The sequence below is a fragment of the Dorea sp. BIOML-A1 genome (genome assembly GCF_009875615.1).
GTDB classification, from domain to species: Bacteria; Bacillota; Clostridia; order Lachnospirales; family Lachnospiraceae; genus Dorea_A; species Dorea_A amylophila.
In genome coordinates this window covers 1-82,393 of the sequence record NZ_WWSA01000026.1, presented here as the reverse complement: position 1 = coordinate 82,393, position 82,393 = coordinate 1, and the positions used below count along the sequence as shown (strand labels likewise).

Genomic DNA, 82,393 nt, shown 5'->3' with positions numbered 1-82,393 from the left:
GTTTCTTATGGTATGGAACCTGAACAAGAAGCCTTATCTATTGTTTCCTTCAAGGACTGAGAGGCCGCTTCCCCGTTCATAAATTAAATCCCAATTAAATCCAATTACAATCCCCGCCGGTAATCGCCAGGCTCAGAAGCGCATCCATCTTCGCAACTTCTTCTGTGCCTTCGATCTTCTGCAGAAGTTCTGCCGTATCTAGCACATCTTCCAGCGATTCATCCGGGCCGATCTCGTAATCGATCTCCTGCTCGCAGTCCGGACACGGGATCCGTTTCATCGTCTGCAGGGACAGAAAACGATTCCCGCATTTCTTACATTCGTAATATCCGCATTCCTTTGTTCCATCCGGTACATAATACATAGCTGTCACCTCCTCTACTTCCAGCAATCCAGTTTCTCTTTCATTCCGATATCCGTACTCTTAAATACCGGATTCATACCCTTTTTCAGTTGTTTTTCATAATCACCGAGTACTTTCAGTGCCGTATTTGATAAGAGGATGATCACCGGAATATTAATGATCGCCATCACTCCCATTAACACATCTGAGATATTCCAGAGCATGGACATCTCCATTCCGGCTCCCATGAATACAACAAGCGCACATACCACACGGAATGCCATCATGAAATGCCGTCCGGGCTGACTTTTATGAATATATGTCAGCAGATTGTCGCAGTAAAAGCAATTGCCGAGCAGTGTTGTAAATGCAAATAATACCATAGACACCGTAATAAATACAGGACCAAACGTTCCGAGTGATTCCTGCAATGCAGCCTGTACCCATGGCGCTCCTTGCAATGCTTCCGACGGGGCTATCCCGGATGACATACACATCATAGCAGTTGCCGTACATAATAATAAGGTATCAATGAACACCGATAACATCTGAACCAGTCCCTGCTTGACCGGGTGCGTGACATTTGCCGATGCAGCCGCATTTGGTGCAGAACCAATCCCCGCTTCATTTGAATATAATCCCCGGCGGATTCCCTGCATCATGGCAGATCCGGCAAATGCACCAAAGATTGCCTGAAAGTCAAATGCTTCCCTGAAAATCCTTGCAAACACATCTGGAATATATCTGATATTGATCACAACCACGATCAAAGCCACCACAATATATGCCACACCCATAACCGGTACCAGCGTCGAAGTTACTTTTACAATACGTGAACCGCCGCCCAGCAGACACCATCCTGTCAGAACTGCCAGAATCCCTCCGATGATCCACGGTGTCACATCTGCATGATAAAAAGAAAATCCAGCAAATGTAGACTGCAGGTTATAAGATGCCAGCATATTAAATCCAAATGCATATGTCGCGATCATGGCAATACAGAATGCAATTGCCAGCGGTCTGCACCGAAGTGCAGCCTCTATGTAATACGCCGGTCCTCCGTAACATGTTCCATCCTCACCCTTTTTCTTATAAATCTGCGCCAATGTACTCTCCACGAACGCAGATGCGCTTCCAATAATTGCGATCACCCACATCCAGAATACGGCTCCAAATCCCCCGATACAGATTGCAGACGATACGCCTACGATATTTCCTGTTCCAACTCTCGATGCAGTGGAGACCATCAGTGCCTGAAAAGAAGAGACTGCATCTTCATCATCCGGTTTCTCCATTACCGCTTTGCAGGCGCTGCGAAACAGCCGCACCTGCGGAAATTTCGTCCGGATCGTAAAATACACACCAGTTCCGATTAACATAATGACCAGCAATTTACTGTACATGAATGAACTGATGCTGTCAATGACCATACTTAACATACTTGTATTTCTCCTTCTTGTTTTATTTTCCATATAAATATACAGTAAATCCATGCATTTGGAAAGAATAATTTATATACATTGGCACTGGCACTTGTTTCCTCTTTGTTTGATTTTATGGTACAATTACAAGGAGACAGCCTTTGCCGGCTGTTAATATCTATTTAAAGATGGAAAAAAGGAGAATCACATGCAATTATTAAAATCACTCATTATATTAATCGTCGGATTTGTCCTGTTGATCAAAGGTGCCGACTTCTTTGTAGAAGGCAGCTCTGCCGTAGCAAAGCGGCTCCGGATCCCTTCCATGATTATCGGCATGACCATCGTAGCCATGGGTACCAGCCTTCCGGAATGTGCAGTCAGTGTAACTGCTTCCCTGACCGGCAATAATTCCCTTGCCATCAGCAATGCGGTTGGCTCTAATATTTTTAATCTGCTGGTAGTATGCGGTGTCTGTACTTTATTTGTTCCGCTTGCCGTTCAGAAAAGTACTTTACAGAAAGAATTCCCATTATCTATCTTCTGTGCAGGACTTTTACTGCTGCTTGGATATCTGGGTATGACACTCGGACGAATCGATGGAATTCTCTTTCTTATAATATTTACCGGATATCTGCTCTGGATGATCCGCTCAGTCAAAAGAGCACGCCGTACAACAACACCTGATGCTATTTCTTCTATACAAGAAGAAAGGATCTCTCTTTCTGAAGAAGAGATTGAACAGGTTACCTCACATATCAATCTCCTTCCGGCATGGAAATGTCTCATTTTCATTCTTGGAGGTATGATCGCGATCAAGTACGGCGGTGATTTTGTCGTCGATGGAGCCTCTGCGATTGCAGTCCGCCTGGGACTCAGCCAGACATTGATCGGACTTACCATTATTGCCATGGGTACAAGCCTTCCGGAACTTGTCACTTCCATTGTTGCCGCCAGAAAAGATGAAGTCGATATGGCGCTCGGAAATGTCATTGGTTCCAATATCTTTAACATTCTTCTTGTACTCGGTGTTGCCGCAGCAATCAGTCCGGTGGCTTTCGCCTGGGATAACATGATCGACATTGCTGTCCTGATTGTGATCAGTGTGATAACTCTGATCTTTGCATGGACTTCAAAAGAACTCAACCGCAAGGAAGGAATCATCATGCTTATCTTATATGCTGCCTATATGGTATATATCTGTATCCGGTAAAGCAGTGATTTCATTATGAAAGGATGAACCTATTATGAAAATTGTATTTTTAGACGCAAAAACAATCGGTGATGATATTGACCTTTCCGGATTCGACGCACTTGGGGAGGTCACCAGATACGACTTTACCACACCGGAAGAAGCACCTGAACGGGTCAAGGACGCAGACGTTCTGATTATCAATAAAGTTCCTGTTAACGAACAGACAATCCATACCGCAGCGCATCTGAAGCTTGTCTGTGTTACTGCTACCGGAACCAATAATCTGGATAAAGACTATCTGGCTTCCCGCGGCATTGCCTGGCGCAATGTTGCCGGATATTCCACCGAAACAGTAACCCAGCATACATTTGCCATGCTTTTCTATCTTCTTGAAAAGCTGCGTTATTATGACGATTATGTAAAAAATGGAAATTATATCAATGACACCTGTTTTACTCATTTTTCCGAACATTTTTCAGAACTTAACGGCAAGACATGGGGCATCATCGGGCTTGGTGCTATCGGACGCCGTGTTGCCCAGATTGCAGAGGCGTTTGGCGCTCATGTAATCTATTATTCTGCTTCCGGACAACCTGCCCAGAACGGATACACTCAGGTTGATCTTGATACACTGCTTACTACTTCAGATATCATCTCTGTCCATGCTCCCCTGAATGAATATACTGAAAATCTTCTGGATAAAGATGCATTTGCAAAGATGAAAAAATCCTGCATCTTTTTGAATCTCGGACGTGGACCGATCGTTGTAGAGCAGGACTTATATGATGCTTTGATAACAGATGAGATTGCTGCCGCCGGTCTGGATGTCTTATGCCAGGAGCCGATGAGTGAACAGAATCCACTTTTTCAGATCAAAGACAGCCGCAAATTGTTAATTACACCACATATCGCATGGGCTGGCATTGAGGCGCGCATACGGCTGATGGACATTATTCTGAATCAGATCAAAGACTTTTTTGAACTGTAATCACATCGTACTTCCCGGAGGACTGACATGACAAAAGAACTATACATACAAAATACAAAAATACGATATTTATTTTATCTTCTTATGTCCGGCATACTCGTCTGGTTTCTCATCCTTCAGGCATTCGGGACCAACGAAAGAGACATAAACGAAGTGTCCGGTATGCCAGTTTACCATGGTTCGTTCACCTGGCAGAAATCCGACGGCAGTTCCGAAAAAATTACCGTTCCTGGACGATATTCCGTATCACCGGAAGATACTATGATAATCACCTCTACGTTACCGGAAGATTACGATAGTAATACCTTAGCTGTCCGTTCTTCTTTACAGAGTGTACGCTTTTATATTAATGGGAAACTTCGTTCCGAATACGACACCAAAGATACCAGACTTGCAGGCAAAAATTCTGCGAGCCGTTATGTTTTCTGTAAGACATCTGATGCAGATGCCGGTAAAGAACTGCGTATCGAATTACGCACCAATACCAAACAATACTCCGGTGTTGTCAATACGGTATATTGCGGTGATAAGATCGATATATGGGAATTCCTGTTCACACAATACGGTATGGAAACAATCACTGCATTTTTCCTGTTGTTTGCAAGTGTGATAACCATTATCTTCAGTATCATGCTCGGACTTATCTATCATACCAAATTCGACATGGAATATCTTGGATGGTGCATGCTTATGGGATCAATCTGGATGCTCGGTGAATCAAAATTTCGCCAGCTTCTGGTTCCGCACTCCTCCGCACTTGCCACTCTGTGCTTTATTATTCTCATGCTCTCCCCTCTTCCGGTACTCTTTTATGCCGATCAGGTACAGCATAGAAAATACCGCAGGCTCTATCTTCCGATAGGCTGGCTTGCAATTTTTAATTTCATCATCAGTACCATTCTGCATCTTACAGGAATTGCTGATTATATCGAGACGCTTTTTGTGTCTCATACCATCCTCCTTCTTACGGTATTTGTAGTGCTGTTCACATTTGCACTGGATATAAAGAAAGAAAAAAAGCACCGGAATCTGCTTGCATTCACCGGACTGCTTGCTGCTACTATCTCTGTCATGATCGAAGGGATCTCTACTTATTTTGTTGTATCTCTCTCCGGTATATTTGTCGGAATCGGTATGATGATTCTTTTCTCTTTAAATGTGCTTCGCACCGCAGAAAATATACATATGATGGAACTCCGGCGTCAGAAAAAAGAACTGGCCAAACGGAAACGTCAGATTGAGAAAGTATCCCTTCAGATGATCCAGACTCTTTCTACTACGATTGAAGCAAAGGATGAATATGCCCGCGGACACTCTCACCGTGTTGCTGAATATGCCGCTCTGATCGCCGGTGAACTGGGATGGAATTCCGAAGAGATCATGAATCTGAAATATGCAGCACACTTACATGACATCGGTAAAATCGGTATCCCGGATATGCTTTTGAACAAGCCTGCCCGCCTTACGCCGGAAGAATATTCCGTTATCAAAGAACACACCGTTATCGGCGCCGAAATTCTAAAGAATATTACTCTGATCCCTCATGTTGCCGAAGTTGCCCGTTCACACCATGAACATTATGATGGAACAGGTTATCCGGACGGACTTGCCGGAGAGGACATTCCGCTTTCCGCCCGCATCGTAGCTATTGCCGACAGTTACGATGCCATGAATTCCAAGAGAATCTACCGAAATGCACTTCCACCGGAAAAGATCTTTGAAGAAATTCAGAACAACAGAGGACTTCAGTTTGATCCAGATCTTGCAGATATCTTCCTGGAACTGCTTTTCGATGACAGAGTCCATATCTGTGAACACTGTGAATTCTCAGAGGATGATCCTGAACTTCCATTTATTGAAAATGAGATTGAAAATTTCGTTTCTAATGTTATGTCTACGATACAGACACAGGAAGACAGTGAAAGCTTTGACTTCCTCACCGGGCTTCCTATGCGGAGCAGAGGTGAAAAGCTTACTGCACAATTCATGCAGCAATATAGCGGATGCCTCATCTTCATAGATATGGATAATCTGAAAAAGATCAATGATATCCATGGACATAAAGCAGGTGACAGAGCACTGAAAGTTCTCGGTACGCTTCTTGCTGAATCCTCGCAGAATTCTGCCGTATGCCGTCTCGGTGGTGATGAGTTCCTGCTCTTCATTCCTGAAACAGACAAGGAACAGGTGACAGCATTCATTCAGGATCTTTTTGAAAAATTCGAACATGCCAAATCCGAAGACCCTGAGATCCAATATGCTTCTATCTCCGCAGGATTATACCTGAGTACAAAGGGCGAACCTTTTGAAGATTGCTACTCCAAAGCCGATAAAGCACTCTATCATGTAAAACAAAACGGAAAGCAGGGATTCTTCTTCTATCAGCAGATGGAACTGGATTTTTCCGAAGACGAAGTAACCGGTAAAGACCTAGGATTAATTGCCCAAGCTCTGAGCGAAAGCGGCCGTTACAATGGTGCCCTGAACCTTGATTACCGGGAATTTGCAAAAATATATGAATACATGAACCATCTCAATGAGCGCTATAAACATCACTGTTTCCTTATAATGGTCTCAATCGACACCGCACCCGGCTCTGTCACATATACGGAAAACAGAGAATATGCCCTTGCATGTATGGAACAGGCCATTCATGAAAAAATCCGTAAGGTAGACATCTGTACCCGCTACAGTTCCATGCAGTATCTGCTCATTCTGTATGAACCGGATGAAACACAGATTCCAAAAGTAATGGATCGTATCTTCCAATATTTTGATACGTTATATGATAAGAAGGATTTTATACCAAGCTACGAATATCGCCCAATCCTGCATTCAAATGATTGAATCCTTCCCCTATTCATGTTATTATATAATTTTGGGTCTGATAACAAAGAGAATGAAATTATATGAATAGACGCTCTGGTTTGCGGCGTCACTGTGGAGGAAAGAGATTTATGAGTGAAAATCAATCATCTGCTCCCATAGCAGAAAACAAGATGGGAACCATGCCCGTCGGAAAATTAGTATTTAACATGTCCCTGCCAATGATGATTTCCATGTTGGTACAGGCACTTTATAACATCGTTGACAGTATCTTCGTAGCAAAATTATCAGAAAATGCGCTGACTGCCGTTTCGTTAGCTTTTCCGCTTCAAACACTTCTGATTGCGGTAGCTACCGGTACCGGTGTCGGCATGAATGCACTCCTGTCAAAATCCCTTGGAGAGCGCAATTTTAAAAAGGCGAATAAGATTGCTGATAATGCAGCATTTATCTATGCCATCAGTTACATCGTATTTTTAATCCTTGGCTTTACGATTGTAAAACCGTTCTATGCAAGCCAGATTGGAAATGCAGATGTCGAGATCATGAATCTCGGAATTGATTACCTGAGTACAGTTATGATCTTTTCTTTTGGTTTGTTTACACAGATTTTCTTTGAACGATTACTGACTTCTACCGGAAGAACGATCTTCAGTATGACTTCTCAGTTATGCGGTGCTATCACCAATATCATCCTTGACCCGATTATGATTTTCGGACTTCTCGGATTCCCGAAGATGGGAGTAACCGGAGCTGCCGTTGCCACCGTCATCGGACAGTGCGTAGCTGGCATCGTAGCCGGAACCTGCAATCACAAATATAACCATGAAGTATCCTTAAGCTTCAAAGGATTCCATCCGGACATAAGCCTGATCGGACACATTTATGCAGTTGGTATTCCGTCTATTATTATGCAGTCTATCGGATCAATCATGACCTATTCGATGAACCGCATCCTGATCGAGTTTTCTTCTACCGCAACTGCTGTATTCGGTGTATACTTTAAGCTTCAAAGCTTCTTCTTCATGCCGGTATTCGGACTGAATAATGGTATCACACCGATCATTGCTTACAACTACGGTGCCCAGCAGAGAAAGCGTATGATCCGGACGATCAGGATCAGTCTGACAACTGCATTCTGCCTTACTTTTATCGGATTTCTCTGTTTTGAGGGTATCCCACAGGTATTGCTTGGAATGTTCAATGCATCTGCTGACATGCTGAAGATTGGTGTTCCGGCACTTCGTATCATCGGTATCCACTACCTGATCGCATGGTTCTGTATCATTGCCGGTACCGTATTCCAGGCACTCGGCAAAGCAGTATTCAGCATGATCGTATCTATCATGCGTCAGCTGGTTGTACTGATCCCTGCTGCTTATATCCTGTCTAAGATTGGCGGACTGCACGTTGTATGGTGGTCTTTCCCGATTGCGGAAGTGATATCATTTATTGCGTCTATGGCATTTTTGATCAGAATTTATAAGACGATTATCAGTAAGATTCCGGAAGGAAAATTGTAAACTCTATATCGCTGACATGCAAAAGAGGCTGTAAAAATTCTTTTTAGAAAGAACTTCTCAGCCTCTTACTTTATTTACATTTCATTACTGTTTTTCAAAAAGATATTTCCCGAAATCTACTTTTTATTTTTGTAATTCACAATATAAATTCCCACACATACCAGAATCAGTGCAATCAGGCTTCTCGCATTAAATGCCTGGCTTACTTCTCCAAGAACCAGTGCCGATAACACCACACTGCAAAGTGGATTGACAAATCCAAAGATTGCTACTTTTGACACTTCATTATGTGCCAGCAGAACTGACCAGAGTGTATACGCTACAGCCGATACCATCGCCAGATACAGGATCAATACCGCTCCCGCAACAGACATATGATCCAGATGTCCACCCATGAGGATTCCTACTACAAACAACAACACTCCACCCATGAAGAATTGACAGCCGCTTAAGATAACCGGTGATACTTTTTGGGAAAAAATATTGATCAGTACGGTCGATGCTCCATAGGACAACTGTGCAATCAGCACAAAGCCTTCTCCCGTCAGTCTGAAGCCCATATCCATAGAACCGCCTGCCATGTTGATGATCACGACTCCTGCAAATCCGAGAATACAACCGGCAAGTTTTCTGCCTGTCATCTTTTCATTTCTTACTAACAGACATGCCATTAAAATTGCGATAAAATTTCCAAGACCTGTGATAATTCCGCCTTTTACACCGGAGGTATGTGCTACTCCGATGTAGAAGAAAAAGTACTGGACAAAGGTCTGTGCAAAACAGACAGGAATTGCATAGCGGAATACTTTTCCATCTGGAAGAACCATATGTTTTTCACGGATAGATGCAAATACTAATACCAGAATTCCAGCCAATGCAAACCGGATGCCTGCGAAGACGATCTGGCTTGCGGTATCTGCAGAATCTACAGATAAGATGCGATAGCCTGTCTTGATCACTGGAATTGCGCTGCCCCATAAGATGCAGCAGACACACGCCAGAACTGCAACCACCCAGGTCCTTGTTAATCTATTTTGTTTTTCTGTAATTTCCATTTTATTTTTCAATCTCTATCTTCTCTTTCAGTACGACACATCCGGCCATATCACCGATTACATTCACACAGGTTGCTCCCATGTCACATAATGTATTGATACTGATATACACACCCATGACTCCGGCCGGAAGACCTGCCATTGTTGCCAGTGCCGCAAACGATGCGATTGCTCCTCCCGGGATTCCCGGTGTTCCAACTGACAGAAGAACATTCGCCAGAAGGATGATGATCATCATCGGAATACTGACATGTACGCCACATGCATTTGCAAAAAACATGATCATAAACGACATCAGGATTGATACTGCGTCCATGTTAACAGTTGCTCCAAGCGGAATTGTGATACTGGATATCTGATTCGGTACGCCCAGCTCATCTTCCACACAACTTTTGCTGAGAGGAATCGTTGCAGAACTTGAGCATGTACCAAATGCATTCAATGCTGCCGGCATGATCGCTTTGAAGAACTTCACCGGACTTGTCTTTCCGAGAATGCTTACTGCACCGCCATATACAACAAATGCAAATCCAAAGAACGCAACATATAAGATAATCAGCTGTGTAGCCAGTGATATGATCGTCTTTGTTCCATTTGCCTCTACGACAGGAACGATCGTACAGAATACTCCGATCGGTGTGAAATACATAACCGTACTGATAATCTTCAGGCATGCTTCGTTGCAAGAATCAATTACCTTTAATAATGGCTCTCCCTTTTCTCCGATCGCGATCAGTGTAAATCCCATGATCAGTGCAAATACCAGCACCTGCAGCATATTACCCTCTGCAAATGCAGACACCGGATTGGAAGGAATCAGTCCTTTCACTGTATCTAATATACTGTCCATCTTTGTTGCCTGAATATCAGATGTAGCCATCTTAAAGCTGACACCTTTTCCAAGACGGATCAGTCTCGGAATGATCAGCCCGACAAAACTTGCCAGCGCTGTGGTGCACAGAAAGAACAGCATTGCCGCTCCTGTGATCTTACCTGTCGTTCTGGCACTTCCGATGCTTGCAATACCCATTACGATCGAACAGAATACCAGTGGGAAGATCATCATGTTCAATGCACTCATATAGATGCTTCCCAGTACACTCGTTGCAGTCAGAACCACTTTAAACCGTCCCGCCAAAAACAGTCCGGTCAGGATTCCGAGGATCAATCCGCCGAAAATCGCACCGGTGATGTGTTTTCTGTACCACTCATAAAAACTCTTCATTCGTATGTACTCTCCTTACTCTTTTAACTATAATATAACGTCTATATTTTACTATAGACATATAGATAATAGTTTATATCAAAAGGAGTGGGACGTCAATGTCCCACTTCCTTGGTTTCACCGTTTTTACAGTTTCCCCGTTGTTTGTCATATGCTAAAATAGAATTATTATCAATACAGAAACGAGGTGCTTTTATGCAGCACGAAGTATTTATCAGTTATCATCGAAACTCATCTGCTGAACTTGTGGAACATATTGTAGCGGCACTGGAAAGTCACGGAATCAAATGCTGGTATGCCCCACGGGATGTAGATTCAAGCTATGCATCAGGCGTTTCCTGCTGATTAACGAGATTGGTATCTATGTACCTGCCTATATCTGTATCGCAGAAGCCTATCTTGATTTGAATGACTGCACAAAAGCTACGAATGCGTTGGAGCAGGCTTTTACTTATGAATATGAATATTATGGTGAAGAAAATTGCCAGAAATACTGGCTTTATGATATCAAATCTAAGATTTTGGAAAAGCAGGGTAAAAACGATGAAGCTGCCGAATACCGGCGCTGGTCTGAAGAATAATATAAGAAATATATTCAGAGCCGCGAAACATAGCTTCCAGACTATTTTTTATTATTTTATCAGTCATCTAACAGTACATCATTAACCACATCGTATGCATCTTCCAATGCATCCAACGCTTCCGTCAGAGTGTCTGCTTTATCCGCTTCACCGTCTTCTTCATATTCATCCAGTATATTTACCAGAGAATCTTTTACTTGTTGGATGGATGTTATCAGGTCTTTTAACTGTTCTTCTTTTGTTGATGTGGTATTTATATTTACTATTTTGCTCACATTGTACCTCCCGTATTCTTGCCTATTTGTTCTCTTGCTGATACATTTTTTCCAGTGTTCTAATTCTGATTCTTTACACCCATCTCATGCCATTCTTCCCCGCCCCAGGTTGACTGCGCGATTCCTTTATCTTTAAATCCGAATTTCTCATACATCGCTACCTTCGATTCCAGACAGGTAAGGATAATCTCTTTTCTTCCCCTTCCCCATTCTCTTTCGAGATACCGGCGTACCAGTTCTCTTGCAAGTCCCTGACTGCGGTATTCCGGCAGTACATCCAATCCCAGAAGCATGACATTCTTGCCTTCCGGGTTATGCAGACTGGCATCTGTAAAGAACTCGTCCTTTAATATCTCATCATCCGTCGCTAGTCCATTTAAAAAACCTGCCATCTTTCCATTTTCTTTATCAATCACTACCAGAAATAAATCCGCAATTCCGGCAACACGGTCTTTCATATGCTTCTTAGAGCAGGCTTCATTCGGTGGAAAGCAGATTCTTTCAATCTCTGCCGCTTCTTCTGCTTCGTTCTGTTTTATGTTTCTAAATTCATATCTTTCTGAAATATGTTTATTTGACATTTTCTTTTCTCCAATTCTGTTACCTTATAAAGTGTGTCGAAATTCCACCGCATGCTTCCTCTTCCAAATTGGAAACAAATTCCGCTGACACACATAATTCTCCCTCTCTTTGATCGCAACCGCCTGAAAAAACGTCTTCCACATCTCTGTATATTCATCTTCATACTGTTCTGTTTTACGAAGTGACTCAAATTCGTCATCCGTCAGATAACGCAGATAGTTTGTTCCGTCTTTTGGATGTACGCATGCTGTTTTCCGGTTATCATCTATGATCATCCAATGTTCTGATGGCATCCGGTCCGCAAAATGTCTGCCAACCAGCATGATCACATCACTTTTGGGTTCCAGATGACTGACATAGACCTTTCTGTCCAGCGACTGGAATCGTGCAAATTCATTAAAATGATGGCTTTCATTACCGACTTTCCGCCGAAGTTCCAACATGCGCATCACATGAGGATTCGAATACTGTTCCAGTACCTTACTTCCCACTGCAAATCCGACACGCAGAAAATTATAGATTGCCTGTAACGCATCTTCCTCCGCAGAAAGGGTTGCATAATATACATCCAGATATGCTTCATCGGAAATATCCCTGCGAACAGAACGGATTACTTTTTCTGCTTTCACATTATCTCCGTCTACATGGACATATTCATCAAACATTGTCTGCTGTAATATCGGTTCTTTCTTTAATTTTATCTGATCATGGCCGATTCGTAAAGCTTCCGACCAGGCATCATAGATGCAGGTCATAATGTCCTCCAGACGATCCTTACAAGTATATATCTTCATAATTTCCTACCCTATTCCAAAGTCTGCCAACGACAATTGCACATAAGATTCATTGGAATGTTCTATATTCCATACATCTTTCTTATCTACACTCACCAGTTGTCTCATAATATACGATGCTTCAACCGGTGTATGATACATCTGTTTTCCCCCACAGGTAATAAAATAATGCGCCCGCTTAAGTACCACACCCATCTTCTTTAAGCTTGCAAAATCCAGTCTTCCATACCGTCTTGCATGTGTGATCCGGCTGGCGGATTTGGGACCGATTCCCGGTACCCGAAGCAGTCTTGCATAACTTGCAGTCTCTATTTCCACAGGAAATTGTTCGAGATGGCGTAATGCCCAGTCACACTTTGGATCGATCAGTTCATTGAAATCCGGCTTTTCTTCCGACAATAATTCACCTGCCTGGAATCCATAAAATCTAAGCAGCCAATCTGCCTGATAGAGGCGGTGTTCACGCAAAAGCGGTGTCGGTGTTCCAAGCCCCGGCAGTGCATCATCCTCATTCAGCGGAATATATGCTGAGTAAAACACTCGTTTCAGATCAAAGCCCTGATACAACTGCTGGGTCGTCTGCAATAATGTATAGTCACTTTCCCCCGTCGCACCGATGATCATCTGTGTACTCTGCCCAGCAGGTGCAAAACGACGCTTTAAACCAGACATATCATGGGGTGCCAACTGATATGCATTGTCCCATGTAAGGAGTCCATCCACTCTCCCCATTTCTTTTTGAGAAGGCAAAGTTCCGTCCTTTCCATCCGACAGTCTGTCTGTCTTCTTTTTTTCTTCCAGGCTTTCCCGATAATTCCTTTTGGATATTTCCGAAAAAATGCCGTTATTTAACAGTTGATTTCCCCTGCTTCTTTCCATATATGCTGTCTTTCCGATGGCCATCCGGTGTGCAGCAATTGTATTCTGAACCTTTCCCATAGGATTAAGGATTGTCTTCATTGTCTTATTCGGTGCAAGAGTCCGAAGACTCTCTTCCGTCGGAAGTTCCAGATTCACACTGATACGGTCGGCCAGATATCCCGCTGCGGCAAGAAGTTCATCCGAAGCTCCCGGAATCGTCTTCACATGGATATATCCGTTAAAATGATATTTTGTGCGAAGCAGCAGTAAAGTCTCACACATCTTTTCCATCGTGTATGTCGGATTTTTCAAAACTCCGGAGCTTAAGAAAAGACCTTCTATATAGTTACGCCTATAAAACTCAATCGTCAGTTCACAGATCTCTTCGGGTGTAAATGTTGCCCGTTTCACATCGTTACTTGCACGATTAATGCAATATTTACAATCATAGGCACAATGATTTGTCATCAGAATCTTTAATAAAGAAATACATCTTCCGTCCGCTGCAAAACTGTGACAGATGCCGCATGCCTCTGTATTGCCGAGTTCTCCTTTCTTTCCACGGCGGCTGGAACCACTTGACGTACATGCCACATCATATTTTGCCGCATCAGCGAGAATCTGTAATTTCTCCTGTGTTGTATAATTACTGTTTTTGATTTCTATATTCATAGTTTCATTATACAAACAAGCGTTCTTGTTTTCAAGTGTTTTTCGAACATTTGTTCTTTTTATCTACTATACATGCCTGCTATCTTTATTTTTTCAGGAAATGTTCCCTGTTCGGATATACCTGCCTGAAAGCCTCAAGCGCCGCCTCCTGTAACAGCGCAAACTCTTTCTCCATATGAAGCAGATGCGGTGCATGAAAAGCGATCATACTAATCTGCTGCGCAATCTTTTTTGTCACCCCTTCTTCTGACATCTGTCCCATTCCAAATACAAGTGACGTAAATGCTCTTCCTCCCCTGCTGACTTCAATGAATTTCAGAAAGACATTCTGAAGCTCCTGCAAAAGAATTTCCTTATATATTTTTTCCTGAAGCAGTGATTCTGACAGCCCCAAAGTGGCAGCTATCTTCGCTCCCTGCTTTCTCCGTTTTCCTCCCAAATCCACTGTCGTACCCTCTGCCAGATATTTCATTTCCATAAGACATCTCATAAATTCATCTTTTACGGGTGTTCGTTTTCCATATCTTGCAATCCATAACTGTTTCCGGTATTTGTCTTTCTCCGACTCTCCGTCGCCGGTATTTGCTTTTAATAACTCCAGTCTTTTTACCGGATCTGTTTCTTTGTAAAATGCAATTATCCATGCGTTATCCATTTTCTATTTCCTCATTATTGTGTTCAAAAAATGATCTACATTACTGCTATCCACACGGCAATATTCGGAGACATAATATCTGCCTTCCTTTAAATGTTTCCGATTTGTGTCTTTTCCACAGACAATCTCTACCGATAATTTCGCCAATTCCATTGCCTGATCCTCTTTATCATTATAGACGGTTCCCTTCATTTTTCCAGTCTTGATTGCCTCCAGCGCATCGTCCAGACCGTCAATTCCAAATATGACAGGCCAGTTCCGGCAGTCATATCCGGCCTTCTGCCAGGCTGCCACTGTTCCCAGTGCCATCTCATCATTATTGGAAATAACCAGTTCTATCTCATCTCCATATTGTTCAATAAGACGACTCATCCTGTTTTCAGCCTGTCCACGGTTCCAGTCTGCAAACTGATAACTCAATTTTTCAAGATCAATCCCCTGTTCAAGCAAGGTCTTAACCGAATAGTCTGTTCTGCTGATGGCATCCTGATGTCCGGCCTCTCCTTCCAGAAGTATATACTGAATCTTCCCATCCTGATTCTTATCAACCTCCGGATGATTCTTAATATAATCCGCCACAATTTCTCCCTGCATGATCCCGGACTGCTCTGCGTTACATCCTATATAATACAGCTTCTCCCATTGCATCAGATCCTCCCTGACCGGCTCCCTGTTAAAAAAGAGAACCGGGATATCTTCTTGTTTTGCCATCCTGATAATACGGGATGGTGCCGTTCTGTCAACCAGATTCACACACAATACATCACAGCCGGCGTCAATCATCTCCTCAACGATCTCATTTTGATCCTGCTGATTATCATCGCCGTTTTTTACCGTTGTGATGATTTTCATATGATCTGTTTCCATTTTTTTCAGATTCTCTTTTAACTGATCCGTCATAGCATTGATAAATGGATCATCCTGCGTATAGGTTACAACTCCTATCCGGATGATATGATCTGTCTTTACACTCTTGCCTTCACATCCGGTAATCAGAAAAGCAATCAGCAGGATAACTGCTATCATACTTCTTCTTTTTCTGTTTTTTTTACTCATAAGAATATAAGAACCTTTCCAAATTATCATTTAATGAAAATTCATCTCTGTCAAACACCTTTATCTCTGTCTTATGACCTTTTAGCCTGTAGAATCTGTGTTCCAGCCTTTGTGCCATTTCCCCGACACTTTTATATCCGATCTCATAGGCATCCGGAACCACCAGTCCCTGGATATTTCCGTTATCCAATAACACTACCGCTTTTACACTGCTCCCAATGCCATATATGTCCGCTCCCTGATATGAATCTTCATCAGACTGCTCGCCTAGTTCTTCCAATGCATGTGGATCCAAAACCACTATTGCATCTACTTTATCTTTTTTACTCACTTTTTCATAGATATTCTGATCTTTTTTCCGGTAACAATACCAGTCGATCTCACTTTTGGTATCTTTCAGCGAATCCTTTAATCCCCGGATCGCATCCTGATCTGACTTTGATTCTTTCCAGTTTGCGACAACTCCGATTTTCTGCCGCTTCTTTCCCAGCTGCTTTCCAAGTTCAGAACCTATCTTATAATAATCCGGTCCGATTACCGGATTACCGGAATTCCCGCCTTCTTTGGAATATACATCCTCCATGATCAGTGTGTATGGCGTCTTGGCACACTGTTTTTTTAACATGTCTTTCGTATCACTTCCCGGTGCCGGACATATGATAAATGCTTCTATATTGTTGTGCTTCTGCTCTTTTATAATTTCTTTTTCCATCTCTGCATTTTCAATTTCATCTGTATTACAGATAATCATATGAAGATTGTTTATTTTCGCCGACTGCTTCATCCCTTTAATCAGTGAATTCCACCGGTTATCTCCTGATTCCGGCAAGATCACCGCCACTCGTTTTTCCGGCACATCCCGGTCAAAAATCTTCCATGCAAAAAATAATGTCAGTATCAGGAAAATACACTCCAGTATCAGGAATGTAATTTTATTCTTTTTCATCTACATCCCTCCCCTGTATATATTTCTGCATCTCCAATTGTTCCGCATTCTCCTTTGTATATGGAATTGCCGGTATATGGATAACAACCCTGGTCCCCTCATCCGGTTCACTATATATCTCCAAGCCATATTGCTCACCAAACATCAGCTGAATTCTGGAATGCACATTGATCACGCCAACACCCGAACCATGTTTTGGAACTTTATTGTTATCTTTCAGGATATTTTCCAGAACTTCTTTTCGCATTCCCATTCCATTATCTTCTATAACAATGTAAATATCGTCTTCTTTCTTTTCTCCCCGGACTGTGATTTTTCCTTCATCGTCCTCATCCATATTTCCCACGCCGTAATAAATTGCATTTTCGAGAATCGGCTGAATGACTAATTTTACAATACAATAATCTTCTATCTCTTTATCAGTCTGAAATTCCATTTGAAAACGTTCTTTATAACGCACAAGCTGGATATTCATATAGCTTCTGCTGTGCTGAAGTTCATCTTTAACCGGAATGATCGTCTTTCCGCGGGACAAACTGACTCTTAAAAGCTTTGCCAGTTCGGAGATCATAATAACTGCTTCTTCATTTTTCTGTGCTTCGATCATCCAGGTAATAGATTCCAGTGTATTATACAGAAAATGTGGATTAATCTGACTTTGTAATGCATCCAGTTCACTTTTTCTCCGTTCATTCTGCTGACGGATAATTTCCTCCATAAGCGTCTCAATCCGTTCATATGATCTTTGAACAGAATAACCCAAATGTCGTATTTCTGAAGAACCTCCTATGTAAATATCCGTTTTTCCTCCTGCTTCATATGTTTTAACCGATTCATCCAGTTTCCGAATCGGTTTGGATATTTTTCTGGAAATCAGCCTGTTTCCTTCCAGAAGCATCATCATAAGAACCATGATTGTTGTAAAGATATAATATCTGAAATTGTTAATTCTTGCAGTCTGCACGCTCTCCGGTACAACTCCGATCAGTTTCCATCCTGTATAGGCAATGTTGCCAACCACTACACTTTCCTTGTGTCTATCTGTTGTGATCTCATAAGTGCCCTCCTCATACCCGGAAGCCTTCAGACTATTCTCTTCAAACAGTCCTCTGGCCATCTCTGTTTTTCTCGGATGATAGATCATCTGTCCGTCACGACTGATCATATAATAATAGATTCCTTCCGAAGAATCATTAATCTGCTTTAAGACATCTTCGATCACCGAATATTTCATATCTACAAGAAGGACTCCGCTTCCCGGAATCTCCCCATCGTTTATATCCACATAACGGCTCAGTGAAACAACCCAATGATAACGATACAGACCATCTTCATACAAATTCTGAATATGCGGAATGGAAAAATGTACATTTTCAATTGCACTCTCGGCATTCTTATACCAGTCCTGTCCTTTTACATCTATATTTTCTTTTTCAACAGCAACCGGTTCCGAAGCAATCAACCGGCCTTCATTCCCATATAATGCCAGACTCTCGATTTTATCCGAATTCACCTCATATAATAAGCTGAACTGTTCAGCAAATTTTTCGCTGGATATATCAAATTCCTGAACAATATTATAATTCGCTGCATCAAAAATCTGCCGGATATCCAACAGGTCCGAATTCACCCTGTCTACTGTGCTTTCCACCGTCGCCTCTGTATTTGATACTGCCATCTTATCAATCGCAAGCTTAAATCTTTGATACAAAAGGAATCCCATAGTTACAATCGTGACAAGTGTAATCGCCATAAGAACAGACATGATGATCGACTGTATATTAAATACAACATTTTCTTTTAAATCCGAATCTTTTTTTCTTTTTTTCACGCTTTTTCCTGTTCCCTTCATACGCATTACTGTTCTACTTTACAGATGCTCTATACTTCGAAGGAGAAACTCCGAACTTCTTTTTAAATACATAACTAAAATAATTGGCATCGAGATACCCCACTTTTTCTGCTATTGTGTAACTTTTCTCATCTGTATTTAATATCATCTCTGCCGCAATATCCATTCTGTAATCTGTTAAATAAGAGATAAACGATTTTCCCGCTTCTTTTTTAAATACAGAAGAAAAATAAGAATTCGATACACCTAGAACCGCACATACCTCGTCCAATGATATATCCGCCTCCATATACCTTTCTTGCACAATGTTCTGTGCTTCCACAATGAGCCGTCTGGCAGAACTGTTTCTTGCACATTTCAGCTTTTCACTGATCGTTTTCGACATCTGCACAATCCATGCTGTCAGTGAACTCTCATCCATCTGCGATACTTTTTCGTAAATATTCTGCATATTACCGGATATTTTATTGAAATCCAGCGAATTATCTGTACAGAACTTAAAAAATCCACTGACGATCTCCATTGTAGCAAGATTATACTGACTCATGGTTTCTGTATTTTTATGAAGCTTTTCCATCTCTCCATATGCTGCCCGCTCTATCTCTGCCGAATCTCCTATACGAATTGCACGAAACAGCGTCTGCATCCTTGACTCTTCTGACTGAACCGGTTTAATCTGTTCCTTCGGAACAATCTCTCCAATATTAATTGCCCGTTTTGTTCCGTATAAAACCCTGTAAGAAACTGCTTCTCTTGCCCGTTCATAGGAAAGACTAATCTCATACAGGCTGTCACACACGGTTCCGATTCCCGCTGTAACAACTGCACCCATGATGCGGTACGCCCACCGACAGAATCTGTCACAGGCATCTGTTATCTGGGTAATCTTATCTTCCGCATCCAGTTCCAGAATCAGCAGTGTATTTCCCATATATATAAATTCTCGACAGTTCCACTGATCCATCAGTCTCTGCTTGATCTCTCTTTCTACCGACATGGATAAAAGCAGTGGGTTCATGCCTTCTGGCACATGGTTCTCCGATGTGTGGAAGATTACACAACCAAAAAGAGGTCCTTTCATATCTACCTGATATGCCTGTAAAAACCTTTCATAATCATGTTTTTCTACTCTTCCTTCAATTAATGAAATAAAAAAATTGGACTGTAATTTCGGAAGTACTTCCTGAAAATAATCATTTAATTTTTTTACATTTAATTTTTCTTCTCTTTCCCTGTCCAGCGTATGTTTCAAATTAGTCAGACTTTCTGACAATTCTGTTGCATTGACCGGTTTGAGCATATATTCCTTGATTTCCAAATGCACTGCTTCTTTCGCATATTCAAACTCATCAAATCCCGTACAGAGCATGATATAAATATTCGGATATTCCCGATTCAGCCTTCTGGATAACTCTAACCCGTCCATATAAGGCATCTTAATATCCGTCAGCACCACATCCGGCTGGAGTTTTTCTACTAATTCCAGTGCTTTCACCCCATTTGTCGCACTTCCTGCCACCTCAAACCCCAGATCATTCCAATGAATTTTTTTCTCTATCATATCGATGACTTCGGCTTCATCATCTACGAGAATCACTTTATATCGTTCCATCTTTTTCCCCTTTTTCATGGCCGCTATACGTTTATTCCAGTATAACAAATTTACGTCTCTTATAACATATTCAAATACAAAATCTGCCTTCAAAATTTTTTTACTCACAAATTCCTTTCGAACGCATCATGTTGAAAAAACCGTCCCTTTCATCTTTCCGATGAGCAGGACGGTCTACTTCTTTTTGTATAAACCTGTATAAACAGTCTTTTATTTATTATTTCTTCTGTACATATTTCAGACAGTCAAGTGTTACTGCTGCCAGAATAATGATACCTTCAAAAATAAACTGAAGGTTTGTATCAATACCAAGAACCGTCAAAGAATAGGTCAATGATGTAAAGATCAGTACACCTGTCACAACTCCCGATATCTTACCAATACCACCGGTAAAGGAAACTCCACCAACTACGCAGGCTGCAATGGCGTCCATATCCCATCCCTGTCCGTAAGCGGCACTACCGGATCCAACCATTCGTACACACTCCAGCCATGAACCGAATCCATAAAGGATACCTGCAAGGATAAATGCTCCCATCGTTACTTTAAATACCGAGATTCCTGATACAGCTGCCGCCTCTGGATTTCCACCAACTGCATATAAATTTTTTCCAAATGTTGTCTTATTCCAGATAAACCATACAACAGCAATCGCAACTACTGCCCATAAAATAATCATCGGAAAACGTCCTGCCTGTGGAATAAAAATATTTGGGATTGTCGGATCAATCGCACCAAAAGAAACTCCTTTTGTAGCATATGTAACAAGACCAAAGATGATCAACATATTTGCCATCGTTGAAATAAATGGATGCATCTTAAATCTTGCCATGAAAAATCCGGCTGTCATTGCAAATACAGTTGTGAAAAGTATACACACACATAATGCTAATATAGCTCTTGATGCCGGTGCCATACCCGAAAAATCAAAAACATGTCCAAACACAGTACCTGTGTTAATTCCGTTATGCATGATAATGGTTGCTGTAACCATACCCATACCAACCATACGTCCTACAGAAAGGTCTGTACCTGTCAGAAGGATCAGACCGGCAACTCCAAGTGCAAGGAACATTCGCGGTGAAGCCTGCTGCAAAATGTTAAGGATGTTTGTGGTTGTAAAAAGCTGTGTATTTTTCACGAATGGTGTAATAATACACAATGCGATAAAGATCATGATAATTACAATATACAGACCGTTCTTATACAAGAACTGTGTCATATTAAATGTGTACTTGTAATTTTCAAAATTCTGTGCCTGCTTCTGTGCAAATGTATATTTTGACATTCTGAGCAGATCGATCAGGTGGAACTTATGCATGTATGCATCATGTTTTCTATCCTTGATCTCCTGGATCCTGGATTCATGTGTCATCTGCGCATCATATAATTTATTCTTATATGTGTATTTTTCAGCTTTGATCTCTTCTGCATCTTTCAGGCTGCTGACTGCCTTCTTATGTTCTTCCTGCAGATCCGCTTTTAATTTTTCAAAATTACTGTTTTCCGCTTTTTTCTCTGCTTCGCAGCTCTTTGCAACAATGTTATAATACTCACTGTTGTAATGTTTGGAAAGAAAACTTTCAGCATCTGCGATCAGTTTTGCAATCTGCTGTTTATTTGCATCTTCTGTTGCTTTTGCCTTCTCCAGATTCTTCTTACATTCCCCGATAATCTTATTCTGTTCTTCTTTTGTTAAGTTCTTATTCTCTTTTGCTATTGCAATCTGATTTTTTAAACTGTTGACTTTGTCAGATCCTTCCACACGCAGTGCATCGATCTGCTCCTGTATTTTTCCAACATATTCGTCAATCGGTTTCAAAAGTATTGCTTCTTCTTCAGCCGAAATGATAATGCTTTTTTCTGCCATCTTCCATACCCCTCTCTGTTACAGATATTTTGCACTGAGTCTCAATAATTCTTCCTGGTTCGTCTCTTTTGTATTTACGATTCCGGCCAGTCGTCCGTTTGACATAACACCGATACGGTTCGTAATACCAAGAATCTCCGGCATCTCAGAAGATACAACAATAATTGTTTTCCCCTGCTTTGCCATATTGATGATCAGTTCGTAAATCTCATATTTCGCACCAACATCAATTCCTCGTGTCGGATCATCCATCATGAATACACTCGGTGAACGCTCCAGCCATTTTCCGAAGATTACCTTCTGCTGATTTCCTCCGGAAAGACTTGTGATCATATCATCCGGGCCCATACACTTTGTATGCATGATTTTAATCTCTTCCGCAGTTGCACGTACCATTCTGTCATGTGACAGCACTGCACCATTCTTATAATGGTTCATGTTAGCGATGGTCGTATTAAATGTAATATCGCCTTTTAAGAACAGACCATTAGCTTTTCTTTCTTCTGTGATCAGGGCAAATCCATGATCCATTGCATCTCTCGGCGATGAAAAGTTCATGAGCTTTCCATCGTATATTACATTTCCTTCTGCTCTTGTGCGGATTCCGAAGATTGTTTCTAAAAGTTCCGTACGTCCGGCACCAACCAGACCGTAAAATCCAAATATTTCTCCTTTTCTGATATCAAAGGATACATTTTGAATCTTTGGTGCATATTTTGACGAAAGATTCTGTACAGAGAGAATCTTCTCTCCGGGCTCATTGTCAACAGGTGGAAATCTGTTATCCAGCGAGCGCCCAACCATTGCCGATATCAGTTCATTCATATCTGTATCTTTGCACTCTTTTGTCATAACCAGACTACCATCTCTGAGCACAGATATCTCATCACATATATTGAATATCTCATCCATCTTATGTGATATATATATCAGCGAAATTCCCTGTGCTTTCAACTGACGCATCATCTTGAAAAGTTTCTCAACTTCCGGTGCTGTCAGGGATGAGGTTGGTTCATCCAGTACAATTACTTTGGAATGATAGGAAATAGCTTTTGCAATCTCACACATCTGCCGCTGGGACACAGACATTTTTTTCATTGGCTGTGTCAGATTTGCTGTGATTCCAAGCTGTCTGAAGAGATTTGCAGTTTCCTTTTTCATTCTTCCTTCATCGACAATTCCAAAAGAATTCTTTGGATATCGTCCAAGAAACATATTATCTACAACGCTTCTTTCAAGACATTGGTTCAATTCCTGGTGTACCATCGCTACTCCGTTTTCCAGTGCATCTTTTGGTCCCGAGAAATTTACTTCTCTGCCGTCTAATATAATTGTCCCCTCATCTTTCTGATAAGTACCAAAGAGACATTTCATCATTGTCGATTTTCCGGCACCGTTTTCACCCATAAGTCCCATAATGGTCCCAGGTTTGACATTCAGGCTTATATGTTTCAGAACTTTGTTTCTACCGAATGACTTACTCATGCCATTGATCGATAAGATGTATTTATTCTTATCTACTGTCATAACTCTGCTTCCTTTTCTTGATGAAAGAAGGGTATCATCTCTGACACCCCTCTGCGTTTCATTCATTTACCATTTAACCAGTCTCTTATTTTGAGAGAAGTGATGTGTATGCTGATGCATTGTCTGTCTTAACCATGTTAATTGCAAATGCATCATATTCGTTTGGATTTCCGAGACGGTTTGTGATGTTTGACTCTGTCTGTCCATCTCCACCGATGTAATCAACCTTCAGGTTAAGGAGATCATCATAGTTCTCAAGAAGTGGCTGGTATGTTGAGCTCAGGAAGTTGTCTGATGCATTGTAAATATCAAGCCATACTTTCTTAGATGGACTCTTGCTTGAATCAAGCTGTTTTGACACTTTGTCATAAATCTTTGTTGAATCTGTAAAGTCTTTGTAATTATCAGCTGTTACTGCAACATTTAATGCGTAGTAAGATCTGTCTTCTTCGCTGTATCTGTAATCTTCACCTTCTGTCAGGCAGTTACCGGCATCATCTGCTGTACCAATACCTGTATCAACGTCTGCTCCGTCAAGTGCGTTACGGAGTACTCTTAATGTCAGATAAGCCTGAACATCTGCATGCTGAGAGATTGTTCCGCCGTATCCCTCAGCGATTGCTGCAACAGCGTCACTGTTTGCATCATATCCGAATGTAGGAACTTTGTTATCTTTTGCCCATGCATTAAACATTGACATTCCCATACCATCATTGTTAGAAACAACAATATCGATCTGATCTCCGAAAGAAGCTTCCCATGTTCCGATTGCGTTACCTGCTGTAGCCGCATCCCATGTTGCCCCTGCTGAGTTCTTCATTTCCTGAGAAGCAAGTTCACGGACTGTAAATTCTTTTCCGTCTACATCAATCTTAGCATCCTGGACAACTTTTGCTTTTCCGTCTACGTTTGTTCCTGCCGGCTTGGAAGCAACTTCGTCACCTTCTTTAACTCCTGTTCCAAGTGCCGCACGAACACCACGTGTACGTGCGATAGAATCATTATGTCCGATGTCACCGATTGCAAGTACGTATCCGATAACTCCATCACCATTTCTGTCAATCTTATCAGCATTTGCTTTGATATAATCAACAACCATCTCTCCCTGAAGTTCTGCTCCCTGATTAGCATCAAATCCTACATAATAAGTATCTTTGTTGAAATTCAACGCTTCTTTGTCCAATTCCCCTGTTGAACTATTAGAAGGTTGACGGTTAAACCAGCAAAGCGGTTTGTCCTTATTGGCTACAGAACTGCTGTCTGAAGATCCTGATGATTTTGAATCACCTGACGAAGATCCTCCGCAGCCTGCCAGTGATAATGCAAGTGTTGCTGCCATCATGAGTGCAAATACTTTTTTCTTTTTCATTTTCTTTCCTCCTGTTTTGTGCGTTTTGTTTTTAATCGCGTCTAACTCATTGACTAATCTCATTATAATTACAACACTATTTTTTTGACATAGAATATTTTTGGATTAATTATCAATATTTTTATATTGATCTATATTTTTTTATACACTTTATCCAATTGTGCAGAATCTGTCTCTACTATATATAATATAAAACAAAAAAACTGCGATAATAACCTTCACGCTATTATCACAGTTTCTCTTATATGTTCTTATTACGAATAAAATAATGATTAAGCTGTTGCTTTCTTATCATCTGTTTTTTCAAGAAGTTTCTTTACACCCTGGATTGCAACCAACACACCAAGGATCAGAAGCAATACGGCAAAAATCAGCTGTAATGTATTTCCAAGATCCAGCCCTGTTGTCAGGAATGCTTTTGTCAGTTTCACGATCGTCATACCAAGTGCTGTAAATGTAACAGCCATCATGAATACCATTGGTCCCCAGAGCATGAATCCCTTGCGCTTCGTTTTCTTAAGGAATACCGCACAAGCTACCAGTGCCAGTACAGATAACAACTGGTTGGCTGAACCGAATAAAGGCCAGATCTCTGCATAACCGACTTTTGTCAGGAAATATGCAAGTACCAGTGTAATAACCGTTGCAAAGTATTTATTCGTTACCACTTTTAAGAATGGACTCATGTTATCCTGATCTACATCATCATCGAGGAAGAATTCCTGGAATGACAGACGGCCTACTCTGGCTACAGAATCCAGAGAAGTCAGTGCAAATGCGGATACTGCCAGATTGATCAGCGTAAATACAAGAGAGTGTGGCAGTCCGATGACTGACAGGAAGTTCGCAATCGCTCCGGCGAAAATCTGAGGCTGTGTTGTCAGTCCCTGTGCTGCTGCTTCACCTTTAGCAAAAGATGCAACTGCGATCAGCGCAATAACTGCAAGCATACTTTCCATTAACATTGCTCCGAATGATACAGGAAGCATGTTCTTCTCATTCTTAATCTGTTTGGATGCTGTACCGGAAGATACCAGTGAATGGAAGCCGGAAACCGCACCACAAGCGATCGTTACAAATAAGATTGGGAACATATACTGTCCATCTACGTTAAAGCTTGTGAATGCCTGAAGGTTACAAGATGGATTTGCTACAAATACACCAACAATCGCACCAACGATCATAAAAATCAAAAGGTAACTATTCAGATAGTCACGAGGCTGAAGAAGTGCCCATACAGGAGCGACACTGGCAATCAGGATGTAAACGAAGATGATGAGATGCCATGCATCCAGTCCTACATACATTGGGAAGTGAAGTCCCAGTGCGATTGCTGCTACCAATAATACGATTGCAACTGCTGTATTAATCCACTTGTTGAATTTCGTATACTTCAAAAACATTCCAAGTCCGACTGCTTCTAAGATAAATATCATAGAAGTAGTTGCGACTGCACCGTTAGCTGCAATTTTTGTTACTTTTCCGGCTTCACTTACTGAGAATCCATTAAAGGTTCCGGCTACAACATCAGCAAAAGCTGCAACGACCAGAATACAAAACAGCCAGCAGAATAACAGGAATAATTTCTTACCTAATTTTCCGATATATTCTTCGATGATATATCCGATTGTACGTCCTTTATTCTTTACAGATGCATACATAGATGCGAAATCCTGAACGGCTCCAAAGAATACCCCTCCGATTAAGATCCACAAAAGTACCGGAAGCCATCCGAAGATTGCTGCCTGGATCGGTCCGTTGATCGGACCTGCACCTGCGATTGATGCAAACTGGTGACCGAATACGACGTTCGTATCGGCCGGTACATAGTCAACCCCGTCTTCCATCTCATATGCCGGAGTTTTGGCATTTGGGTCAATGCCCCATTTGTTCTGGAGATAACGACCATAAAGAAGATATGCTCCACCAAGCACAACAATGGCAATGATCATCATTAATATTCCACTCATAAAACAATCCCTCTTCTTTCTCTTTAAAGTAAATATATAAAAAAACGCCTTCGCTATCCTTTCGGATAACAAAGGCGGAATATTCTTCCGTGGTACCACTTCGTTTTACTGCAGTCATCACTAACCACAACCACTTGTTACTGTCAAAATATCTAACAGTTTCTTCTGTAACGTGAAGACAACGTCCCGGCTTACTCGATACCTGACTATGTTGATTCTTCCAACCTGTATATTTCAGCGGGATGCTCCTGGGTGATATCATAAAATACTTTCTGCCGTTTCACACCATCCAACAGCTCTCTGAATTCCAGTTAACTTTTATGACGTATCCCTTTCATTGCATTTCTTATTTACTTTTTTTAGCTTACTTAATGTTTTACACTTTTTTCTTGTAAAGCGCAAGAGTGGAATTAAACATAATTTACAAAAATACAGTTCTATTTTTGTGCATTTTTTCACATTATACGATTCCGGTTATCTCTTCTACAGATTTCACAAAATAATCTGCTCCATCCAGTTCTCCCTTCTCACCATAACCATACAGGCATCCGATAAACGGACTTTTACAGGATCTGGCACATTCCAAATCCTGTCTTCTGTCTCCGATCACCAGATAAGGTCCCGGATAGTCCCGGATAACTTCCTGCACGATCTCCGTCTTAGGGCAGAAACCATACGATTCACAGTCATAAAACTGTTCAAACCATCTTTCCATTCGGAATTCTTCCCAATGTGCTTTACGGTATGCCACCTTACAGTTGCTTAAGATCACAAGATGATATCCTCTGTTCTTCAAAGCTGTAAGCATCTCTTCCGCTCCCGGATACCACACTGCCCGGTGCTTCCTGATCTGCCTGACCATGGAATCTCCCACGATCGCACTCGCCTGATCTTTGTATCTCTGATCTAATTCCGGCAGAAATGTATCCCACATTTCTTTGCTGTTTAAGCCCAGCCATCCTGCGATCTGCTCCGTCTCTATCCTCTGTTCTTCTACGACATTCTGCTCCGCCAACCACTGATAAGCTTCCCTGAACGCCGGCTCATAGATTCCAAGAGTATTATGTATCGTTCCATCATAATCAAAAATGATTGTTTTCACCATCGGCTGCACCTGATTAAAGCTGCTTCATCAGATTTACCATCTCAATTGCGGACAATGCACAGTCATATCCTTTATTTCCTGCTTTACTTCCTGCACGTGCGATAGCCTGTTCGATATTCTCTGTTGTGATTACTCCGAATAATACCGGAATTCCTGTTGCAAGTTCAACCTGCGCGATTCCTTTGGCCGATTCATTACACACCAGATCATAGTGGGAAGTATCCCCGCGGATAACTGCTCCCACGCAGATGACTGCATCATACTTTCCGGACTGTGCCATCTTCTGTGCAGTCAGCGGAATCTCAAATGCTCCCGGTACCCATGCAGCCGTAATGTTCTCTTCTTCTACCCCATGTCTTACCAGCCCGTCGACGGCTCCGCCCAATAACTTATTCACAATGATCTCATTGAATCTGGCAGCCACGATTCCGACTTTCATTCCCTCAGGTGCTACTACTTTTCCTTCTACTAAATTGATCTGTCTCATGATTTCTTCCTCCTGTTATTCATTAAATCTTTTTATAATTCTATTTCTTTGAAAATGTGTCCCATCTTTTCCTGTTTTGTCTTCATATATTTCAGATCATACTTCTGGGGTGGGATCTCCAGCGGTACTCTTTCATTGATCTTCAGTCCAAACCCACCAAGTCCATAGACTTTGTCCGGATTATTGGTCAGAAGTCTCAATGATTTCACTCCGAGATCCGATAATATCTGCGCTCCGATCCAGTACTCTCTGAGATCCGGTGCAAATCCCAACTTTACATTGGCCTCTACCGTATCATATCCCTGCTCCTGCAGTGCATATGCCTTGATCTTATTGAGCAGCCCGATTCCTCTGCCTTCCTGCCTCATGTAAAGAATGATCCCTCTGCCTTCTGCTTCTACCTGACGCATCGCTGTCTGAAGCTGCAGACCACAGTCACATCTAAGCGAGCCAAATGCATCACCTGTCAGGCACTCCGAATGTACCCTGCAAAGTACATCTTCACCGTCTCCGATATCACCTTTTACCAGTGCAAGATGGTGTTCTCCTGTAATATCATTGATATATCCGTGAAGTCTGAAATCTCCATACTGCGTCGGAAGGTCTGCAACCGCCTCTTCTTTTACATGTTTTTCATGGATTCTCATGTAATCCTGAAGATCACGGATCGTAATAAATGTAAGATTATGCTCTTTTGCAAGTTCCCACAACTGTGGTGTACGCATCATTGTGCCATCTTCTTTCATAATCTCACAACACACGCCGCATTCCTTCAATCCAGCCAGTCTCACCAGATCAGTCGTTGCCTCTGTGTGTCCGTTCCGCACCAGGACTCCGCCTTTTCTGGCAATGAGTGGAAATACATGTCCCGGTCTTCTGAAATCTTCCGGCTTCGCATCTTCATCCACACATTTCATGATTGTATAGGAACGTTCTGCTGCCGAAATACCTGTCGTCGTATCAACATGGTCCACTGCAACGGTAAATGCTGTGCTGTGATTATCGGTATTCTCCGCAACCATCGGTGGAAAATTAAGCCTTGCTGCAATTTCCGCACTCATCGGGGTACAGATAAGCCCTTTCGCATAAGTCGCCATAAAATTGATATTCTCCTGTGTTGCAAACTCTGCTGCACATACCAGATCCCCTTCGTTCTCTCTGTCCGGATCATCTGTAACCAGAATAACCTTTCCTTCCCTCAGATCCCTTAGTGCCTCTTCGATTGTATTGTACTGATTGTTTTGTGACATTCTATTTATCCTCCTGTTCTAAAATCCGAATTCCTGCAAAAATTCCATCGTAATTCCGGATTCTTTTTTCTCTTCTTCACTCTTTCCAAGGCCTAACAGCCTTTCTACGTATTTTCCGATCACATCATTCTCCAGATTCACCGAATCGCCCGGCACTTTTTCCAAAAGCGTCGTTTCTTCTCCTGTATGCGGGATAACCGATACCTGAAATCCCTCTTCCTCTACTTTTGCCACCGTCAGGCTGATGCCATCTATACAGATAGAGCCTTTTTCTACGATCAGATGTAATATCTGCGGCGATGTTCCAATAGATACCCAGATGGCATTCTCCTCTCGGGTCAGAGACCGGATCACACCGGTTCCGTCAATATGACCGCTTACGATATGTCCTCCAAATCTTCCGTCTGCAGCCATTGCCCGTTCCAGATTCACCTGACTTCCGACTTTACAACTTCCCAGACTGCTTCTCCTGATGGTCTCTGCCATCACATCTGCAGTAAATCCATCCGGCTGAAGTGATGTAACTGTCAGACACACTCCATTGACTGCGATACTGTCACCGATCTTCGTTCTTTCCAATACCTTCTTCGCCTTGACTGCCAGAACTCCCGACTCTCCGGTCAGCTGCATATAGCGGACCGATCCTTTCTCTTCTACGATTCCTGTAAACATGGCCCCTCCTGTTCTTTTTCACATACCTGACAGATTATCCTGATGTCTTCACCGATCCGGCAGATATCCGTACACTTCAGTTTCAATGCTTCTGATGGAAGTCCGATGCCGATTCCTTGCACCGGTGTCTTACTGTTCTTTCCGCCAAATAATTTTGGTGCGATAAAACAGTGTACCTCTTTTACAATTCCTGCCCGCAGTGCACTGTCGTTCAGCGTGCCCCCGCCTTCCAGCAGAATGCTGTCAATGCCCTCATTTCCAAGATATGTCATCAGCTTTTTAAGGTCTATCTGACCTTTTTCATCCGGACAGCAGACAGTATCCACGCCTTTCGCATGTAACCGTTCTATTTTTTCTGTTATTTCTTCGTTCCCTTCCCGTCCTGCATAAGCCACAATTGTCCGGTACTCTTTTGCACTTCTTACGATCTGGCTGTCAAGCGGTATCCTAAGACTGCTGTCGCATACTATTCTGACCGGACTTTTCCATCCTTCTACCCGGACATTCAACATCGGATCATCCGCAAGTACAGTCCCGATACCGGCCATAATACCCATATACCGGTGCCGCATATGCTGCACTTCCTGTCGGGCCGGTTCTCCTGTGATCCACTTCGATGCACCCGTCTTTGTCGCAATTTTCCCATCCAGTGTCATAGCATATTTCATCACTACATACGGTGTCTTCGTCGTAATATAATGGAAGAACACCGGGTTCAGACGGTCACATTCTTCCCGCATAAAATCCTGAACTACTGTAATTCCCGATTCACGCAATATCTGTGCACCTTTTCCTGCCACCTTTGGATTCGGATCCCTGGAACCAATCACCACTTTTTTAATCTTCTGTTCTATGATCGCTTCCGTACACGGCGGTGTCTTGCCATAATGACAGCATGGTTCCAGCGTAACATAGATTGTCGCACCCTCTGCCGATTCTGTAAGCGATGCGATTGCATTGCGCTCTGCATGAAGTTCTCCGCATTTTTTATGATAACCTTCCCCGATGATCCGGCCGTCTTTTACGATCACCGCACCTACCATCGGATTCGGATTCGTCCATCCTTCTCCCTTTTTTGCAAGCTGAATTGCCCGGAGCATGTATTCCTGATCCGTCATTTTTCTTCCTTCTTTCTTAGTTATACAAAAACCCCTGCAGGATACCTACAGGGGAAATGATCTGTTACATGTAACTGACAAATGATCTGTTAACCAAAAAAGCTCTGAAATGGATCACCATCTCAGAGCTCAGACACTACATTCATCTATTAAAATAACTGTACCATCATCTTCTCTCATCCAGACTATACTGTCGGCTCCGGAATCACACCGGATCATGCCTCTCGGCCCGCGGGCTTTACCGCCGGTAGGGAATCACACCCTGCCCTGAAGATTTCGTTTTTTTTTATCATAATACTTTATATATCATTTGTAAAGCAAAAGTTTGGAAATAGCAAGCTCCTTTTCACATTGATTTCATCTGCCAATTTTGTTATTCTATACGTATAGATTATTGTCACCTGAGAATACGTAGAATCTAAAGGAAATCAAATTATGAAAATAGAGAAAAAAATATGGCTCTCGTTGATCGCATCTGTCTTATTTGCCGTTATCTTTTCCATCTGGATATTCAGACAGGATACTGTTCGGAACGAACTGCCTTTTGATAACACCACCTCACTGAAAACAACAAGTTTTAAAACTGACGGTGCGAAAACAGAATCTGTGATCCTGTCCGATGAATTCCACTCGCAAAAAGCGATTCTTTTTCAGACTACTCATACCAATGCAGAAGTCTGGCTTGATGGGAAACTTATTTATCAATACGGAAATGAAAAACACACACCCAAATTCATGAAATCACCCGGCTTCTGCTGGCATATTGTAGACATTCCGGCAAACAGTGACGCCAAGAAACTGACCGTCAAAATCATTCCTGTATATCAGGGTTATTACGGAACCCCGGTGCATCTTTTTCTGGGTACGAGGGGCGATTGTATTCTGAAGATTCTCAGCCAGAGTCTAGGAATACTGATCCTCAGTTGCGGTGTTTTATTTTTTGGATTTCTCTCTCTGGTATTGTATATTGCAGTGATTCGTAAGAAACAGGAGGATTTTTCCGAAGAAACATCTAAAATATTCCTGAATCTTGGAATCTTCTCCCTGTTGATTGCCTTATGGTCCCTGAATCAATGCGGTTTCCTGCAATTTTTAGTCCCGGATGGAAGAACACTGTATTTTATTGACTTCTTTACATTTTATCTCTTTCCTGTTCCGTTTAATTTCCTTTTGTATGATATTTGCAAAAGTAAATTCCAAAAAGGTGCCCTGTTCCTGTCTGTTTCTTATCTGATCAATATGGGCGCAGCCGTCCTTCTTCAGTGTATGGGAATTGTCGATATCTTCCTGATTCTTCCGATCACGCATCTGATCATGTTTGTGAATGCAGCATATACGATCGGACTGATCCATTACGAGGCAAAACAGCTTGGAAACGAACTTGCCAGAAAGTTCAGATATCCAATGTACCTCATTATGTGTTTTTCCTTATCGGAACTATTGGTTTATTATATCCGCAGATTCCAGCAGACATCTATATTCCTTCCGCTTGGGACCCTGCTGTTTATCCTTATGCTGATCTGGATTCAGGTATCGCAGTATTATGAACAGTGTATCCAGAAGCAAAAACTGATCTACTTCCAGAAACTGGCAAATATAGATATGCTCACCGAAGCCATGAACCGGAATGCCTATGAAAATATGATCCGTTATCTGGACGAGCAGGAGCTGGAATTACATACAACCGGAGTTGTCTTATTAGACCTTGATAATCTGAAGGAAATTAATGATAACTTTGGCCACGAAAAGGGAGATGAAGCCTTAAAGCTTTGCTATCAGTGTATCCGCCAGGCTTTTCCATCGGAACAAAATTGTTTCCGAATCGGTGGAGACGAATTTGCTTATATTTTCCATAAAGATGAAAAAGAGCTGATTGCCGATAAGATCCATAAACTGGAGCTGCTTCTAAATGAAAAGGATCAGGATCTTTCCTATTCTCTCAGCGTCTCCTCCGGATATGCCTATTATCAGCCTGACACCGATATGGATTTTAAAGATATCGTAAGACGCAGTGATACTATGCTTTACCGTGAAAAACGAAGAAAAAAAATATCACATTCCGCTTCTTCTCATCCGATGCTTTCTTCCGGAAAGCAATCTCGTGCACAAGGGATCACGGATGAACTGATCACGCAGGAGAAAAAATACCAGCATATTTCACCGACGGAATTATGCGGGATCATTGACTTGCTCAGTCCAAGTACCGATGACTATCTGTACTTTGTTGATTTCCGGACCGACTTTTACTATATTGCGCCACAGTCACTGGAACGTTTCTGCGTTCCTCAAAATGCTTTTTATAATGTTATGGAAACACACCGGGACTTTGTATATGCCGAGGATTATCCGCTGCTGACTGCCGAATTCCGTGATCTGCTTACTACCAACCGTTGTATCCATAATATGGAATATCGCTGGCTGGATCTGAACGGGAATCCGGTCTGGATCAACTGCCGCGGATATCTTGTACGGGATGATCATCAGAAGCCGCTCTACATGGTTGGATGTATTAATGAGATCGGCGAAAAGCAAAAAGCAGATAATATCAGTGGTCTTTTCGGCGAGAATGGTCTGATTGAATACCTGAAGACCCAAGAGACTCCTCTGGAAAATGGATTTCTGTTACGCCTTGGTATCGATAATTTCAAATCGATCAATGAAAAATTCGGATGGGATTATGGTGATTATATTCTCCGGAAAACTGCAGAGTGTATTTCGCACTGTATTTCAGAGGAACAGCAGGTATACAAATTATCCTCTGATGAATTTATCATCGTGGATATTACTTCTGACGATAAGCAGACAGCAGTACACCTTTACAATAAAATCAGGGAAAACATCAACCAGTTTATTAAAAAGAATCATTATACGGCAATCTTTACGATTTCCGGTGGGATTCTCCCATTTTATAATCTTCTGGAAAGCGAATATGATGAAATGATGAAGCGGACAGATTTTTCATTGAACACAGCGAAAAAACGGGGAAGAAACCGTTATTACATTTTCAATGAACAGGACTATCAACGGTTCTTACATCTGAAAGATATCAGCGATGTCCTTCATGCGGCAGTCATACATGACTTCCGTGGATTCTCTGTTGCCTTACAGCCATTGGTGAAAGCAGGCTGCAGACAGCCTTTTGGTGCGGAAACCTTGATGCGTTTTTCTTCCGGACAGTTCGGAACTATCTCACCGGCAGAATTTATCCCTATCCTGGAAGAAAGCGGACTCATCATTCCGGCCGGCCGCTGGATCATAAGGGAAGCTCTACAGGCATGTAAAAAGATCCGTGAAACAATTCCGGACTTCCAGGTCAGCATCAATATCTCACAGATACAGATTGAAAAGTCTGATGTGATACAGGATATCTCTGCTGAACTTGAAAATGCCAAACTTCCTCCGGAAGCATTGATCGTGGAATTAACAGAAAGTGCTTTGCTGGAAGACAATTCCAATGCACGGCATTTCCTGAAGGAATTAAGAAAAGCCGGCATACGGCTTGCACTGGATGATTTCGGAACCGGTTATTCGAACTTCCATTATCTCAATGAACTTCGTCCGGATATCATTAAAATTGACCGTTCCTTTACCGCAAAAGCTATAAAAGATGCAAGGGAATATGATCTTTTAAAACGATTCTGCACTATGATACACCGTCTGAACATAAAAATCTGCATAGAAGGTGTGGAGACTGAGGATGAATGGGAAAAGATCCGGCTGATGGATCCTGATTATAGTCAGGGATATCTGTGGGGAAAACCTTGCTCTTTCGATGAACTTCTTAAAAAAGGACTCCGGGTTTAATAAAACCGGAGTCCCGAGACTGTAATTAATTCTGTGTAAACTCTAAAAGAGCTATATATCCTCTTGGATTGATGTTAAAATAAATATCAATTCAGGAGGATTTTTTTATGGCACGAAGAAGAAAAATGGATCCAGAACGCAAAGCGTTCATCAACAGCTTGTTGGAACACTATCAACCAAAGGATGCTCAGGATATCCAGGACATGCTGAAAGACCTGTTAGGCGAAACGCTGCAAGGTATGTTAGAAGCTGAAATGGATGATCACCTTGGATATTCCAAGTATGACTACAAGAACAAAGAGACAGACGATAGCCGTAATGGTTATAGTCCTAAAACTGTCACCTCTTCAATGGGAACGATCGATCTGGATATACCACGAGATCGAAAGGGAGATTTTGAACCGCAGATTGTGAAAAAGAATCAGACAGATATCTCAAACATTGAAGATCAGGTACTTTCTATGTATGCAAAAGGAATGACGACAAGAGATATCTCCGCTCATCTCAAAGATGTTTACGGTGTGGATGCATCAGCAGAAATGATATCACATATGACAGATCGAATCCTTCCTATCGCAAAAGAATGGCAAAACCGGCCGCTGGAAAGAAAATATGCCATTGTTTTTATGGATGCGGTACATTTCCATGTTCGGGAGGACAATCGAACGGTAAAAAAGGCAGTTTACGTTGCTATAGGTGTTAAACTGAACGGAAAACGTGAGGTCCTCGGCATGTGGGTAGGAGGAAATGAAAGTGCAAAATACTGGTTGTCCGTACTCAACGAGATAAAAAACCGAGGTGTAGAGGATATCATGATCGTATCTGTGGATGGATTGACCGGATTCGGGGATGCGATTCATGCAGTATTCCCGCAGGCAGAGATCCAGAGGTGTATTGTACATCAGATTCGTTATTCAACAAAGTTTATTTCTTACAAAGATCTAAGACCATTTATGGCAGATTTAAAGCTGGTTTACAAAGCAGATACAGAGGATCTTGCACTCACAGCCCTGGATGATCTGGAAGAAAAATGGGGTAAAAAGTACCCTGCTTCCATTGGATCCTGGAGAAATAACTGGACACAATTATCCACATATTTTAAATATCCATCTGAGATACGTAAATTAATATATACTACAAATTCCATCGAAAATTTTAACCGCCAGCTACGCAAGGTTACAAAATCCAAGACTATTTTTCCGACAGATGATGCCCTTTTCAAGATGCTCTATCTGGCAATGATGGATGTCACAAAAAAATGGACCGGAAAGGCTTGGGACTGGGGTCTGACACTGGATCAGTTATGCATCTATTTTGGGGATCGGATCCAGCCGATGGATATCGACTAAGCATAGTTCCAATCACATATCAAGGGTAAATAAACACCCGATTTTATCGGGTGCCCTTGACATACAATAGAATCCATGCTACTAAATAGACAACGGGCTGAACAGCAAGAGATGCCATTCAGCCCATCACATTATATTTTAGTATTCTATAAACCTACGATTTTATCATCAATCTGAGAGGTTTACACAGAATAATTTACACTACCGAGTCCCTGAAAATCAAATTTCCCTTACGTCTTTCTTATCTACACTGATCACGACAATCGTTATCACAAATGCTATTGTACTTTTTATGCCTTTATCTCTATTTTTTTTGAATTATAATCCCTCCCGGCACCTAATACATTTTTATAATGCCTTGTCCATGAATGCAATAATACCCGCTTCGACTTCGTTCTTAATCTCAGCATAATTATGTATCTCGTGACGGTATCCCGAGTACAGCTTCGTTGTTACGTTATGTCCGGTCTGTACCAGCCAGTTACTTACCTGATATACACCGACACCATACTCACCTACCGGATCCTGATCTCCCGCAATATTATAGATTGGCAGGTCTGTCGGCACTTTTTCGGCCCACTTTGTTCCCTCGATCTGTAACATCATCTGGATGAAATCATATACCGAACGGTTGCTGGTCGGTCTGGTAAATGCATCAAACGGATCATCGGCATGATCCCGCTGTACATACGGATCGGCACAGATCCACTCATTTCCGATGCTGACCTCTCCACAGCGCTCACACATCCATCCCATCAGTTCTCCGGTATATGACGGATCGGATTCTTCTCCATGTCCTGCATCGATCGCTTCTTTTAATTTCTTTCCCGTCTCTTCTGCCCCGCGGAAGATTCCCGTTGTTCCGCAGATGGTTGCCCCGGCCAGTTCGTCCCCGTATTTTGCAATGAAATCTCTTGTGATAAAAGATCCCATGCTGTGTCCGAATAAGAAATATGGCAGATCCGGATATTTTTCACACACGATTCCTTTCAATGTATGCTCGTCTTCCATCATTGTATGCGGTCCTTTGTCTCCCCAGTCGCCCCACACATTATTGACCATTGCTGTCTTCCCATGTCCTACATGATCGTCTGCTGCCACGATATAACCCGCATCCATGAAGGCAGATATCATATGCAGATAACGTCTGGAATGTTCACCAAATCCGTGGATCACCTGGACAATTCCCTTCGGTTTGCAAGCCGGAACATAGATCCATCCCTGGACCTGGTCACGTCCGTTGTAGGACGCAAAAGATACTTCGTGTAACATAATGTATTCCTCCTTTTCTATCTTATCCGTACGATTTTAGATTCTTTTATTCTGTACGGTTATAAGCTGTTCTTCAAAAATCCTCCGGTATTCCTCTTCCACCTCACCAAATGCTCTGACCTCATACCTCAGATCAATATGCAATTTTGGCGCTTCGCTCTCCTGTTTCTCTCCCAGAAGAAACGTCAGATCATACCATAACATTGCCTTATCAATCGCATTCAACTGCATCTTCTCTTCCGGTGTCAGGTCCGAACCGAGAAATTTTTCATAAATCATAGAAAGCATACGTTCTTCGTGTTCATTATATTCCAGCAGTTCCTTCTTAAAAGGCGACGGAACATCCGACATATAACACTCACTTGCATCGTGAAGCAGGCATGCAAGCACCATCCTATCCGACAGACCTCTCGCCTTTGCCTCTTTTGCACAGCAAATGCAATGTTCCCCGACCGACCAGAACGTCTTCACATGACCATTTCCTCTGCATATCAGGGACAGCGCATGTGCAATATCTGCTATGTCAAATAACTCCGGATCTGGTTCTGTTGGTTTAAAATGTTTTCCTGTGTAGGTCGTAATGTATTCGCTCATTTTCTTTTTTGCTCTTTCACATACTCTTCCAGAATCTCTGCTGCCCTTCTGCATGCTTTCACACAAGGTCTGCTCTGATAATACGCTTCCGTTCTGACCGCAGGCTCTTCCAGATCTTCGCCCTTCTCCAGCCCAAGAAGTTCCCGGCAAATTAGACTTCCTTCCGATTCTTCAAATGCTCCACAAAGCTTCTGCACAAGTACATAAAGCTGCTTTTTCCCCGCTGCATCTTTCGGATCGTCATATCCGTACAGATCACCGATTACCATGACCATCCCCGTCACGGCACCACATACCTCACGCAGCTTGCCAAATCCCGCTCCGAACGGGCTTGCTTTTTTTGCTGCCTCTTCCACTGTTATTCCCAGTTCTTCCGCAAATGCTGCATAGACCGACTGGCTGCAGTTGTAGCCTGTGCGGAAGAGGGATTCTGCTTTGTCTGCTTTGTTCATTGATTTTCACCTCCGGTTGTAATTACCTTTTTATCATTCCATTTACATTATCATCAATGAAAGTTATATATTTTCTTTAACCGTTCCCAGATCTCATATGCTACAGGACACACCGCTATCGCATCAAGCATACCATACAAACTCCCCAAACGTCCCGGTTGATCCGTATATGGATACTTCTTACAGCCATCCGGCTTGCACTCCTCTAAAAGACATTCTCCATTCTTTTGAAGAAAATCACATGGTTTATTTTTCGTTAAATAAGTCCCTTCTGTCTCATCTTTTTCCAGATATGTCTGAACAAATTGCGGCTCTTCCATCTTAAGATACTCTGACACTTCCTTCACTTCATCTGCCGTAAGTTCCGCACAATACTCTTTACAACAGTTACGGCATCTGCCGCAATCGAAGTTTTCAAATAATTCTTTGTGCAGTTGTAAAAATTGCTGGTCCAATTCTTCTTCATCCGCATTGCATTTTAAGAAGCTTCGGAATCTTAAGTTCTCTTTTTCTTTCTTTTTTGCTTCAAAATGTATTTTTCTTGCCGGGAGCATACAATCACTCTTCCTTTATTAATATCTCTTACGTTTATTACTTTATATTTTTTATCAAATTTTCAATTTCTGTTTTCAACTGTTTTAAAGCTTCCACGTCCTGTCTGGCTCTGTTCAATTCTGTATCATTAGTATTAAGCCATCCAATCTTTTTCAACTCTTCAATTCTCTTGCGTATACTTTTTACTTCGTCTTCTAAATTGTTGATGCATATTCCTCATGTATTTTTTCTATCCGTTCTGCAACCGCTTCACCATCCATATCTAACGTTGCATCTAATAACAATTCGGATTCCTGCTGGAAAAGTAACATCTCGTTCCATCGTTTTCTCCGCGTCGCACGAATCAGTTCCTGCCGGATCTCCTCGTTCGGTACAAACGCCATCCTGGAAGCACCCGAATATCCCAAGTAACCCATATGAATCAGATACGTCAGGACATCGTCCTTATTCACAATATTCGCAATGTCATTCTGAAATGAAGCAACGTCCACTTCAACCGCTGCCCCCGACAACATTTCAATAATTGCAGTCTTTAATCCATCAAAATCCATATTAATCAATGGAACGATCGAATCATAGGAAGCCGTTCCAGACCAGTAACTATGAAAATTTCCATCGGTCATCAGATTTACGACTGCGTTTGGATTATAGACATGATATTTTCCTAATTGATAGCCATCATACCAGCGCTTCACCTCTGAAAAATCCTTTTTATATTCCTCACAAAGTTCTTTTACTTCTTCCTCTGTGAATCCAATATAAGAGGCCAGTGGTCCCGCATTCAGCATCGAATATTCACGGAAATTATTAAGTGCCGATTGTGTTCTTTCTTTTTTTATCGGTAAAATTCCTGTAAGATAGGCGAGCTGGATATATTTCGTAGGTTCCGTTCCCTTGAACATACTTCTCAGGAAACGGATATATTCATCCTGTACTTTCTTATTTGCCGACTCATCCCGGATAAGCACATCCCATTCATCAATGATAATAATAAATTTCTGTCCTGTCTTATCCTTAACCCGTGAAAGCCCATCCGGCAAAGATCTTACATCCTCAGACAAAATTTCCGGATAAATTTCCCTCAATTCATCCAATACTATCCTGGTAATATATGCTACAACATTTTCTGCTTCTTCACAATTGGTCAGAAACCATTGTACATCTATATGGATCACATCATATTTATTAAGATGCTTCTTAAAATCTTCTGTTTTTCCTATCTCAAGATCAAAAAACATCTCTTCCGAATCTGCACCTTTGCTATAGTATGCTGCAAGCATATTCGCCGCATATGATTTTCCAAACCGGCGTGGACGACTATTGCAAATATATCCGTCTGTTGAGTCCAGTACATCATTCATGCAGGCAATTAAGCCCGTTTTATCTATATAGATTTTTGAATTCAGTGCTACTTGAAATGCACTGTTATCCGGATTCACAAATCTTCCCATATATTACACCTTCTAATCTACCTCTATACTGATTATGATACCATGAAACCTTAACACCCTCAACTTATATTATAAGCCACTTTTCACTCCAAACATCCATTTCACACCCTTAGCCAGCCTTTTCCCCGTATCTGCAAAATGCCCTCCCGCATTCCACTCTAAAACCACGGATTCCACCATCGAGTCCTCCTGTAACAGCCCTTCCTGCGCCCTGATCCTGTCACCGACCGCTGCCATTACTTTGTTCTTCGTCTTCTCTTCTTTCCCGCCAAGACTCAGATACACGCTACATTTACTCTGAATCATATGATCCCTCACATAATGATCCCAGTCTGGGAACCACAACGAACCCGAACAGCATACAATTCCAGAAAACACGTCACTTTCATAAGCTGCCCATAGCGCGAATAATCCGGCAAGCGAATAGCCCATCAGCCAATGTTCCCTGTCCTTCACACCAAAAGTCCGGTCAATATGTGGCACACATTCCTCTGTCAGCCATCTCAACGTCTTCAGACCTTGTCCGGCGAAGCCTTCCTTTCCGAATACCGCCGCTGCTTCCCAAGGCGAAAAATCCCGATTCCAGTCTTCCACCTGAAATGCGACGAGCAGGAAATTTTGTTCCGGCACAAGTTCCAGTAAAGACTCCCACAGATGTTCTACTTCGTTCGGCTGATGTGAATACATGCCCCAGAAGATGACCGGGCCGCCGGTTCCGTTCTGAGCGAGATGTAGTTTGATTCCGTTTATTGTAATATCCTGAATCATCCCGGCACTCCCGCCGCTCTTTTCTTTTGTTAGCTCCGTTGTAAGCATTTGCTTTTTCTCTTTATTTTCCATCTGCAATTCTCCTAAATTACAAAGATTCATCTTTATTAATCTCTTCCATATACCCGGCTGTAACAATGCCTGCCGGCAATGCCACAATTGCAATTCCAAATACCGACGATAACATCGTAATCACCTTACCAATCGTTGAAACGGCATAGATATCTCCATATCCAACCGTAGTCAGCGAAACGGTCGCCCAGTATACCGCATCAAAAAAGCTTGGAAATGTTGCCGGTTCTACATTAAACATGATCAGTGCCGAGATCACTATGTATCCTATCGCCAATCCGCCTACTACCAGCAACGCCTCTCTCTGCTTTTTGAATACATTGATAATGATATTAATACTCTTAGAATATCTGATCACTTTAAATACTCGGAATACCCGGAAAGTTCTGAACAACCGGAAGAGCCTTAATAACTTCAGGCTGCTGTTCAAAAGCGTTACTGATGGAAGGATCGATACCAAATCGATTACCGCCATTGGTGTAAACGGATATTCGGCAAATGATTTCTTTCCTTTTTTCAATTTCAGGTCCGCCGTTAATAATCTTAGAATATAGTCTATGATAAATATAATAACCGTAACAAAATCTAACATTTGCGTAAGTTCATTTGCGTTTCTAACGGCAAGCGGAATAATACTTACTACTATGACGATCATCATCATCCAGTCATATAGCTTGCTTAGTGTATTTTGTTCATCGGCTACTTCGATTATGTCGTATAAGGATTTTCTCCATTTCATAAAATCACTTCCTGTTCATATTTTCCCGAAGGGGATATTCCATCCCGGACGATAAAGTCCCCTTTCAGGTTTTCATACTGCATACCGGACTTTTTTACAAATTCTATTGGTTGTACAGAACTTACAGGCATCGTAATACTCAATCTGCATTTCCCACACTTAAATCCTCTGATCTATCCATCTTCATCATTTGCATGCATATATACTTCTCCTTCTACTGTAACTTATCTTCTCTCCCGATACAACTTCGCCGGTCTATGCCCGGCATCCCCAGTCATCTCCCCGGTATCTTCTACCAGATCAGCCACTTTTCTTCGAAATGCCGGAACCAGAAGCTTCGTATCCAGCACCGTCTCATGAATCTGCTGCAATTCTCTCAGTGTAAACTTCTCCGGTAAAAGCCGGAACGCTATATGCGTCTCCGTAATCCACTTGCGAAGCTGTACGATTGCATCTGCAAGAATCAGCTCGTGGTCAAATGCAAGGTCATCACTTTCTATCGTCTTGAATTTCTTCTTTACATCCCACTTCGAAGTTGTCTCTTCTAATCTTGCATGAAGCTTCTCATCCCCATGTGTCAGACACAGATTCCATATACCGGCTTCTTCCTGAAATGACACATCAAACCACTTTGCATCCGAAGCATCATCTCCTGCCTGGATTATTTCGTGTCCAGCATTAACAAGCGCCATGAATCCATTGCTGATCACCCATCTTCTCGGATCACGGTTTGGATTGCTGTAGGTACCGAACTGTTCCAGGAAATTACAGTTGCAGTTTGTCTCTTCTTTTAATTCACGTTCTGCGGCTTCGCCGATGGTTTCATTCGAACCAACGAATCCACCGGGAAGGGCATAACAGCCTTCATATGGTGCCGCACCTCTCTGGATTAAAAGTACCTTTAACTCTTTCTCGGCTATTTTTCTGTAATTATCTTCTTCTTTATCAAACATTCCGAAAATGACGATATCTGCAGTCACGGATGGTTTTGGATATTTTGAATCATCGTAAGTCTTTACAAATTCTTCGTTAGCCTTTTGCATTTCTGATTTTTTCCGCATGATTACTACCTCTTTCTTTTTTCGTCCTATATTATTATCTTTATGATAGTATCACTTTGATAGTATGTCAATATATAAATTTACGCACACGAAAAATGTCATCTCATCTTCTAACGTTCTTCGTGTACGTTTATCCTCTTCAGATACTTCACTACCTTGCTTATTTGTTTTTACTGAATCTTTTCACATATACTTCTTCCGCGACAGCCATTTCTGATCAATACACTTCACTTCCCCATCAAACCGGATATGTAAATGCACCCCGCCAGATCTCTGATTAATCTTCTCCACAATTCCATGTCCGAATTTCGGATGTGTCACCGCATCGCCAAGCTTATACTGTACCACTTCATCCTTTTTCTTCTGTGCAGTCTTCAGTTGCTGATAAGTATCCCGGACCGGCACGGATTTATCATGAATTCTTTTCTTTAATACCTTATCATAATCATGATTCATAAGCGCTTCTCCCGCCTTATAATACGGCGTCGGCGCCGCTCCGATAAGAGAACAGCAGTATTTCCACGCACTTCCGTGCGTTCCCGCCTGCCATTTATACTTTTCGGGAATCTGCATATTGTACTGCATGTAATGGGCGTATTCGTGTTTGAATAAATCTATGCGATCCTCTTTGGACAGCGGATTCTTCACACCATATGCAATAAACAACAGCGAAAAATGAAAATGCTCTTTTTCATGTGCACTTCGTCTAGTGTAAGATCCCAGTGTGTCCGTATCATATCCAAATGTTATCGGTACTTTTGCCCCGTTTAAATGGAGTTTTCTGTCCATTTCTTCATATAGATTTTGTATTAATGCCCGTAAAATCGGGATTTCTTTCTGCAGGCGCTGCCGCAGGAATTGGTCTTCTCGGTTGTAATCTATCATCTTCTCACTCAGTATTCTTTCCTTAATCTCAAATTTATTTGTTATTATTTTTGAGTTCCTTTTTTACTTTCTTTATACTCTTTTATTTCCAGTTTTTCCAGATATCTGGCTGATATCCTACTGTTGCCTGTTTCCCGTTACGCACAATCGGTGTCTTGATCACCTTTTGATTTTCCAGAATCTTTTCTGCTTTATCTTCCTCTGCAAGATAAGTAATCAACGCAAGCAGATCTTTATCCTTGCACTCCTGATCGATCAGTTTTTCATATCCTCCGACAGCCTGGCATACCGAATTGAATTCACCTTTACTCAGACCTTTTTCTTTCATATCTACGAACTGGTACTTAATTCCGCGCTCTTTGAAAAATCGTTCAGCTTTTTTGCTGTCGAAGCTTTTCTTGGTTCCGAAAATTTGTATGTTCATTTTTGTTCCTCATATAATTACTCATCATAATAATTCCATTTTAGGGTGACATGCTCCCACCACTTAAATCACAGATTTTGAAGTGAGGGCTTCTTGCTCAATGGCTCTACTGAGCCAAGTATCTACAAGCTATCCTCGCGTGCCCCGCGATTCATTTTTACCCAGTTATGGGATATTTTCATTGTCTGGATACAGACACTTCCCATTTATCCTGCTAACAACATGCGGCGTGCTTCTTCACGTATATTGATTGCCGCATTCAGATCCCGGTCTATCCGATTTCCACATGTACAAAAATATACTCTGTCCGAAAGTTTCAGTTCTTTCTTTACACTACCACATTTACAGCATTTTTTACTGGAAGGGAAAAAACGGTCTACACGTACCAATTTCTTTCCTCTCCATGTCAGCTTATATTCCAGCAATTCCCGAAACTTTCCGTAACCGTTATCCATGACACTTTTCCCAAAATGCATACACTGGCTCATTGCTTTCATATCAATATCTTCTACTGCAACAACATCATATGTCTCTGCCATTTCATGACTCAGCTTATGTAAGAAATCTTTCCTCTGATTTCGGATTTTTTCATGACATAATGCAACACGTTTTTTCTGTCGGTAATAATTATTGCTTCCTTTCACGCAATGGAATAACTTTCTTTGTTCCCTTGCCAGCCGCTCCTCACTTTTTCTGAAGTATCCTTCATTTTCCTTCTGTATATCTTCAGAAAACACAGCCATTCCATGCATTGCATAATCAATTCCTAGTATCTTTGCGTCTTCATAATCTAATTCTTCTGCTTGGTTTTCACAGTCATTTTTTTCATATAATAGACTTGCATAATACTTTCCAGATGGTTCCATACTTATTGTTACAGATTTCAGGCAATATTTTTCTGGAATATCACGATGTTTTTTCATACGGATCCATTTCAACTTCGGTAGTTTTATCTGATGATCTTCTACCTGAATATTTCCATTGACCACATTTGTCGTATAGCTTTTTCGGCTCCTGTGTTTTGATTTGAATTTTGGAAAGCCAATCTTTGGATCCCTGAAAAAATTCTTATATGCCTTTTCCAGATGCATCTGCACATTTGCAAGTGCCAGGGAATCCACTTCTTTCAAAAATGGATATGCTTTTTTATACATCGCCGGTGTATTTCGCAGCATTTTTTTCGTTGCTTCATATTCCCGTATCTTATCATTCAACATCTGATTATATAAAAAACGACAGCAGCCAAATGTTTTTGCGAGCAGAACTTCCTGCTCTCTGTTTGGATATATACGAAAATGGTAAGCTATATTCATCTTTTTTTCTCTCCCTGCGTCTCGATATAATTACGGATAACATCAATCGGTGCACCACCCGCTGTCAACAGGCAGAAACTTTGACTCCAGAATGCTTCCTTCCAAAGTCTTTCCCTGATCTGTGGATATTCCTTTTTTAACAAACGACTGCTTGCACTTTTATACGCATTGATAAATTTACTGAGTTCTGATTTTGGCTGTGCTCGAAACATAACATGCACATGATCAACATCATGATTCCATTCTTCCAGTGTGATTCCATAATCAGGTGCAATACGTTCCCAGATCTCTTTTGCACGTTCCGAAATCGGATCATCTATTACTTTTCTTCGGTATTTTACAACCATGATCAGATGATAATACATCAAATATACTGAATGTGCATTTGATCCATTTTGTCCATATAGTCAGTCCTTTCTATCCTTTCGACTGATTGTAGTATACCACACTTTGCATTACAGAACAAGTGTTCTATCTTCTTTTTCTGCAATTCATCTCCCACCTATAGAGGAAGGAGAATTCTTGTTAACTTTTGTTAAATTTTTGGGGTGTTTGCTTTGCATTAGTTTTAAAAAGCTCCATTCTTTTTTAGAACGGAGCCTTGTGATATACAACTCAGGTGATTTTCTTAAAAACAAATCATTTATTTCCGAGAATAACTGCTATCTTAATTTCTTTTTCTGTATCACTAAGATCAAATTCTCCTCCATCTTCTACCATAACATGCACTTCATATAATGTATCCTCTGTAAGTTTATCCGGCAATGTTCCATCTTCTTCCTGAATATGCCATAACTCTGCAGGAACTTCTTTTAATTTATTCTCTTTATCATATGCATATAATGTAAATGTATCTGCTTTTCCTGCAATTCCTTTCATTCGTATTGCCACAGTAGTATTTGGATGTACATTTTCTACTGTAATCGTATTCAGCCAGCCTGCAACATTTCCTTTCCCGCCGGCTTCTGTAAATTCTTCTTGTGTTAGTACATTTCTCTTTGCCTTGTCTAAATCTACTTTTCGATAAGGCATCTCCGGCAGATAAACAAATCTGTCCTGCAATCTTAAGAGCTCCAGATATCCTGTCGGGCAATATAATGTATTTCCACTATTTCCTGCATACATGCCGATTGCCATATTGTTGTATCCCGGTTTATCTGAGACATCCATTGTAAATGCTGTTTCTCCTGTTTCAAAATCTAACATGATGAATTGCCACATGCCACTTTCCAGATCCTGAACATAACCATAGATATAACCTGTCGCTGTAGAAAGCTTCATCATAGATGTATCACGGATATCGTTTCTGCACCAGATACTCTTCATTTCGTATCCGTCCTTTGTCTTAATGGTATCGACACGCTCTACTCCCGGCACAACCATCTTATTTCCCTTCTTCAACCAGTTTACATCGTAAATATTTTCATAGGTCTGTATAGAAGAATCGTTGTCTGCGTCCGCAAGTTTAGCACTTCCGGCTCCAAACCAGTTACATACGATTGTGCTGACTGTACCTTCTCCGTTATCATATACCATTGCTGAATTTTCTACCGACACCTGCATATTTTCCGGAAGCTCATCGATTACCGGCATGCTTGCCACTATTTTCCCGGTCTTCATATCTAATGCCAACAGATTTACCGGATCCTGATTATCTGTAAACATAACTAATTTGCTTGTCAGAGATGGTGAACATCCACCTCCCCAGGCAAGACCTCCGCCTGTAGTTTCATCTCCCTCTTTGCTGTCTTTCGCTCCCACGCTTTCATATGGGGTACACCACTGCACCTGTACACCATCTTTTGCATTTAATAAATAACAATTTTGATTCGTTAATATAACTGCACCTTCCTTTGACGATGCAATTCCATTCTCTGCACCTTCGCCAGGCTCCAATTCATATACAAATGTAGATTCTTTCAGATCAACATGTTCTCCCTTTAAGATGGCATCAATTGCTGCCCTTGAAATGTATCCCATTGCACCTTGCTGTTTACGTTCCGGATAAATACGGAAACCGCCTGTAGCAAACCATAAATTTCCTTCATAGTCAAAAACTACAGATAATAAGTTCTGATCCAATGTTTTCCCTGTAATTTCTTCTGCCGCTGCTTTAATATCAATATCCAGCACTTTTTCAAATTCCGGAAGGACATTTCCCGCATCATCTGTTGCTTTCAACATAAGCACGTGGTTGTTGCTTGTCGGACATACCAGGCGATTGCTCTCATCTACAAATGAATATGAGCTTTGTATCACATATCCTCCGCCATCATGCTTTGCCGGTGAAAAATAACCTTCTGTCTGTGTTTCATCCGCATTAATATCACGGATAGCCAGTCCTCCTTGAAATGGAACAACAGCATGTCCATATGTATCAAAAAATACCGCCGGAGATGCATTTGGATTTACTTTTTCATAAGAAACATTAATCTCCGGATAAATATCAACCGGTAATACTTCATCTGTCGTATCTGAATTATAACAGTCCTGATGAACATTGGCATCACTCTTTGCCATATATGGATTATCATCAATTGCTTTTGCCGTAATCGGCTTAATTGGAACAACTCCATTTTCTTCTGTTGTCTTCTGCTCTGATTTTGCCTCCTCTGTCTTTGATGTACCATTTGCACATCCCGATGTGAGCGTAATTGCAGATATAATAAACGCTAATAGTATTTTTCTTCCTTTCATTTATACTTTCCTCCTTTTTCCAGCCTTTGTCATCTACTGCTTTTATTATAAAAAAACACTTCTCGTTTTCAATCGCTCTGTCACGAATAGTCAAAAAATAGCACGAATTGTAAATCCGCCCCGTAGTTTGTCTATCTGCTTTATGTTAAAATAAACGCATGAGAGAAAGCTTTTATATATTTCTTATTTGAAAGGGGGCATACATAATGAACAATATTCTTCGCCCGACACTTGAACTTACTGTAATTATCCCTGGGATGATTCAAATATCTCTGTTTTATACATTTTGCAATTTTCTCTTTGCTAATATGCTAGTACAAAGTCAGATACAAAAAACTTGCCACCTGCTACTTCTTACAAATGCATGGCAATACATAAAACTTGCCACTGACAGCATCTCTTGCATACTATGGTATAAAAAATGTGGACTGGCACCTCTTTTTTCAGGAACCTGTCCACATTTTTATTTTCTTTTCCGTATATTCACCTGTTATATCTTATGCAGTCCGGAATCTATTTTTTATATTCAACCTCGAATGATCCAAGTTCATATCCATGAACGCTTCCCTTTACCTCTCTGGATACAAGCTCTACTTTCTGTTCAAGATGTTCACTATATACTCTTGTTGTCAGAACCGTTTCCCCGTTATTAATGAATATCTCAATGGCTGATGTATCCGAAAAGATGGTAATATCCGAAAGCTCTTCCACCTTAGCAAAGCGCTGCTTTCTTCCACGTCCGCTTTCTCCCATCGATAAGGTAAAAAGCCCGTCCTTCCAGCTTATTGTAACATCTTCACGAAGCTTAAGCTCCAGATTTTTTGCTTCTTCCACGTCAAGTCTCAGTTCAAAACAGCAGTCCGCAGGCGCCCACTTTGTAAATGCTTCCAGTTCGCAGGTAAATGCATTTTTACGCAGATCTTTCATCTCCTTTAATGGATGCTGTAAGATCTTTCCATCTTTCCATTCCAGTTCTCTTGGCATGGTAAGTGCATGGATCCAGTCATATGCAACCGTTGCATCATTATCATAATCTGCATCCGGAATCCCCATCCAGCCAATCAGGATTCTTCTACCCGCTTCATCTGCAAATGTCTGTGTCGCATAGATGTCAAATCCTTTGTCAAATTCCTGAAATTTTCCAAAGCTGTATGATTTGTTCTTCAGGTCAAACTCTACCGGAAAATATCCACACTGGTACACATTCTGGTAATCATATCCCTTCTGATCTACTCCCTGTGGACAGCATGTCATAATCTGCTGGCCGTCAATCTCGAACAGATCCGGGCATTCCCACATATAACCAAATGGCTTTGCTGTCCGCACTGTATCGTACCATTTCCAGTGTTCCAGATCGTCGGAACAAAACAAAAGTGCACAGCCATAAGATTCCGCATCACGGCCTCCCTGGATCATATAATAACGGCCGTCTTTTTTATAGATTTTTGGATCTCTGACATGCTTGGACATATTCACCGGATAATCATCATTGGTCATTACAAGCTTCTTGTATGCAATATTCTTTCCATCCGGACTGAATACGTGAATCGTATTCTGTTCCCGTCCATTCATGATATAATCATAATCTTTATCCCAGAGTTTTACATTTCCTGTGTAAAAATAGTGAATTCCATCTTCACAGGTATAGGCTGATCCGCTATATACACCGTCTCTGTCCCATTCTTCGTCCGGATAAAGGAACGGCTCTTCTTCTTTATAATGAATCCAATCCTTTGTTGTGTAATGTCCCCAAAGCTTCGTTCCCCATCCGGCAAGAAATGGTGTATATTGGAAATAAATATGATTCACACCCTGAAATTCACACAGACCATTCGGATCATTCATCCAGCCTGTCGGCGGCATCATATGAAAGTGAAGTCTGTTTTTATCTTTTTTTACATTCTCCCTCATACTTTCATGCTTCGGATATTCTGTTAAATATGTCTCTTTGTTCATCTGTTCCTGTCCACCTTATCCTTACACGATTTCAGCCATCTTATCATTTTTTGCAATATGTTTTTCTTCTGTTTTGATGGTCTTTCCTTCCGGAAGCTCTGTGAAGATAACAAGAATCTCCGGAGAGTATCCATGCTTCTTCACCAGGTCGATGTCAAATCTGATAAGTGCTTCTTCTGCTGTTACTTCCTGTCCTTCTTTTACAAGTGTCTCAAATCCTTCACCGTTCATATTGACGGTATCTACCCCGCAGTGAATCAGGATCTCTGCTCCATCTGCAGTTGTAAGTCCGATTGCATGTCCGGTTGGATATACGAGTGATACGGTTGCCTTACATGGTGCCATAACGGTTCCGTCTTCCGGAAAGATAACGACACCGTCTCCAAGTACCTTGTTTGCAAATGTCGGATCTGTCGATGCTTCGATATCTTTTACTGTTCCCTCTGCTGCTGCATAGACTGCACCAGGCTCTTCTGTAATAACTGCCTTTGTTGTATCATTTTCTTTTGTATCGTTCTTTTTGTCATTTTTATTCTTATCCGGTGCTGACCACATTTTTCCAAAGATGACTGTACATACAAATCCAATCATAATCGCGATTGCATGTGCAATGATGTAGTTAATGTACCCGTGATGTGCCGGATTAGCAATTGCCATTCCAGGAAGTGCAGTTGTACCGAATCCAAGAGCAGTAAGCTTTGAATAGTATACATATGCACCTGCAACTGCACCACCGATACATCCACCGATCAGTGGAAACTTGTAACGTAAGTTTACTCCGAAGATTGCCGGTTCACTGATACCAAATAATGTCGAGCAGAAACTTGGAATACAAAGCTCTCTGGCTTTTAAGTTCTTCCAGTTCAGGGAAAGATAACCAAGTACCGCACCACTTTGTCCAAATAAAGCTACAGACATCAGTGGATTTAAAAAGTTTGTTCCTGTCGATGCAATAAGCTGTGCTTCTACCGCACCGATAATGTGATGAAGACCTGTGATAACTACGATCTGCTGAACTCCGGCAAATAACGCATACCCGAATGCTCCCAGATGTTCTGTACTCCACATCAGTCCGTCTGTGATTCCATTAGAAAGAATTCGTCCTGCCGGACCTACAAGTGTAAAAAGTAATACCGTAGAGATAAATACTGTCAGCATTGGTGCAACCAGAAGCTTGATTACATCCGGAATTACCTTATTGAAGAATTTATCCAGTTTCGCAACTACAAATCCCATCATAAGCGCGATGATGATTCCTCCCTGGAATCCTACCATCTCAATCTTCAGTCCGAACAGACGGATAACTTCTATATCAACGGTTCCCTGTGCAGCCTGGTAAGCATTGGCAAGAGAACTGTCTAACATGATTGCTCCGATTACCATACCAAGAACCGGATTCCCGCCAAATCTTTTTACGGCTGAATAGCATACTGCCATTGGAAGGATTGCAAAGATACCTGTAGACGCAAGACTTACCAGCCGGTTGATCGCATATAAGGTATCATGTGTCTTTACTACTTCAAGTCCGCCAAGGACGCTTGTAATTCCCATCAGAAGGGCTGCTGCAAGAAGTGCCGGCATGATTCCGATAAATACATCAGATAACGCTTTGATCACTGCCTGAAGTGGATTCTGCCTCTTCGCACTTTCTTCCTTCAGATCTCCCAGTGACATATTCTGTGTATTCGTATACTCGGCAAATACCTCATATACATCATTCACTGTTCCAGCTCCAAGGATCAGCTGTAACTGATTACCTGCTATGAACGCACCTTTTACTTTGTCGATATCTTCCAGTTTTTCAATATCTGCAAGATCATTATCTTTCAATACGATCCTGAGTCTGGTTGCACAGTGTGCTGTTCCCTGGATATTATCCATTCCACCAATATTGGCTACGATCTGTTTTGATATTTCCAGATACTCATTGTTCTTTCCCATTTCTCTTCTCCTTGTATTGTTTTGTTTTGGAACCGGTTCCGTTCCTATGTTTTTATTATATACATCAGCTTTTGTATGTCAACACAAAACGTCACTGCAATTTCATTTTTGGAAACGGTTCCAAAAATTGATATCTAAATTTGTCTATATTGCACAAAAGCAGATCTGTCAAATTGACAGATCCTCCTGATTCTCAGTTCTCTTTTACACTTTTTCTTTCTATAATTTCATACGGGTTGACCTGAAGCGGGCTTACCGGCTTTCCTAAAATCATCTGGATCATCGACTCAGCACTGATCTCCCCCCAGTTCTTCCAGTCAAATTTTACCGTCGTAAGTGGCGGCTGTAACAGTTCTCCTGCTTCGTAATCGCCAAATCCTACCACGGATACTTCTTCCGGTATCCGTATACCTTTCTCTGACATTACTTTGTACACGCCAAATGCGATACGGTCTGTTGCGCATACGACTGCCGCCGGTGTCTTCATATGATCTACAAATTTCTGTACATTTTCAATTGCATTTTCATAAAAGAACGTTGTCTCTATGACTTCTTTTGGCTTTTTCTCACAGGACATAAGTCCATCGATCACTCCATGGCGTCGTTCTCCTCCTACTGCCGGGTCATCTTCAGGTACCCAGAGCATATAAATCTCCTTGAACTTACGTTGTCCGATATAATTACCCAACGCATATCCTGCATTGTAATCATCATTAATGACAGAATTCTCTCCCGGGAAGCGTTGTCCAAGAAACAGGATTGGAATTTTTAACTTCTTTACTGCTTCTTCGTATTCTTTTGTGCTTCCCGTCGCAAGAACCATAATTCCATCTACATTCATATTCTTCAGCCGTTCGATACAGCGTATTTCTTCTTCGATATCATTTTCCGTATGCATGATAAGAGGTGTATAATCATTTTTCTTAAGATAGGCAACGATTACTTCTACAAGTCTCGGTGTTGTTACCGAGTTAAATCCAGGTACCGTAAGTCCTATGATCCGGCTCTCTTTTGCATTCAGCCTTGCAAACAGATTCGGCTCATAATTATTTTCTTCGATGATTTTTTTTATCTTCTGGGCCGTTGCATCTTTGACGCTTCCCCCGTTCAGATATCTTGATACAGTACTTTTTGCCACACCGGACATCTGGGCTATATCATTTATTGTCAGTTTTTTTTCCAAATTATTTTCCCCCATAGCGTCTATTTCGAACCTGCTTATAATACAGAGAACCTGCCAGTGACAGCTTCTTCCGGACACATGCCGATTCAAAATGTCTTAATATGTATTATACTCTTCTTTGAAATTTCCTGTCAAATTATCTCCTGTCCGAAATAGAGGATTCACACAAAGATTTTCAAGGGTTTGCGGAGAATTTAATAACAAAATATAACAGTTATTAAATCTCTTAAAACAGGTGAAATCTCAATCGGGATTTCTTTCTGCAGACGCTGCCGCAGGAATTGGTCTTCTCTCATTTTTCTCTTTCTCCGCTATAATATAACTGTTTTGGACTCTTTGGCTTATCTGGAATACTCAACTTAATTACGCCAGCTTCTACTAATGGATTTACATACGTCTGTATAGCATAAGTAACAGAATTTAACCCCAGATAATCACAAATTTCCTTTCTTGTACGCGGTGTTTTACAAAATACTATTAAATTATTTGTTTCTTCATCATTTGACATATCTTCATAATCATTCTTTGATTCTTTATATAGTTTTACAATAAAACTTCCTCTTTCATCCAAGAATTCTGGCTGTCTTAAGTTATATTTCTCCATTTCCATCCGGATTGTTGGAATTCCCGAATACCTGTTTTCTATTATTCCCAATGTTTCAAGTGCCGATGCAAGTACCGGATTTCTTGTATCCGGTTGAATTTTTCCTAATTGGTCAATAGTGATTCTTCCATATAATCCACCTGGATTATGTATTTCAATCCTGTCTTCAAACATTATAAGTTGAATCGGCATTCCTTCTGTATGAATACTATAATCACGATGTACTAATGCATTTATAATAGCTTCTCTAACCGCTGTTATTGGATAGTCTGTTCTGTCAGTTCTTCGTCCGGTTGTCGGACTTATAATTGTCTTTGTCCGCATATTGCGTTTCACAAATAATAATGCCTCATCCAACATTTCCGGAATTGTTCCTTCTATTCTCTGATTATCCGAGAATCTTTCCCCCATGTCGCCAAGACTTCCTATTGTTCTCCCAGGAATTACAATTGCCGTAATACACAATTGTGGAAAATATGCCTGTGGATATGGACTAAAAAGCAAAGTCGCACTAAGCGTTACTTTCTCTCCTCGCTTTATGCTCATAAGTTCATAAATACTTTCATTATCAAGTGTTGCTAATCTTTGTTTTCCTCTCTTTAACAGTTCAACATAACGATTCAGTTCTTCCTGATCCAATGACATTAATGTTACTCTCGGAACCTCACGGATATCGTCTTGATATTTTCTTCTATATGCTTCATAACTATATATTTCGTATTCTGTCATCGGTTCATCACTATCCCCAATACGGGTATAGGACCCCTTCAACCTTCCACGTCCTTGATAATAGCAAGGTCTGTCTGCCAAATCTATTCCGGGAATTTCAGCAGAAACAAATTTTTTATTTTCCTTCTCCACAACTGTAATAAGCGGCCGTACAACCGGATTCATCTGCAAGCATTGCTCGTTAATTTTCTTTTGAATGTCCTGAGCATCATAAACACCAACTTCTTTATAATCTTGTTTCTCATCAATTATTATTCTTATGAACTAAAAAAGAACTCAAATTTATACTTCAAATTTGAGTTCTTTTTCATTTTCAATGTCCACTTATTCCTCTCTATATTTTCTAGTCCATCTCTTCTTCAATCTTCTCCGCAACCGCCACATCCGCCGGCAGCCACTCCACATCCGTAAGCTCCTCCCTGGTCAACCACCTGGCAGCCTCATGCTCCTTCAGCACCAGATCCGCAAAACTTTTTATATTATGTAACCAATATCTTGCCCTTTCGTCTTGTGTATTATCTCTTGCATTTACAAATACCACATACAACGTTCTTTTAGTCAAAAACATTCTATGCATAGAGTGCATTATCTCTTGCCCTCCAAAATCCCAATAATGTATTAATATCTCCTCCCCATTTATCTCATATTTGCAATCTTGAATCGAAATTCCTGGTGTTGATTCTCCCGAAAATTCCTCTTGCATTTCACAATTATTCAATAAACGTTGTATAGAAAATGTTTTTCCTGCACCTCCATCTCCCAAAAAAACAACTTTTGCTTCATTTAACTTTTTTGGTATACGTACTCTATTATTATTTTTAAACCATGCTGAAATAATTGTTCTTGGCTGTTGTAAAACACTTTCATCCATATTATCAATCTTTGTGTTAAATAAATTTATTCCATTTCTTTTTCTTGCCTCTTCGTCAATATTAAAATTTAATTGTAAATCTAATATTTCAGGCGGTAATGAATCTAAATGCATATTACTAATCCCTAATTTCCTAAGATTTTTTAACATACATATATTAACAGGTATCGTTTTAATTCCTATTCCATCCATTACTAAAGATCTAATTGTGTTTGGAAACATAACTTTATCCAATGTTTTAATATTTGTATATGAAATATTTAATGATGTCAATGCTTCTAAATTCATCACTTCATTTATAGTTTCTATTCTTGTATCTCTGCAATTTAAACTTTCTAATTTTTTTAACTGCTCTATCCCTTTCAACGAAACGATATCTGTTTCTTGTAAAGACAATCTCCTCAAATTAGGAAATATTTGTATTGTTTTACAAGATTTGATTTTTGTATTAGATAGATCCAAAAATTTGCAATTTCTCCTTACTTCATCACCTTCCAGATCACTAATTAATGTATTTGACAAATTTAATACATATATTTCAGGGAAATTATTTAAATCCGGATTTTTTTCTATAGATGAATTATTAAGATAAAGTTCCCGAAGTCCTGAAATTTTCTCTATTCCATTTACTAGACCTAAATAACGGTTATTACTTAAAACCAATTTATTAATTTTATCAAATTCACTTATGTCAAGTTCATTAATTGAAGTAAATCTAATGTCCAAACATTTAATATTTTTATTTATTTTTTCCAACAGCTTAAATTCTTTTGTTTGCCATGAACATATATACAACAAAATAGCTTCTTCCATATTGATATATATGCCCCACTTTGTTTCTTCAATTTCATAATCATTTTCACCTTTTTTACTTCCTATAAAGTGAACTTCTTCAATATTTTCAAAATCATATATATACAATTCTTCCTTACTTAATCTTTTATATTTTCCCAATTCACTCCATTTTATTGCTTCATTTGGTGTTGACGCAAAAGAAACTATTTTTCTCATTTTTTCTCCTTCCTTTTTATATCTCAATAACTTTATTTATTAATATTGTGCCACTTCATAAAAAATAAAGCATAACTATATAAATTCCATGTATTTTTGAAAGAAAACGTTCCCCTATAATTTTACTCTATTTTTCATTTACAAACTCTTACTTATAAATACACATAACACTCAAAAATCTGTCGCTTTTTGTCACTTTTTCTATTATTTTTCTAAAAAATCCCCTATATCAAAAGCTGACCTTTCCCGTCAGCTTTAATCCCCATCTCTTCTACTCTTTTTTGTACCTCCGCCGATAATACTCCAAACTCCTATACCCCAGCACATCCCCCATCTGCTCACCAAACGCCATATTCCCAACAACGTCTCCAATCTCATCCCTCAACGCCAACGCATATCCATCCTTCTCCACAAAGAATCCTTTCCCTGACGCCTTCAAGTATCGAATCGGCATCCTCTTCGCCTTACTCAAATGCTGTTTATCCGTCACTTTCTTATAATCCTCATAAGTATTCACATTCGGGAAATCCTTCCAGTTCGTCCCTGTATCAAAGAATTCCTTCCAACTCTCCAATACCTCTTCATCCGTAACCGCAAGCCGGATATTTCCATGATTATAAAAGCTGTAAAGGATCGGCATCTTATACACTTTCTGCATCTCCGTAGTTTCGATCGTCTGAATGAATTCTCGACCGATTCCCGCATATAACTTCTGCTCATCCTCTGATAATTCACCCAGTTCATACAGGAAATCAAGATAATGCTGGAATGGATTTTCTTTCGCATGACTGCCGCTGACACAAATCCGGTAAATCTCATCATCCATATAAGTGAATAAATCCATTCTGCTTGGCCGCTTTCCGTCCAGTAATTCTTTCACACGATAATATTCCTGCCGGATCTGCATTTTCAGTGTTAATTTCTTCTTATCTATTTCCTTGAACAGATCGATCAGACGCATGTCAAAATCAACGATACAGTCATCCGGATATTCCAGATCCTGATACTCACAGAATCCTTTCTTGTTAAATGACTGCTCTCCGCTTAACAACAGCGGTGCCTTCCCCGCTTTCTCATAATTTCCGATGAAATCCAATACATTCAGATATTCTTTTCCTTTATATAGACGAAGTCCTCGTCCCAACTGCTGCAGGAATACGACCGGGGATTCCGTCGGGCGCAGGAACATTACCATATCCAGGGAAGCGATATCCACACCTTCATTGAACATATCCACAGAGAAGATCACCCGTATCTCTCCGTTCTTCAATTTGCGGATAGCTTCGTTACGCTCCTCGGCATATGCTCCATTTTCACCACTGTATACTGCTGCGGATGCGATTCCTCTCTGACAGAATTCTTTTGCCATGTCTTCTGCATGCTGTCTGGAACAGCAGAATCCGATTGCACGCGAAGAACAATATTTTCGATAATATTTGTAAATCAAATCATATCTTCTTTCATTTCCGATATAAGCCTGATTCAGCTCCTGCTCATCATAGCGCCCCTTCACGATCCGCAGCCCGGAATAATCCGTCTCATCATACACGCCGTAATAGTGAAATGGTACAAGCATTCCTTTGTTGATCGCTTCTTTTAAGGAAATCTGATATGGCACGTTATAATCACAGATTTCGTAGATATTTTTTCCGTCCATTCTTTCCGGTGTTGCTGTTAATCCCAGTAAAAATTGCGGCTGAAAATACTCTACGATTCTCCGGTATTGATCTGTAACCGCATGATGGAATTCATCAATGATCACATAGTCAAAATAATCTGCCGGAAAATATGTCTCATTCAAATATTCCGGTCTTCCGAGTGTCGCCACCGATGCGAAGATAACGGATTTATCCGTATCCTTTTCTTTTCCGTCAAAGAATCCATAATCCTCCGAGTTCCGCACATTTTTGAAAGAAACCGCCGCCTGCTTAAAGATTTCTTCTCTGTGTGCAACAAATAACACCCGTTCATATTTTGCCGAATCAAATGCAGCAAGGTATGTCTTTCCGATTCCGGTGGCCGCATATACAAGTCCTTTCGTCGCACCTTCCATGCGGCTTTCCTGTAACGCATATAGTGCCTCTATCTGTGCTCCCCGCGGACGGTACAACATTCGGACATTTTCAGCATTCCTGTCCTCATTATCTTCTGTAGCGTCATATTTCGTCAGATCCTTGGACACCGCCGGCTTCTTCCATGCCTTGGAATATCGTTTTAATTCTTCATCATCTATAATGATCGAATGGTTCAGAAACAGATCGTCAAATGTAGCATAGAACAACTCATAATTCTTTTTGTCCAGTGTATCACTGAATCTGTAATTCCATTCGATTCCTGAAGTTAACGCACTTTTGGAAATGTTCGATGATCCGATGTATATTTCATTCGAAGATTCATAATGAAATATATAAGATTTTGGATGAAATGAGCGTGATGTTTCATTATACAGGCGCAGATCCACACGGTCGCCGAGCTCGCTCTTGATCAGATATAAGGCCGACGGCTGTGTGATCCCCAGATAATTCCCCGTCAGGATACGGATCTTCACGCCCCGGTCCAACGCCCGCTTCATATCATTTAAGAGCATCCGCACACCCGACTCCATCAGAAATGAGACGATGATATCAATCTGCTTCGCCTTTGCCATACTCATTTTCAGTTGATAATATAGATACCGGCTCCGGTCTCTGTCCCCGGTCATTACATTCGTAGATTCGATCTCATATGTATCTATTCTTTCCTCAAAATTAGATTGAGCCATTTTTCTTCTCCCCGCCCCGGACGTACATCTGATGTAATCCATTGTTCTTCTATCTCTAATTCATCCATGTCCTGAATCAATTTTGCAAATGTCTCTTCTGTCATATCTGTAAAATATCTGCCGTTTCGTTCGCCCTCGAATGTCCCGTACTTGAAGGATGTGTAAATGATTCCGTGGGCTCGAAGAGCATTTGTCATCTTCATTATAATGTCTTGCAGTTCATTTGCCGGAACATGAAGGATTGATGAGCATGCCCAAATTCCGTCGTAGGCTTCTTTTTCATTCAGGTCCCGGAACAGCATGTGTTTTACCGGAATGCCTGTATATTCACTTGCGAGTTTGCATAGTTCCTGTGAGCCGTCTATGGCAGTGACTTTGTACCCTTGGTTCAGGAAATATTTTGTGTCGCGTCCGGAACCACAGCCGTAGTCCAAGATTTCCGCTCCCGGATGCAGTTTGTCCAGGAAGTGATTCTGCACGATTCCGAAGTCTACAGATATAGTGCCGGTGATGAATTTTTTTGCGTTTTTGTTGTAGTAGTCCAGTGTTGTGGTTGATTTTGTGGTTTCGTTTCTTGCGTTCACGGTTGCCTCCTGAGGGTGTGATACTTGTTCCAATATTGTCTTGTATTTATTATACTGCATGGGAGTGGATGGATACAAGAAAGAGTATACTCTCCTTCACAAAGCAACCGTACGGCTATTGCCTAAGCGGGGTGCTCGTTTCTTTTTTTATATTCATTGAATATCAAAACATCCCTCACGCCAATTTCAACTCCAATCCCGTAAATAATTCTCCAAGCGTACACGACAGATGTCCCTGCTCTTGCTCTGGCATTTCATAGCTGACTAACTTATACTCCGGATTCATTTTCAACTTTTCAATTAGATATCCTGTATTCACCGCATCATCCAGACCATCATGAAGTCGTCCCTCCGGTTCAATCTCCACCCTGCCCAGTGCTTCTTCCAGACCAATCTTTCGTTCTATTCCGAATCGTTTTACAAATACATCCTGATAATCGATCCATCTTGCTTCACAGACAAAATCCAGAATCCGCTCATCACAGATCTTCTTTGCTTTGATTTCATGAAGCAGCTGTGCTCTGTCGGAACCGCTCCAGGCATAGACTTTATACTCACGATCGCCGATCCAGTCGATCATATGTAGCAGAGCCTCCTCAATACGTGGTGCTTTCTTCACCTGACTATTTCGTATCCCTGTCAGATTCTGAATAAACGGATCGATCACTCCGTGTTCCGGATGTACATATTGGCTAAGCGTTCCGATTCTTTTGAATTCCTCATCCAGAAGAACAGCTCCGATCTGTATCGTCTCATTTGCATATTTATAAGATCGGCTCCGATAATCTCTCGGTACGTTACACATTTCTAAATCTATCACAAGGTAATTCATGCTGTTTCCTCCTGTTCACTTTTCAGACTCTTTTTACAGATCTTGCAGATTGTTCCTGCCGGTGTAACCAATACCACCTTCGCATATGCCGTGTCACCGATCTTGTCATACAGACGACCTGCACTCATAGACTCTCCGATGACTGTATACGAACTATTTGCTACATAACCGATCTTCCCAAGTCCTTCATACGTCACTTTGATTGCTTCCTTGTCATATTCATTATCCGGTTCTTTTTCTAATCTGATCTTCATACCTTTTTCCAGAAAATCATTTCCGAAGTAGTGTTTTGTTCCTGTCAGGGTGATAAATATTTTTGCCATTGTGTGTGCTCCTTTCGCTTTGAAAACGTGTTCATCTGAATTTGATTTATTATCTTATAATTACTTTTATCTCCCGGAATTCTATTTTATTCCCTTTGATGTGTATAGTATAATTCAGGTGGTGGGGCATAATATTCTCACCTCTTTTTATTTCCATACATCAAAAAAGGAAATCAACCGCAGTCAATTCCCTCTTCTCATCATCAATCATACACCCTTTTCAACACTTCCAGATCAACCTCAAGCTCCCTGTCACCATCTCTTACCCTGGCAATCACCGGTACCCCCGTTAATCTCTCGATCATTTTCTCATTATCTTCCTGCATCGCTCCACCCGAGTAATGATTCAGAATGATTCCTTTTACATCCATTCCATGATTGCGGATGTATTCTACCGTCAGGACAACCGCATTGATCGTGCCAAGTCCGGCATCTGCGATCACCAGAGTATTCAGATGCAGCATTTTCACAATGTCTTCCAGCAGGATCTCATGCTCTTCATCCCAGCGGATCGGACATACAATTCCGCCGCTTCCTTCTACCGTGACATAATCGAACTCTTTCTTTACCCTGTCAAAATCTGCTTTTACCGTTTCCGGATCAACCGGATTCCCTTCTATTCTGGCAGCCAGATGCGGAGACACCGCATTTTGATACAGATATGACAGTAAGCTGCTGTCTTCCTGTGTGATACCGGCAATCTTCTTTACATAGCCTGCGTCACTTTCTTCTATGGACTCTGCGCCTGATAATGCAGCCTTATAATAGCCTGCATGGATTCCTGCATCCGCCAGCTTTTTCACGATTAATGCTGTGACATACGTCTTTCCTACATCTGTGCCTGTGCCCGTCACAAATATTCCTTTTGCCATAATCTCATGCCCCTTTTTTATTAGCTCAGATAAAATCCGCTTTTCCGCATTCTAAGTCCCACACCGGCTGCCAGCAGACATAATACAAAATCTCCAGGCATATCTAATGGGAAGCAGGACAAAAAGATCACGCCCAGCGTTGCCGGTGTATGTGCATAAAAGTTCAAGATTATGAATTTATACACGATTCCGATTGCATATGTCACAACAAATCCTGCAAGACAGGCAAGCAAATAGTTCTTGTAACTTGCTTTCAGCTTTTCGCATACTTTTCCGGTTACATATGCGCTTACAATGAATCCGACCAGATAACCAAAGCTTGGCCGGAATATGTATCCGATTCCTCCGCCTGCTGCAAAGATTGGTACTCCGACAAGTCCCAGTAATACATAACATCCTACAGATATTGCTCCCTTATCAGCCCCCAGAATCAATCCTGCAAGCAGTACGAAAAAGAACTGAAGTGTGAAATAATCCATATATGGAACCGGGATCTGGATAAATGCTCCTATGGCAACCAGCGCCGCGAACATTCCGCATAATACCATACTTACGGTGGATAATTTTTTTGTTTTTGTGTTCATTAAATTGTTAACCTTCCTTTCAGTTTATGGTTAACAATTTATCGTATTTCGCTTTGATTGTCAACTTATTTTTCTTGCAAGTTTACAATCGTGTTCTTGTTTTGCTATTTCAGAATCCATTTCCTACTCCCCATACTGCTCCATAAGCCTCCGGGCCTCTCCCCGCATCTGCTCCACAACCTCATCCGGGCCAATGATCTTAACTGCTTCCCCCAGCGAGAATACCCATCCCAGGAACTGTTTGCTCACATGCACATCCACATTCACCCGGAAATGATCCTCATCTTCCGGAATCATCATCACATCTTTCCCGAACCGGTCAATGATCACGCCCGCAAGGCTGTTATTTACCAGCATCTTTACAGACGTTTCCTTTCCCCTGAACATTCCGAAACTCTTCTTGGCATAATCCGCCATATCCAGCTTCTTGAAGTGTTCTTTTCCCTCACGGGATTCATCCGACATCCGGATATGCAGCATCTTGTCCACCCGGTAATGCTTGATCAGCTGCGCCTCTGCATCATATCCGATCATATAATAATTCTCATCATCCCAGGACAATCCCCACGGGCTGATATGATACCATGCTCCTCCGTGACGCAGTTCCATCTCTTTCTTCACATTCCACTGGAAATACTGGAACTTGATCTTCTTATTTTCAGAAATCGCATTGTGGATTGCATCGACAGTATAATAGATGCTTTCATTCATCGTCTTAATTCTTCCGGATACATACACCTGTCGCTGCAGCCTCTGTGCATCGTATTTGCTGACCAGCTTTTCCAGCTTTTTTATCAGTGTGTTGGTCTTCTTCTCTGTAATGAATTTGGAAGACTGGATGGAATCTACCAGAAGCTTTAATTCCGGCAGTTCGAATGGGCGGTTGACTACGCGGTAATGATAGCGGTTGCCGATGGGTTCGCCCTCTACCTCGATCCCGAGTACAGACAGATCACGCAGATCTGCATAGATTGTTTTGCGATCTGCGGTCACTTCGTATTTTCCCAGTTCTTCCATGATTTCCGGCATGGTAATATAGTGTTCTTCATCTGTATTTTCCAGCATGATCTGTGCGAGACGATATAATTTTAGCTTTTGATTTGTTCCTTTTGGCATATAAGTATTCCCCTTTTCGTGATATGAGTAAAGTATAGCACACATGGGAATTTTCTTTACACATTTTAAGCACCATTAATCACATCTCTAATCATTCACATAATCATAATAATCCGCTTCGCTGGCAAATAAGATATATTCACCATCTACCATTCCCATATAACCGTCACCTGTGTTAAAACCTTTCATTGCCAGTTCCTCCATTTCTTTGAAAATAAATGATCTGTTTTCTCTTTTATGTCTATAGTTTATAACATCAGGTGGGGTATAAAATTACCTACTACTCTATATCCTTTAGAATTATATGCCGCAAGACGAAATAAGGGCAAAAAATTCTTTAACCGAATTTTTTGCCCTTATTTTTCTATCTCTGTATGTTATCTGACTTATTTTAAATACCGCATCCATGCTCGCCACATGTATGCCTTTCCTCATGGCTGTGCTCATGATGAGAACACTTTACATCCGTTAAGTGCCACATAGGAAATCAAAAAATTTGCAAACCAGCCAGCCGGTACAGCAAGCCAGACAAATGCAATGCCAAACCTGGGCGCAAAAATCAAAGCAACTGCCAAACGGATCGCAAGGTTTACCATATTGGCGATGAGAAACGGGCGCATGATTCCAAGTCCACGAAGTACTCCATCGGTTGCCATCTTGATACCCATGAAAATGAAAAAGTAACCGAGCCATCTCATATAATCCCCTGACACCTGATATGCCAAGGCGGATCCATCTTTACCCAGAAATAACGAAGAAATCTGCGTATGCAGTGTTTCAATGACTATAAAAGCAAGAACTGCAAAACACAGATCTAACACCAGTGCCGCGTGATATCCCTTTTTGATACGATCCATTTTCTTTGCGCCTAGATTCTGGGAAACATACGGTGAAACTGCATTTCCGATAGATACAAATATCAAGGAAAAAACATTCTCTACTCTCATCGTTGCCGCATAACCTGCAAGTGCCTGTGTACCGAATGGATTTACAACTGCCTGTACGATCATCATACCGATTGACACTGTAGACTGCTGCAGAACCGAAGGTACAGCAATCCGCAGCATGGAATACAATTCATGCCTGTCAAACCAGTCAAAATGACTTTGATACCGGCGCATCCTGCTAAAGAAGATCAAAAGTGAAAACACTGCCGAAATCCCCTGTGCGATGAGCGTTGCAAGTGCTGCACCAAACACTCCCAAACCAAGTCCCGCCACCATCCAGAGATCCATTAAAATGTTCAAAACAGAAGAAAATATCAAAAGTCCCAGTGGAATCTTGGATTCACCGATCGAAGTGAACATTGTTGAAAGGATGTTATACATAAACAGAAATGGAAATCCCACAAAATAAACACGGAGATACAGTACTGCTTCCTCCAGTATATCCGCAGGTGTCTGTAATAAACTCATCATCGAATGGGAAAAACAAAATCCAAAGACACCCAGAAATATGCTTAGAATCAGGAAACTGATCAATGATGTTGATACAATTGTTTTCATTTTACTATAATCTCTGGCTCCAAAATAACGGCTCACAAGTACACCTGCACCTACGCCGGCCCCCAATGCTATACAAATGAAGACATTCGTAAGTGCAGCACAGGCGCCGACTGCCGCAAGTGCAGATGAGCCAACAAACTGACCAACGATAATAGAATCAGCCATATTATATACTTGTTGAAAAAAGCTGCCTAAAATCATAGGCATTGCAAAAACAGTCAGCGCTTTAAGAGGCGCATCTGTAATTAAATATTCATCTTTTGACATTCGCTAACTCCTTCATAAATTCGCTTATTTTCTTTCCGTAGACATTCATTTTATATCTTTTAAATGCAAAATGCAAATTTTCCAAATTCCTCCACAAGTCCCATATGTATGAAAATGCAGGCAACAAAAAAAATTCATTTGCTGATCCGTCATCTCGTTCCTGTGTCACCATAATTAACAGAGAGCCGTCATCTAAAAGCTGCATGTCTTCCAGCCATGGATAGCTGATACCGAATATGTCATCTCCGCCTAGTTTCAAAAGCTGATTGCCTTCATAATCATAGACAATAATTTTTGTACAGCAGACCAGATATTGGAAACATTACGCTCTATGCAAATGACTCTACTGAACACAGCGAGCGGATATATACCCTCTTATACAAGAACCGAACTAACCGATGCCTTACATAAAATATTTGATTTTAGAACGGATAATGAATTCATTAGTAAATCAGATATGCGAACCCTCATCAAGAATACAAAACAGATAAAATCAAAGTAAGAATAATATAGTACATATCGATGCAAAAAGAAAAACGGCCACAATACCCATTTACTGGGTTTGTAGCCGTTTTGTTACCTTACAACTGTCAAAGATGGGCGTTTATCATCATTATTTTAACGCCGAATCATTCGACTTACTTCTTCTTTTTTCGGAATAGCTGGGATACCACCTCGTTTCTGCACACAAAGTGCCGCCGTAGCATTTCCGTATTCTGCACAATATTTTATTTCTTTCCAAGATAGTTCCTCAACAGGTTTTCTAAATTCCAAGTAAGCACTCAAAAAACCACCCCAAAAAGAATCTCCTGCACCTGTAGTATCTACTGACTTCACTTGAAATCCTGCAATACGTTCTTTTCGTTCTCCAAATGCTATTAAAACGCCTTCGCTACCAAGCGTAACAGCAACTAACTTCGGTCCCATCTGTAAGAATTGATCTGCTGCAGCTTCATAAGTTTTTTCTCCAGTCAGAAGCAAACTTTCTTCATCTGATATCTTCATCACATCTGCATAACAAATCATCGATTTCATTGTTTCTATAGCAACATCTTCGCTGCTCCAAAGAGAAGCTCGATAATTCGGATCGTAAGAAATCAATGCCCCTTCTGCTTTCGCATGTGAGACTGCTGTTACTGTTGCCTCATGTGCAGGCTGTGCTGTCAAAGATAAGGAACCAAAGTGAAAAATTTTACAGTTCTGTAATAACTCCAAATTCAATTCATCCGCCTGTAATTTGGTATCTGCACCTGGTTTTCTTGAAAAAGAAAACTCTCGCTCACCATTTTCATCAATTGCAACAAATGCTAACGTGGTAAAATAGTGCTCATCCTCAATCAAGTTTAAAACACCTATCTTTTCTTTCTCCAAAGTTTTTTTCAGAAAAGCTCCATGCATATCCTTTCCAACTTTTCGCTATTGTATTTCCTGAATTGATTCACCATTATCAAGTGTTTGATTCCGATACTTGTCACGCTGTTTATTTATTGGCGCCCCATCACTCTCTGGTGGATTTCTTCGTACTTTGCAGAATCTTGCCCCTGACACACCACATCGCGAGGTTCTTTGGCTGGTCTATACACAGATGATTTTAGCAAGAACTCTTCCTTGTTTTGAAATGGTAGAAAAGAATTCCGTAGGCAGCGATGACATTATTTATCGAAGCGTTGCCTATATGGCTGCTCATTTTAGAGAAGATTTTTCGTTAACACAGATGGCAGAAGATCTGGGCTACAGTCCTTATGCGCTTTCTAGAGTCTTCTCTTCTACTTTCCATTGCAATTTTAATACTTACTTAAACAATATCCGTTTGGATTATTCTTGTAATCTGCTTCAACATTCCGACCGTAGCATTACGGATATCTGCCACAGTGCCGGGTTTGGAAGTCTGAGAACTTTCAATCGCACATTTCTAAATACTTATAAAATGTCTCCGAGAGATTATCGGAAGATGATTTGTGAAGTGTAATCAAGAATAGCCAACGAAAGTGATCGTTTCACTTCCACATTTTTCAACGTTATAACCCATTATAACCCATTGATATTTTTCTTAAAATGGGTTATAATAGATTGTAAGAAACGGGGTGATATTATGGATATCTACAAACGAATTTATGAATTAGAAAACGAAATAGCATCCTTACCACAAGGTTCTATCAACATGAAGAAAATTTACGGCAAAGAGCAGCCTTATCTGCAATGGACAGAGAATGGAAAAAGCAAAAGCAAGTACATTAAAAAGAACGAACGCGAAGAAGTTTTTGCAGGTGTTGAAAGGCGCAAACAGCTTCAAGAAGAATTGAAAGAACTGAAACAACACAGTTCTATTGTTCCACCTAAATCTACAGATTTTGAAACTTCTGTCATTATCGGAGAACGTCTTCTGGCACTGACAAAAGGTGTAAAAAACTGGGGAAAACGTGATTGTTTCAGACAGTTACAGGCATATTTAAACAGTGAGGAAACAGATCGTGTATGCTTGGTATTTGGTCTGCGACGAACAGGAAAGACAACAATGCTGCGTCAGGCTGTTTTAGGAATGACTCCATCACAGTCCGCAAAATCAGCATACATCAAAGCGAAAGGGAGCGATACCATGGCAGCGATGAATCGTGATTTGGGCAAACTCCTTGATCTGGGATATGAATATGTTTTTATTGACGAAGTAACCCTGATGCCCGACTTTATTGATTCAGCAGCACTATTCTCTGATATCTACGCTGCACAAGGTATGAAAATTGTTTTATCCGGAACAGATTCTCTTGGCTTTTGGTTTGCGCTTCATCAGGAACTTTATGATCGAGCTGTTACGATTCACACTACCTTTATTCCATTCCGTGAACATAGTCGTTTACTCGGTATCGACAGTATTGACGAGTACATTCGCTATGGCGGCACACTTCGTGCAGGAGAACTAGATTTTGATGATAAAGACGTTATTGCAGAGGATGCTTCGTTCCGTGATGACGAATCCACACGGCGTTATATCGATACCGCAATCTGTAAAAATATCCAGCACTCCCTGAGTTGTTGTCAAGATGGAGGATATTTCCGTCATCTCCAATCACTCTATGAGGCAGGTGAACTAACAGGTGCTATCAATCGAATCATTGAGGATATGAATCATCGTTTCCTTATTCGTATTCTGACCGACAAATTCAAATCTCATGATTTGGGTTCAGCTGCTGATGTTTTGCGAAGAGATCGTAATCCAGAACAGCGTACAGATATTTTGGATAAAATCGATACAGAAGCAGTAACCAAACGATTAATGGATATGTTGGAGATTCGCAACAAAGAAGAACAATCTATTGGTATTACAAATGCTCACATAGAGGAAATCAAAGAATATTTGAAAGCACTTGACCTGATTGTTGACGTTCCACGAGAAACGGTAATTCCAAGTGCTGAACCACTAGAGAATATTTTATTCACGCAACCAGGCATGCGTTATTGCCAGGCACAGGCATTGGTTCATTCTTTGACAAAAGATGAATTATTCTCTACATTGAGCGAGCACGAAAAAATGTTAGTTTCTGAACGTATTTTGGAAGAAGTGCGTGGTCGTATGATGGAAGACATCGTACTTTTAGAAACATTCAAATCGACTAAAAGACATCAACGTGTTTTCAAATTGCAATTTGCTGTCGGCGAATACGATATGGTAATTTACGATGCTAAACTCAATACATGTGAATGCTACGAAATAAAACACAGCTCGAAAATTGTTCCAATGCAAGCTCGCTTCTTAGTTGACGAAGAAAAACTGAATCAAACAAGTCATAGATTTGGTCAGATTACCAAGCGATGTGTGCTCTATCGTGGTGAAGATTCCGTCATGGAAAATGGCGTTGAGTATCAGAATGTAGAAAATTATTTGAAACATTTATAATTTTCCCCTAAAGAAAGAGCGGTCCATGACATTTAACATCATGAACCTCTCTTACTTTATTATCCTCTATTTCTTTTAGATGTGAAAATAGTTGTTGTAAGAACAAATTATGCAAACACAAACATCATATGAAAAACTATTCACTAATCTTGAGCTGCTCTATATTTTTTACTCCTCTAGTTCAATATTTATCGATACATCCTGTGTATCTTCATTGCAACTAACAAATGGTAAATGAATATCTGATGTCTTCTTCCGCACTGATATGATATTCGTCTTCCACATCACTTTGCCAGCTGTCGATACCTCCGACTCCTCTGACTGCTCCGTATACGCATAAAACTGTTCTTCTTCTGAAAACATTCCTTTTTCTGCTCCGGTTGCCTCCATGCTGTAAGCTCCTCTGTGGTACTCTTTCCTTTCCAAACAAATCCCAAAAAAGATTTTTGGGATTCGTTCGTTAAAAATTTCTTGTTCTATTTTAGTATACACCTACAAATGAGATTACAGGAGCAACTCTTGAATCTTCAATACGAATTTCAATTGCATTTGTTGGTGTCCTTATTTATAATCAACTGTGAATAGTAACGGAAAAAAATAAAAAAGGAATCTCAGAAGTTAGATAAATAGCGGGCTAGAGATTCCGAGAAACTATTATAAGCATGGGAGACAGTATCCGATGTCACAACTCCTAAAAAATGGTATCAGTTCAGCCAACAGCTCGGATTCGTAGCTCACTCTGCTTTTCTGCCGGATGCATCTGGAATTTCCATCTGCATCCTGTATTTTGCCACTGTTCTTCTTGATATTTGTACACCCTCTTCTTCCAGTTTCTTTACCAGTTTCTGATCACTCAGTGGTTTTTTCTTATCTTCATTTTGAATGAATTTCTTCAGCATCTGCTTTACAGAATCACCGCTGACTTCTTCCATTCCTTTCGGCATAAAATCCGACAGTGCGTAGACACCTCTGCCACACTGTAGATATTTTCCTTTTACAGCCCTGCTGACCGTCGATTCATGCACTTCCATGATCTGTGCAACGTCCTTCTGTCTGAGCGGTTTCATATCCTTTCCCGTCTCTAAAAATGTCCTTTGGAAATCTATCAATATATCTGCGATTCTCAGCAGTGTATGACTTCTCTGTTCAATACATGTTTTCAGCCACTTTGCCTGCGCCTGTTTTTGAATAATATATTCTCTTACCTCTGATTCCTCAGAATCCTTCAGCTTCACATAGGATTCATTCAGCCGCAGTTTCCGGTACACATCCTCGTTCAATGCCGCTGTGTATTCTCCATGTTCTTCCGACACAATAATATCTGGTATCACATAGAGCACCGTTGTTCCTTCCCCGAAAATACTTCCCGGTTTTGGGTTCAAGGTTCTGATTCTGGCAAATGCATCTTTTACCGCAGCCTCGTTCTCTCCCAGTTCCTTTGCAATTGCTGAAATTCTATGCTTCGGCAAGTCTTCCAGATAATTTTTGACCAATGTAACCGCAAGCCGGGAGTCTTTCTGCCGTCTCAACTGCAGAATCAGACATTCCTTCAAATCTGCCGCGCCGATTCCTGCCGGTTCCAATGATTTGAGTATCTCTAATGCACTCCGAAGTTCCTGCACCGAACATGGTATATATTTTGCCAGTTTTTTCACCGGAATCTCCAGATATCCTCTGCTGTCCAACGCTCCCGCCAACTTTTCCACAATTTCCTTTTCTTTTTCCCCAATTGACATCGTCAGCAGCTGTTGATGTATCATATCAACAAGACTTTCCGATTTTCCTCCCTGTGGAGTCCACCAGTCTTCTGGCGACTGATGCCCGCCGGTATATCTCCAGTCGGTATCCTCCGATACCTCTGCTTCATCAGTTTCTCGCACATCCTTCTTCACCAGTTCTTCTATCGGCACATCCATCATTTCTTCCAGTTCAATCAACGGATTCTCCAATGCTGCCTCCTGAATACACACAGCGAGTTCCTGTGCATTCATTTGCAGGATGCGTGCCTGCTCAATCTGCTTCTGATATACCCTTTGTTTCTGCTCAACCTTCAGTTCCAGTCCCATCGAATTTCCTCTTTGCTACTTAATCAGTCTTTTAAACAATTCGTATAGCATCGACAATTCATATTCATCCAGTCTGATTCTGTATTTTTTTTCTGCTTCTGCAAATACAATCCGTGAAATCCGATAGAACTCCTGCTCTTGCTCAGATAATTCCCGTTGTTCTTCCTCATAATCATCCTGTGCGATCATCAGACGTTCAAACATAAATGCAATGTGCATATACAAATTTAGTCTCACATACCCCGACATTTCCAATGTATAATACTGTTCATACCGCATCAAAATCAGTTCTACTTCCTGAACTACAACCGCAGGGTTCAAAAACTGCAGACGGCTTACGATACCTTCCATTGAGAAAAACTTTACAAATTCTCTTTTGAGCACTTCAAACCGCTCCGGATTGATCACTGTCTTTAAAGAATCCCACAGCACCTGTTCTCCACTTCCATCCAACACGTCATACATACTCAGCCATGGAGTTTTTACTCCTTCTGAAAGTGAAGAAGTCGTCAAAATCAACAGTGTCTGCTCAAAGGATTTTTCATCATTTTCATCCAAAACCCGAATCAGTTTCTTATAATCCATCGTAATAAAATCAAGCCCACAGTCTCCGAACACGCTTTTCATCATTTCCTGAATCTTCTCCGCAATTCCCACTCCGGACATACAGGATATGACAATATTTTTTCCTTGTGAAAGGCCTTCAAAAAACTGTACATCAAAACTACAGAGTTTCTTTGTACTCTGTGTAATTTCCGTAAAGGAACTATGTCCCAGCATTTTAATTCCGATATCGAGTGCAATTGCCGTGGAAACATTATTGATAATCATCAGATCCCCTGACAGACTGTTTTTGATCAATGTATACATTCTGCTGAGAGAACCTGTATCTACCAGCAGAATCAGTCCTCTTCCCCCCGGGATATCTTCCAGATAACTCTTTACTTTCTCGATCGTCGCATCAAAAGAAGAATCCATCGGCATATCAATTGCTTCAAACACAAAGGTTTCACATGCCTGGTTCACCACTTTTGCAATACTGCTTGCCGTGGTATCTCCGTGCGCAGCAATCAGACCTGCCAGTTCAACACACTCTGCAACATATTCATGCAAAGCAAGTGTAAACAAAAACAGAACATGCTTTCCACAGCCTTGTTCCAACGATGCCGCTTTCTCAAAAAGGCGTTTTGCAATATAATGTGCCCTTGAAAGAGCCTGTTCAAAATAAACAGACAATTTCCACTCCATCTCTGCATCCAATTCCATTTGCGAGAACATCTTATAACTCAGGTACAGTTCCTTCAGACATTGGTCTGTTACACGGATTCCATAGCGTTTCAGCACCAATCTGCAGCTACTTTCAAACATCTTCTTTGCCGTATTTTCAAACACCGAAGAACTCACCGTGACGTATTTTTCCCAAGTCTTCATCTGATGTTTATACCGCAGATATAACATATCGGTCTCATCCCAGGATGCCTTCACTACCTCTTCCCAAAGTGTTGAAACATTCACAGTATGCTCCGTGACACATGCTTCATACGCAGATTCACATTCCTGACTGCACAAAACTTTCATCGGGCAGACAATTTCTTCCAAGGAATCGTCCTTGTCCGGTGACTCATTCTGCAGCTCTCTTGAAGAGATTTTCAACAGTTCCTTCTCCTGCTGCCAAAAATATGCTTCCGCACAGCTTACCTGCACAAGATTTTCCAGTTTTCCGATATTTCCGGGTAACTTTGAAAAACACAGATACTGCATCGCATCCTTTTCAATCAATATATCCTTGTTGATCTTTACCGCTTCTTTCTGATAAAACCGATAAATCAACTGAAGCCGTTCCATCAGCGGCCTTTCTGCAATACTTCCGATTGAAGTCTGCACGGTAATTCTACGGCGAAATGTTTCCAGAAGGACTTTTTCCGGTACCTCCGTCGTCGCAAAAATAAACCTTACCTTCGCTGCTTTCCAGTTTTTGTCACCAAGCGGCCGATATCTTCCTGTGTCCATGAAAACAAAAAGCTTTTCCTGGTTTTCATAAGACAACCGGTGAACCTCGTCCAGAAAGAGATAACCGCCGTCTGCTTCCTGCAAAAGCCCCTCTTTATCTGTATCCGCTCCGGTAAAGCTTCCCTTTTTATACCCTAAAAGTGCTGCCGACAATAGTTCTGGATTGTTCGCATAATCTGCACAATTCAGCACTACCAACGGAGCACTCTCCCTGATAACGGCTCTGGAAATTGCATATTGATGGATCAGTCTTGCCAGAAAGCTTTTTCCGACTCCACTTTCTCCTGTAATCAATATCGGCAGTCCGTCCGGCGGATATGACACCGCCGCTTTGCATCTTTCAATTACATTTTTCTGGCTGCCGTCAGCACCGATCATTGCATCAAAGACATCTTCCCGGCGTACTTCCGGCAGCACTTCTTCTATTTCTTTTCTTTCTTCACTGACGGAACCCTGCACGTTCTCTCTCTGTTGTTTCCTGATATTCCAGCATACCGGCCGGGTAAGTGTCTTTTCCACACAGCCTTCTTCCAAAAGACGGTTCAGATAATGGCTGACTACCTGTCGGCTTAAATTCAGTTCTTCTGCAAGTGCTGCCGCCGTAATCTGACAATCACTCTTCGACATCCTGCACAGCGCCTGATATACCCTGTCTTTTGCTTCCATAAAAAGTACCTCCCGGTTTTTCTGCTTTTTCATACCCCTATTGTAATAAATTTTGAATTTCTCTACAACACTTTTCTTTTCCATCTCATGGCTTTTTGTCCCGGGGATTACTGTTCACATGTTAACCTGTGAGCAGTAACTCCCGGCATTCTTACCTCGGCAGACGTGCTCTTCTGTCCGGAAATGCCCGGTCAAATCCTTCTGCAGAATCCTGATACCAATAAGCCACTGTTGCCACATCGTCCGAACGTTCAAACAATGACAGATCATCATTTCCAATCTGCTGCAAAGTTACTTTGATATCTTCTGAAAATGCGATTGGATCCAGAATATGCCAGCGGTACAGACCATGGCGCGGCAGACTGTCATCGCCAAATGCATGTACTGCATTTAATTTTCCTGTTTCAAACCGTACACGTGTCTTGTCCTTTGTCTCATAAAACGGATAACCTAGAAACAGTGTGGAATAGTTCTTAACGGAAGGTCTTCCCAGCTCATCTTTCTGATGAAATGCCCACGCACCTCCGAAATAGTCTTCAGAACCTGTGGAGGATACGGTCGGGAATTCTTCATCTCCATCCAGATAGAACTTAAATTCACCCTCTCCCCACCAATATCTTTCCAGTGCAGTCAACGCAAGAAATGTTCCTACATAATAGCCTTTTCCTTTAATCTTATCCAGTATCACGTAATCTTTTGCCAGTTCTGTTTGTCTTTCCCGTTTCCAGTATGCGTGGAAATACAGAGTGTTTTCCGGCAGACTGTCTGTCTCCGCATAATTTACTGTATAGAAAAATGAAGTAATGTCTTTCGGATGTTCATTTGTAATGGTAATTCTTGCTCTCTCACGAAACGGCATTTCAAAATAGCTGTTCATACCGCCCGTTGGATTTACTACGATCGGCAGAGACGCAATGTCACATCGTTCGCCGAATCCGTTGCAGAAGAAATCTCCCAGTGGAGCTTCTACCGCCGGAGTGCTGCTATTGTCCCAATAGATTCTGAGTACAACATCACGCATAACAAAACTTCCCTTTTCTGTATTTTCACGAATCGTCATCCAGATATGACGAATGATTCCCGGTCCTTTTATATCTGCAATAACCGTCTCTTCTCCCATTGGAAGACGGATACTTCCTCTTCCTTTTCTCTGCGGTCCGAGTGCACTGTCTTCCATGCATGCTCTTCCCTTTTCTCCCGTCGGATTTTCCGGAGATACTGCTCTTGACCGCTCGCCCTTAAAGGTTGTGATATTATTTAATAAATTCATAATCCTGACTCCATTTCTCTTCGTTGTTTGGGTGAATTAATTTCTTTTGATTTTTTTTCATTTCTACATAAACCGGAAATGTACTTCTATTTTTCATAGAAAACTCTGCCATATGATGCTCATACCGAACCGAAATATCAAATCGGGCATTTCCTATCCGCATATTTTTCCAGTAGAATCCGCCGATAAACCGCTTAGGATGGATTCTGAACACTGCCTTCGGCGCATCGTATTCAATTCCGAGAAATTCCGTGATAAAAAGGATAAAAAAGATTCCTGCACCCCATCCACATTTTCCGCAGCTGTTCATTCTCACAACATCACCGGTCTGTGCTCCGATCTTATACGGCCACCACCACCAGGAACCATCCAGGTCTATCAGTCTTTCTAACTCACGAAATCTACCTTCGTCTCCTGACCAGCTTTCTTTCTCTGCCGCACCGTTTAAAATCGAAATATATCCCGGAAATGTTGCCCCGGACTGATTTCCCCACTTGATTCCTCTGCTCAGTTCACTGTAAGTAGGATTTTCTCTGCTTCCTGTAAACTGACCATACTGCTTCAAAGTATCCTGCTCTTCACTTTGATATTTGTAGTATTTCATCAGGGTTGTATCCGATTCTTCCCCATCATGCATTCTGAGACAAATTTCTCCGTCATGGTTCACATCTGTTATAAACTGAAGCCCCTGGTCCAACATCTCTTTCTGATACTTTTCTGCAGAATCACATTCCTTCTTTTCCTCTGCGATTCCACTGATTCCTTCCAGATACTGTGTTCCAAAGAGCCCCTTCACAGTCATATACCGTTCGATATCTTTTCTTGTCTTTCCTGCTTCACTTCTCAACATTTCCGCATAACTTTTCTCTCCGAAAACTTCTTCCGCAATTCTTGCTAATGCCATAAAACTGCGGTACACACAGAGATTGGTTCCTGTATGATACTTTCCCAGTGCATACGCATCGGAAATCCACGTTGTACGATACAGATAAGGCTCATTTTCCTCACGGCTTTCAAGAACCGTCTGAAGAATTGCTTTCATTTTCTTATAGAGCTTTGGATGCTGTTGGAAAAATTCTTTCTCACCGAAATACTCATAATATGCACCGGAAAGCATGATCACAGACAACGAATTGCTCAATGAATGAAAGACGCCGCCTTCGAATTTAGTTCCTTTATATTTGATTCCATATTTTGCAAACCAGAGAATACATTTTTTACAAAGTTCTGGCTCTGTCAGTGTAAACGGCAGACTGGAGTAGTACATGTCTTTATTCCATACATGTGGTGTGACCGGATACGTTCCCCAGTTGGAACCCAGAATTTCATTCTCGCCTGACATTGCAAACGCACCAAACGCCTGCTGGTATGCTCTCTGCAAAAGCATTCCTGCCATCGCATCTTCTTCCATCTTCAGTTCTCCTGTCAATGACTGGAAATACTGTAACGTCTGTTCCATCCAGAAATCCGTATCTTTACTTAAAAACATTTCTATATCCTGATACCGGTTCGGATCTCCAAACAGAAGTGAAACCCGTTTCTGCTCCATTGGCTGCAGTGTAAAGGAAACATCCTGATACGTTCCACTCTCCGCTGTTATCATCAACACATTTCTTGTATCCGAATATTTCTTTTCATACAAAGCAGGGAGACAGACCGTCATCTCTGCCGCCTCTCTGCCTTTATTTTTTACCGTTACTTCATAAAGAAGACAACTCAGCCGTTCTCCTTTTGCTGTAATCGGTGCTGTGGCAAGAATCGTGACTTCTCCCCACGGAAAATAATGCCTGCAGCGTGGAAACAGATTTTCTGCCAGATCCGTCTCCACATATTTTGTATGTTCACATAATTTTTCTGTCTGTCCATTCCATTTTACAGAAATAGACAACTGATGTTCCTGCACAAAATCCTTTGCCACCCACACCCCCGGCTTACTTTCCATCAGATAATTTCCGTGAAAAAATGTAATATGTCTTATCGTTCCGAATTCATCCAGATTCGCCTGTACTTTCTGATTGGAAATATCAAAGGAAAATGTATCATCCGGTAGTTTTTTTCCATAATAACTCACCTGATTTTCCGTGCTGTATTTCCCGTCTTTTACTTTTACCTGAAAAAACGGATTTCTTTTACTGTCTCTGATACGATTTCCTGTCATAACTTTTCCTCCTGCCTTAGCAGATTCCGAGAACGGATAATATAATTCCCAATGCAACAATTCCAAAGATCAAAACAATGATATTTACTTTCTTCTTTAACAGTTTAAAACATCCAAATGTAAGCAAAAGCGGTACAATTCCGATAAAAATACTGTCAAGAGAAGACTGTACATCCATTACGGATTTTCCTTTCATCGTAAAATCAAGAATTGTCTTAAACAGAACCGTTTTACTCGTCATCGCTCCGACCATGATCAGTCCGACAATGCCCGCTGCCTTCGTCAGAATCTCCATCATTCCGTTAGAATAAATCTTTTCTATGTATTTTGCGCCAAGAGAATATCCTAAAAACGCTCCATAGTAACGGCACAGATAGTTCGGAATATTAAATGCAAGAAGGAAAATCAATGGTGCAAGCACGTTTCCTGCATTGGCAAGTCCAATTGCAAGTCCGGCTGCAACAACACGCCATACGCCCCAGAATAAGGAATCGCCGATTCCGGCCAGCGGTCCCATCAGACTCAGCTTGATTGAGTTAATGGATCCTGCGTCAAAATCTGGTTTTTCACTGTTCTCTTTTTCCATGGAGCCTGCAATTCCCATTACAAAAGATGCCATCGGAATTGTCGTACTGAAATATTTCACATGACGTACCAATGCTTCTCTTCTTTTTTCTTCGTTATCTTTATAAAAATGATTGATAAACGGAATCATGGAATAGCAGAAACCACCTCCTCCCATGGTAACCGGATTTACTGATGCATACATTGCTCCGGATCTCCAGAACATTTTTCTTATTAATTTTTTCTCTTCCTTACTGACATTATTCATTAATTTCATGCGAAAAAGTCCTCCTCTTCACTCATTTTTTCTACCGCTGCCACCGGTGCCGCCTGATTGTTCTTTAACTGCATATCACGCTGTGCTGTCACAACCGCAATAATTGTTCCCAATACTGCAATTGCGATCAGTGGAAGATCCAAATATGCTACGAGAATAAATCCCAGTAGGAAATAGATTGCAATCTTATTATCCCAGAGCATCTGCAGAAGCATTGCCATACCAACTGCAGGAAGCATATTTCCCGCTACCGTCAGACCGTTCATAATTACATCCGGTATCATTTCCAGAATACGCTGAACAGCATCCGAACCAAACAATACTGCAAAAAACGGAATCAATGCATATAACGCATAATGTACGAACCATAAACCAAAATGAAGTATTGTAATTTCTTTATCTTTTCCTTCTTTTGCAAGTTCTTCAAATTTCGGTGCGCATGGACCAATCACAAAAGAGAAAATAAAGTTCATTAACTGTAATCCAAGCACTGCCAATGGGAAAACGATTGGAATAATGGTTCCGACATTTCCTCCGAGATTAATTGCAAAAGCAGTTGCAAGTCCGGCTGCAAGTGCCGGTTCTGCTGTACTGGATATTCCGATGTTTACAACTCCCATAAAAATCGACTCCAACGATGCACCTACAATAAGTCCTGTCTGCACATCTCCCAAAAGCAGTCCTGCCAGCGGTGCCACTACGATCGGTCTGCTCAACATTGCCATTCCCAAAAGTTCATGTCCTGCAACTCCCACAAAAACAGCGAGTGCTACAAAAAATGCATCTAACATCATAATCTCATTCTCCTCTATCTTATTTTAATCAACATCCCTTTAATATTGCAGATGCCATTTTCTTTTCCATTGCCGGTGTTCCCTGGAAAAATGTGTCCGGGTAAAGCTCTGTCAGTTCTTTCAGTGCTTCCAGTTCGTCTGCTGTCAACATAACTTCTTTTGATAAGATTTTCTTTTCTCCGGATGTCATTTTACCGGCATTTCCGATATTTACCATTTCAATATTTTTGTAACGTTTACACAATGTAACCGCATCTTTTACCGTCGGTACAAGTACCATCAGACGCATAGACTCTGAACGTGGATCATCCAAAATCGTTGTCACATCTTCTACCGACTTGATGATACATTTGATTCCTTCCGGCACTGCCATCTTTAATGTCATTTTCTGAATCTCATTTGATGCAGCCTCATCACTTGCAACTACCAGTCCATTCAGTTTCAGTTCCTTTGTCCATGTCATTGCAACCTGTCCATGAATTAATCTCTCATCTACTCTTAAACATACAATCATCTTTTTTCTCTCCTTTTCTTTTTGTTATGCTAAGAATTCTTCCTCTTCTTCCTTAGTTCCGCTGTCCGTTACTTCTACCCGAACGAGCATCATATTTTTTCTGGACTCTTCTATAGAATCCAACAATTCTTCCTCTGTGACTTTATCCTCGTTCATTGCCAGTTCCAGAAGCAGCGGCAGATTGAATCCTGCTATCAGAAATACATTTTTTTTCTGTGCGTACGGAACGATTTTCTGATTAACACTTCCACCCATCAGATCTGTACATACGATTACCTGATCTTCATCACTAATTTCTGAAAAATATGCTTTCAGTTGTTCATCCACATTGTCATCCGGATTTACATATGCAGTCAAACAAGTAATATCTGCAACGTTTCCTACGAGTAATTCTAATGTACTCTTCGCCCCTGCTGCCAAAGTTCCATGTGTTGCGAATAAAAATTTTTTCAATTTTTTCTTCCTCTCTTTCTTTTCTTTCTGCCCTTATATACTGCAAGAACTGTGCCAACTTTTTCTTCGACACTAAAAAAAGCCCAAAAATCAAGGCTTTTTTATTAAAAAAGTTTTTTTATCCTATAGTGTCCAACATAACTCTGTCTATGTATTTACAGACTTTCGACACACACTCTTCAAAATCTACATTTTCAAACCGAAGTGTCATCCCGGCCTGTTTCAGATTTTCCTCGCAAAAATCTTCCGAATCCGCCAGAAATCTTCTGCACAGCTCTGCATACTTTGGTTCTGCTAATCTGTTTTTCAATCTTGTGATCTCACTGGACTGCTGTGAAGTCTGTGCCTTTTTTACTGTCTCCAAAAATTCTTCACGATTCAACTGTGAATACTCCGCAACAGTCTTTAAGAGTTCCTCAATCAGCTCCTTCAATTGTCAAGGTGCCATCGGAAGAACTGTCTGAACCTCTTTTACGTTTGTGATTTTTGGAAATCAGAGGATTTTCAATTTGCCTTCCATATACTCTGTATTGGGAGCGACAAAATCGGACATGATTTTAGAAATTTTTTGAAATTATTTTTTGAAGTGAAAAAAGACATAAAAAAAGATGCCAGGATTTCTCCTGACACCGTAGTGACAAACACACCAAAATTTCATTCGAGAAATCATTTCTTTCTCTCTTTTTTCGGTATTATAATCCAGGTTTTCGCGACCATTTCAATTTACTTCAAGGACGGATTTTCCGCATAAACACAAGGTTTTTTGTTGATAAACAATTAAATTTTCATATACAAAAAGACCCTGCATTTTTCAACGCAAGGTCTCATTTTTTATTTCTTATTTAGTTTTCTAAGTAGTTCTTAGATCAGTTCCCATGGAAAATGTAAATTACAAATTCGCGGGGATTGATGTGGGATTCTACAACGAATATTATTCAAACTCCAGACAGACAGTACGGAGTATTAACGCATATAGACGATTTTAAAGGCTTTTTAACCAGTTAAGAGCAACATAGCCACATAATCTAAATTTTAAAAATGCAATAAAAATGCAATGAGTGACACGACTACTTGCTATACTTCCATCGGCTTCTTCTTGATACCAACACTATGAAAAGTCCGATTACAATTAAATATACTTTGAAAGGAAGATCACCATGAATTACAAATTAGAACTCAAACAAATCGTGGAATTTCCACGCTGTCGCATTTACCGTGACTTCATACAAACTTTAATCACTACCAAGTGATATGCTACCCTCATATAGGACAATGAAATATAAAAGTCCTATATGGGGGTATTTTCATGTTCAGAAAGAGTAAG

At 41.1% G+C, this 82,393-nt stretch carries 66 protein-coding genes, 3 pseudogenes and 1 riboswitch; of the genes and pseudogenes, 10 read left to right on the top strand and 59 right to left on the bottom strand.

Annotation, left to right across the window (positions count from 1 at the left end):
• Positions 1-94: 94 nt before the first annotated feature.
• Together GT508_RS10680 and GT508_RS10675 are read right to left on the bottom strand one after the other, a co-directional pair.
• Positions 95-364 (bottom strand): hypothetical protein, encoded by a 270-nt coding sequence (locus GT508_RS10680; protein WP_055283205.1) that lies wholly within the window; start codon positions 362-364, stop codon positions 95-97.
• Between the two features lie 14 nt (positions 365-378).
• Positions 379-1,782 (bottom strand): alanine/glycine:cation symporter family protein, encoded by a 1,404-nt coding sequence (locus GT508_RS10675; RefSeq protein WP_161144200.1) that lies wholly within the window; start codon positions 1,780-1,782, stop codon positions 379-381.
• A 190-nt stretch (positions 1,783-1,972) separates the two neighbouring features.
• Here GT508_RS10675 and GT508_RS10670 point away from each other — a divergent pair, with 190 nt between their 5' ends.
• The 4 genes from GT508_RS10670 (at position 1,973) to GT508_RS10655 (ending at position 8,296) form a co-directional block, all read left to right on the top strand.
• Positions 1,973-2,977, top strand: a complete 1,005-nt coding sequence (locus GT508_RS10670) for a calcium/sodium antiporter (protein ID WP_028086956.1) — start codon at positions 1,973-1,975, stop codon at positions 2,975-2,977.
• A 34-nt stretch (positions 2,978-3,011) separates the two neighbouring features.
• Positions 3,012-3,947: a D-2-hydroxyacid dehydrogenase gene (locus GT508_RS10665; RefSeq protein ID WP_117598282.1), complete on the top strand. Its 936-nt coding sequence runs from the start codon at positions 3,012-3,014 to the stop codon at positions 3,945-3,947.
• A 27-nt stretch (positions 3,948-3,974) separates the two neighbouring features.
• On the top strand, positions 3,975-6,794 hold the full coding sequence (locus GT508_RS10660) for an HD domain-containing phosphohydrolase (protein ID WP_161144199.1): 2,820 nt from the start codon (positions 3,975-3,977) through the stop codon (positions 6,792-6,794).
• 110 nt (positions 6,795-6,904) lie between these two features.
• Positions 6,905-8,296, top strand: a complete 1,392-nt coding sequence (locus GT508_RS10655) for an MATE family efflux transporter (protein WP_117598284.1) — start codon at positions 6,905-6,907, stop codon at positions 8,294-8,296.
• 116 nt (positions 8,297-8,412) lie between these two features.
• Here the strand turns inward: GT508_RS10655 and GT508_RS10650 are convergent, their stop codons facing one another.
• Together GT508_RS10650 and GT508_RS10645 are read right to left on the bottom strand one after the other, a co-directional pair.
• A complete protein-coding gene (locus tag GT508_RS10650) occupies positions 8,413-9,363 on the bottom strand; it encodes a DMT family transporter (protein WP_330576920.1) in 951 nt (316 codons plus the stop codon).
• Positions 9,353-10,576: a dicarboxylate/amino acid:cation symporter gene (locus tag GT508_RS10645; protein ID WP_161144198.1), complete on the bottom strand. Its 1,224-nt coding sequence runs from the start codon at positions 10,574-10,576 to the stop codon at positions 9,353-9,355. Before GT508_RS10645 ends, GT508_RS10650 begins: the two co-directional genes overlap by 11 nt.
• Positions 10,577-10,863: 287 nt before the next feature.
• Between GT508_RS10645 and GT508_RS10640 the strand changes: the two genes are divergently transcribed.
• On the top strand, positions 10,864-11,157 hold the full coding sequence (locus tag GT508_RS10640; RefSeq protein ID WP_161144197.1) for a hypothetical protein: 294 nt from the start codon (positions 10,864-10,866) through the stop codon (positions 11,155-11,157).
• A gap of 59 nt (positions 11,158-11,216) precedes the next feature.
• Here GT508_RS10640 and GT508_RS10635 read toward each other — a convergent pair whose 3' ends face one another.
• The 18 genes from GT508_RS10635 to ribD form a co-directional block, all read right to left on the bottom strand.
• Positions 11,217-11,432, bottom strand: a complete 216-nt coding sequence (locus GT508_RS10635) for a hypothetical protein (RefSeq protein WP_161144196.1) — start codon at positions 11,430-11,432, stop codon at positions 11,217-11,219.
• 59 nt (positions 11,433-11,491) lie between these two features.
• Complete coding sequence (locus GT508_RS10630) at positions 11,492-12,013, bottom strand: GNAT family N-acetyltransferase (protein ID WP_161144195.1); 522 nt, start codon at positions 12,011-12,013, stop codon at positions 11,492-11,494.
• A 24-nt stretch (positions 12,014-12,037) separates the two neighbouring features.
• Complete coding sequence (locus GT508_RS10625) at positions 12,038-12,808, bottom strand: TIGR03915 family putative DNA repair protein (protein WP_161144194.1); 771 nt, start codon at positions 12,806-12,808, stop codon at positions 12,038-12,040.
• Positions 12,809-12,814: 6 nt separating this feature from the next.
• The gene (locus GT508_RS10620; RefSeq protein ID WP_161144193.1) at positions 12,815-14,341 is read right to left on the bottom strand and encodes a putative DNA modification/repair radical SAM protein; all 1,527 of its coding nucleotides are present in this window, start codon (positions 14,339-14,341) and stop codon (positions 12,815-12,817) included.
• An 85-nt stretch (positions 14,342-14,426) separates the two neighbouring features.
• Positions 14,427-14,996, bottom strand: a complete 570-nt coding sequence (locus GT508_RS10615) for a DUF6553 family protein (protein ID WP_161144192.1) — start codon at positions 14,994-14,996, stop codon at positions 14,427-14,429.
• 3 nt (positions 14,997-14,999) lie between these two features.
• Positions 15,000-16,052, bottom strand: coding sequence for a galactose ABC transporter substrate-binding protein (locus GT508_RS10610; protein WP_161144191.1), 1,053 nt, complete (start codon positions 16,050-16,052; stop codon positions 15,000-15,002).
• The gene (locus tag GT508_RS10605; protein WP_161144190.1) at positions 16,045-16,998 is read right to left on the bottom strand and encodes a substrate-binding domain-containing protein; all 954 of its coding nucleotides are present in this window, start codon (positions 16,996-16,998) and stop codon (positions 16,045-16,047) included. Before GT508_RS10605 ends, GT508_RS10610 begins: the two co-directional genes overlap by 8 nt.
• Complete coding sequence (locus GT508_RS10600) at positions 16,985-18,850, bottom strand: sensor histidine kinase (protein ID WP_161144189.1); 1,866 nt, start codon at positions 18,848-18,850, stop codon at positions 16,985-16,987. The genes GT508_RS10605 and GT508_RS10600 overlap by 14 nt, the downstream gene beginning before the upstream one ends.
• A 13-nt stretch (positions 18,851-18,863) precedes the next feature.
• Complete coding sequence (locus tag GT508_RS10595; protein ID WP_161144188.1) at positions 18,864-20,462, bottom strand: response regulator transcription factor; 1,599 nt, start codon at positions 20,460-20,462, stop codon at positions 18,864-18,866.
• Positions 20,463-20,679: 217 nt separating this feature from the next.
• The gene (locus GT508_RS10590) at positions 20,680-22,332 is read right to left on the bottom strand and encodes an ABC transporter permease subunit (RefSeq protein WP_006427668.1); all 1,653 of its coding nucleotides are present in this window, start codon (positions 22,330-22,332) and stop codon (positions 20,680-20,682) included.
• Between the two features lie 18 nt (positions 22,333-22,350).
• Positions 22,351-23,859 (bottom strand): sugar ABC transporter ATP-binding protein, encoded by a 1,509-nt coding sequence (locus tag GT508_RS10585; RefSeq protein WP_055215289.1) that lies wholly within the window; start codon positions 23,857-23,859, stop codon positions 22,351-22,353.
• An 85-nt stretch (positions 23,860-23,944) separates the two neighbouring features.
• Positions 23,945-25,228 carry a substrate-binding domain-containing protein gene (locus GT508_RS10580; protein WP_055215270.1) on the bottom strand — a complete coding sequence of 428 codons (1,284 nt, stop codon included), beginning with the start codon at positions 25,226-25,228 and terminating at the stop codon, positions 23,945-23,947.
• Between the two features lie 272 nt (positions 25,229-25,500).
• On the bottom strand, positions 25,501-27,198 hold the full coding sequence (locus GT508_RS10575; RefSeq protein WP_055283175.1) for a carbon starvation CstA family protein: 1,698 nt from the start codon (positions 27,196-27,198) through the stop codon (positions 25,501-25,503).
• 460 nt (positions 27,199-27,658) lie between these two features.
• Positions 27,659-28,303 (bottom strand): HAD family hydrolase, encoded by a 645-nt coding sequence (locus tag GT508_RS10570; protein WP_161144187.1) that lies wholly within the window; start codon positions 28,301-28,303, stop codon positions 27,659-27,661.
• Positions 28,304-28,316: 13 nt separating this feature from the next.
• The gene (gene ribH / locus GT508_RS10565) at positions 28,317-28,790 is read right to left on the bottom strand and encodes a 6,7-dimethyl-8-ribityllumazine synthase (RefSeq protein WP_006427673.1); all 474 of its coding nucleotides are present in this window, start codon (positions 28,788-28,790) and stop codon (positions 28,317-28,319) included.
• A gap of 32 nt (positions 28,791-28,822) precedes the next feature.
• The gene (locus GT508_RS10560) at positions 28,823-30,040 is read right to left on the bottom strand and encodes a bifunctional 3,4-dihydroxy-2-butanone-4-phosphate synthase/GTP cyclohydrolase II (protein WP_006427674.1); all 1,218 of its coding nucleotides are present in this window, start codon (positions 30,038-30,040) and stop codon (positions 28,823-28,825) included.
• 18 nt (positions 30,041-30,058) lie between these two features.
• A complete protein-coding gene (gene ribE / locus GT508_RS10555) occupies positions 30,059-30,712 on the bottom strand; it encodes a riboflavin synthase (protein ID WP_006427675.1) in 654 nt (217 codons plus the stop codon).
• Positions 30,694-31,830: a bifunctional diaminohydroxyphosphoribosylaminopyrimidine deaminase/5-amino-6-(5-phosphoribosylamino)uracil reductase RibD gene (gene ribD, locus GT508_RS10550; RefSeq protein ID WP_161144186.1), complete on the bottom strand. Its 1,137-nt coding sequence runs from the start codon at positions 31,828-31,830 to the stop codon at positions 30,694-30,696. The genes ribE and ribD overlap by 19 nt, the downstream gene beginning before the upstream one ends.
• Positions 31,831-31,994: 164 nt before the next feature.
• Positions 31,995-32,109, bottom strand: a riboswitch (FMN riboswitch).
• Between the two features lie 156 nt (positions 32,110-32,265).
• Between ribD and GT508_RS10545 the strand changes: the two genes are divergently transcribed.
• Together GT508_RS10545 and GT508_RS10540 are read left to right on the top strand one after the other, a co-directional pair.
• Positions 32,266-35,634: an EAL domain-containing protein gene (locus GT508_RS10545; protein WP_161144185.1), complete on the top strand. Its 3,369-nt coding sequence runs from the start codon at positions 32,266-32,268 to the stop codon at positions 35,632-35,634.
• Between the two features lie 125 nt (positions 35,635-35,759).
• Positions 35,760-36,983: an IS256 family transposase gene (locus tag GT508_RS10540; protein ID WP_243254457.1), complete on the top strand. Its 1,224-nt coding sequence runs from the start codon at positions 35,760-35,762 to the stop codon at positions 36,981-36,983.
• Between the two features lie 348 nt (positions 36,984-37,331).
• On the opposite strand, the gene GT508_RS10535 is transcribed toward GT508_RS10540, so the two are convergent.
• From GT508_RS10535 to GT508_RS10405, 26 genes and pseudogenes are all read right to left on the bottom strand, one after another.
• Complete coding sequence (locus GT508_RS10535) at positions 37,332-38,255, bottom strand: alpha/beta fold hydrolase (RefSeq protein WP_055195619.1); 924 nt, start codon at positions 38,253-38,255, stop codon at positions 37,332-37,334.
• Positions 38,256-38,291: 36 nt separating this feature from the next.
• A complete protein-coding gene (locus GT508_RS10530; RefSeq protein ID WP_161144184.1) occupies positions 38,292-38,849 on the bottom strand; it encodes a hypothetical protein in 558 nt (185 codons plus the stop codon).
• Positions 38,846-39,301, bottom strand: a complete 456-nt coding sequence (locus tag GT508_RS10525) for a C-GCAxxG-C-C family protein (RefSeq protein WP_161144183.1) — start codon at positions 39,299-39,301, stop codon at positions 38,846-38,848. The genes GT508_RS10530 and GT508_RS10525 overlap by 4 nt, the downstream gene beginning before the upstream one ends.
• Positions 39,302-39,354: 53 nt before the next feature.
• Positions 39,355-39,855 (bottom strand): YkgJ family cysteine cluster protein, encoded by a 501-nt coding sequence (locus GT508_RS10520; protein ID WP_161144182.1) that lies wholly within the window; start codon positions 39,853-39,855, stop codon positions 39,355-39,357.
• A gap of 198 nt (positions 39,856-40,053) precedes the next feature.
• A pseudogene (locus GT508_RS10515) lies at positions 40,054-41,307 on the bottom strand (AAA family ATPase); the annotation flags it as partial.
• 69 nt (positions 41,308-41,376) lie between these two features.
• The gene (locus GT508_RS10510) at positions 41,377-42,147 is read right to left on the bottom strand and encodes an alpha/beta hydrolase (RefSeq protein WP_227097102.1); all 771 of its coding nucleotides are present in this window, start codon (positions 42,145-42,147) and stop codon (positions 41,377-41,379) included.
• Positions 42,148-42,163: 16 nt separating this feature from the next.
• Complete coding sequence (locus GT508_RS10505) at positions 42,164-42,886, bottom strand: ion transporter (RefSeq protein ID WP_117598304.1); 723 nt, start codon at positions 42,884-42,886, stop codon at positions 42,164-42,166.
• A gap of 224 nt (positions 42,887-43,110) precedes the next feature.
• The gene (locus GT508_RS10500) at positions 43,111-43,947 is read right to left on the bottom strand and encodes an NUDIX hydrolase (protein ID WP_144099902.1); all 837 of its coding nucleotides are present in this window, start codon (positions 43,945-43,947) and stop codon (positions 43,111-43,113) included.
• Positions 43,948-44,130: 183 nt separating this feature from the next.
• Positions 44,131-44,832 carry a hypothetical protein gene (locus tag GT508_RS10495; RefSeq protein WP_161144179.1) on the bottom strand — a complete coding sequence of 234 codons (702 nt, stop codon included), beginning with the start codon at positions 44,830-44,832 and terminating at the stop codon, positions 44,131-44,133.
• An 82-nt stretch (positions 44,833-44,914) separates the two neighbouring features.
• A complete protein-coding gene (locus GT508_RS10490; RefSeq protein WP_055182302.1) occupies positions 44,915-45,256 on the bottom strand; it encodes an arsenate reductase family protein in 342 nt (113 codons plus the stop codon).
• Positions 45,257-45,462: 206 nt separating this feature from the next.
• Positions 45,463-46,569, bottom strand: a complete 1,107-nt coding sequence (locus GT508_RS10485; protein WP_161144178.1) for an RNA-guided endonuclease TnpB family protein — start codon at positions 46,567-46,569, stop codon at positions 45,463-45,465.
• Positions 46,566-46,934 (bottom strand): IS200/IS605 family transposase, encoded by a 369-nt coding sequence (tnpA, locus tag GT508_RS10480; RefSeq protein ID WP_144099900.1) that lies wholly within the window; start codon positions 46,932-46,934, stop codon positions 46,566-46,568. Before tnpA ends, GT508_RS10485 begins: the two co-directional genes overlap by 4 nt.
• A gap of 274 nt (positions 46,935-47,208) precedes the next feature.
• Entirely contained in the window at positions 47,209-49,266 is a 2,058-nt protein-coding gene (locus tag GT508_RS10475) for a hypothetical protein (RefSeq protein WP_161144177.1), read from the bottom strand.
• Between the two features lie 513 nt (positions 49,267-49,779).
• On the bottom strand, positions 49,780-51,222 hold the full coding sequence (locus GT508_RS10470) for a glycoside hydrolase family 32 protein (RefSeq protein WP_006427688.1): 1,443 nt from the start codon (positions 51,220-51,222) through the stop codon (positions 49,780-49,782).
• 21 nt (positions 51,223-51,243) lie between these two features.
• Positions 51,244-53,163 carry a PTS beta-glucoside transporter subunit IIBCA gene (locus tag GT508_RS10465; protein WP_055283136.1) on the bottom strand — a complete coding sequence of 640 codons (1,920 nt, stop codon included), beginning with the start codon at positions 53,161-53,163 and terminating at the stop codon, positions 51,244-51,246.
• Between the two features lie 193 nt (positions 53,164-53,356).
• A complete protein-coding gene (locus GT508_RS10460) occupies positions 53,357-54,346 on the bottom strand; it encodes a LacI family DNA-binding transcriptional regulator (protein WP_227097101.1) in 990 nt (329 codons plus the stop codon).
• Between the two features lie 292 nt (positions 54,347-54,638).
• Positions 54,639-55,844 carry an ATP-binding protein gene (locus GT508_RS10455; protein WP_243144106.1) on the bottom strand — a complete coding sequence of 402 codons (1,206 nt, stop codon included), beginning with the start codon at positions 55,842-55,844 and terminating at the stop codon, positions 54,639-54,641.
• Positions 55,845-56,022: 178 nt separating this feature from the next.
• Positions 56,023-56,550: an ADP-ribosylation factor-like protein gene (locus GT508_RS15080; protein ID WP_279283729.1), complete on the bottom strand. Its 528-nt coding sequence runs from the start codon at positions 56,548-56,550 to the stop codon at positions 56,023-56,025.
• A 1,282-nt stretch (positions 56,551-57,832) separates the two neighbouring features.
• Positions 57,833-60,322, bottom strand: a complete 2,490-nt coding sequence (locus GT508_RS10445) for a DEAD/DEAH box helicase family protein (RefSeq protein WP_161144174.1) — start codon at positions 60,320-60,322, stop codon at positions 57,833-57,835.
• Positions 60,292-60,906 carry a class I SAM-dependent methyltransferase gene (locus tag GT508_RS10440; RefSeq protein ID WP_330576918.1) on the bottom strand — a complete coding sequence of 205 codons (615 nt, stop codon included), beginning with the start codon at positions 60,904-60,906 and terminating at the stop codon, positions 60,292-60,294. The genes GT508_RS10445 and GT508_RS10440 overlap by 31 nt, the downstream gene beginning before the upstream one ends.
• A 175-nt stretch (positions 60,907-61,081) precedes the next feature.
• Positions 61,082-61,738, bottom strand: coding sequence for a 3'-5' exonuclease (locus GT508_RS10435; RefSeq protein WP_055181745.1), 657 nt, complete (start codon positions 61,736-61,738; stop codon positions 61,082-61,084).
• Entirely contained in the window at positions 61,735-62,061 is a 327-nt protein-coding gene (locus GT508_RS10430) for an HIRAN domain-containing protein (protein ID WP_118309159.1), read from the bottom strand. The genes GT508_RS10435 and GT508_RS10430 overlap by 4 nt, the downstream gene beginning before the upstream one ends.
• Positions 62,062-62,264: 203 nt before the next feature.
• The gene (gene bioD, locus GT508_RS10425; RefSeq protein WP_161144173.1) at positions 62,265-62,933 is read right to left on the bottom strand and encodes a dethiobiotin synthase; all 669 of its coding nucleotides are present in this window, start codon (positions 62,931-62,933) and stop codon (positions 62,265-62,267) included.
• A gap of 20 nt (positions 62,934-62,953) precedes the next feature.
• Entirely contained in the window at positions 62,954-63,517 is a 564-nt protein-coding gene (locus GT508_RS10420; RefSeq protein ID WP_006426874.1) for a biotin transporter BioY, read from the bottom strand.
• A 123-nt stretch (positions 63,518-63,640) separates the two neighbouring features.
• On the bottom strand, positions 63,641-64,633 hold the full coding sequence (locus GT508_RS10415; RefSeq protein WP_161144172.1) for a helix-turn-helix transcriptional regulator: 993 nt from the start codon (positions 64,631-64,633) through the stop codon (positions 63,641-63,643).
• A gap of 443 nt (positions 64,634-65,076) precedes the next feature.
• Positions 65,077-66,405 carry an MATE family efflux transporter gene (locus GT508_RS10405; protein WP_161144171.1) on the bottom strand — a complete coding sequence of 443 codons (1,329 nt, stop codon included), beginning with the start codon at positions 66,403-66,405 and terminating at the stop codon, positions 65,077-65,079.
• 289 nt (positions 66,406-66,694) lie between these two features.
• On the opposite strand from GT508_RS10405, the pseudogene GT508_RS15135 reads away from it, so the two are divergent.
• A pseudogene (locus tag GT508_RS15135) lies at positions 66,695-66,907 on the top strand (IS1634 family transposase); the annotation flags it as partial.
• A 116-nt stretch (positions 66,908-67,023) separates the two neighbouring features.
• On the opposite strand, the gene GT508_RS10400 reads toward GT508_RS15135, so the two are convergent.
• Entirely contained in the window at positions 67,024-67,803 is a 780-nt protein-coding gene (locus tag GT508_RS10400; protein WP_138376068.1) for a carbohydrate kinase family protein, read from the bottom strand.
• A 127-nt stretch (positions 67,804-67,930) separates the two neighbouring features.
• Between GT508_RS10400 and GT508_RS10395 the strand changes: the two genes are divergently transcribed.
• Together GT508_RS10395 and GT508_RS10390 are read left to right on the top strand one after the other, a co-directional pair.
• Positions 67,931-68,374 carry a helix-turn-helix transcriptional regulator gene (locus GT508_RS10395; RefSeq protein WP_243144105.1) on the top strand — a complete coding sequence of 148 codons (444 nt, stop codon included), beginning with the start codon at positions 67,931-67,933 and terminating at the stop codon, positions 68,372-68,374.
• 123 nt (positions 68,375-68,497) lie between these two features.
• Positions 68,498-70,297, top strand: coding sequence for an AAA family ATPase (locus tag GT508_RS10390; RefSeq protein ID WP_138376069.1), 1,800 nt, complete (start codon positions 68,498-68,500; stop codon positions 70,295-70,297).
• Between the two features lie 220 nt (positions 70,298-70,517).
• Here GT508_RS10390 and GT508_RS15075 read toward each other — a convergent pair.
• The 10 genes and pseudogenes from GT508_RS15075 to GT508_RS10340 form a co-directional block, all read right to left on the bottom strand.
• A pseudogene (locus tag GT508_RS15075) lies at positions 70,518-70,649 on the bottom strand (beta-galactosidase small subunit); the annotation flags it as partial.
• Between the two features lie 382 nt (positions 70,650-71,031).
• Complete coding sequence (rpoN, locus tag GT508_RS10380) at positions 71,032-72,363, bottom strand: RNA polymerase factor sigma-54 (protein ID WP_138376070.1); 1,332 nt, start codon at positions 72,361-72,363, stop codon at positions 71,032-71,034.
• 15 nt (positions 72,364-72,378) lie between these two features.
• A complete protein-coding gene (locus tag GT508_RS10375; RefSeq protein ID WP_171029295.1) occupies positions 72,379-75,039 on the bottom strand; it encodes a sigma 54-interacting transcriptional regulator in 2,661 nt (886 codons plus the stop codon).
• Between the two features lie 151 nt (positions 75,040-75,190).
• A complete protein-coding gene (locus GT508_RS10370) occupies positions 75,191-76,309 on the bottom strand; it encodes a glycoside hydrolase family 172 protein (RefSeq protein WP_015528646.1) in 1,119 nt (372 codons plus the stop codon).
• Complete coding sequence (locus GT508_RS10365) at positions 76,293-78,467, bottom strand: hypothetical protein (protein ID WP_138376072.1); 2,175 nt, start codon at positions 78,465-78,467, stop codon at positions 76,293-76,295. Before GT508_RS10365 ends, GT508_RS10370 begins: the two co-directional genes overlap by 17 nt.
• Before the next feature lie 16 nt (positions 78,468-78,483).
• A complete protein-coding gene (locus GT508_RS10360; protein WP_138376073.1) occupies positions 78,484-79,308 on the bottom strand; it encodes a PTS system mannose/fructose/sorbose family transporter subunit IID in 825 nt (274 codons plus the stop codon).
• Positions 79,305-80,102 carry a PTS mannose/fructose/sorbose/N-acetylgalactosamine transporter subunit IIC gene (locus tag GT508_RS10355; protein ID WP_138376074.1) on the bottom strand — a complete coding sequence of 266 codons (798 nt, stop codon included), beginning with the start codon at positions 80,100-80,102 and terminating at the stop codon, positions 79,305-79,307. The genes GT508_RS10360 and GT508_RS10355 overlap by 4 nt, the downstream gene beginning before the upstream one ends.
• Positions 80,103-80,130: 28 nt before the next feature.
• Entirely contained in the window at positions 80,131-80,616 is a 486-nt protein-coding gene (locus tag GT508_RS10350; protein WP_138376075.1) for a PTS sugar transporter subunit IIB, read from the bottom strand.
• A 24-nt stretch (positions 80,617-80,640) separates the two neighbouring features.
• Positions 80,641-81,069 carry a PTS sugar transporter subunit IIA gene (locus GT508_RS10345; protein WP_138376076.1) on the bottom strand — a complete coding sequence of 143 codons (429 nt, stop codon included), beginning with the start codon at positions 81,067-81,069 and terminating at the stop codon, positions 80,641-80,643.
• 118 nt (positions 81,070-81,187) lie between these two features.
• Positions 81,188-81,451, bottom strand: a complete 264-nt coding sequence (locus GT508_RS10340) for a hypothetical protein (protein WP_192934811.1) — start codon at positions 81,449-81,451, stop codon at positions 81,188-81,190.
• Between the last annotated feature and the right edge of the window lie 942 nt (positions 81,452-82,393).

Bases quoted from the DNA above. Each gene is read 5' to 3' on its own strand.
- GT508_RS10680 (WP_055283205.1), bottom strand. From the start codon at position 364: ATGTATTATGTACCGGATGGAACAAAGGAATGCGGATATTACGAATGT.
- GT508_RS10675 (WP_161144200.1), bottom strand. From the start codon at position 1,782: ATGTTAAGTATGGTCATTGACAGCATCAGTTCATTCATGTACAGTAAA.
- GT508_RS10670 (WP_028086956.1), top strand. From the start codon at position 1,973: ATGCAATTATTAAAATCACTCATTATATTAATCGTCGGATTTGTCCTG.
- GT508_RS10665 (WP_117598282.1), top strand. From the start codon at position 3,012: ATGAAAATTGTATTTTTAGACGCAAAAACAATCGGTGATGATATTGAC.
- GT508_RS10660 (WP_161144199.1), top strand. From the start codon at position 3,975: ATGACAAAAGAACTATACATACAAAATACAAAAATACGATATTTATTT.
- GT508_RS10655 (WP_117598284.1), top strand. From the start codon at position 6,905: ATGAGTGAAAATCAATCATCTGCTCCCATAGCAGAAAACAAGATGGGA.
- GT508_RS10645 (WP_161144198.1), bottom strand. From the start codon at position 10,576: ATGAAGAGTTTTTATGAGTGGTACAGAAAACACATCACCGGTGCGATT.
- GT508_RS10640 (WP_161144197.1), top strand. From the start codon at position 10,864: ATGCTGGTATGCCCCACGGGATGTAGATTCAAGCTATGCATCAGGCGT.
- GT508_RS10630 (WP_161144195.1), bottom strand. From the start codon at position 12,013: ATGTCAAATAAACATATTTCAGAAAGATATGAATTTAGAAACATAAAA.
- GT508_RS10625 (WP_161144194.1), bottom strand. From the start codon at position 12,808: ATGAAGATATATACTTGTAAGGATCGTCTGGAGGACATTATGACCTGC.
- GT508_RS10620 (WP_161144193.1), bottom strand. From the start codon at position 14,341: ATGAATATAGAAATCAAAAACAGTAATTATACAACACAGGAGAAATTA.
- GT508_RS10615 (WP_161144192.1), bottom strand. From the start codon at position 14,996: ATGGATAACGCATGGATAATTGCATTTTACAAAGAAACAGATCCGGTA.
- GT508_RS10610 (WP_161144191.1), bottom strand. From the start codon at position 16,052: ATGAGTAAAAAAAACAGAAAAAGAAGAAGTATGATAGCAGTTATCCTG.
- GT508_RS10605 (WP_161144190.1), bottom strand. From the start codon at position 16,998: ATGAAAAAGAATAAAATTACATTCCTGATACTGGAGTGTATTTTCCTG.
- GT508_RS10600 (WP_161144189.1), bottom strand. From the start codon at position 18,850: ATGAAGGGAACAGGAAAAAGCGTGAAAAAAAGAAAAAAAGATTCGGAT.
- GT508_RS10595 (WP_161144188.1), bottom strand. From the start codon at position 20,462: ATGGAACGATATAAAGTGATTCTCGTAGATGATGAAGCCGAAGTCATC.
- GT508_RS10590 (WP_006427668.1), bottom strand. From the start codon at position 22,332: ATGGCAGAAAAAAGCATTATCATTTCGGCTGAAGAAGAAGCAATACTT.
- GT508_RS10585 (WP_055215289.1), bottom strand. From the start codon at position 23,859: ATGACAGTAGATAAGAATAAATACATCTTATCGATCAATGGCATGAGT.
- GT508_RS10580 (WP_055215270.1), bottom strand. From the start codon at position 25,228: ATGAAAAAGAAAAAAGTATTTGCACTCATGATGGCAGCAACACTTGCA.
- GT508_RS10575 (WP_055283175.1), bottom strand. From the start codon at position 27,198: ATGAGTGGAATATTAATGATGATCATTGCCATTGTTGTGCTTGGTGGA.
- GT508_RS10570 (WP_161144187.1), bottom strand. From the start codon at position 28,303: ATGGTGAAAACAATCATTTTTGATTATGATGGAACGATACATAATACT.
- ribH (WP_006427673.1), bottom strand. From the start codon at position 28,790: ATGAGACAGATCAATTTAGTAGAAGGAAAAGTAGTAGCACCTGAGGGA.
- GT508_RS10560 (WP_006427674.1), bottom strand. From the start codon at position 30,040: ATGTCACAAAACAATCAGTACAATACAATCGAAGAGGCACTAAGGGAT.
- ribE (WP_006427675.1), bottom strand. From the start codon at position 30,712: ATGTTTACAGGAATCGTAGAAGAGAAAGGATCGGTCCGCTATATGCAG.
- ribD (WP_161144186.1), bottom strand. From the start codon at position 31,830: ATGACGGATCAGGAATACATGCTCCGGGCAATTCAGCTTGCAAAAAAG.
- GT508_RS10545 (WP_161144185.1), top strand. From the start codon at position 32,266: ATGAAAATAGAGAAAAAAATATGGCTCTCGTTGATCGCATCTGTCTTA.
- GT508_RS10540 (WP_243254457.1), top strand. From the start codon at position 35,760: ATGGATCCAGAACGCAAAGCGTTCATCAACAGCTTGTTGGAACACTAT.
- GT508_RS10535 (WP_055195619.1), bottom strand. From the start codon at position 38,255: ATGTTACACGAAGTATCTTTTGCGTCCTACAACGGACGTGACCAGGTC.
- GT508_RS10530 (WP_161144184.1), bottom strand. From the start codon at position 38,849: ATGAGCGAATACATTACGACCTACACAGGAAAACATTTTAAACCAACA.
- GT508_RS10525 (WP_161144183.1), bottom strand. From the start codon at position 39,301: ATGAACAAAGCAGACAAAGCAGAATCCCTCTTCCGCACAGGCTACAAC.
- GT508_RS10520 (WP_161144182.1), bottom strand. From the start codon at position 39,855: ATGCTCCCGGCAAGAAAAATACATTTTGAAGCAAAAAAGAAAGAAAAA.
- GT508_RS10510 (WP_227097102.1), bottom strand. From the start codon at position 42,147: ATGGAAAATAAAGAGAAAAAGCAAATGCTTACAACGGAGCTAACAAAA.
- GT508_RS10505 (WP_117598304.1), bottom strand. From the start codon at position 42,886: ATGAAATGGAGAAAATCCTTATACGACATAATCGAAGTAGCCGATGAA.
- GT508_RS10500 (WP_144099902.1), bottom strand. From the start codon at position 43,947: ATGCGGAAAAAATCAGAAATGCAAAAGGCTAACGAAGAATTTGTAAAG.
- GT508_RS10495 (WP_161144179.1), bottom strand. From the start codon at position 44,832: ATGATAGATTACAACCGAGAAGACCAATTCCTGCGGCAGCGCCTGCAG.
- GT508_RS10490 (WP_055182302.1), bottom strand. From the start codon at position 45,256: ATGAACATACAAATTTTCGGAACCAAGAAAAGCTTCGACAGCAAAAAA.
- GT508_RS10485 (WP_161144178.1), bottom strand. From the start codon at position 46,569: ATGAATATAGCTTACCATTTTCGTATATATCCAAACAGAGAGCAGGAA.
- tnpA (WP_144099900.1), bottom strand. From the start codon at position 46,934: ATGTATTATCATCTGATCATGGTTGTAAAATACCGAAGAAAAGTAATA.
- GT508_RS10475 (WP_161144177.1), bottom strand. From the start codon at position 49,266: ATGAAAGGAAGAAAAATACTATTAGCGTTTATTATATCTGCAATTACG.
- GT508_RS10470 (WP_006427688.1), bottom strand. From the start codon at position 51,222: ATGAACAAAGAGACATATTTAACAGAATATCCGAAGCATGAAAGTATG.
- GT508_RS10465 (WP_055283136.1), bottom strand. From the start codon at position 53,163: ATGGGAAAGAACAATGAGTATCTGGAAATATCAAAACAGATCGTAGCC.
- GT508_RS10455 (WP_243144106.1), bottom strand. From the start codon at position 55,844: ATGAATCCGGTTGTACGGCCGCTTATTACAGTTGTGGAGAAGGAAAAT.
- GT508_RS15080 (WP_279283729.1), bottom strand. From the start codon at position 56,550: ATGGATGAAAGTGTTTTACAACAGCCAAGAACAATTATTTCAGCATGG.
- GT508_RS10445 (WP_161144174.1), bottom strand. From the start codon at position 60,322: ATGGCTCAATCTAATTTTGAGGAAAGAATAGATACATATGAGATCGAA.
- GT508_RS10435 (WP_055181745.1), bottom strand. From the start codon at position 61,738: ATGAATTACCTTGTGATAGATTTAGAAATGTGTAACGTACCGAGAGAT.
- GT508_RS10430 (WP_118309159.1), bottom strand. From the start codon at position 62,061: ATGGCAAAAATATTTATCACCCTGACAGGAACAAAACACTACTTCGGA.
- bioD (WP_161144173.1), bottom strand. From the start codon at position 62,933: ATGGCAAAAGGAATATTTGTGACGGGCACAGGCACAGATGTAGGAAAG.
- GT508_RS10420 (WP_006426874.1), bottom strand. From the start codon at position 63,517: ATGAACACAAAAACAAAAAAATTATCCACCGTAAGTATGGTATTATGC.
- GT508_RS10415 (WP_161144172.1), bottom strand. From the start codon at position 64,633: ATGCCAAAAGGAACAAATCAAAAGCTAAAATTATATCGTCTCGCACAG.
- GT508_RS10405 (WP_161144171.1), bottom strand. From the start codon at position 66,405: ATGTCAAAAGATGAATATTTAATTACAGATGCGCCTCTTAAAGCGCTG.
- GT508_RS10400 (WP_138376068.1), bottom strand. From the start codon at position 67,803: ATGCATGGAGCTTTTCTGAAAAAAACTTTGGAGAAAGAAAAGATAGGT.
- GT508_RS10390 (WP_138376069.1), top strand. From the start codon at position 68,498: ATGGATATCTACAAACGAATTTATGAATTAGAAAACGAAATAGCATCC.
- rpoN (WP_138376070.1), bottom strand. From the start codon at position 72,363: ATGGGACTGGAACTGAAGGTTGAGCAGAAACAAAGGGTATATCAGAAG.
- GT508_RS10375 (WP_171029295.1), bottom strand. From the start codon at position 75,039: ATGGAAGCAAAAGACAGGGTATATCAGGCGCTGTGCAGGATGTCGAAG.
- GT508_RS10370 (WP_015528646.1), bottom strand. From the start codon at position 76,309: ATGAATTTATTAAATAATATCACAACCTTTAAGGGCGAGCGGTCAAGA.
- GT508_RS10365 (WP_138376072.1), bottom strand. From the start codon at position 78,467: ATGACAGGAAATCGTATCAGAGACAGTAAAAGAAATCCGTTTTTTCAG.
- GT508_RS10360 (WP_138376073.1), bottom strand. From the start codon at position 79,308: ATGAAATTAATGAATAATGTCAGTAAGGAAGAGAAAAAATTAATAAGA.
- GT508_RS10355 (WP_138376074.1), bottom strand. From the start codon at position 80,102: ATGATGTTAGATGCATTTTTTGTAGCACTCGCTGTTTTTGTGGGAGTT.
- GT508_RS10350 (WP_138376075.1), bottom strand. From the start codon at position 80,616: ATGATTGTATGTTTAAGAGTAGATGAGAGATTAATTCATGGACAGGTT.